This window comes from Ensifer sp. M14 (assembly GCF_003355565.1).
In the GTDB taxonomy this organism is placed as follows: domain Bacteria; phylum Pseudomonadota; class Alphaproteobacteria; order Rhizobiales; family Rhizobiaceae; genus Ensifer.
The window spans coordinates 56361-150563 of the sequence record NZ_QJNR01000011.1; the positions used below are offsets into that span (position 1 = coordinate 56361).

The 94203-nt window shown below is 59.1% G+C and carries 93 protein-coding genes and 2 pseudogenes (1 of these 95 cut by a window edge); 42 read left to right on the forward strand and 53 right to left on the reverse strand.

All coding sequences use genetic code 11. The annotated features are described in order from the left end of the window. The 8 genes and pseudogenes from BLJAPNOD_RS27290 to arsK all read left to right on the forward strand — a co-directional run. Nucleotides 1–696, forward strand: the 3' end of a protein-coding gene (locus tag BLJAPNOD_RS27290; protein WP_015647720.1) for a voltage-gated chloride channel family protein. 1122 nt of this gene lie to the left of the window's left edge; 696 of the gene's 1818 nt are visible here — the last part of the coding sequence; the start codon falls outside the window, past its left edge; it ends in the stop codon at nucleotides 694–696. A 173-nt stretch (nucleotides 697–869) separates the two neighbouring features. Further along, nucleotides 870–1272 (forward strand): annotated as a pseudogene (locus BLJAPNOD_RS27300) (EamA family transporter). A gap of 59 nt (nucleotides 1273–1331) precedes the next feature. Further along, nucleotides 1332–1517, forward strand: a complete 186-nt coding sequence (locus BLJAPNOD_RS36220; RefSeq protein ID WP_015647719.1) for a hypothetical protein — start codon at nucleotides 1332–1334, stop codon at nucleotides 1515–1517. Nucleotides 1518–1572: 55 nt separating this feature from the next. Next, complete coding sequence (gene eno / locus BLJAPNOD_RS27310) at nucleotides 1573–2838, forward strand: phosphopyruvate hydratase (RefSeq protein ID WP_015647718.1); 1266 nt, start codon at nucleotides 1573–1575, stop codon at nucleotides 2836–2838. Nucleotides 2839–2851: 13 nt separating this feature from the next. After that, nucleotides 2852–3667 (forward strand): universal stress protein, encoded by an 816-nt coding sequence (locus BLJAPNOD_RS27315; protein WP_015647717.1) that lies wholly within the window; start codon nucleotides 2852–2854, stop codon nucleotides 3665–3667. A 158-nt stretch (nucleotides 3668–3825) separates the two neighbouring features. After that, nucleotides 3826–4158, forward strand: a complete 333-nt coding sequence (locus tag BLJAPNOD_RS27320; protein WP_015647716.1) for a metalloregulator ArsR/SmtB family transcription factor — start codon at nucleotides 3826–3828, stop codon at nucleotides 4156–4158. A gap of 48 nt (nucleotides 4159–4206) precedes the next feature. Continuing rightward, complete coding sequence (gene arsH / locus BLJAPNOD_RS27325) at nucleotides 4207–4914, forward strand: arsenical resistance protein ArsH (RefSeq protein WP_015647715.1); 708 nt, start codon at nucleotides 4207–4209, stop codon at nucleotides 4912–4914. Then, complete coding sequence (gene arsK, locus BLJAPNOD_RS27330; RefSeq protein WP_015647714.1) at nucleotides 4911–6131, forward strand: arsenite efflux MFS transporter ArsK; 1221 nt, start codon at nucleotides 4911–4913, stop codon at nucleotides 6129–6131. Before arsH ends, arsK begins: the two co-directional genes overlap by 4 nt. Here arsK and BLJAPNOD_RS27335 read toward each other — a convergent pair. From BLJAPNOD_RS27335 to phnD, 9 genes are all read right to left on the reverse strand, one after another. Next, nucleotides 6081–7124: an ArsO family NAD(P)H-dependent flavin-containing monooxygenase gene (locus tag BLJAPNOD_RS27335; protein WP_015647713.1), complete on the reverse strand. Its 1044-nt coding sequence runs from the start codon at nucleotides 7122–7124 to the stop codon at nucleotides 6081–6083. The genes arsK and BLJAPNOD_RS27335 overlap by 51 nt on opposite strands. 16 nt (nucleotides 7125–7140) lie before the next feature. Beyond that, the gene (gene arsB / locus BLJAPNOD_RS27340; protein WP_015647712.1) at nucleotides 7141–8211 is read right to left on the reverse strand and encodes an ACR3 family arsenite efflux transporter; all 1071 of its coding nucleotides are present in this window, start codon (nucleotides 8209–8211) and stop codon (nucleotides 7141–7143) included. Between the two features lie 85 nt (nucleotides 8212–8296). Further along, nucleotides 8297–8731, reverse strand: coding sequence for an arsenate reductase (glutaredoxin) (arsC, locus tag BLJAPNOD_RS27345; protein ID WP_015647711.1), 435 nt, complete (start codon nucleotides 8729–8731; stop codon nucleotides 8297–8299). 104 nt (nucleotides 8732–8835) lie between these two features. Continuing rightward, complete coding sequence (locus BLJAPNOD_RS27350) at nucleotides 8836–9363, reverse strand: arsenate reductase ArsC (RefSeq protein ID WP_015647710.1); 528 nt, start codon at nucleotides 9361–9363, stop codon at nucleotides 8836–8838. 229 nt (nucleotides 9364–9592) lie between these two features. Next, nucleotides 9593–9952, reverse strand: coding sequence for a helix-turn-helix transcriptional regulator (locus BLJAPNOD_RS27355; protein WP_015647709.1), 360 nt, complete (start codon nucleotides 9950–9952; stop codon nucleotides 9593–9595). Between the two features lie 146 nt (nucleotides 9953–10098). Continuing rightward, a complete protein-coding gene (gene phnE / locus BLJAPNOD_RS27360; protein ID WP_015647708.1) occupies nucleotides 10099–10917 on the reverse strand; it encodes a phosphonate ABC transporter, permease protein PhnE in 819 nt (272 codons plus the stop codon). After that, nucleotides 10917–11732, reverse strand: a complete 816-nt coding sequence (phnE, locus tag BLJAPNOD_RS27365) for a phosphonate ABC transporter, permease protein PhnE (protein ID WP_015647707.1) — start codon at nucleotides 11730–11732, stop codon at nucleotides 10917–10919. The genes phnE (BLJAPNOD_RS27360) and phnE (BLJAPNOD_RS27365) overlap by 1 nt, the downstream gene beginning before the upstream one ends. Then, nucleotides 11732–12571 carry a phosphonate ABC transporter ATP-binding protein gene (phnC, locus tag BLJAPNOD_RS27370; protein ID WP_015647706.1) on the reverse strand — a complete coding sequence of 280 codons (840 nt, stop codon included), beginning with the start codon at nucleotides 12569–12571 and terminating at the stop codon, nucleotides 11732–11734. Before phnC ends, phnE (BLJAPNOD_RS27365) begins: the two co-directional genes overlap by 1 nt. Nucleotides 12572–12644: 73 nt before the next feature. Next, the gene (gene phnD, locus BLJAPNOD_RS27375; RefSeq protein WP_015647705.1) at nucleotides 12645–13598 is read right to left on the reverse strand and encodes a phosphate/phosphite/phosphonate ABC transporter substrate-binding protein; all 954 of its coding nucleotides are present in this window, start codon (nucleotides 13596–13598) and stop codon (nucleotides 12645–12647) included. Nucleotides 13599–13754: 156 nt separating this feature from the next. On the opposite strand from phnD, the gene BLJAPNOD_RS27380 reads away from it, so the two are divergent. Beyond that, the gene (locus tag BLJAPNOD_RS27380; RefSeq protein ID WP_015647704.1) at nucleotides 13755–14576 is read left to right on the forward strand and encodes a metalloregulator ArsR/SmtB family transcription factor; all 822 of its coding nucleotides are present in this window, start codon (nucleotides 13755–13757) and stop codon (nucleotides 14574–14576) included. A gap of 6 nt (nucleotides 14577–14582) precedes the next feature. On the opposite strand, the gene BLJAPNOD_RS27385 is transcribed toward BLJAPNOD_RS27380, so the two are convergent. From BLJAPNOD_RS27385 to BLJAPNOD_RS27410, 6 genes are read right to left on the reverse strand one after another with little or no spacing between them, the layout of a single operon-like run. After that, nucleotides 14583–15245, reverse strand: a complete 663-nt coding sequence (locus BLJAPNOD_RS27385; RefSeq protein WP_015647703.1) for a winged helix-turn-helix domain-containing protein — start codon at nucleotides 15243–15245, stop codon at nucleotides 14583–14585. 5 nt (nucleotides 15246–15250) lie between these two features. Further along, on the reverse strand, nucleotides 15251–15952 hold the full coding sequence (phoU, locus tag BLJAPNOD_RS27390; RefSeq protein ID WP_052820511.1) for a phosphate signaling complex protein PhoU: 702 nt from the start codon (nucleotides 15950–15952) through the stop codon (nucleotides 15251–15253). A 9-nt stretch (nucleotides 15953–15961) separates the two neighbouring features. Then, a complete protein-coding gene (gene pstB, locus BLJAPNOD_RS27395; protein ID WP_015647701.1) occupies nucleotides 15962–16804 on the reverse strand; it encodes a phosphate ABC transporter ATP-binding protein PstB in 843 nt (280 codons plus the stop codon). Between the two features lie 17 nt (nucleotides 16805–16821). Further along, complete coding sequence (gene pstA / locus BLJAPNOD_RS27400; protein ID WP_015647700.1) at nucleotides 16822–17769, reverse strand: phosphate ABC transporter permease PstA; 948 nt, start codon at nucleotides 17767–17769, stop codon at nucleotides 16822–16824. Then, nucleotides 17769–18692 carry a phosphate ABC transporter permease subunit PstC gene (gene pstC, locus BLJAPNOD_RS27405; RefSeq protein WP_015647699.1) on the reverse strand — a complete coding sequence of 308 codons (924 nt, stop codon included), beginning with the start codon at nucleotides 18690–18692 and terminating at the stop codon, nucleotides 17769–17771. Before pstC ends, pstA begins: the two co-directional genes overlap by 1 nt. A gap of 57 nt (nucleotides 18693–18749) precedes the next feature. Continuing rightward, nucleotides 18750–19787, reverse strand: a complete 1038-nt coding sequence (locus BLJAPNOD_RS27410) for a PstS family phosphate ABC transporter substrate-binding protein (protein WP_015647698.1) — start codon at nucleotides 19785–19787, stop codon at nucleotides 18750–18752. A 364-nt stretch (nucleotides 19788–20151) separates the two neighbouring features. Here BLJAPNOD_RS27410 and phoB point away from each other — a divergent pair, with 364 nt between their 5' ends. The 9 genes from phoB to BLJAPNOD_RS27455 all read left to right on the forward strand — a co-directional run bounded on the left by phoB (nucleotide 20152) and on the right by BLJAPNOD_RS27455 (nucleotide 30665). Continuing rightward, complete coding sequence (gene phoB / locus BLJAPNOD_RS27415; protein WP_015647697.1) at nucleotides 20152–20844, forward strand: phosphate regulon transcriptional regulator PhoB; 693 nt, start codon at nucleotides 20152–20154, stop codon at nucleotides 20842–20844. 239 nt (nucleotides 20845–21083) lie between these two features. Continuing rightward, a complete protein-coding gene (gene aioX, locus BLJAPNOD_RS27420; protein WP_052820512.1) occupies nucleotides 21084–21944 on the forward strand; it encodes a periplasmic arsenite-binding protein AioX in 861 nt (286 codons plus the stop codon). Then, on the forward strand, nucleotides 21941–23407 hold the full coding sequence (aioS, locus tag BLJAPNOD_RS27425) for an arsenic sensor histidine kinase AioS (protein ID WP_015647695.1): 1467 nt from the start codon (nucleotides 21941–21943) through the stop codon (nucleotides 23405–23407). The genes aioX and aioS overlap by 4 nt, the downstream gene beginning before the upstream one ends. Beyond that, the gene (aioR, locus tag BLJAPNOD_RS27430; protein WP_015647694.1) at nucleotides 23397–24725 is read left to right on the forward strand and encodes an arsenic response regulator transcription factor AioR; all 1329 of its coding nucleotides are present in this window, start codon (nucleotides 23397–23399) and stop codon (nucleotides 24723–24725) included. The genes aioS and aioR overlap by 11 nt, the downstream gene beginning before the upstream one ends. A 137-nt stretch (nucleotides 24726–24862) precedes the next feature. Further along, entirely contained in the window at nucleotides 24863–25390 is a 528-nt protein-coding gene (locus BLJAPNOD_RS27435; protein WP_015647693.1) for an arsenate reductase (azurin) small subunit, read from the forward strand. Between the two features lie 12 nt (nucleotides 25391–25402). Beyond that, nucleotides 25403–27940, forward strand: a complete 2538-nt coding sequence (locus tag BLJAPNOD_RS27440) for an arsenate reductase (azurin) large subunit (RefSeq protein ID WP_015647692.1) — start codon at nucleotides 25403–25405, stop codon at nucleotides 27938–27940. An 89-nt stretch (nucleotides 27941–28029) separates the two neighbouring features. Further along, nucleotides 28030–28413: a cytochrome c family protein gene (locus tag BLJAPNOD_RS27445; protein WP_015647691.1), complete on the forward strand. Its 384-nt coding sequence runs from the start codon at nucleotides 28030–28032 to the stop codon at nucleotides 28411–28413. A gap of 76 nt (nucleotides 28414–28489) precedes the next feature. Beyond that, the gene (gene glp, locus BLJAPNOD_RS27450) at nucleotides 28490–29788 is read left to right on the forward strand and encodes a gephyrin-like molybdotransferase Glp (RefSeq protein ID WP_082179013.1); all 1299 of its coding nucleotides are present in this window, start codon (nucleotides 28490–28492) and stop codon (nucleotides 29786–29788) included. A gap of 520 nt (nucleotides 29789–30308) precedes the next feature. After that, nucleotides 30309–30665, forward strand: a complete 357-nt coding sequence (locus BLJAPNOD_RS27455) for a hypothetical protein (protein ID WP_015647689.1) — start codon at nucleotides 30309–30311, stop codon at nucleotides 30663–30665. Nucleotides 30666–30670: 5 nt separating this feature from the next. On the opposite strand, the gene BLJAPNOD_RS27460 is transcribed toward BLJAPNOD_RS27455, so the two are convergent. The 11 genes from BLJAPNOD_RS27460 to BLJAPNOD_RS27510 all read right to left on the reverse strand — a co-directional run bounded on the left by BLJAPNOD_RS27460 (nucleotide 30671) and on the right by BLJAPNOD_RS27510 (nucleotide 41648). After that, nucleotides 30671–31171 carry a hypothetical protein gene (locus BLJAPNOD_RS27460; RefSeq protein WP_244611120.1) on the reverse strand — a complete coding sequence of 167 codons (501 nt, stop codon included), beginning with the start codon at nucleotides 31169–31171 and terminating at the stop codon, nucleotides 30671–30673. 35 nt (nucleotides 31172–31206) lie between these two features. Further along, nucleotides 31207–31713, reverse strand: coding sequence for a GIY-YIG nuclease family protein (locus BLJAPNOD_RS27465; RefSeq protein WP_015647687.1), 507 nt, complete (start codon nucleotides 31711–31713; stop codon nucleotides 31207–31209). A 35-nt stretch (nucleotides 31714–31748) separates the two neighbouring features. Next, nucleotides 31749–32687 carry a hypothetical protein gene (locus tag BLJAPNOD_RS27470; protein ID WP_015647686.1) on the reverse strand — a complete coding sequence of 313 codons (939 nt, stop codon included), beginning with the start codon at nucleotides 32685–32687 and terminating at the stop codon, nucleotides 31749–31751. Further along, nucleotides 32680–33366: a TauD/TfdA family dioxygenase gene (locus BLJAPNOD_RS27475; RefSeq protein ID WP_015647685.1), complete on the reverse strand. Its 687-nt coding sequence runs from the start codon at nucleotides 33364–33366 to the stop codon at nucleotides 32680–32682. Before BLJAPNOD_RS27475 ends, BLJAPNOD_RS27470 begins: the two co-directional genes overlap by 8 nt. A 9-nt stretch (nucleotides 33367–33375) precedes the next feature. Beyond that, the gene (locus BLJAPNOD_RS27480) at nucleotides 33376–36351 is read right to left on the reverse strand and encodes a TrlF family AAA-like ATPase (RefSeq protein WP_015647684.1); all 2976 of its coding nucleotides are present in this window, start codon (nucleotides 36349–36351) and stop codon (nucleotides 33376–33378) included. A gap of 183 nt (nucleotides 36352–36534) precedes the next feature. Further along, nucleotides 36535–37356 (reverse strand): hypothetical protein, encoded by an 822-nt coding sequence (locus BLJAPNOD_RS27485; RefSeq protein ID WP_015647683.1) that lies wholly within the window; start codon nucleotides 37354–37356, stop codon nucleotides 36535–36537. A 59-nt stretch (nucleotides 37357–37415) separates the two neighbouring features. Beyond that, nucleotides 37416–38213, reverse strand: a complete 798-nt coding sequence (locus BLJAPNOD_RS27490) for a TIGR02391 family protein (protein WP_015647682.1) — start codon at nucleotides 38211–38213, stop codon at nucleotides 37416–37418. Nucleotides 38214–38228: 15 nt separating this feature from the next. Next, on the reverse strand, nucleotides 38229–39974 hold the full coding sequence (locus BLJAPNOD_RS27495; RefSeq protein WP_015647681.1) for a DUF2326 domain-containing protein: 1746 nt from the start codon (nucleotides 39972–39974) through the stop codon (nucleotides 38229–38231). Next, complete coding sequence (locus BLJAPNOD_RS27500) at nucleotides 39971–40198, reverse strand: ABC-three component system middle component 6 (protein WP_115422180.1); 228 nt, start codon at nucleotides 40196–40198, stop codon at nucleotides 39971–39973. The genes BLJAPNOD_RS27495 and BLJAPNOD_RS27500 overlap by 4 nt, the downstream gene beginning before the upstream one ends. After that, a complete protein-coding gene (locus BLJAPNOD_RS27505; RefSeq protein ID WP_115422181.1) occupies nucleotides 40195–40938 on the reverse strand; it encodes an HNH endonuclease in 744 nt (247 codons plus the stop codon). The genes BLJAPNOD_RS27500 and BLJAPNOD_RS27505 overlap by 4 nt, the downstream gene beginning before the upstream one ends. 116 nt (nucleotides 40939–41054) lie before the next feature. Continuing rightward, nucleotides 41055–41648 (reverse strand): DUF6088 family protein, encoded by a 594-nt coding sequence (locus tag BLJAPNOD_RS27510; protein ID WP_115422196.1) that lies wholly within the window; start codon nucleotides 41646–41648, stop codon nucleotides 41055–41057. A 217-nt stretch (nucleotides 41649–41865) separates the two neighbouring features. On the opposite strand from BLJAPNOD_RS27510, the gene BLJAPNOD_RS27515 reads away from it, so the two are divergent. Continuing rightward, entirely contained in the window at nucleotides 41866–45681 is a 3816-nt protein-coding gene (locus BLJAPNOD_RS27515) for a CHAT domain-containing protein (protein WP_015647678.1), read from the forward strand. 35 nt (nucleotides 45682–45716) lie between these two features. Here the strand turns inward: BLJAPNOD_RS27515 and BLJAPNOD_RS27520 are convergent, their stop codons facing one another. From BLJAPNOD_RS27520 to BLJAPNOD_RS27540, 5 genes are all read right to left on the reverse strand, one after another. Further along, on the reverse strand, nucleotides 45717–46076 hold the full coding sequence (locus BLJAPNOD_RS27520; protein ID WP_147294596.1) for a type II toxin-antitoxin system VapC family toxin: 360 nt from the start codon (nucleotides 46074–46076) through the stop codon (nucleotides 45717–45719). 90 nt (nucleotides 46077–46166) lie between these two features. Then, on the reverse strand, nucleotides 46167–46760 hold the full coding sequence (locus BLJAPNOD_RS27525; RefSeq protein WP_015647675.1) for a DUF433 domain-containing protein: 594 nt from the start codon (nucleotides 46758–46760) through the stop codon (nucleotides 46167–46169). Between the two features lie 90 nt (nucleotides 46761–46850). Further along, the gene (locus BLJAPNOD_RS27530) at nucleotides 46851–47981 is read right to left on the reverse strand and encodes an RHE_PE00001 family protein (protein ID WP_015647676.1); all 1131 of its coding nucleotides are present in this window, start codon (nucleotides 47979–47981) and stop codon (nucleotides 46851–46853) included. Between the two features lie 235 nt (nucleotides 47982–48216). Continuing rightward, the gene (locus BLJAPNOD_RS27535; RefSeq protein ID WP_015647674.1) at nucleotides 48217–48648 is read right to left on the reverse strand and encodes a hypothetical protein; all 432 of its coding nucleotides are present in this window, start codon (nucleotides 48646–48648) and stop codon (nucleotides 48217–48219) included. Beyond that, a complete protein-coding gene (locus BLJAPNOD_RS27540; protein ID WP_015647672.1) occupies nucleotides 48635–48913 on the reverse strand; it encodes a type II toxin-antitoxin system Phd/YefM family antitoxin in 279 nt (92 codons plus the stop codon). The genes BLJAPNOD_RS27535 and BLJAPNOD_RS27540 overlap by 14 nt, the downstream gene beginning before the upstream one ends. 77 nt (nucleotides 48914–48990) lie before the next feature. Here BLJAPNOD_RS27540 and BLJAPNOD_RS27545 point away from each other — a divergent pair, with 77 nt between their 5' ends. After that, nucleotides 48991–50151 carry a site-specific integrase gene (locus tag BLJAPNOD_RS27545; protein ID WP_015647673.1) on the forward strand — a complete coding sequence of 387 codons (1161 nt, stop codon included), beginning with the start codon at nucleotides 48991–48993 and terminating at the stop codon, nucleotides 50149–50151. A 345-nt stretch (nucleotides 50152–50496) separates the two neighbouring features. On the opposite strand, the gene repC is transcribed toward BLJAPNOD_RS27545, so the two are convergent. The 3 genes from repC to repA form a co-directional block, all read right to left on the reverse strand. Next, on the reverse strand, nucleotides 50497–51708 hold the full coding sequence (gene repC, locus BLJAPNOD_RS27550; protein WP_015647671.1) for a plasmid replication protein RepC: 1212 nt from the start codon (nucleotides 51706–51708) through the stop codon (nucleotides 50497–50499). 168 nt (nucleotides 51709–51876) lie between these two features. Beyond that, nucleotides 51877–52881 (reverse strand): plasmid partitioning protein RepB, encoded by a 1005-nt coding sequence (repB, locus tag BLJAPNOD_RS27555; RefSeq protein WP_015647670.1) that lies wholly within the window; start codon nucleotides 52879–52881, stop codon nucleotides 51877–51879. A 103-nt stretch (nucleotides 52882–52984) separates the two neighbouring features. After that, on the reverse strand, nucleotides 52985–54184 hold the full coding sequence (repA, locus tag BLJAPNOD_RS27560; RefSeq protein WP_113434925.1) for a plasmid partitioning protein RepA: 1200 nt from the start codon (nucleotides 54182–54184) through the stop codon (nucleotides 52985–52987). A 376-nt stretch (nucleotides 54185–54560) separates the two neighbouring features. On the opposite strand from repA, the gene trbB reads away from it, so the two are divergent. From trbB to trbI, 11 genes are read left to right on the forward strand one after another with little or no spacing between them, the layout of a single operon-like run. Further along, nucleotides 54561–55526, forward strand: a complete 966-nt coding sequence (trbB, locus tag BLJAPNOD_RS27565) for a P-type conjugative transfer ATPase TrbB (RefSeq protein ID WP_015647764.1) — start codon at nucleotides 54561–54563, stop codon at nucleotides 55524–55526. Then, nucleotides 55516–55908, forward strand: a complete 393-nt coding sequence (locus BLJAPNOD_RS27570) for a TrbC/VirB2 family protein (protein ID WP_015647763.1) — start codon at nucleotides 55516–55518, stop codon at nucleotides 55906–55908. Before trbB ends, BLJAPNOD_RS27570 begins: the two co-directional genes overlap by 11 nt. Further along, the gene (locus tag BLJAPNOD_RS27575) at nucleotides 55901–56200 is read left to right on the forward strand and encodes a conjugal transfer protein TrbD (RefSeq protein WP_015647762.1); all 300 of its coding nucleotides are present in this window, start codon (nucleotides 55901–55903) and stop codon (nucleotides 56198–56200) included. The genes BLJAPNOD_RS27570 and BLJAPNOD_RS27575 overlap by 8 nt, the downstream gene beginning before the upstream one ends. A 10-nt stretch (nucleotides 56201–56210) precedes the next feature. Next, nucleotides 56211–58646, forward strand: a complete 2436-nt coding sequence (locus BLJAPNOD_RS27580; protein WP_015647761.1) for a conjugal transfer protein TrbE — start codon at nucleotides 56211–56213, stop codon at nucleotides 58644–58646. Beyond that, nucleotides 58639–59442, forward strand: a complete 804-nt coding sequence (gene trbJ, locus BLJAPNOD_RS27585) for a P-type conjugative transfer protein TrbJ (RefSeq protein WP_015647760.1) — start codon at nucleotides 58639–58641, stop codon at nucleotides 59440–59442. Before BLJAPNOD_RS27580 ends, trbJ begins: the two co-directional genes overlap by 8 nt. After that, the gene (gene trbK / locus BLJAPNOD_RS27590; protein WP_115422182.1) at nucleotides 59436–59612 is read left to right on the forward strand and encodes an entry exclusion protein TrbK; all 177 of its coding nucleotides are present in this window, start codon (nucleotides 59436–59438) and stop codon (nucleotides 59610–59612) included. Before trbJ ends, trbK begins: the two co-directional genes overlap by 7 nt. Nucleotides 59613–59616: 4 nt before the next feature. Then, nucleotides 59617–60798: a P-type conjugative transfer protein TrbL gene (gene trbL / locus BLJAPNOD_RS27595; protein ID WP_015647759.1), complete on the forward strand. Its 1182-nt coding sequence runs from the start codon at nucleotides 59617–59619 to the stop codon at nucleotides 60796–60798. A 21-nt stretch (nucleotides 60799–60819) separates the two neighbouring features. Next, nucleotides 60820–61482, forward strand: coding sequence for a conjugal transfer protein TrbF (locus BLJAPNOD_RS27600; RefSeq protein ID WP_015647758.1), 663 nt, complete (start codon nucleotides 60820–60822; stop codon nucleotides 61480–61482). 15 nt (nucleotides 61483–61497) lie between these two features. After that, entirely contained in the window at nucleotides 61498–62328 is an 831-nt protein-coding gene (gene trbG, locus BLJAPNOD_RS27605; protein ID WP_015647757.1) for a P-type conjugative transfer protein TrbG, read from the forward strand. A 3-nt stretch (nucleotides 62329–62331) separates the two neighbouring features. Then, complete coding sequence (gene trbH, locus BLJAPNOD_RS27610; RefSeq protein ID WP_015647756.1) at nucleotides 62332–62775, forward strand: conjugal transfer protein TrbH; 444 nt, start codon at nucleotides 62332–62334, stop codon at nucleotides 62773–62775. A gap of 12 nt (nucleotides 62776–62787) precedes the next feature. Continuing rightward, nucleotides 62788–64083 (forward strand): IncP-type conjugal transfer protein TrbI, encoded by a 1296-nt coding sequence (gene trbI, locus BLJAPNOD_RS27615; RefSeq protein ID WP_015647755.1) that lies wholly within the window; start codon nucleotides 62788–62790, stop codon nucleotides 64081–64083. A 39-nt stretch (nucleotides 64084–64122) separates the two neighbouring features. Here trbI and BLJAPNOD_RS27620 read toward each other — a convergent pair whose 3' ends face one another. After that, nucleotides 64123–64785, reverse strand: a complete 663-nt coding sequence (locus BLJAPNOD_RS27620; RefSeq protein ID WP_015647754.1) for an acyl-homoserine-lactone synthase — start codon at nucleotides 64783–64785, stop codon at nucleotides 64123–64125. 117 nt (nucleotides 64786–64902) lie between these two features. Then, the gene (locus tag BLJAPNOD_RS27625; RefSeq protein WP_343215831.1) at nucleotides 64903–65709 is read right to left on the reverse strand and encodes a LuxR family transcriptional regulator; all 807 of its coding nucleotides are present in this window, start codon (nucleotides 65707–65709) and stop codon (nucleotides 64903–64905) included. Nucleotides 65710–66174: 465 nt separating this feature from the next. On the opposite strand from BLJAPNOD_RS27625, the gene BLJAPNOD_RS27630 reads away from it, so the two are divergent. Further along, the gene (locus BLJAPNOD_RS27630; RefSeq protein ID WP_015647752.1) at nucleotides 66175–66474 is read left to right on the forward strand and encodes a transcriptional repressor TraM; all 300 of its coding nucleotides are present in this window, start codon (nucleotides 66175–66177) and stop codon (nucleotides 66472–66474) included. Between the two features lie 14 nt (nucleotides 66475–66488). On the opposite strand, the gene traR is transcribed toward BLJAPNOD_RS27630, so the two are convergent. Beyond that, a complete protein-coding gene (gene traR, locus BLJAPNOD_RS27635; RefSeq protein ID WP_115422183.1) occupies nucleotides 66489–67193 on the reverse strand; it encodes a transcriptional regulator TraR in 705 nt (234 codons plus the stop codon). A gap of 304 nt (nucleotides 67194–67497) precedes the next feature. On the opposite strand from traR, the gene BLJAPNOD_RS27640 reads away from it, so the two are divergent. The 3 genes from BLJAPNOD_RS27640 (at nucleotide 67498) to BLJAPNOD_RS27655 (ending at nucleotide 69260) form a co-directional block, all read left to right on the forward strand. After that, nucleotides 67498–67749, forward strand: coding sequence for a type II toxin-antitoxin system VapB family antitoxin (locus tag BLJAPNOD_RS27640; protein WP_115422184.1), 252 nt, complete (start codon nucleotides 67498–67500; stop codon nucleotides 67747–67749). A 134-nt stretch (nucleotides 67750–67883) separates the two neighbouring features. Beyond that, complete coding sequence (locus tag BLJAPNOD_RS27650; RefSeq protein ID WP_015647750.1) at nucleotides 67884–68639, forward strand: hypothetical protein; 756 nt, start codon at nucleotides 67884–67886, stop codon at nucleotides 68637–68639. After that, a complete protein-coding gene (locus BLJAPNOD_RS27655) occupies nucleotides 68640–69260 on the forward strand; it encodes an RES family NAD+ phosphorylase (RefSeq protein ID WP_015647749.1) in 621 nt (206 codons plus the stop codon). 32 nt (nucleotides 69261–69292) lie between these two features. Here the strand turns inward: BLJAPNOD_RS27655 and BLJAPNOD_RS27660 are convergent, their stop codons facing one another. From BLJAPNOD_RS27660 to traA, 4 genes are read right to left on the reverse strand one after another with little or no spacing between them, the layout of a single operon-like run. Then, nucleotides 69293–69904 carry a TraH family protein gene (locus BLJAPNOD_RS27660; protein WP_015647748.1) on the reverse strand — a complete coding sequence of 204 codons (612 nt, stop codon included), beginning with the start codon at nucleotides 69902–69904 and terminating at the stop codon, nucleotides 69293–69295. A gap of 17 nt (nucleotides 69905–69921) precedes the next feature. Next, on the reverse strand, nucleotides 69922–71088 hold the full coding sequence (locus tag BLJAPNOD_RS27665) for a conjugal transfer protein TraB (protein WP_015647747.1): 1167 nt from the start codon (nucleotides 71086–71088) through the stop codon (nucleotides 69922–69924). Continuing rightward, nucleotides 71078–71632 (reverse strand): conjugative transfer signal peptidase TraF, encoded by a 555-nt coding sequence (gene traF, locus BLJAPNOD_RS27670; RefSeq protein ID WP_244611122.1) that lies wholly within the window; start codon nucleotides 71630–71632, stop codon nucleotides 71078–71080. The genes BLJAPNOD_RS27665 and traF overlap by 11 nt, the downstream gene beginning before the upstream one ends. An 8-nt stretch (nucleotides 71633–71640) precedes the next feature. After that, on the reverse strand, nucleotides 71641–74964 hold the full coding sequence (gene traA, locus BLJAPNOD_RS27675; RefSeq protein ID WP_015647745.1) for a Ti-type conjugative transfer relaxase TraA: 3324 nt from the start codon (nucleotides 74962–74964) through the stop codon (nucleotides 71641–71643). A gap of 250 nt (nucleotides 74965–75214) precedes the next feature. Here traA and traC point away from each other — a divergent pair, with 250 nt between their 5' ends. The 6 genes from traC to BLJAPNOD_RS27705 all read left to right on the forward strand — a co-directional run bounded on the left by traC (nucleotide 75215) and on the right by BLJAPNOD_RS27705 (nucleotide 78945). Then, a complete protein-coding gene (traC, locus tag BLJAPNOD_RS27680; RefSeq protein WP_015647744.1) occupies nucleotides 75215–75511 on the forward strand; it encodes a conjugal transfer protein TraC in 297 nt (98 codons plus the stop codon). 4 nt (nucleotides 75512–75515) lie between these two features. Further along, entirely contained in the window at nucleotides 75516–75731 is a 216-nt protein-coding gene (locus tag BLJAPNOD_RS27685) for a type IV conjugative transfer system coupling protein TraD (RefSeq protein ID WP_015647743.1), read from the forward strand. Continuing rightward, nucleotides 75718–77655, forward strand: a complete 1938-nt coding sequence (traG, locus tag BLJAPNOD_RS27690; protein ID WP_015647742.1) for a Ti-type conjugative transfer system protein TraG — start codon at nucleotides 75718–75720, stop codon at nucleotides 77653–77655. The genes BLJAPNOD_RS27685 and traG overlap by 14 nt, the downstream gene beginning before the upstream one ends. Before the next feature lie 28 nt (nucleotides 77656–77683). Further along, entirely contained in the window at nucleotides 77684–77881 is a 198-nt protein-coding gene (locus BLJAPNOD_RS27695) for a hypothetical protein (RefSeq protein ID WP_115422187.1), read from the forward strand. Nucleotides 77882–78091: 210 nt separating this feature from the next. Next, the gene (locus BLJAPNOD_RS27700) at nucleotides 78092–78352 is read left to right on the forward strand and encodes a WGR domain-containing protein (RefSeq protein ID WP_115422188.1); all 261 of its coding nucleotides are present in this window, start codon (nucleotides 78092–78094) and stop codon (nucleotides 78350–78352) included. A gap of 140 nt (nucleotides 78353–78492) precedes the next feature. Then, nucleotides 78493–78945 carry a thermonuclease family protein gene (locus BLJAPNOD_RS27705; RefSeq protein ID WP_015647741.1) on the forward strand — a complete coding sequence of 151 codons (453 nt, stop codon included), beginning with the start codon at nucleotides 78493–78495 and terminating at the stop codon, nucleotides 78943–78945. A 36-nt stretch (nucleotides 78946–78981) separates the two neighbouring features. On the opposite strand, the gene BLJAPNOD_RS35715 is transcribed toward BLJAPNOD_RS27705, so the two are convergent. The 3 genes from BLJAPNOD_RS35715 to BLJAPNOD_RS27710 form a co-directional block, all read right to left on the reverse strand. Then, complete coding sequence (locus tag BLJAPNOD_RS35715; protein ID WP_199566046.1) at nucleotides 78982–79155, reverse strand: hypothetical protein; 174 nt, start codon at nucleotides 79153–79155, stop codon at nucleotides 78982–78984. A gap of 292 nt (nucleotides 79156–79447) precedes the next feature. Next, the gene (locus BLJAPNOD_RS35720) at nucleotides 79448–79612 is read right to left on the reverse strand and encodes a hypothetical protein (protein WP_173283966.1); all 165 of its coding nucleotides are present in this window, start codon (nucleotides 79610–79612) and stop codon (nucleotides 79448–79450) included. 323 nt (nucleotides 79613–79935) lie between these two features. After that, nucleotides 79936–80244: a DUF736 domain-containing protein gene (locus BLJAPNOD_RS27710; protein WP_015647738.1), complete on the reverse strand. Its 309-nt coding sequence runs from the start codon at nucleotides 80242–80244 to the stop codon at nucleotides 79936–79938. A 493-nt stretch (nucleotides 80245–80737) separates the two neighbouring features. Between BLJAPNOD_RS27710 and BLJAPNOD_RS35725 the strand changes: the two genes are divergently transcribed. After that, complete coding sequence (locus BLJAPNOD_RS35725; RefSeq protein ID WP_173283964.1) at nucleotides 80738–80911, forward strand: hypothetical protein; 174 nt, start codon at nucleotides 80738–80740, stop codon at nucleotides 80909–80911. A 3-nt stretch (nucleotides 80912–80914) separates the two neighbouring features. Here BLJAPNOD_RS35725 and BLJAPNOD_RS27715 read toward each other — a convergent pair whose 3' ends face one another. From BLJAPNOD_RS27715 to BLJAPNOD_RS27755, 9 genes and pseudogenes are all read right to left on the reverse strand, one after another. After that, nucleotides 80915–81838 carry a zincin-like metallopeptidase domain-containing protein gene (locus BLJAPNOD_RS27715; RefSeq protein WP_015647736.1) on the reverse strand — a complete coding sequence of 308 codons (924 nt, stop codon included), beginning with the start codon at nucleotides 81836–81838 and terminating at the stop codon, nucleotides 80915–80917. A 277-nt stretch (nucleotides 81839–82115) separates the two neighbouring features. Then, nucleotides 82116–82703 carry a hypothetical protein gene (locus tag BLJAPNOD_RS27720; RefSeq protein WP_015647735.1) on the reverse strand — a complete coding sequence of 196 codons (588 nt, stop codon included), beginning with the start codon at nucleotides 82701–82703 and terminating at the stop codon, nucleotides 82116–82118. A 383-nt stretch (nucleotides 82704–83086) separates the two neighbouring features. Then, entirely contained in the window at nucleotides 83087–83398 is a 312-nt protein-coding gene (locus BLJAPNOD_RS27725; RefSeq protein ID WP_015647733.1) for a hypothetical protein, read from the reverse strand. Further along, a complete protein-coding gene (locus tag BLJAPNOD_RS27730; RefSeq protein ID WP_015647732.1) occupies nucleotides 83395–84288 on the reverse strand; it encodes a hypothetical protein in 894 nt (297 codons plus the stop codon). Before BLJAPNOD_RS27730 ends, BLJAPNOD_RS27725 begins: the two co-directional genes overlap by 4 nt. Beyond that, a complete protein-coding gene (locus BLJAPNOD_RS27735) occupies nucleotides 84285–86042 on the reverse strand; it encodes a ParB/RepB/Spo0J family partition protein (protein WP_015647731.1) in 1758 nt (585 codons plus the stop codon). The genes BLJAPNOD_RS27730 and BLJAPNOD_RS27735 overlap by 4 nt, the downstream gene beginning before the upstream one ends. Before the next feature lie 422 nt (nucleotides 86043–86464). Then, a complete protein-coding gene (locus BLJAPNOD_RS27740; RefSeq protein ID WP_015647730.1) occupies nucleotides 86465–91639 on the reverse strand; it encodes a DEAD/DEAH box helicase family protein in 5175 nt (1724 codons plus the stop codon). Nucleotides 91640–91790: 151 nt separating this feature from the next. Beyond that, nucleotides 91791–92192 (reverse strand): annotated as a pseudogene (locus tag BLJAPNOD_RS27745) (DUF3085 domain-containing protein). Between the two features lie 11 nt (nucleotides 92193–92203). Then, entirely contained in the window at nucleotides 92204–92809 is a 606-nt protein-coding gene (locus tag BLJAPNOD_RS27750) for a DUF1419 domain-containing protein (protein ID WP_015647728.1), read from the reverse strand. Between the two features lie 62 nt (nucleotides 92810–92871). Further along, a complete protein-coding gene (locus tag BLJAPNOD_RS27755; protein ID WP_015647727.1) occupies nucleotides 92872–93906 on the reverse strand; it encodes a DUF3991 and toprim domain-containing protein in 1035 nt (344 codons plus the stop codon). Between the last annotated feature and the right edge of the window lie 297 nt (nucleotides 93907–94203).

Below are 94203 nucleotides of genomic sequence, written 5' to 3' on the forward strand. Positions count from 1 at the left end.
ACCAACACGCCGCTCGCTTGCATGATCATGGGCATCGAGCTTTTCGGGGCAACCCACTCCGTCTACATCGCGGTCGCCTGCTTCGTTGCCTACCTCTGCAGCGGCCATTCCAGCATCTACCTTTCGCAGCGCGTGGGCGTGCCGAAGACAGCTGCGGCCAACGACATTCCTCCTGACATCTCGGTTCGCCATATGCGCGACATGAACGCCAATGCGCTCGGCGACTTTGTCGGCAAGGTCCGGCTCCGGTCCCTTGCTACCACCGCAACCCTCACCGAAAGGCCCATCATCGTGACGCAACACAGGCTGCATTCCACCGAAATCGGCATGGTCCGTATCTATATGAAACCGCGGGAGAAGACCTCAGGCAAGAGTAGCTGGTTTGGTGCCAAGCCGCTCTATCGAGAACTGGTCCTGCAGGCGAAGTCAGCAGGAATTATGAATGCCGTCGCTCACCATACACACTTCGGATATTCGAACAGCGGCAAGCTTCAGGACGAGGGTTTCGAAATCCCCAATCCGGATCTGACCATGTGCGTCGAGATGATTGCGTCGCGCGACAAGCTTGAGGAATTCTGCCGGACTCATGGCGCGCTCCTGAAAAACAAGGTGATCGTCTACAAGCACCTGGAACAGTGGGACGTCGTCCATCACAACGTGGCGGCGGCAGAAGCACTCAAAGTCACGACATCCTGAAGGAGACGGTCTTGGTCTATCTGATCGTGTTCCTCGGAGCGGGTTTGGGTGGTGTTTCCCGGCACGCCGTCAATATTGCCGCCGCACGCTTGCTTGGCTTCGCTGGTGCTTTCGATGGCTGGACTGTTTGCTGGTCTCACGTTGATACGGCTCATTGGGCAAGGACAAGCGACATGAAAAGCCTCCTTGCCAGCTGGCCCCTGTGGGCTCTCATGTCAGCAGGCTTTGCAGCGCTGACAGCGATCTTCGCCAAGATCGGCGTCGAACTCCGAATTCGCCACCTTCATTCGTACCATCGTCATTCTGCTCGCCGCTGGGATGATGGTCTATATCACCGGCAACTGGCAGGAGCCGTCGTCGGTCTCCAGCAGAAGCTGGTTATTCCTTGTGCTTTCAGGCCTCGCGACCGGCGCATCCTGGATTTGCTATTTTCGAGCGCTGAAGCTTGGCGACGCGGCCCGCGTCGCGCCGATCGACATGTTGTCGGTTGTCTTCGTTTCCATCTTTGCCGTCCTGTTCCTCGGCGAACGCCTGACACTTCCGAACTGGCTCGGTGTCGTGATGATCGCGGGATGAGCCGTGCTCGTCGCGTACAGGGCTTAAGACCAAGAGATAACAACTGGGAGGATTGGGCCATGGTGAAGGAACAATGCTTGTGGCGCGAGTGGTACGCCTGGTTTCCAGTTATACCAGTCGATGATCACGTATTCTGGCTGGAGGAGGTATGGCGACGACGAAACCCTCAAACAGGTCGGTGGGAGTACCGGTCGTTTCGATCAGATCGAGAAAAAGAAATAGAAGATGCCAACCGCCCAATCTAGGGATTTCCCGATTGGAAAGCACTAAAGCCGCCATCTCGGCAGCAGGAGCAAGTCCATGAGAGCCTTCATCGAAAACATCACCGCCCTGGAGATCCTCGATTCGCGGGGTAATCCGACGCTTCGCGTCAGCGTTCATCTCGACAATGGCATTGTCGGCACCTCGTCCGTTCCCTCCGGCGCCTCCACTGGCGCCAACGAGGCCGTGGAACTGCGCGACGGTGACGCCAGCCGCTATGGTGGCAAGGGCGTTCGTAAAGCCGTCGACAATGTCAATCAGCGGATCGCTCCTCTTCTGAAGGGACGGGATCCTTCACATCAAGCGGCGCTCGACGCGGCAATGATCGAACTCGACGGCTCGCCGAACAAATCCGAGCTTGGAGCCAATGCCATCCTTGGGGTTTCCCAGGCGCTCTGCCGGGCCGCCGCCGCAAGCCACGACCTTCCTCTTTACGCCTATCTGGGTGGCGTTGGGGCCGTCCATCTGCCCATCCCCATGATGAACGTGCTCAATGGCGGCATGCACGCCGATTCCGGCATGGATTTCCAGGAATTCATGCTCTACCCGCATGGTGCGCCAACATTTGCTGAAGCCCTCCGTTTTGGGGCCGAGACGTTTCATGCCCTGAAATCTATCCTGTCGAAGCGCGGTCTCAGCACCAGTGTCGGCGACGAAGGTGGATTTGCACCGAAGCTCCGGAGCAACGAGGAGGCCTGCGAGGTCATTGTCGAAGCAATCGAGGCCGCAGGCTACCGGCCAGGCGACGATATTGCTATCGCGCTCGATCCTGCTGCCAGTTCGTTCTTTGAGGACGGGCTCTATCGCCTGACGCGCAGCGGGCAAGGAAACAAGACGTCCGAGGAGATGGTCAGCCTGTTCGAGACCTGGGTCGAAAAATTCCCGATCGTCTCGATCGAGGACAGCCATGATGAGAACGATTGGGACGGCTACAAGGCCATCACCAACGCTCTCGGCGACCGGATTCAGATCGTCGGGGACGACAACCTCGTCACCAATACCCACTTCATTGCAAAGGGTATCGAGGAGAAGGCCTGCAATGCGGCACTGATCAAGCTCAACCAGATCGGCACGGTGACCGAGACGATCAGCGCGATCCAGCTCTGCCGTAATGCCGGCTGGAACTATGTCATTTCGCACCGCTCGGGCGAGACGGAAGACAGCTTCATCGCCGATTTCGCTGTCGCCATGGGTGGCGGTCAGATCAAGACGGGTTCAGCCTCGCGCTCTGACCGGATTGCGAAATACAATCGGCTGCTGGAGATCGAGGCAGAACTTGGTGGTGCTGCACGGTTCGGGAAATGATGGGAGCACTAACATGAGAATTCTGGCTGTACTGACAAAAGGCGATACAGTCGCGGGAACGATGGATGCTGCAGTTATGGCGGCAGCATCCGTGACCTGCTCGTCGATCGAAGCGTTGAATGTCATCGTCGATCCTGCACATCTCGTCTGCCCTCCCGAGGAAATCGACATGCAGGAGCTTCGCACCCATGACGAAGGCTCGCTGCAACAGCGTGCGGACGCTATCAAATCCGCGTTCGGCGAATGGAATATAGTTTTGCGACCCGAAGCGCCTTCGATAGAATTGCGCACGATTACCGGGCCGGAGGCGCAGACCGTTTTACGGGAGACGACCGCGGATATCGCCCTCGTCGTCTTGTCGCATAATAGAAACATGGATGCCGCCGATGCTTTCCACGCTGAGATCTTCACGGCGCACCGGCCGGTTCTGCTGGTTCCGCCCGGTTGGAAAGCAGGAGCGCGCGCAAGGTTTTCGCATGTCGCCGTGGGCCTCACAGACAGCGATCTAGCTCGCCGCGCAATAGAGACTGCCGGACCATGGCTCGAAGCCGCAGAACGTGTCAGCGCACTTCGCGTAACGGATGAAAGCAACGCCGATAGGACGCTAAATACTGTGATGCAAGGCTCAGGCGTCACACCAGAAGTTCATATTCTGCCCCGTTCCGACAAAACGATCGGCGCGCAGCTCGTCCGTGAAGCGGATGCCCTGAAAGCGGACGTTCTGGTCACCGGGGCTTTTAGTCATAGCGAGTGGCTGGAATGGCTCATGGGTCACGAAACGCGGGAAGTTTTGGCTGCAGCCGATCTTCCGCTGCTTCTGGTCCACTGACGGGCAAAACACTTCTTGACGTAGCCGCAACTAACTCATAATTTCAATATTAGTTGAAATATGAAAACAAGTGGGGTGTGAAATACGATCATCCCCCGCAGGTGCCGAAGCCTTGTATATCCTGGCACCTTAGAACGCTTTTACGAGGATTGGATTTTATGAACGAGCGGCAGGTCCTGGATGCGTTTCGCGCACTGTCACAGCAGACCCGACTGCAGGTCATTCGCAAGCTCGTCGTCGCCGGTCCGGGCGGATTGGCGGCGGGTATAATTGCCGAAGCTGTGAACGTCTCGCCTTCCAACATTTCCTTTCATCTCAAAGAACTGGAACATGCTGGTCTGATTAGTGCTCAGCGGGAGTCACGCTCCATCGTCTACAGCGCGAGCTTCGAGACCCTCAACGGCCTCGCTCATTTCCTGATGGAGAACTGTTGTTCGGGTCAATCTGACGGCGGTGACGTGCCCCCAGAACTTGCCGGATCAGATTCATAACGGCCCCGGAATACAAACGCCTAAATCCTACAATACGGAGTAGCCCCAATGGCCGATCTGCCAGCCGCCTCGCTTGATCTCATTTCCCAGCCCGACCTTGACGCGCTTCGCCCGGCTTATTCGCAGCACAAGCCACGGATCCTCATCCTCTACGGATCGCTGCGAAAGATTTCGTTCAGCCGTCTTTTGGCGGAAGAAGCTGCACGGCTTCTCGAGCACCTCGGATGCGAGGTAAAGATCTTCAATCCCGAGGGTCTGCCCCTTCCCGATGGAGCGCCGGATACAGACCCAAAGGTTCAGGAACTGCGCGAGCTTTCTCTGTGGTCGGAAGGCCATGTCTGGGTCAGCCCCGAGCGGCACGGCGCGATGACCGGCATCATCAAGGCCCAGATCGACTGGATCCCCCTCACGACCGGTTCGGTGCGACCGACACAGGGAAAGACGCTGGCCGTCATGCAGGTCTCCGGTGGCTCGCAGTCGTTCAACGCCGTCAATCAGTTGCGGATACTGGGCCGTTGGATGCGGATGATCACCATTCCGAACCAGTCGTCGGTCGCCAAGGCCTGGCAGGAGTTCGACACGGAGGGTCGCATGAAACCCTCTGCCTATTATGATCGCGTCGTCGATGTCTGCGAGGAACTGGTGAAGTTCACACTGCTGACCCGCGATGCCTCCGACTACCTGACCGACCGCTATAGCGAGAGGAAGGAAGAGGCCGCAAAGCTCGAACAGCGCGTGGATCTGAAATCAATATGAGCGAGCGCCCGCCGGTCGGCACTATCCTTGCCCTGGGCCTCACCCAGATCATTGGCTATGGAACCCTCTACTACAGTTTCAGCATCCTTGCACCCGATATGGCGCGAGACCTGAACTGGTCTACGGAGTGGATTTTCGCCGCACTTTCCGCGGCACTTCTTCTAGGCGGCTTGACTGCGCCCTACCTTGGCCGGGCCATTGATCATTTCGGCGCAGGACAGGTGATGACGGCCGGCTCCGCGATTGCCGCAGCCGCGCTGATCGTCTGTGCCTATGCGCCGGGCAAGAGCGGCTTCGTCGCCGCCCTGATCGTGGTCGAAATCGCCGCCAATCTCGTGCAATATGGCGCCGCCTTCGCGCTGCTGGTGCAGGCAAGCCCCCGCACCGCCCAGCGCAGCATCACCTATCTGACCCTGATCGCCGGCTTCGCCTCAACGATCTTCTGGCCCATCACAACGGCTCTGCACGCCCATCTCTCCTGGCAGAATGTCTACCTGGTGTTCGCCGCGCTCAACTTGCTCGTCTGCCTGCCGCTCCACGCCTGGCTGTCTTACGGCCTTGCCAAGGGTAGAGCACAGAAACAAGCCGGCACGGCGCAGATCGTGGAGGGAAGTCTCAGCCCGGACGTCCGGCAGTTCGGGTTCAAGCTGATGGTGGTGGGGTTCTCGCTGCAATCTCTCGTCAGTGCGGCGATCCTGGTGCATATGGTGCCGCTGCTGTCGGGGCTTGGCCTTGGGGCCACCGCCGCCATTGTCGGCACGCTGTTTGGTCCGTCGCAGGTGCTGAGCCGGTTTGCCAACATGGTGCTCGGCGGCAATCTGCCGCCGCTCGCTTTGGCAACGATTGCCGCCACATTGATCCCCGGGGGCGTACTCATCCTGACCCTCACCGCTCCGTCGGTAGCAGGAGCCATGGCTTTTGCCGTTGTCTTCGGTTTGGGCAGCGGTCTTTTCAGCATCGTCACCGGTACCTTGCCGCTGATGCTGTTTGGCAGCGATGGCTACGGCAGGCTGCAAGGCAAGGTCATGGCCGCACGGTTGATCCTGTCGGCCACCGCACCCTTTGCGCTAGCGTTTGCCATGGCCCATATCGGCACGCTGTGGTCGCTCGTCATTACCACCACGCTGGGTGCAAGTGCAATTGTCGCATTCATCGGGATTGCGCGCCTACAGCGCCGCGACAAGTCTCGGGATCATCTCGCGGGCCGTCCGGCCTGACCCCAGAAGCGTCGCCGAGGCAGCCCCGGTCCAATTCCCATACCCGGCAAGCCAAAGGCGTGGCTGCTTAATCGAGCGCCCCTCATCCACATCAACCCTGCCATCGTCCGTGATCACGCCGAGATCCTGGAGATGATCGAGCGCTGGCCGAAACCCGGTGCACCAGATGACGGCGTCAAGATCGCTTCTAGTATCGTCCTGCCAGACGACGCCATCCCGATCAAAGTTTGAGAATGGCCGCACCGAACCCAGCACGCCGCGATCCCGTGCGTCCCGGACCGGGGGAACCATGACAATATCACCAAGGCTGCCAACTGCTGGGCCACTCTCCCCGCCAAGCACCCGTGCGGTAGCGCGCTGAAACAGCACGTGTCCATCGACTTCATCGGGCAAAAACACCGGTTCCTGAGGCGTGACCCAGATGGTTTCGGCGACCCTTGATACTTCGGCAAGTATCTGCGCCCCGGAATTTCCGCCGCCAACGATGGCGACCCGCTGGCCCACAAAGGGATCAGCCGAGACATAATCCGCCGAATGAATCTGCACGCCCTTGAAGCCAGAGGCACCGGCATAGTCCGGAACGAAAGGATGTCGCCAAGTGCCGGTCGTGCTCAGAACGGCACGCGCTCGCCACTGTCTGCTATCGGCGACGACCTCCAGAGCGCCTTCGACGTTGCGGACCGACGTCACTGCGACCGGGCGTTCTATGGGAAAATGATACCGCTCCTCGTAGCGCGCCAGATAATCGACCACCTCATTCCTTGACGGATAGGCCGCCTCGGTCTTCGCCGGCATCATCCATCCCGGCAGCGAGCTAAAGGATGCCGGTGAAAACAGATGGAGTGAATTCCACGCATGTCGCCATGCACCACCGGGCCCTTCTTCAGCATCAAGGATCACGAATCTGACGTCGGCACGCCGCAGATAGTAAGCCGATGCGAGGCCAGCCTGGCCCGCACCGATCACGACGACATCGAAAATGTCCGAAGACATTGCGCTTCCTTACTTTTTACGCAGCCGGGTTTCCGGCCGACTTTGTAAAATACTTGCGGCCCATCCAGAGTGCCAGTTGCACCAGCAAGATCAGCACCGGAACTTCGACCAAGGGGCCAATCACCGCGGCAAATGCGACCGGCGAGGCCAAACCAAAAGCAGCAATGGCAACCGCAATGGCAAGCTCGAAGTTGTTGCCGGCCGCCGTAAAGGCAACGGCTGTCGTGCGCGGATAATCCGTGCCGACGGACTTCGCCATCCAGAAGCTGACAAGAAACATGATGAGAAAGTAGATCGTCAGCGGAATGGCGATCATCACCACATCGCCCGGCAGGCGGACCACATCCCCACCCTTCAGGCTGAACATGGCGACGATCGTGAACAGAAGGGCTGCCAGCGTCATCGGGCTGATCTTCGGCAGGAAGACGTTCTCGTACCAATCCCTGCTCTTTTTCGCAGTCAGCAAGCGGCGCGTGAGGTAACCGGCGAGGAACGGAATACCGAGATAGATCAGCACCGCTTCCGCAATCGTCCAGAACGAGACGTCGATCACACTGCCTTCAAGGCCAAACAGCGGAGGCAGGAAGGACAGGAAGAACCACGCATAGACGCTGAAAAACAGGATCTGGAAGATCGAATTGAAGGCAACGAGGCCCGCGACATACTGGTTGTCGCCCCTTGCAAGCTGGTTCCAGACGAGAACCATGGCAATGCAGCGGGCGAGACCGATCAGGATCAAACCGGTCATATATTCCGGATAGTCCCGCAGAAAAATCACCGCCAGTGCAAACATCAGCACCGGACCGATTATCCAGTTCTGCAGGAGAGAAATCGCCAGAACCCGCTTGTCGGCAAACACCTGCGGCAATTCCTCGAAGCGCACTTTCGCCAGAGGCGGATACATCATCAGGATGAGGCCGATGGCAATCGGAATATTGGTGGTGCCGACGGAAAGGCTGTCGAGCGCTGCAGGCAGGCCGGTAAAGACGGTACCGAGCAGCACACCCAGTGCCATGGCGGCAAAAATCCAGACGGTCAGATAGCGGTCGAGAAACGACAGGCGCAGTGTTGGTTCTTCGGGACGCATTGGCGCTCTCCTTGGCAGATAAACATCGTCCGCAGCCTTGCAACGAAGACTGCGGTCACACGCGTTCAGCTTGAATTGACTTACGTTAGACCACGCGACGACCGGTCTGGTCGACGACGACTTCGCCATCTTCCTTGGTAAACGCAGCCTGCTGATCGGCTGGAAGGATATCCAGCACCACTTCCGATGGTCGGCACAGCTTGACACCGGCAGGCGTGACGACGATCGGGCGGTTGATGAGGATGGGATGTTCCATCATTGCATCAACCAGTTGCTCATCCGACAAGGATGTGTCGCCCAGACCGAGTTCGGAAAACGGTGTTCCCTTTTCGCGAAGAAGGTCACGCGCAGAAATTCCCATCCGGTCGATCAACTGCTCCAGCAGCGCGCGCGAAGGCGGGGTCTTGAGATACTCGACCACATGGGGTTCGATGCCGGCGTTGCGGATCATCGCAAGCGTGTTGCGCGAAGTTCCGCAGTCCGGGTTGTGGTAGATGACGATATCGACGGGGTTGGTCATGCGACGTCGGGCCTTTTGTTTGACTGGAGAGAAAGTATGGAGGTCGAGGGCCGACGAATTAACGGCGCGCGTTTCTTCACTTCGGCCGAATCCGTCATCTGGCTTTAATTGGTCGCTTCCCGAACACCGGTCGTTCCTTCCATCGTTCCGATCTGCCGTAGCCGTGTTTCGAGGGCCAGGCGATCAATGGATTCGAGCGGAAGGCTCAGGAATGCCGTGATACGATTTTTCAGAAACCGCGCCGCCTGCGCGAATGCCCGCTGAATTTCGACTTCGGTTCCGTTGACAGATGCAGGATCCTCGACGCCCCAATGGGCTGTCATCGGGTGACCGATCCATACCGGGCAAGCTTCACCCGCTGCACTGTCACAAACGGTGAAGATGAAATCCATCTGTGGCGCACCCGGCTCGGCAAACACATCCCAGCTCTTGGACGAGAAGCCTGTTGAGGCGTAACCGAGCGCCGCGAGTTCCTTGAGCGCGTGCGGATTGACTTCGCCCTTCGGCTGACTGCCAGCGGAGTAAGCCTTGAAGCGACCGCCGCCTTCCTTGTTGAGGATGGCTTCGGCAAGAATGGAGCGTGCGGAATTGCCCGTGCACAGGAAGAGCACGTTATAGGTCTTTTCGGTCATGTCTGTGATCCGTGTGTTAAGTTAGTGGTCGGGTAGATTTCATGATCGTCGCCGATGATGGGCAGAGAGGACAGCTGCCGTGTGGCAAGCACTGCGGCTGGCAGATTTTCCCGTCAAACTTCGATGAACACGAGGCAGGCAAAAAGCGGCGATGCCCTCTTGGTAGCAAGGAACATGTCGCTGCCTGATTCGAGATCGCTCCCGTCTAATCGTTCTACCCTGAGCGCACTCATGCGAGACTTTCCTGCGGGGTCGGGACACAGCACGGTGTCAGTTCAGCGATGAGTGGCGCACACAATTCAGCGGATCCACCACAGCATTCCTTCAGAAGGAATAGCGTCATATCGCGAAGCTGTTCGAGCTCAGCGCGGTACATGATGATCCTGCTGTGCCGTTGCGAGGTTACGAGCCCGGCCCGCGACAGAATGTTCAAATGCGCCGACATGGTATTTTGCGGCACCACGAGCGCACGCGCTATATCGCCAGCCGGCAGCCCCTCCGGCGCGTGTTTTATGAGCAACCGAAAAGTCTCAAGACGGGTTGGTTGCGCGAGCGCTGCAAGAGCGAGAATTGCTTGTTCCTGTTCCATATATCCAGATTACTGGAATTATGGACGAAGTCAACACGTTTGTTCAGCAGCGCCTGCCCTCGACTTTGAATAAGAACGCACGAACTTAGACTGCAACACTGCAGACGGCCTTGCCCGGGACCCGAAAGCCTTGACGTTAAACAGGCTCACACGAGCGCCTTGCGTACAGCTGCCGAGACCCACTCGGCCAGGATAACCGTGGCCAGAATGACGATGAAGATCGTCGTTACCTGGGGCCAGGCCAACATGTTCAAAGAGGACTGAAGCTTGAGGCCGAGCCCGCCTGCACCGACGAGGCCGAGGATCGCCGATTCCCTGATGTTGATGTCCCAGCGGAACACGGTAATTCCCAGAAACGAAGGCAGGACCTGCGGCACAATCGCGTAGTCGATAACCTGTATGCGACTTGCCCCGGTGGATGAGATAGCTTCAACCTGCTTCTGGTCGATCTCCTCAATCGTTTCGTAAAGGAGCTTTCCGACGAAGCCAATTGACCGAAGGGCGATCGCAATGATGCCGGCAAGCAGTCCAGGTCCCAGGATCGAGACGAGAAGCAATGCCCAGATCAGCGAGTTGATGGACCGTGATGCAACGATCAGGAAAAGTGCGATCGGCCGAAGGACAAGCAGGCTGGGCGTGGTGTTGCGAGCGGCAAGGAAAGCAATAGGCACCGCCAGCACAGTGCCAAAAAGCGTCCCAAGCGTCGCCATGTTGAGCGTGTCCCAAAGCGGAGTGATGAGCTCGCTTACATAAAACAGGCGAGGTGGAAAGGCGCGGCTAAGAATGTCGCCGCCTTGCCGGGGCGCATCGTAAATAAACGCCCAGATCGTATCTTTTGTCATGATCTGCCAGCAGAACATGAAGAAGGCGACGAGTAGCAGCCAACCGATCCACTGAATGAGCTCGCGGCTCGGCGTGAGCTTGCGCCATGTCTTGCTGCCATCAAGGGAATGTGAAACTGGCATTATTGAACCCGCTTGCGAATTAAGCTCGAACCGTATTCGGCGAGCATGACGATGACGATAATGAGGATCAGCACAGCACCGGCGCTATCGTACTCGTATCGGTCAATCGACGTGTTGAGCGTTGCACCGATACCTCCTGCCCCGACGATGCCGATGACGGCCGATTCACGGAAATTGATGTCAAACCGGTAGAGCGAAAGCCCTATCAGTCGCGGCATTACCTGTGGTTGGACCGCATAGTTGACGAGTTGCAGCCAAGACGCGCCGGTGGCACGGATGGCCTCTGCCTGCTTTTCATCGATTTCTTCGATAGCGTCAGCGAGGAGCTTGGCGATAAAGCCAATCGTTGCGAAGGTGAGCGTCAGGAAACCCGCGAACGGGCCGAAACCGAACATTGCAACGAGCAGGATCGCAATGATGATCTCCTGGAAGGCACGCGAAATGGCAATGATTGAGCGGCACACGTAGTAGACGGGCGCTGGCGCAAGATTGCGCGCCCCTCCGATGCCAATCGGGATGGAAACGAGGATACCGACGATAGTCGAAGTCAACGTCATCGTCAGGCTCTCTTCAAGTCCCTGTGCGATATCACGCCAGCGCGTGGTAAAGTTTGGGACCAGAAAGCCTTGAAGGAAACGCCAGCCGCGATCGAGCCCTTCGTAGGCACGCGCCCAGTTTACATCGATGGTCGCAACGGCAACGATGATATAAATCAGCGCGCCCCCATAGATCAGCCAGCGCAAAACCGCCGACCTGATGAACAGTGGTGGCCGCCGCCACACCGAAGGATAGCTCGTCGAGAGTACATGGGCCATCACAAGGCTCCTGCCAAGCGCTCTTCCGCCCGTTCTCGTTCAATAACTGCAAGGAGCTCTTCTTCGGCATCATCCTGGGCTTGCTTCTGCATGGCAACCCAGTCCTCTTCGCCATAGATGCGGGTGAGTGCAGCTGTGTCGAGTTGGTCAGGCGTGCCGTCGAAGACTACCTCGCCAGCACGCAGGCCGATAATCCGTTGAACGAAAGCCTGCGCCAACAGGACGTCATGGATATTGATGACCGCCGGCAGGTTTCGTTCTTTGCAGATCTCGACGATCAGCCTCATGATTTGCCGTGAGGTTTTAGGGTCGAGCGAAGCGGTCGGCTCATCAACCAGAAGCAGTTCAGGGTCTTGCTCCAGCGCGCGTGCGATACCGACGCGCTGTCGCTGACCGCCTGAGAGAGCATCGGCGCGTTTGTCGGCATGGGCCGTCAAACCAACGCGCTCCAGAAGTGCGAATGCGTTCTGCACGTAGCCTGCGGGGTAGCGGCGTAAAAAACTGCGCCAGAAAGGCACGTAGCCGAGCCGACCGGAGAGCACGTTTTCCATTACGGTCAACCGCTCGACCAGAGCATATTCCTGGAAGATCATGCCGATACGGCGGCGCGCGACCCTGAGATCGGACCGAGACAACGCGGTCACGTCTCGCTCGCCTAGAAAGATCTTGCCTGACGTGGGTTCGGTCAGTCGATTTACGCAACGGATGAGACTGGATTTGCCGGCTCCCGAAGGACCGATCAAACCTACCACCTGGCCGGCAGGGATTTCCAATGTGATCCCGTTCAGCGCCTTGTCGCCGGTTTTGTAGGTTTTGGTGAGCCCCGTGATCCTGAGCATTCTCGTTCCCCGCCTTTAAAACATGAGTAAGCGCCGGGTCGCGTACGACCCGGCGCTTATTGGTCAAACGTGCTTATTTGCACGCGTAGGTGACGCCGTTGGCTTCATCGATCTGGCGAACGACAGACCAGTTTTCCTTGAAGGAGATCGGGATGAAACTTTCCTGCGGCGGCTCCGATGTCTGGAATTCCTTCAGGAGCGCCGAGCCTTCCCAGTTGTAGGAGAAGAAGGCACCTTTGATCTTTTCCTGCAGTTCCGGGGTCAGATTGTGGGCCACGCCATAACCTGTGGTCGGGAACGTCTGCGACTTGAAGATTGAGACAATCTGGTCCGCCTTGACGACATCACGGGCGATCATGCGCTTCATGACGGAATTGGCGACAGCCGCAGCCGGGTAGTCCTTGTTGGCAACGCCGAGGACCGAATTGTCATGTTTGCCCGAGAAAACCGGCTCAAAATCCTTGCCCGCCTCGAGCTTGTACTCGGACTTCAGCAATGCCGATGGAGCCTTGAAACCGGAGTTGGATGTCTCGGCGGTGAAGGCGAGCTTCTTGCCCTTGAGATCCTCGATCTTCTCGACCCCGGAACCTGGATAAGTAATGATTTCCATCTCGTAGCCGAAGGCGCCGTCCTTGGAGGCCATCATTGCAAACGGCCGGAAGCCGGCACAGGCGACAGCGATCGGATTGGAACCGGTATTAAAGCCGGACACGTGCAGCCGACCGGCCCGCATGGCTTCGATCTGAGCGGCGTTTTCCTGCACCGGGAAAAACTGAACCTTCTTGCCGGTCTTTTCCGCGAGGTGATCGAGAAAGCCTTTCCAGACATCGGCGTAAACAGCCGGATCTTCGACCGGTGTATAGGCGAACACCAGCGTATCAGGGTCTGCGAGCTGGCTGGCATCCGTCGGAATGTCGGCGACCATGTCACCGTCCGCATCCGTGTAGCGGGCGTCGAGTTTGAATTCTGCCTGAGCAGGCATTGCAAATGCTACGGTTATCGCCAGTGCGGCCACGAGCTTTTTCATCAGGTTCTCCATCGATCCAAAACAGACACCCGCTTATTCGGCACTTGCGCCACAGAAATATGACAGAACTGCACATTTCCAGAAATACGGATTTATTGTCGCCCGCCAAGGGAACGCAACTTGCTCAACTAAACGAAAATCTATATATCCAGACTTATGGAAAAATCGGCTATCGTAGAGGCATTTGCTGCAATCGCGCAAACCACCCGACTTGATGCACTGCGTCTTCTCCTGGATCATTCGCCGGAGGGATTGCCCTCAGGCGACATAGGAAGACTGCTCGATGTGCCTCAAAATACGATGTCGTCTCATCTTAACGTGTTGAAGCGTGCTGGACTGGTCCAGACCCAACGCGTTGGCACCACGATAATTTATCGGCCGAACACCGAACTTGTCTGGAGGCTGGTCGAGTTTTTGGCGACGGACTTTACCCCCATGGCTGGCAAAACCTCGTCGACCAGAACCAAGCCAGACCAACAGGTACCACGCATTTTCAATGTGCTTTTCCTATGCCGCGCAAATTCTGCCAGATCGATCATGGCGGAGGCCATTCTGCGCAAGATGGCGCCGATGCGGTTTGCGGCGTTCTCTGCAGGAAATCTTCCCGCAAGCGAGGTGCATCCGATGACACTCGCAACACTTCAGAAGATGGACTGTCCAATCGAGAACCTCAGGCCCAAGAGCTGGGACGAGTTCAAAGGTCTCAACCGTGTCGCTATGGATTTCGTCTTCACCGTTTGCGATACACTGACGGGGGAGCAATGCCCCTCCTGGCCCGGTCAGCCTTTTACAGCGCACTGGGCTATCGACGATCCCACGCTTGTTGAGGGAAGTGAACTGCAAAGGCTCGCCGCCTTTCGACGGGCGGCAGACGCTATCGCCAACAGGCTCTCCGTCTTCACCGCGCTTCCGATCGAGTCGATCGACAGGATGTCCCTTCAAACGCAGTTGAGGGCAATCGGAAACAGTCTACCCTGATCGCTATTACTGCAGGCCGTAACCGCAGCCGCGCACAGTACGAATTGCGTCTTCCTTGCTTCCGATGTTCAAGGACTTCCGCAATCGCTTGATGCTGACATCAACGATGCGTTCATCCCGGCTGGTGTCGTTCCACACCATCTCAAGAATCTCGCGACGCGCAAACAGTCGCGACGGTTCTGTCAGCATCGTCTGCAGGAGACGATATTCCGTCGGACCAAGGTGGATCTCCCGTCCCTTCCGCGAAACCCTGTGCGTTTCGACGTTCAGGGATATCTCGCGATGGTTCAATATCCTGGTCGTCTTCGAGCATGAACGCTCAAGGAGCGCATTGCTGCGAGCGAGAAGTTCCTGAACGGAAAAGGGGCGCGGCAAGTAATCGTCAGCTCCGGCATCAAAAAGGGGCTTGGGCAGCGCCTCTCCGCCCAAGACGATGATCGCCAACTGCCTTCTGCGCACATGGGCTCGCATTTTCATAAACGACTGACGGAGATTGGTCGCACGGCTCACTGAATCGACAACAACCAGATCTGGTTGCCTTTCTGCTACCATACGTTCGCACTGCTCGGCCAGTCCACATACCCCGGCGATATAACCTTCCTCGCGGAAGCTTGCTTCCAGGATCGAGCCAACGCCAATATCTTCCTGTACGATAACGACGCTCGGCATGAAGTCTACTCCATCGCAACGACAGTTTCGGCGCGAGGGCGATCAGTCGAAACATCATCGCCCGTCACGATGTACTCGACGGTCTCAGCAAGATTGGTAGCATGATCTCCGACCCGCTCCAGGTTCTTGGCGCAAAAAAGGAGGTGAGCGCACAATGTGATCGAGCGCTGGTCTTCCATCATGTATGTCAGGAGTTCTCGAAAGAGGCCGTTATAGAGTACATCGATGTGCTCGTCCTGGAGTCGGACTTGAGATGCCGCCTTCGCGTCGTTGTTCTGGAAAGCATCGAGCGCGCCAGCCAGCTGCGTTTTGGCGGCTTCGGCCAATGTGCTGAACCCTGCAGAGACAACACCCCTGTTAAGTGAAGCATCCATGATTGCAGCGCGCTTGGCGATGTTCTTGGCGAGATCGCCCACACGCTCCAGGTTTGAAACCATGCGCATCGCCCCGACGATCCGTCGCAGGTCGTTCGCGACGGGCTGTCTGCGAGCAATGATCTGCACAGCCGCCGTTTCGGCGGTTCTCTGCATGGCATCGAGTTGAAGGTCGGCCCTTACGACCTCATCTGCCAGTGTCTTGTCGTTGCCGATGAGAGCATTGACGGACTTGTCGAGGAGCGCTGCAGCGATTCGCCCCATATCGGATACTTGTCCGGTCAGGTCCTGCAGTTCCTCGTCGAAAGCTCGAATAGTGTGATCCATCGTCATGTTTCCCCCTTAACCGAAGCGACCGGTGATGTAGTGCTGCGTTTTTTCGTTCTGCGGATTCGTGAAGAACTCGTTCGTTGCGTTGTACTCGGTCATCTCGCCCAGGTGCATGTAGGCGGTGTATGTCGATATCCGCGCTGCCTGCTGCATGTTGTGCGTGACGATGACGATCGTGTACTGGTCTCGCAACTCCGCGATGAGCTCCTCGATTTTCGCGGTGGCGATCGGGTCCAGAGCCGATGTGGGTTCATCGAAAAGAATGATTTCGGGATTGGGGGCCAGCGTACGGGCGATGCACAAACGCTGTTGCTGCCCTCCCGAAAGGCCATAGGCTGACTGATGGAGGCGGTCCTTCACCTCATTCCAGAGTGCCGCGCCCTGAAGAGCCTGCTCAACTCGCTCATCAAGAAGGCTCTTCTTGGTGATGCCACGGATTTTCAGGCCGGCTGCAACGTTTTCATAAATCGATTTCGGAAACGGGTTTGGCTTCTGAAACACCATCCCGATGCTCAAGCGGATCAGGATCGGATCCATGCCCTGAGCCACTAAATTTTTCTTTTCCGGCAGCAGTTCAATCGCGCCCTCGTACCGGTTGCCAGGGTAAAGATCGTGCATACGGTTGAACGATCGCAAGAGCGTGCTCTTGCCGCAGCCTGACGGGCCGATCAAAGCAGTAACCTGCTTTTCCGCAACGGGAAGGTTGACCTTCTTGAGCGCGTGGAATTCTCCGTACCAGAAATCGAGATCCCTCACTTCAGCGCGCAGGCGTTCGGGATGGATCAGAATGTTGCGCGCTGAACCTGTTTGCTGGCCCACTCTGGCAGGTTTACTGACGGTCGAAGTGTCGTTCATTTTTGGTCCGATCTCAGTTAGAGGCCAAGATTGCGTCGAAGCCTGAAGCGTATCCAGATGGCGACGGCATTCATGCCCAACGTCATGAACATCAGGACAACACCAGTCGCGGCGGCATTGATGTGAAACGCTGCCTGCGGCCGTGATATCCAGTTGAACATCTGGATGGGCATCACGGTGAACGGCGCATTCAGCCAATCAAAGTTGATAAAGGGAAAGCTCGCATCCACAGGCGCAGGAGGAAGGAATGCGATGAAGGTCAGAGCGCCGATCGTGATGATCGGGGCGGTTTCCCCGATGGCTCGGGACAAGCCGACGATCGCACCGGTAAGGATACCAGGCCGCGCAGCCGGAAGAATGTAATGCCACATGGTCTGCCATTTGTCCGCACCGAGACCGAAGGCGCCTTCGCGGATTGTCTGCGGTATCGCCCTTATAGCCTCTCTCGTCGCAACGATGACGATCGGCAGGATCAGCAGCGCAAGCACCATGCCCGCGACCAGAACCGTCCGGCCAAGATCGGCGAGATAGACAAAGAAGCCGAGCGCGAGCAAACCATAGATAATCGACGGTACACCAGCGAGATTGGTGACGTTGATTTCAATGACGTCGGTCATCCAGTTCTTTCTCGCATACTCTTCGAGGTAAAGACCCGCACCGACACCAAGCGGAATGGCCAGCAAAGCCGTGACGAACATAACCAGGCAGGTTCCGACCCAGGCCGAAAGGATGCCGGCATCTGCGGGTCGCCGTGACGGAAACTCGGTCAGGAAGGCGTAATCGATCCGGCCCAGTCCGTCGTAGAAAAGGTCGGCTATCAACGCGACCAAGAAAGCCATAACCACGAACAAGATGGTGAGACCCAAGCCGGCGAATATGAAGTCGTTGCGTCGTGCTCGATTGACGAGCGAGGTCTGGGAATCGATGTCGAGAGCCACGATTGGGCTGTCTGCTGTGATAGCCATCAGTAAGCCTCCCGGAAGCGGCGGCGAAGAAAGAAGCCGATGATGTTGAAAACAAGGGTCAGCACGAAAAGTGCGAGGCCTGCAGCGAAAATCGTTTGATATGCCAGCGAGCCATGGGGCAGATCACCGAGGCTCATCTGTACGATATAGGACGTAATCGTTGCAGCGCCTTCGCGAGGATCTGCGGTGAGATTAGGGTTCTGTCCTGCGGCAATTGCAAGCACCATGGTCTCGCCTACGGCCCGTGACATTCCGAGAAGATACGCTGCGGTGATGCCCGAGAACGCACCCGGAATGATGACCCTGAACGACGTCTGCAGCCTCGTCATGCCAAGAGCGTAAGCGCCTTCCCTCAATGAGGCCGGCACGGCACGCATCGCGTCTTCGCTGATGGAGACGATGTAGGGCATGATCATGATGCCGAGCACGATACCGGGAGCCAGAAGGTTGAAGCCGGTCAGGCCGGGAATGAACGTCTGAAGCAGTGGAGTGATAAACAGGAGAGCGAAATAACCAAAGACGACGGTCGGCACGCCGCCGAGCAATTCGAGCACCGGTTTGACGGTTTCGCGGACGGCCGGGCGCGCATACTCACTGAGGTAGACGGCGAGGCTTGTTCCCAAGGGGATTGCGATCAAAATCGCGATCCCGGCGGCCCAGAGGGTTGCTGTAAGAAGTGGCAGAATGCCGTAGCGAGGCTGCGCAAAGACCGGCGTCCACTCGGTATCGGTCAGGAACGTCCAAAGGGAAACCTCGGTGAAGAAATTCCACGACTCGCTTACAAGCACGTAAACGATGGCAGCGGTGACAAGCACCGAGAGAGCGGCGGACAAGAAAAGCAACACGCGCATCGACAGGTCGATGATACGTCGCCGTTTCAGAAAAGCGTCGCTTGGAATATAGGCGTCGAGCGTTGTTGGCATCTTGAGCTCCACTGACGGCAGCCGCGAGTACTCGCGACTGCCGGGAGGGTTGGGATGTTAGTTGGCTGCGTCGGCGACCAGGTCGGTGACCGTCACGCCGACCTTGGAACCGCCTTCGAAGTGGCTCCCGGTGACACGCTTTTCGAACTTCTTCAGAGCAAGGCCAGCGGCTTCGGCAGGCAGGGCGACATAGCCGACCTCGCTGACGAGTTCTTCCTGGTTCTTGGCATCGAAAAGGAACTCCGCGAAGGCACGCACATGTTCCTTTTCTTCGGCTGACTTCTTGGAAGCGTAATAGAAAAGCGGACGGGTGAGCGGCTGGTAAGTTCCGTCGGTGGCTGTCTCGATGGACGGCGCCACGCACGATCCATCGGCCTGCTTGATTTCGACAGCCTTCACCTTGCCAGCATTCTCGGTCAGATAGGCGAGACCCAGGAAGCCGATCGCATTCTTGTCGCCGCCGACGCCCTGGATCGTGATGTTGTCGTCCTCGGTCGCGGTATAGTCGCCGCGGCTGGCATGCTCTTTGCCGTTAATGGCGAACGTGTAGTAGTCGTAGGTTCCGGAATCCGTGCCGGCGCCAAAGAGGCCGAGCTTGGCGTCAGGGAATTCGCCGCGGACCTGGTTCCAGTTCGTGACCTTCCCCTGTGCTTCAGGCTCCCAAATCTTCTTCAGTTCCTCGACGGTCATGCACGTCGCCCAGTCGTTCGCCGGGTTTACGATCGTTGCGAGAGCATCGATTGCGACAGGCAGCTCGATGAATTCAACGCCGTTCTGCTTGCACAGTTCGATCTCGTCGGACTTGATCGGTCGGGAAGCGCCGGTGATGTCGGTTTCGCCGCGGCAGAACTTCTTGAAGCCACCGCCCGTGCCAGAAGAACCGACGGTCACCAGGGTTTTGCCGGCTTGAGCCTTCTGGAACTCTTCAGCCATGGCTTCGGAAATGGGGAATACGGTGCTCGAGCCGTCGATCAGCACTGTCGGTGCCTGCTGCGCAAAAGAAGGGGCAACGAGGAGGCCGAGAGTAACGATCGAAGCTGCGGAAGAGGCGAAGGCGGCGCGCGCCGGGCGAAAGGTTTTCGTGTTGTGTGTCATGACGACCCTCTGTGAATTCAGAAAAGCTGAACGCGACATCCGCGAACGCAGGGCGGTCATAGTATTGTTGGATGACAGTTTTATGTCAACCAAGTATAGTATGGTATATCTAGATAGATTGATATTTGAGTTGGAAGTTTTTTACTTGCTTAATACATGATTTGACGAAAATATTATCCGGAATTTAACCGTAGAGATGCGTCGCTCTCGATGCACCCACGATGGCGAGAGGTTTGCAGGATATCCCAAAATCCTCACGATGACAATCATATTTCCAGATTTCTAGATATTTCGCGTTTGTCACAAAACTGAAGTGTCACTGTAATAAATCGCCTGACAGCCGCGAAACTAAGGAGCGAAGCTGATGTCCCCAAAGGTCATGATCGTCGAAGACGAGGAAGCGCTGAGTGTTCTGCTCCGCTACAACCTCGAGGCCGAAGGATACCTTGTCGAGACAATCGGCCACGGCGAAGAGGCTGACATAGTTCTGCAGGAAAGCGTGCCGGATCTGCTAATTCTGGATTGGATGCTTCCCGGTGTATCCGGAATCGAACTTTGCCGCCGTCTACGCGCCAGACCAAACACGGAGCGGCTCCCCGTCATTATGCTGACGGCACGGGGGGAGGAGACAGAGCGTGTGCGGGGATTGGCGACAGGTGCGGATGACTATCTGGTGAAGCCATTCTCGACTCCGGAACTTATGGCCAGGGTGAGAGCTCTGCTGAGGCGTTCCAAACCAGCATTGATCTCGTCCATTTTGCGCTATGCTGACATCGAGCTTGACCGGGAAAGCCATCGTGTCCATCGCGAGCGCCGTGAAGTCAGGCTCGGTCCGACCGAGTTCCGTCTCCTCGATTTTCTCATGGCGTCGCCGGGGCGCGTCTTCTCCCGAGCACAGCTCCTTGACGGCGTTTGGGGTCACGATCTCTATGTAGACGAAAGAACGGTCGACGTTCATGTCGGCCGGCTCAGAAAAGCCCTTAACTTTGCCAACAAGCCAGACCTGATCCGGACCGTTAGAGGCGCCGGTTATTCAATGGATACAGGTTTGAAGTAAAATTTCACCGCTCCCGGTCTGTGTCTTCACCCGTCCCGGATAGTTGCAAAAAGGTGGTAGCGGGCGAAATCCTGAGATCCATGCAACCAGCACCTCAATCCCGGAGGAGCGGTTGGACAATCTGTCTGAAGACAGTACAATTGATTTAGGCTCTGGAGGAGAGCTGAGGGAGGTCGTCGGTGTCAAATCGAGACCACACGCGCGGTCGGCACGCCGACAAGTGTCGTATATCGCGCCGGATGGCGATAGGCGGAGCTTTGTCCGCGATATGCTTCGCCGGATCGCCTGCGGGAAGCGAGTTGCTGTCCGTGCCGCCGCGACCTGGCGTGATTCGGTTTGGGTTGACACCCGTCTTTCTATCGAATGACCTGGAAGTGCTGGACGAACTACAGGCCTACCTAGTCCGCGCTATTGGTCAAGAAGTACAACTTGTCACACAGCGTACCTACCAGGAAGTCACTGCCCTCCTGGTCTCGGGGAATCTTGAGGCCGCCTGGATTTGCGGCTACCCGTTCATGAAGTTCCGGGACGAGCTGGAGCTGGTTGCCACGCCATTGTGGCGTGATAAGCCGCTTTACCAATCCTACCTCATCGTCGGTCAACATCGTGACATCCAGGCCTTTGATGACTGTCGGGGGGATATCCATGCGTTCTCCGACCCCGATTCCAATTCCGGCTACCTCGTCACGAAAACCTATCTGGCCGAACGCGGCGTCTCCGAGGAAGGCTTCTTTCGCAAGTCATTTTTTACCTACGGCCACCGCAATGTGATCCGGGCAGTGGCTTCCGGCCTTGCCGATTCCGGGAGCGTTGATGGGTACGTCTGGGAAGTCATGAAACAGACCGAACCGGAACTGCTCTCGAAAACGAGGGTACTGGTGAAGTCTGACTGGCACGGCTTCCCGCCCATCGCAGCCGCCGCACGACAGCGCGAAAGCCAGCCGGTTGCCAGAATAAGAAACGCGCTCCTGCAAATGCACAGCGACGAGCTGGGCCGAACGGTGCTTGAGCGCCTCCAGCTTGACGGGTTCACTCAGGTTCCACCCGAAAGCTACGAAAGTATCGCGGTCAACATGGAACGGGTTCGGAGGCTGGGGTGAGCCTCATCGAGCGCGTTCGCGGCATTCCCTTGACGGTTCGGGTCCCGGTAATGGTGGCATCCCTGATGATCGTCGTCAGCCTCATCATCTCCGAACGCGTATTGGCTCGCCTTCATGACATGCAGGAACAGCATCTGAACGGCGTCGTGGGAACCTATTTCGATGGCTTGTCCACCGCTCTTATCCCGGCTGTTTTGCGGCAGGATGTATGGGAAACCTATGACCTGCTCGACCGCACCCGTACGATGTTTGCGGCCGTGTCTCCGATCGAGACGGTTGTGACTGGACGGGATGGCATGGTACTGGCTTCCAGCGATCCGCACGCTATCCCGGTACTTTCCGAACTTCCCCCGGCCTTCGCTGACCGAGGCAAAGACGATGAAATCCGCATCGAATGGCAGTCGAACACCGGGTTCGGGATCAGGCAGCTCCTTTATCAGGGAAAGTCGATCGGGACCGTACACGCCTCTTTCGACATCACCCATCTTGTCGCGGAAAGGCGCCAGGTTCTCCAGACGCTTCTTGCGACGAATGCTGTCTTGGCATTCGTGTTTGCCGCAGTTGGATACGTCTTGACCAGACGTATGGTCAGGCCGGTGGCGACATTGGCACAACACATGCGCTCTGGTGCGGCCGGACAGCCCTACACCATTCCCGCTGAAGAATTTCCGTATCGCGCGGGTGAACTCGCTGATCTGTTTCATGGCTTCAACGCTTTGGTACAAGCCGAGCAGCAGCGCAGCGCACTCACGCGTCGATTGGCCGAGGAAGAGAAGCTTGCCAGTTTAGGACGGCTCGCATCCAGCATGGCCCACGAGATCAATAATCCGCTCGGAGGACTGTTCAACTCCATCGACACGTTGAAGCGACATGGGGCAAACGAAGGCGTACGGAGCACCAGTGTGTCCCTTCTGGAACGTGGTCTCGGCGGTATTCGCGATGTTGTACAGGCAGCACTGGCAACATACCGGCCGGACCGCTCCGGAAAGCCTCTCGTCCTACAGGATCTGGAAGATGTGCGCCTACTGGCCGGCCCCGTCATTATAAGCCGCAGACAAACGATGCACTGGGTGAGCAGCCCATCCAATCTCACCATATCTGCCCTGCCCGGCTCTACTGTGCGGCAAGCACTTTTGAACCTCGTGCTAAACGCAAGCGCCGCTGCGGGCGATGACGGCACGATTTTTGTGGAGACATGCCTCGAGGAAGACGGCTCGACGTTAATCCTCTCGGTTGCCGATACGGGGCCGGGCCTGCCGAAGGCCGCAACTAATGTCCTTACATCGCCAGATCCATGGCCGGCCGCTCAGTCAGCTGGAGGGCTTGGCCTGTGGATGGTCCGGAAGCTGGTGGATGAGGCCGGTGGACATATCCGTTTGTCAAGGACCGAAGCCGGCCTGACCGTCATTGAATTGCACTTGCCGATATTGATTCCTGGGGAGGAAACTAGCCATGCAGCGTGAAACAGGGCGCATCGCCATACTCGAGGACGATCCCATCATGGGAGAGTCGCTCATCCAGCGACTTTCGCTTGAGGGCCACAAGGTGAAATGGTGGACGAAGGGAGAGCAGGCCATGCGCGAGCTCGCCAGCGGATCAGAACCGTTCGACCTCGTCGTTTGCGATATCCGCCTTCCAGACATGAATGGTGAAGAGGTTTTCCGCCAGGCCAGCCGCGATACCGCAACACCCTTTTTATTCATGTCTGGCTACGCCGATATAGACCAGGCGGTGCGTCTGATGCGCAGTGGTGCGGTCGACTTCATCACCAAACCGTTCGACATGACGGCTTTCCTCGATCGCGTCTCATCAAGCTTAAGGAGCAAGCGGCAGGATGAGCTCAATAGCTCCCTCGGCATCTCCCGCGCCATGCGCGACGCCGAACAGATGTTGCGGCGTTATGCCTCTCATCCCCTCCCCGTTCTCATTCAGGGAGAGACCGGCACTGGCAAGGAAGTCAGCGCCAGGTTTCTGCATCAGTTATCAAAGCGTGCGCTCGCCCCTTTCATCGCCGTAAACTGCGCAGCCATTCCAGCCGAACTGCTGGAAAGCGAGCTTTTCGGCCACGAGAAAGGAGCATTTACGGGTGCTCACCAACTTCATCGCGGCTACGCGGAACGTGCCGGCGAAGGTATTCTCTTTCTCGACGAGATCGGTGATATGCCGCCTGTTCTGCAGGCGAAACTTCTTCGTCTCATCGAGGATGGTTGGTTTCATCGGGTCGGCAGCGAAACATCCATCCCGTTCAAGGCACGCATTGTCTGTGCCACCCATCAGGAGATTGGCAGCGACGCCAGTTCCTTTCGAAAGGACTTGTTCTTTCGTCTTTCCGCCCTTCCAGTCATGCTTGCACCGCTGCGTGAACGACAGGAAGACATCCTGTGGCTCGCTCAGCGCTTTCTCGAGGAGATCATGCAGATCAGGGAGACTCGCGTTCGGGGCATCAGTACGCTTGCCGAGGACGCAATGCTTGAACACTGTTGGCCCGGGAATGCCCGCGAGCTCCGCAATCGGCTGGAACGCGCCGCTGCTCTGTCGGAAAATCTGCTCGTGATGCCGGCGGATCTATTCCCCGACGTCGCCAAAGTATCTGATACGCCGCGGATCGGAACACTCTCCGATGCGCGGGACGCCGCGGAGCGCCGACAGATCCTGCGGGCGCTAAGCGCAACCGGCGGACAGATTTCTCAGGCCGCAGGACATCTCGGCATTTCTCGTACGACCCTTTGGGAGAAAATGACGCGTTTCGGAATAGAAGCTAGTGAACGTTCGGCCAACTGAACAACGGTGGTTACTGGCCGTTCGGAAATCCGAACCCACACACGGAAGATTCGCGAAAAAGGCGCGATAAATCAGCCCTCTACCTGTTGGCACAGCTATTGCAATTCGACCTTCGACATTCAATGGAGGAGGATCGCATGTCACGCTGTCGAAACATGGTCGATATCGGTCGACGCCAGTTCCTACGCGGAGGGGCATTGGCCGCCGCGGGCGCTAGTGTCGTCGTCACGGGCGTCGGCGCGCCACAGGCAAGAGCCGCTACCGCTGCGGCCGGCGTGGACTATCCCGCCAATCGTCTCGCCAACATCTCGGAACTCACCCTCAACGAACCTCTCGACGTCGCCTATCCCGATGAAGATGCCTCGGGCGTTCTTCTCAAACTCGGGACGCGCGTGGAAGGCGGCGTCGGTCCCGATGGCGACATCGTCGGCTTTTCTACCATCTGCCCCCACAAGGGTTTTCCGCTGAGCTATACCGCCGACAACAAGACGTTCAACTGTCCCGGCCACTTCTCGGTGTTCGATGCTGAAAAGGGAGGCCAGCAGGTCTGGGGACAGTCCACGCAGAACCTGCCTCAATACGTGCTCCGCGTCGCAGATAACGGTGACATCTTCGCCGAAGGCGTCGATGAGCTCATCTACGGCCGCCTGTCCAACGTTCTATAAGGGAAGAAGATCATGGCCTTCAAACGTCACATCGACCGTCTGCCGATCATTCCCGCGGACGCAAAGAAGCACAACGTCACCTGCCACTTCTGCATCGTCGGCTGCGGCTATCACGCCTACACCTGGCCAATCAACAAACAGGGCGGCACGGACCCGCAGAAAAACGTGTTCGGCGTCGATCTGTCCGAGCAGCAACAGGCGGAAACTGACGCCTGGTATTCGCCATCCATGTACAATGTCGTCAAACAGGATGGCCGCGACGTTCATGTCGTCATCAAGCCGGACCACGAATGCGTGGTGAACACCGGTCTCGGTTCAGTTCGCGGAGCCAGGATGGCCGAAACGAGCTTTTCCGAAGCCCGCAACACCCAGCAACAGCGCCTGACGGATCCCCTCGTCTGGCGCTATGGACAGATGCAGCCGACGAGCTGGGACGATGCGCTTGATCTTGTCGCCCGCGTGACGGCGAAGATCATCAAGGAGAAGGGTGAGGACGCTCTGATCGTTTCGGCCTTCGACCATGGCGGCGCCGGAGGCGGCTACGAAAACACCTGGGGCACGGGCAAGCTCTATTTCGAGGCCATGAAGGTCAAGAACATCCGTATCCACAACCGCCCGGCCTATAATTCGGAAGTCCACGGTACCCGCGACATGGGCGTCGGCGAGTTGAACAACTGCTATGAGGATGCCGAACTGGCCGACACGATCGTCGCGGTCGGCACCAATGCGCTGGAGACCCAGACAAACTATTTCCTCAATCACTGGATCCCGAACCTGCGCGGCGAAAGTCTCGAGAAGAAAAAGCAGATCATGCCAGACGAGCCGCATGAAGCGGGCCGGATTATCATTGTCGATCCGCGCCGCACGGTGACCGTCAATGCGAGCGAGGAAACGGCTGGCAAGGACAACGTCCTGCATCTCGCGATCAATTCCGGCAGCGACCTAGCGCTATTCAATGCGCTGTTTACATACATCGCTGATAAGGGCTGGGTTGACCGCGAATTCATCGACAAATCGACCTTGCGGGAAGGTGTAGCACGGCCGCCGCTCTATCCCGCGCGTGGCGGATCGGACAGCAAGCCTGGACATTTGTCCAATTTCGAGGATGCCGTCGAAGGGTGCCGCGTATCCATCGAGGAAGCCGCGAAAATAACGGGGCTAGACCAATCCCAGATCATCAAAGCCGCCGAATGGATTGCCATGCCGAAGGAAGGCGGCAAGCGTCGACGCGTCATGTTCGGCTACGAGAAGGGCCTGATCTGGGGCAACGACAATTACCGCACCAACGGCGCGCTGGTGAATCTGGCCCTCGCCACCGGCAATATCGGTCGTCCTGGCGGTGGCGTCGTTCGCCTCGGCGGTCACCAGGAAGGTTATGTGCGCCCGTCCGACGCCCATGTCGGCCGGCCGGCGGCCTATGTCGACCAGTTGCTGATCGGCGGCCAAGGGGGCGTGCACCACATTTGGGGCTGCGACCACTACAAGACCACCCTCAACGCCCACGAGTTCAAGCGCGTCTACAAGAAGCGCACCGACATGGTGAAGGATGCGATGAGCGTCGCTCCCTATGGCGACCGCGAGGCCATGGTGAACGCCATCGTCGCTGCGATCAACCAGGGTGGTCTGTTCGCCGTCAATATAGACATCATCCCGACAAAGATCGGCGAGGCCTGTCACGTCATCCTGCCTGCGGCCACGTCGGGCGAGATGAACCTCACTTCGATGAATGGCGAACGCCGGATGCGGTTGACCGAGCGCTACATGGACCCGCCCGGCCAATCCATGCCGGACTGCCTGATCGCCGCCCGGCTAGCCAATACCATGGAACGGGTGCTGACCGAGATGGGCGACGCTGCCTATGCCGGCAAGTTCAAGGGCTTCGACTGGCAGACCGAGGAAGACGCCTTCATGGACGGTTACAACAGACACGCTCATGGCGGTGAATTCGTCACCTATGAGCGCCTGAGCGCCATGGGCACCAACGGATTCCAGGAGCCGGCGACGGGTTTTGCCGACGGCAAGATCGCCGGCACCCAGCGGCTCTATACCGACGGCGTGTTCTCGACCGACGATGGCAAGGCGCGCTTCATGGACGCACCGTGGCGCGGACTGCAGGCACCGGGCAAGCAACAGCAGAAGGACAACCACAAATATCTGATCAACAACGGGCGCGCCAATGTGGTCTGGCAATCCGCTTATCTTGACCAGGAAAACGACTTCGTCATGGACCGGTTCCCCTATCCGTTCATCGAAATGAACCCGGAGGACATGGTGGAAGCGGGGCTCAAGGAGGGGGACCTCGTCGAGATTTACAATGATGCCGGCGCGACCCAGGCCATGGCCTATCCGACACCGACCGCACGCCGCGGCGAAACCTTCATGTTGTTCGGTTTCCCGACTGGCGTGCAGGGCAATGTGACCAGCGCCGGCACGAACGAGTTGATCATCCCAAACTACAAGCAGACCTGGGGCAATATCCGCAAGATTTCGGATGCGCCTAAAAACGTGGCTCATCTGACCTTCAAGTCGAAAGAATACCGGTCGGCTTGAGGACACAGCGAGTGGCCCCTGCCACTCTTCCCTCCAGACGTGGGCGGCCAGTAGCGCCGCCCACTCCTTCAAACATATGGACAATACAAATGCGGAAACTGTTTTCGATAGTCTCACTGTGCCTGATTGCAACATCCCCCGCCATGGCCGAGGGCGACGCGGAAAAAGGCGCGGTCGTTTTCAAGAAATGCACCGCCTGCCATGCCGTCGGCGAGGGTGCGGCCAACAAGGTCGGTCCTGAACTGAATGCCATCATCGGCCGGAAGGTCGCAGGCGTCGAGGGCTTCAACTACTCGCCCGCCTTCAAGGCAAAGGCCGAAGAGGGCTGGACCTGGGACGAAGCCCACTTGACCGAGTATCTCGCCAATCCCAAGGCCTATATCAAGGGAACCAAGATGGCCTTCGCCGGCCTGAAGAAGCCCGAGGATGTGGCCGACGTCATCGCTTACCTGAAAACAATCAGCACCCCGTGAAGCGCTGGTGTCGCGACCTCACAGAGGAGGTCGCGATCTCCACACCTGTCCCTTTAATCGTGGTTGGGAGGCCTTGATGAATTACATGCCAGCGGACCGTGCCGCGTTGTTCGACCGCGCTGCTCTCGACTGCGGGCGAGCCTTAGCTGCTCGCCCCATGTTGTCGGTTGCCGATGCGGTGGCCCGCGCCATCGGCCTGTGCCGGCCCGTGACCGCTACCGAAGACCTCGATCTGTTTTCTGCAGGCGGCCGCGTGGTGGCCGCCGACATCCGCTCGCCCTGTGCCTTGCCGCGCTTCGATCATTCGGCGATGGACGGGTTTGCGGTTCGCACGGCGGGTTTTTCCGGCAGTGGTCCCTGGACCTTTCTGGTCGCAGACAGAGTGGCAGCCGGAGATCAGGCCAGCAGCAGCAGTTTCGAAAATGCTGAGGCCGTGGAAATCTTCACCGGCGCGATGATCCCGGCCGGTTTCGACGCCGTGATCATCCGTGAAAAATGTTCGCGGCATGATCGCCAGTTCACCACCGCCTACCGTCCCCGCCCAGGCGAGAACATCCGCAGGGCGGGCGAAGATGTCGACCAAAACTCTTTGCTGTTCAAGGCCGGGACGGTTCTGACAGCACACCGGATTGCGCTGCTCGCGGCCGCAGGCTTGTCTCGGATTTCCATCGTTCGAAAGATCCGACTCGGGTTCATTACGACAGGCTCTGAACTGAAAGAGCCGGGTGAGCACTTGGCGGCTGGCCAGATCTATAATTCCAATCGCTACCTTTTCGCCTCCATGCTGTCGCATCCCTGGCTCGAAGTCCGCGATCTCGGGGCGACGCCGGACACGATTGAGGCGACCACCAATATCATTCACAGCGCTGCTACGGAGCACGATATCGTCGTGACGTCAGGCGGGATGTCCAGGGGTGGCGAGGATCATGTGCGGGACGCGCTCACACGCTGCGGCGGGTCGCTCGGCGTGCTTGATGTCGCCATGCGACCGGGCAAGCCGGTTTCCTTCGGCACGCTAGGGTCGGCGCTCTTTATCGGCTTGCCTGGGAATCCCATGGCCTCCGCCGTGACACTCGACAAGATTGCGCTGCCGGCGATCAGGGCTGTGGCCGGGATCGAGCATTTGGATCCCGTCTGGATGCCGGCGATCTCCGACTTTGGGTTGCGCAAGAAGGAGGGCCGAACGGAATTCGTCCCCGTTCGACTTCAGAGTCGCGACGCTTCTGGCACTCCCGTGCTGGCAATGCTGGGCCGCGGATCGTCGGGAAGCCTGTCGCCCATGGCCCAAGCCGCCGGTCTGGCAATCCTGCCACCGGAGCTCGTAACCCTAGAGCGGGGCATGCCCTTGCGTTTCGAGCCATTTTCCATCGGGTAATCTCTTAAAAAATCTCATCGCGCCACTCGAAGCGTGAGATTCGCCGCCTTGAAAGGATCAGAACCTTCGACCCTGTTATTCGAATAGGGGCTAACGTGCTCAAACTGCTCAGCGGTGAAGGTCGGTTTGTGTCCGGAGAGCGGCTGTATGGCGCCGTGAATGGACGGGCGGCTGTGGGGAGCGGAACTGGAAAGCAGACCAGAGTACGCATCTTGAATGGCAAATATTTGAAGCAGATCCTTCGGGGCATGCGGAATTTCTGGGGACTATGTGTGAAGCCGCTGCTTAACTTGCTGAGATACTAACTGATTTCAGCGCAACCAAAGCGTGGCTCTCTACCTGCACGAACGATGGTGCCGGCGTTGCCACGAGGGCCAATTGGTCTGGATCAAAGCTAGATCGTCGCCTCGAGATCGACGAAATCTGCTGATGCAGGGAACGCGCAAGGTGTTCGCCACCAGGGATTAGTCACCGCCTGTGTGCAGCGGAGGGCCGACAGCCCCCGAACGAGAGGATTGCCGTGCCAGACCGTAAGCTTTCGCCATGCGCCCGTCAGACCGAGGCCGAGATCGAAGACTACTACCGCAATCAACCCGAGGGATCGGCGGCCGTTGTTCGCCGGACCCACGGAGGCGTCCTGACGTACCAGATCACGGCCTTCGGCTTGCGGCGCATGCGCACCGGCCGGATCAACGTGGAAGGTGTCGGAGACTTCTACATGAAGTCCGGCAAGAACTGCTGGGAGCCGACCGGCCAGACCAGACTGGTCGTCCCGACCGAAGAGGTGCTGGCTTGGGCGGCCGAAAATCCGCGCGGACAGATGGGCGTCAGCATCTATGCGGACGAACCATTCTGGCGGAAGCCGGGGAGCACCTGACGCCGTCAGGCTGCCAACTGCCCATGCCGTTCGAGGAGCCGCATCAACACGGCATTGGCGTGCGTGAAATTCGCGTGCTGGCCCTGGAGCTGGTAGGTCCACTTCTCGCCGTGGAACAGATTGTTGCGAAAGCGCCAGACGATTATCAGCACGGTCAGCAGCCGATCGCGCGGGTCGTTGTTGCTCCCGTCGAGGACCGACCGGACGAGGTCGGGCTGATCGGCGGGGCGAAGATGCAGGTGGGCGAAGTGGTGCGTGAATTGCCCGTTGGCGAAATAGCGCTGGCGAAAATAAGCCAGCTCTCCATCATACTGGTCGGCGTCGAGCGTGCCGGCGTCTTGCCACTCGTCGGCCTTCGCGCAAATGAGATCGGCGCGCGCAAAATTGCCCATGACTTGGGCCTCGAACAGGCTCCACAGGAAAGTGAAGTTGAAGATCGCTGCGCGGTCCTCTTCGGGCAGCGCGTGGAATCCCGGTGCTCGCGCCAATAGCCATTGCATGCTCATGTTATGCCCCCATTCGTTGTTGGTCTTGAGGCCAGTCAGTCCTCTCGCCCGTCGCGGTCATCCGGGGACAGTTCCGAGAAGTCGGTGAGCGTGTCGCACTGGATGCAGTAGTACATCTGAGAGGCGTCCTGAAAATGCATGCCGCAAAGGCATCCGCAGAAGGGACAGCATTCGTCGATTTCGAGGTCGGCCCATTCCCACACACCGAGATATTCGGGGATGGCGTCGCGATCGTAGCCGGTGATTTCGAAGGCATCCGCATTCTTCGCGACGAAACCACGCTGTCCGACCTCCATCAGGAAAGGCAGGACGTCGGCCGGCTCGATGTAGAACCACTCGCCGCGGCCGCGCCGGGATGCGAGGCGACGGTGCAGATCGCGCTCGGTCTCGAAATCGTCGGGCGACGTGATCCAACCGAGGAGTTTGAGTTCGAGCGGATTTCCGGTCTGCAGGTCGCTCTTCCGCCGGCCGATGTCCTTGGCTACGCCGACCTTGATCGGCGAGCATCCGTTTTCATCCTCGCCTATGAAGTAGACCGGCATGTGTGTTGCCCCGTTGTATATTTCTCCGCCGATGGTCAGTCGTTGCCGTAGTCGGCCTCGTATTCCATTTCGCGCTCTTGTTGGTCCTCGTGGATGTAGTTCAGTCCGCCCGCGCCGATTTCGTCGCTTCCCATCAGCGCGAGTTCGCATGTCGGGCAGCGAAACTCTTCGCCGACGAACTCGCGGTCGACGATTTCCCAGATCGCATACTCGTCGCGCTCTTCGCTGATATCTTCACCGGTCTGCTCGCCGGTCATGAACGCTCTGCATTTGCAGGCCGGGCAGCTCTCGGTCCAGATCTCGTCGTAGCGGCCCTTGAAGATTCCCGCCTGATGCTGCGGCTCGCGCAATTCGGCTTCGGCGGCCAGACGTTCCCGCTCGGCCCTCCTCAATGCCTCGAACTGTTCCCTTGCAGCTTCGACGCGAAGTTTGACCGCCGCTTCGAGGGCCTTGGCGGCTTCGTCGAGCAATTGACGGGGCGCCTTGGCATCGGCCGCCCCAAGCCATTGCTCCAGAGACGATCCCATCTGGTGCAGGATCGTATCGCACGCATGCCAATAGCGCGCCTCCCAGGCGTCGAGACGCATGGTGCGGAACGGAAGGTCGGCCGAGTGCAGTTCGGCATTTCGACGCTCGGCGATGTCTTGGCAGAATTTCTGCACCGTCTTGTCGAAGCGCGGGACGAGGTGTGCGAGGCGCTCGAACAGGGTCTTGGCGGTGATCGTCTTGACGTCGGTCGTGACATTGATACCGGCGGCGACGAACATCGACTGCCAGTGCGTCGGATCGACCACAAGGCTCGGGTGTTTCCGGGCGAGCGCGGCTTTGCCGAGCAGCTCGAGCGCGAGCGAGGCCCAGAGCTGATATTCGTCTAGATCGCTGGCGCCCTTCCGAACAAGGGCTCGGCCGATGTAAACTTTCGACTTTGTATGGAGAGCGTCGCCGTTGATTGCGATGAAGACTTCCTCAGGCATCGATGAGAATCCTTGCTAGACGGCGGCCGGACCCTCGGTCCGACGGACTGCGCCCGTGCAGGACGCGCCAGTTGTCAATGATGAGGATGTCGCCCCGGCGCCAATGATGCGCCTCTGAGTGGGCGCCGGCGATCCGGTCCTCGATAAGCGCCAGGGCCGTCCGGCCGCGCTCGTCCAAGGCTTCAAGGCAGCCGGGATCGTACCGCAAGAAAGCTCGGCCCGGCGACAGGATCGTCGAGTAGAAGGAGCGCCGACCGGTGCGAACAAGGATCGGAGCGTCTTCGAGAAGGTCAAGCTCCTCCTGCGAAAAGCCGAGCGTCCGCCAGTCGAGAAGCATCGTCGAAGCGGCCGGCGATCCCGGATCGATACATCCGAGAAGGAGGTAACGGCAGGGTCTAGTGCGATGGCTGAGTTCCGTGTGAAGCGGCAGGGCGCCCAGGCCGTAGCGCGCGCTCAAGGATCGAGGATGCGCATCATCGGCGGCACGCGGCTCGACGACTTCCTCGAGCGAGCCCGCACGACCCGGAACGCGCGTCCCGAGCCGATCACCGAGTTGGCCCAGCGCGCGGACGATGGCGTCTGGGTCCGCGTCTTCGCTGCTGTGGCGAGACCAGCCGCGCTCCGCCAGGAAGCCGAAGATCTGTTGAGGATCGGAGGCGGCGATATCGCGTGTAACCATCTCGCTATCCTATCTGTCGAGGCGGACGCGAAGGCGCCGCGCGCGCTCGCGGAAAGCGGCTTCGCCACCTTCGAGGATGTCGCAGACCGCCTTGCGGATTGCCGCGTTCTCCAGCCCGCCCGCCACATAACTGATCGGCGGCAGGCCGCCTGCGGGATGCGGCCCTGCTTCGGCGACGATGATCTGGTCCGCGTCCGTGTTGATGACGAGGTTGGCGTTGTGCGTGACCATGATCACCTGGCGCTTTGCTTTCGCGGCGATGAAGAGCGCGACAAGCTCGTCGAAGACGGACTTCGGATCGAGATTCTCTTCAGGCTGGTCAATGATCAGTGGCCGATCGTCGGAATCGTCGAGCGCCAGATAGAGCAACAGAAGCACGATACCCCGCGTGCCGGGTGAGAGCTTGCGGATGTCGACGCCGTCATAGGAGATTTCATACCGGACAGTGATGTGCTCGGTGCTGAAAAGCCAGTGCGCGAACTGCTTCGACCAAGCCCGGAATTCCGCCTGCTGGGTCGGCGCATAAGGTGCATGGGTCAGCAGATCTCGCAGATATTTCGCCATGAAGGCCGTCATGGCGGACTGTACCTCAGCCGCGGATCCCGTCTCCCACGCCGAGTTGAGCGCGTCCGTGGCCGCAGCGATCAGCGAACCGCGCCCGTAGAAGGGACCGGTTTTGCGTCGGTCGAGAAGCTCCTCCTCGGCAAAGGTGCCCCAGGCCTGGACGTCGGCGATCCGGCGGACCGAGAAGCTGAGCTTCTTCAACGTGCCCGAGGCGGCCGCGAGGCGCGCCATCAGGGGTGCGTAAAGCCCGGCCAGCGTATTCTGCTCGTTGATGATAGCTTCGAATACGCGGCCGTAGGTGTCGTCACGTTCGTTCTGCAGGTCCTTGCGGCGCGCCGCGGCCCTTTCCGCATCTTTAAGGCGCGTCTGCAGCGTTTGGAGCGCGGAATTTTCCTGCGCGATGCGGTTGGTGAGTGCCGTATATTGATCTCGCACCACCTTATCTGCGCTGAACAGTGCTTCTAGCCGCGTCATTTCGGCGATGATTGGCGCCAGGGGCAGTGTTGAGATATCAACCGTGTCGGCGATGAGCGCGACATTGGGATCGCCGGGCGGCGGGGGAACGCCCTGAAGCTTACGGATCTCGGTATCCGCCCAGTTCACATAGGCTGTAAGGCTCTTGTCGACGTCGCCCTTGTAGATCAGCAGGAATTCGTCCCATTGCGTGGCGTTGAGCCCGCTATTGGCGTGACGGGCCTGCGCCTGCCGCAGCATCTCCGGCGAGCCGGTTGCCCGCATGGAGCGGACCTCGTCGTGGAGTGCGACGAAGGTGCGGCGTTGGTTGCCAAAATTCTGGATGCTGCTGCGGAGCTTTTGAGCGGCTTCGCTGAGTTGCGTATGCCGGGCGACCTGAGCTTCGGTGCCTCTTACGACCAGCCTCGCGCGATCGGCAGCGTAGTCGGCGATCAGCTTGTTCTTCTCCCCGACCTGCTTGGTCAGCGAGGCGACGAGGCTCTCCTTCTCGAACTCGGTGGCAATACGGTCGGAGATGTCGGCGATCGCCTGGGCCTCGCGCTCGCGCGCTTGTTGGAAACGGGAGGTCTGCTGCTCGCGCAGCTCGGCGAAGTCGAGCGCCCATTCGCGATCATCGGGCGAATGCGATTCGTATATCACGCGCTCGATCTCCTCGACCAGACCGTCGGAGACGCCTTTGGCGGAGCAAAGCTCCTCGACAAACTGCTGCGACAGGTAGCGGGCCCGTGGAAAGGACATATGGCCGTTGGCATCGCTCCCGTCGAGCGCGCGGGTGACCGTTGCGCCGCCGCCCCAGGTCAGCGTCGTCGTCGCATCGCTGATAAGCCTGCGCGCACGCGCCAGGAAGGACGGACTGTTGTTCTCGTCCGCGTCCCATCCGGATGGGGGAATTGCATCGCACCCCGCCGCGATGACGTCTGCCAAGGCGGTCTTGCCGGACCCCCGAGCACCAATGATGGCGACGAGGCCAGGGTTGAGCGGGATATCCGGTGTGGACGCCCAATCCGCATCGTCGATCCTGACATGCGAGATCACTTGCGATGGCATCGCCGAGCGCGGCGGCTGCTCGCCGACATAGGCACGACCCTCGGGGTCGATGCAGGCCTGCCGAAGGGCATCGAACTCTAAAGCGCCCTTGATCCACGAAAAGCGACTGTCGACAGGCTGGCCCACCGATTTCTGGTCGTGGGAATCGCTGCCATGGAGGCAAGGCTTGCAGCCGTCATAGCGCGAACGCAGCTCCTCGATCGGCACACCGCGCTGGCCGAGCCAGAACTCGCGCTGCGCCGGGCTGCTCGAAAAGATGATGTGAGCGAACTTTTCGATTTCCTGACGCATCGTCGCGTCGGCAGCCTGCCGCAGCCCAGACGTGCCGTCTCCAGCGCCGCCCGCGACAGCGATCAGGACGTTCTTTTTCGCCCATTCGCTCTCATGGATGACTTTGCGCAATTGGTCGAAGTTTACCTTCACCTGGGTCGCGCCGTGGCGGAGCGCCGCGCCGTCTTCGGTGATCGTGGTGTCGGAGCGCTTGCCGAGCTTGATCAGCTCCTCGCGCGTGCAGTCGAAGCGATCGTTATGGGCGCCGAATTGCAGGCGCTTGAGGATCCGCTTGACCTCGCCAACATGATCTGGGTCCTCGGGGCTCACCAACAGATGGATGTTCACGAACCCCGTCTTTGCCGCCACATCGAGGCGCAGTTCGATGTTCGGAAAGAGCAGCTTCACGTCTGGCAACCGGCCAGCGGCCTTATGGGTAAGGAACTGTTCGTAGGTATCGGTGACGTAATAGTCCGTGACGGCGATTACTTCGATCTTCGGCGTCAGCCCTTCGAGCGATGTGAGATATGCACCCCAGGGATCGGCCGCACCGAACTGATTGTTGAGGACGGTGCCAGGCGCATGAATATGGGGCTCCCAACGATGCCATTCCGAACCGCGACTGATCATACGCCCACCTGGTATACTTCCTTCTGTTGTCCGCTCTGTCGCCCGCGATGCAACCGCACGATAGCGCAGCGCCTTGCATTCCATCTTAGGAATATTTCCGGAAACTAGCGCGGCGCAATATAGTGTGGTTCGCCGTCCACTCTCTTGTGTACGAAAAACAACACGAATCGCTGACTCCTGCGATTAGTTCTGTTCCGCCAGTTCGGCCAGGAGGTAGTTGATATAGCTCCGGGTCAGGTTGCAGTAGAGGTGTGCCTCCCTGAGCGTAGGGGAGACATCGGCCGCAAGCTGGGTGCCGTGGCGAACGCCGCCGCCCCCTGGGGAGGATAGGTATCCGTGCATCTTCGTCATCCATCCGAGGGCTTCAGCAAGGGCACTGCCGCGATTATTATTGCGCATGGTTCGAATGATCTCATTGAAATATTTCCCTTCGATCGTGCCAGCTCCGCTTTCATGGCCCTGGAAAGCCGTCGAAACGGTTTCGAGCAGCCACAGAATCTCCTGAACGGCCTGGCGAGGACGCTGCTCGAGCAACAGACGATCGGCCTGGTCCAGCGAGGCGTGGATCAGGGCGAAGGCGCGCTCACCAAGAGACTTCTCCGGTGCTTGTACGACGATTGGCGTCTGGGGGTGGCGCGCCAGCAGTGCGGGCGGCCTAACCTCGTAAGGGACCTCGTGTTCGTAGAGGATTTGATTGACGACATCGGCATCCGGCAAGCCGACTTCCGGATGGGACGCCTGCACTTGGGTGCAACCGTCCCAGAACGCGCTGATGAATACGGGGGCGTTGTCAGCGGCCCTCATCATTGCGGTATGCAAATCGCTGATCGCCCAGCTTTCGCTCGAACTCCAAGACGAGCCGCCGCTGAACTTCGCCTTGAAGAGCTCGAAGATCGACCATGACGATTCCGATTGGCCGGCGATCGTGTGGATCAGCGAGTTAAAGGCGTTCGCAGCGAAGGGCGGCATCGCTCCCGGAGAACCGTAGCGCCAGGTGGTCGGCATCGTTAGACCCAATCTTACAATCTCCTTCGCCAAATTGTCGTGTTCACATTGGGTCTCACTTAAACTCGTGGGGGCATATGCGCGCTGTCGAGGCGACGATGAATGAGCGAGACGATTGTCAGCAGATCTTCTGCGTCCTCTTTCGACATCACCCAATGAATTCGAGCATCGTGCGCTGTAGGATTGCGGAACATCCCGAATGTCCCGCGCACGAGATTTGCAAAGCCGCTCTGCTCGCTCCGTTCGCTTACCGTGCTGCGCGGATTGATCGCGAGGAGCGGAGGCTCGCCACCAAGAGTGCGATCGACCAGCCCGGCGCCGTCGTCGGAAAGCCCGGTGCGCGTGCGCATCTTGTCGGCGACGCTCTTCACTGCTTCCTGGACGGCGTGAAAATAGTTGTCTGCCAGAAGTTCGGCTCGGCAAAACCTGAGTACATCGGGGTGGACGCCGCGGCCTTCCAGATCGGCCCGCAGCTCGCGCGCCCGTCGCTGGGCTTCGGGGAGGGTTTGTGCAATCTCGGCTTTTTTGAGTTCCCCAGTCTGATCGACAACCAGGCCGGCGAATGCGAGCGCCTGGTTAAGCAGTGCGCGCATCGGCTCATAACGCTCGGGAGAGCGGCTGTAGCGCGCTGGCTTCATCGCCAGACGAATGAATTGCAAAATGTTGGTTCGGTTGCGTTTGGTATTCTGACTTTCAGCAAACGCGTTGTAGATTCGGACCCTCTTCGTCATTGCCCCCGGATCGGACATTTTGGTCGATGCGATCAGGTGCTGGATCTCGGGGCCGGTCAAACCCGCCTCCGTATCGCCGAGCGCGCCAGCGATGGCCTCCAGTTGGTCTTGCGAGAATAGCGCCATCCACTCCGCCTCCGATCAGTACCTAAACCCAAGCAGACTACCGCTTGGGTCGGTGTCGGTTAGGCGCATGCGGACCACGGATGCGAAATCGAAGTCTGCCGAAAAATCGTTGATCGGAACCATGTCGGTGTTCAGCGTGCAAATGTATTGGAAGCCATATTTGGCAGACATTGCCGCCGCCAGTTCGAGCGCGTGGGCGCGCTGTCGCGGGTCGACACCGTCGAAGATGGTGCTGTCGTGAATAAGGAAGTCGATGCCCAGGCCACGCTGGCGCGCGAACGAGATGAGCATGAGGTCGTAGCAGAAGATCTTCATCTTGCTGATACCCTCGCTGGGACTGCCAGCTATCTCGACGTCGAATTTGTATCCGGTGTCGTCGATATCGATCACCAGTCTCCCGGCAGCATTGTACAGGGCCTCGGAGAATTCCGAGAACAGGCTCAGTGCCTGGGACCACACCGCGCGCCGTTCTTCATAATCCAGTATTGCAGCCCGTTTGAGCGCAACGGTTTCAACCTTGATCGTGTCCGACTTGGTGGTCATCTGGCGGAGCTGGGTAATCCTGTTGGTCAGCTCATCCACCTTGAGACGCGTCGCAGCGTGGAGTTCCTGCAGGTGGGTGAGTTCCTCCAGGGCGCCTTGTCCGGCCAGGGCGCCGAGATAACCGGCGCGTCGATCGGTCAGAGTGACAACCTGAGCATCGCGATTTACCACCGCAGCTTCGAGCGCGGTAATCTCGCTGGCAATGAACTCGCGGCGGTTGGCGACGATCTTCTCGTTGAATGCGCGAGCATCAGCGAGAGTTTTCCTAACGGCGCCCGGTAACGCGATTCCGGCTTCGTTATACAGAGCTTCGAGACGATCCGCCGTCGGTGCATCCTCGTTCACCACTGACTCGCGATAACGCTCAAGTCGGCGCTTATCCACGATATTAGCGTTTACCAAGCCGTGGATCTCGCTTGTGAGAATGTTCGCCTGTGCCTCGATCTCGCGATACTGCGGCAAAACGCGAAAGGTGGACAGGGCTTCGCGTTCCCGCTCAAGCTGCGTGGTGAGACGCAGGCGTTCGGCCTCAAGCTCACCGAGGGAAGCAAGCTCACCATCGACCGCGCCTGTCTTGATCGCCTGCTTCAGCGCATCAAGCGCGTTCTTCTGATCCTTCAGCTGCTGCCAGGCGGCCGCCTTCTCCCAGTTGAGCCCAAGCAGGAAGGCATTGTGGACCTGAATGTCCCAGGTCTTCTGATTGTCGAAATGTTTGAACGGGGTGTTGTAGGCAACAGCCTGGTTTCGCGCGAAATAGGATAGCAACGACCGGGCAGACGGCTTGTATCCGGACTCAGATGCGAGGTCGCTAATCCCGAACAACGCCCAGGCGAGCACTGCTCGCCACTTTTTCGTGTCGAGCCCTGGCATGCCGTCCTTGTTTGGGGCCGGCTGCACAGGCCACCCCACGGTCGATCCTTCGACGGCGAAGAACCCGGGCGCGTCGGGAGACCGCGTTACGGCGACGTCATTGCCACCGATGGTCAGCTCCAGGGTGAAGGCCCAGCCCTGCAAGGCTTCGATGCGCAGGCCCTTTCCGGGCGAGGGGTTGCTCGCCAGACAGAAGTCGATGATTTCGATCAGCGTCGACTTCCCAAGGGCGTTCGTCGTGTCCTTGTCCCCGGCTGCCGAGGAGCGGTCGGCAAGAACAAGATTGATGCCAGCCTTAAACGCGGCAGCGTGAAAGCCCTTCTGGTTGGCGCGTACGGCTCGGATCATGATGCGGTCCTGACGATCAGACCGTCTTTGATGTCGATGGCGCCGATGAGATAGAGCAGGTTGGAGGCTAGGACGAAGCGCTCGAACGTACCGACGTTAGGCTCTGAGCGGAGACGCTCCCACAGGCCGGAGACCGTCATTGGCCCGCCTAGGTGCGCCAGAAGGGTTGCGCCGACTCCGATCAGCGCCTCTTTCTGCGGGATGTGTTTGGTTGGAAGGATCATTTCTCGAACACATCGCAGATTTCGAACAAGTAGACCAGCACCGCGATCCCTGCGGTCTTGTCCGCCTGACGTTTCAGACCGCGCTGGGCGAAGGCGCACATCAGCTCGAATAGTTCGTCGCCCTTATGGCCTTCCTTTCGCCGCGCATAATATTCTTCGAGGAAGCCGGCCTTCAGTCGCTCTGGGAAATCGGAATCAAGCTGTGCTTCGGCCTCGATATACTCACCGACGGTCACGCGTGCGGTCAGGCCGGCGGCGATAATGTGCCGCGCCCCGTTCGAGAGCGCGTTCTTCTTGATCTTCTCGTCCGGCGCGATCAGGTCGAACGACCCGTTGATGGCGGGCGCCTGCTTGGAGACCCAGGACACGGCGTTTTGCAGTTCCGGAAAGGCGACGTCAGCGAAGGCTTCCTCCATCGCCTGACGAACCTGCTTCTCGTGACTTTCCTTCAGAGCCAGAAGCGTCGGAGTCGGCCAATCGGCCTCGACCTTGTCGATGATCGTATGATGATCCGTGCAGAGATAGATGAGGTTTCGCACGTTGTCGCGCTCCTCATCGGTCATCGAGGCATCGTAGCGTGCGGCGGTCGCCTTCTCGCCGCGAATGTGGGCCGCCTCGCCGACATAGGTGTCATCGCCGACCTTCGCGTCGTAGGTGAGGTGCTTGTCGCATTTCGGAAAGGCGCAGACGCCACCGCTCCGGAAAGCGAGGATGATCCTGGTCGGGTAACTAGCGCCCATAGGGACCGCCAGTTTGTATACTCCCGCGCGACCGTAGGGTCGCTTGCTGACCCGCGGCGCCCACCAAACTGCGCAAGCTATTGGGTGCCCTGTCATCTGCCGGAAGGAGGGGGACCTCATCCATCGAGCTCACCGGATGCTGCATTGGCGATCGAGACGAGCGTCGGCCGCATCCAAGCGGGAGCCTGGACTGCAGTTGAGGCAAGCTTTTTCTTGTCATTGGCCGACAGACGGCGCGCCGCGATTTGTGCAACATCGGCCGCACGCACCGCCCCGACATGACGAAGAGCCTGCACGACGGTGCCGACATCACTGCCTGGAGCAATCAGATGCTTCGGCGAGGCATGACGCAGATCGACCACCCGCTTGCCCAACACGACCCGGCGCGAGGGACCGTTGGTCAGATAGGTGCTTTTGCTCGGGACCTGCGTGGAGAGACCGAGGGCATTCGCCGCCCGCGCGCCCGCAATCTGCAGCTGCGACCCGGTCTCGCGCGCCAATGCGTGGGCGACATCATCAGGGGCCGGCGATAGCGGGCCAAGCTGTGGATGAACCTTCGGGAAGTCGTAAAGGCCTCGCGCCAGGCGACGGAGTTTCCCGATCTTGACCAATCGGGAGAGGGCTTGGTCGACTGCCGCGCGCCCGGCCACGTCCAGAAAATCACTTGGCGTGAAGACGACGCCGCGCCCGCGCGCGCGGGCGCGCTTCATGATCTGATCCGGGACAGACGTGATGGTTTTCATGCGTCAGAAAATAATACACATTTTTCTGACGTTCAAGGTTGATGTGACTTTCATTACCTATTCAAGCAAATACAATCGCGCAATTGGCTCCTGACGCCCCTATTCGAGCGTTGGAACTGGGTCACTTTTTCGTCCAACCAATCTGGTTGGCCCAACCTTGGAAGCTGATCGCCGGAGTTACCACATGGATGCCAATGGCAAAGCGTCGTCAGAAAATACAAACGAGGCCGCGCCGCGACCGGTCTCTAACGATCTACGACCGATATTCGCTAGTCGGACGTCGAGCACCGGTAGCGATATAATGTGCCTGGGCAACGACGATCTTCCGTCTCGCTTATATCTGTACATCGATGGAATTTTGTCTTGGCTGACGTCCGATCGTGAACACCCGTTCTCCGGATTTCTCGTGCTGGCTCCGGCAGTGTCGTGCGATCAGGCTGGCGGGAAGGCCACCCTCGACAAGGCTATGAAAGCAGCAATAGCGAGATATCCCGGACGCGTCGATCCCGCTGAGAGCCAGATCATCGAACTTGAAAACCACGATACCCTAGCCCTCGTGGAGAGCATGTCAGCACGGCAACCGTACAGCGCGATGATCATACTGAATGCGGCTCTTTTCCGCTCCCCTCTTGTGAGACCGATTGCACCCGATGAAATAGGCTCTGCATCCTCTCTGGAGGAGAACTTCTGGGTACCGCAAATCGCTCACCTCGCGTCGTGCTTGCGCGAGAGGCTCAGCAGCTATTTTTTGATCGATGTCGGGCACTTCGCTCCCGTGCAAACAGCTCTTCAAGACATGTTGCACGATGTCCACGATGACGTAGACGTCTACCTGGCAACAGCTGAAAACGATCTCCAGAGTGAACTCTCCGTACGGGCTTTGCAGTGGAGCAGCTTAGTACGGGAAGGCCGTCTGGGCGTTGCGCTGCAGGAAGTCGATACGCTCCCCGCCAACTTCGATGATGAGAAGCCAAATCTCAGAATCCAGTTGCTACATCTTGCAGGCCTCACCGGCCAGACTCTGCATGAACTGGAAAACCTGCCTCTTGATGAGAAATCGAATCCTCCGGTCGTACTCGCGATGGCGAAGATCGCCGAGGAGGCTGGCGCGGGCGCTCTTGCGGTGCGGTTGCTGCGCCTTTGCGCACCAAGCCTTTCAACCATGGAGAACCTCCAGACCGCTCTTCGCACGGCAAGCCGTTTAGATGCGGCGGATTTGGAACAAACGATTGAAGCACGGCTCAGGCAGCACCACCCAAATGCACCAGTCCTCGCCGATCGCACATTCGCCGAACACAAATCGGCGGGGAGGTTTGCCGATGCGTCGGCTATCCTCGCATCGCGTAAGGCAGAACCCGAACTGACCGCGCTCTATGATGCATTTGCCGGCGAATTGAGCTCGCCAACTCCCCCCGACTATCCGACCGTTGGGCGACATCTGACGCTCGCCTATCCGCAACGAGCGGAGACGATCGAGCAGACATTGGTGCAAGACGCACTCCGGCGGGGATTGATCCTCCATGCGTTCGACCTCGTTACGGCGCATAAAAATCCGTCGCCGCCGCGTTGGAAGGCGTTTCTTACCGTCGACGTTATGGAACAAATACTACTGCAATCACGGGGGAACATCGGAGCGCTCGTCGAGCCAGAACGATTGACGGAGGCAGTCGAGATTCCCCTCCGCTACGCCGCGACACACCCTGCGGAAGGCAGATTGAGGTTGTTAATAGCTCGGATTCTCGATCTGCAAGTCGCTGGGCAAAGCGGAATTGCGCTAATCGCCAGCATCATTCTGTCTTCTTATGCCGGCGAGATAGACTTCCAGCAGGCTGACGACGTCGACGCAATCAGCCCTGAAGAGTTCAAGACGTTTGAGGCGTTTCACCGCGCCGCGTTCGCGTGGCTCGAACGGGAAGCGCCCATTACACTCGGCAAAACGAGGTTTCCGAGCGAAGATCTCCCGTGCAGTGGCGATCGATTGGTGGCTACGTTCAAGGCCATGCTACCTCAGCTGGCGGAGGACGCAGAAACCGATGACGATTTGGCGGAATTCAAAGCCTGGTTAAGCATCGGTGTCAGCATCGCCATGTCGGAATCACTAGGTCCAGCTGACCTGGAACTTATGGGTGTCGGCGCCATCCAGCTTTCGCGGCGCGGCAAAGTCCAGGAGGCGCGAGATTATGCCGAGCACGCTCTTCTCTGCTCTGGCTTGGACCCCGTACGCCAACGTATTGCATGGGGGGTATTCGGTGACGTCTATCGGCGCTCGGGTAATGCTATCGAAGCTTTAGTCGCGTTTGCGTGTGCGGCCAAGCTCGCCGGACCGGTTTCGCTGCACCAGCTTTGGATTGAGATGTACGGTCTTGCCGGGACGTTCCGGGACGTTGGGCTCATCAAAGCAGCAGAGCACATGGCCGAACATGCCCGCATGGTTCTCGATGAACTCGGGCTTTCTGACGGAAACGACATTCAACTCGATTTGCTTGCGCTCCAGCTGAAACTGAAAGGGGGATTTCGCGACGCGAACGAATTTCGTGCGAGGTTGCCGGCCCTCCTGCAGGACGCCGTAGACCTAGGAAGACGCGCGGCATCGTACGCCGGCGACCATGCACCTGTAACATTGATACTCGGTCAAATTTTGGCTTGGGCGCGCGAGGCCGGGATAGACGTCGATCCTGACGACGAGGCGCTCTTTGACACCCTTGTCGAGCGGCTTAAGGGTCCGATCGAACAGTTGACCCGTGCGGCAGCCTCCGCAAGACCGACGGCCGACCAGATTTTTGCGGTTCACGAGCGCATAGAACTATCCCGACATTCGGAGGATTCCGGCTTTGATTCGGGCAAGATGGTGCCGGTGGTCAAAAAGCTTCTTGGCCACGAAGCCGACGCTTCGTCGAGTCTCGGCGTTGCACTCGCAATTGAACTCCTTTCCGACAGGGCGTTGCCCAAACCTGGCTGGCAGGCCACATCCGAACCGGTTTCGGCCCTCAAAGGGCCAGAGGAACCACTTTCGATGCTGGAAAGACATTCGGCGGGAGCTGGTTTCGTCATGATCGGTATCGATGCGAAAGACCGGTTGATCCGGCTCGATGCGGAGAATGGGGCCGCATCCACGCCAGGTGTCGAACCCTCAAACACGTTTTCCGTGTCAGATTACCGACAGTGGAGCAAAGAATTCCCGTATCGATACGGCGTCGATGAGAAAACAGCGAACCTGTTTTACACGTCGACGGAAAGGCTTGGCCTATCGACACCGCTGCCGGACAAGGTTGTCTTTGTCACCGACAGCAAGCTCCAGCAGCTGGCCTTCAATTTGCTCTGGGTCGACAACGACTTCGCGGGGCGAAGCCGTGCCATCGCTTCCGCGCCATCGCTCTCTTGGTTGGAAAGCGCCCGCACACAGCCGCTGCAATCGAATGGAACCAGAAAGGCATGGATTTCCGCGGATCTGAATCAAGAAGGCACGCTGAGCAGCATAGGGCGTTGGTTACAGCCAACTTTCGAGGCGAGCAATATATCCCTCAATACCGCTGCGGCGCTCCCGGAGGACCTCGCCGGCTCGCAGCTTGTGGTGATAGCCGCCCACGGCAGCGTAGCGGATGGAGAACCGTTTTTTCACCAGGTTTCCGATGAAGGCAATTTGCGAATTCTTGCGTCTGACTTGGCAGACGCTCTTCGCAATGTAGGAGTCGTGGTTTTGTTTGTCTGCAGCGGCGGCCGTAGCGACAAGCACCCTGCGGCAAACATGACAATTGGGCTTACGCGTCAGTTGTTGGACCGAGGATGCTCCACGGTTGTGGCGTCACCGTGGCCCCTCGCTTCGTCGATTACACCGAGGTGGTTTCCGGCCTTCCTGGAACGTTGGGATGCTGGAGATCAGGTAATAGACGCGGTCTTCAAAGCCAATCAGGACGTAGGAAAAGCAACGGGATATGATCCTGCACGCTTCCTAGCCCTGCACGTGTTTGGTGATCCGTTCCGCAGAATTGTGGATGGCTGAGATAATTTAGATATCTTATCCGATCCGGTCGAAGCTCATCGTGCCACATCTTGGGAGGGCACAGATCTGGCAGGCTTCTTGAACGGATCAAGGACCGTGACGCCCCGGCCCTGAAAATCCGCGACGTTGCGTGACACCATGATAAGATCATTCACCTGCGCTGTCGCGGCCAAGCCGGTATCGTCGATATTCTTATCTGATTGACCGAGCATCTGACCCCAACGGCGTGCGACAGGCTCGTCGACGGGGAGAATACGACCTTGATAAGCCGCGAAGATTGCGTCGGCAGCCTTGGCGATCGCGTTCGCCACGACGTCATCGGTCGTACGCTTCTTCTCGATGCCTTTCGAAATCTCTCGAACCGAGATCACGCTGATGGCGAGATCGGTAATCATCGATAGTATCGAGCCAAGCCGCGACATTCTCGTGCGGTTCGGGTCGACCAATCTCTTTCAGGACATTTGTATCGAGCAGGTATTTCAAGCTCAGTCATCCAGCGCGCTAAGATCGGCTGCGCGCATGGCGGCTTTTGCCGTTTGCTTCGGGTACGGCCGGCCCGCCTTCGGATGCGCCTCCGCATAGACGCGCGCCGCCACGACCTGTTGTTCCTTCAAGGAGGGATAGTCGCGAAGAATCTCTTCGACCGTGGCGCCGGCGTTGAGAAGAGCAGCGATCCGATGCGCCTCGATGTGCGTGCCTCGGATGACCGGCTCCTTCCCGGATAGGTCGACCTGATCGGTGAGCTTCTCGAGTTCCTTCAGCTTGCGCTCGACGAAGACTAGGTGCTGACCGATGTCGTAGCGCTGTTTGCCGAACACGACTTCCTTCGCGAGACTGCGCTTCAGGGATGTCGTCCGCAACGCCTCATAGAACTCGGATTGGCTCTTGGGCGTCAGCGCCAGTTTGAGTTCGTCATAGGCATGGAGAAACACCAGCTCAGCTTGACCGAACTGCCGAATGCTTCGACCACCTCGCTTCACGAGTTGCGGCTTAATCGGCGCGCGCTCGACAACCTTCTTGAAGATGTCCAGCGGCGCGCCCACCACAAAAGCCGCCTGTGCCGTTGTCAGATGTTCCATCCGAACGCCTCCTAATTCACCCCGAAAGATAGGACCGAATTATAGATAGCGCAAGGCCTGTCGTTCGATTTCATCTCGTTCTGACCCATTCTAGACAATCCCCCACGCCCGAAACCTCCCTCTCCCGGTCATCTCCCTCAAACCAAGCTCCTGAACGATCCGGCGCGCTCCCTGCGGTGTGACCTCAAGCGTCTTTGCCACCATGCCGGCCGAGATCAGCGGCCGCGCCATAACGAGCTCGACAAGCTCCGGCAGCCTCGATGACGTCCGGCGTCCCTCAAGTTTGCGCATCATCATCTGCCGCGCCAGCACCAGGCGATCATGCTCCTTCAGCCCCGTCTCGGCGGCAATCACCAACGCCCTTGAAATCGCCAGCAACCGCGTCTCGCGATCACGATGCCGGCGCCGATCGACGGGAATAGCCTTGAGCCCGACATTGATCGCTGCGAGATGGCCACCGGTGGTGACGCCGCTCTCGCGCAGGATCGAGGCAGCCAGCAGCCGACCGAGCCACGGCGCATGCTGGAGCACGGCGATTTCATTCCAGGCGTCGAGCGCCACGATGGATTGCAGGACCGGCGGCAGATCCTGGGACCGCGTCAGCACGGCCTGCCACTCCGCCAGCCGCTCGTCCTCATCCCAGTCGAGGTCGTAGACGAACGGATCCTTGTCCGAAGCGTTTTTCGCGCCCCCCGGCTTCTTCGCTTCTTCAATCGCGGCGTCCGAGCGGGCAAGAACCGCATCGATCGCGGCAAACGCATCACTAAGACCGTCGGCATCAGGATCTTCGGCCTCCCCTACCCCACCCCGAGTGTCGCTGACAACATTGCCATCCGGCAAACTCTCTCCGTCGACACCCGACGATGCTGCAGGCCACGCCTGCCCGCAGAGGGAGGCGAGGCCTTGAGCAGAGAGCGCCCAGGCCGGGGGATGGGCGGCGATGCGACGGCGGGTTTTCAGGATGTCGCGGGCGATGGTGAGTTCGTGGGTGGGTGCGCGGATGTCGCGAAGGGCGTCGTGCAGAACGAGGTCCTCCAAATGGACAAGTTCACCGTCGACCCAGAGCGAGGCATGGGCCTCGAGGAAATGGGAACGCTCGAGAAAGCCCCCGCCAACGGGAGAACGGGCGATGCGCTCGTCAAGACGAGCAAGTGCGACGCCTGTTTCTGAGACCGGCCTCAACAGGCTCTGGAGGGGCAATTTCGCGAGATCGTAAACCATTGAAATTATGGTAAATGATTCGTTAAGGGAAATCTATATACCTGTTAGAGTTCTATACTTCTGACAAATGGGCCTGCGGCTTCTGACCCCCGATAAGTAACCCTTATCGGAAGTGATTGATTTGAGACCGCAAATCGGTAAAATTGGGCGCTAGGATGGTCACAAAGGACCCATTTTGCTCGATATTGCAGATCAAAGACGCGGCCAGCCAAGATCCGCGACCACAGCTAAGCCGCTATTCGCTGCGGCCCGTGGCGCGATGACGCTGGCCGCGCGCCAGTTCGACAAAGCGGCGCTTGATCTCGTTGAACAATGCCGGTGGCAAAGGGCCAAGGTAGCCGGTTTCGCTGTCAACGGGCCGGACATCCGGTCCCGGCCAGACAAACCGGTTGCTTTCCGTCAGGATAATCCAGGATCGTTCGTCGTCCAGTCCAAGACGCCGTTTTGTCGCCGGCGGGATTTCGATCGCGTCACTCGGATCAGAGGGCGGCGAGTGCGTGATCGGCAGGACACGGACTGCGGGCGTGCCATCGTCCAAGGTCGCAACAATCGCCAACACCAGCGCCGGGCGGTCCTTGTCGCCCTCCTCCCGGCCTTCGAGATGCTGCCAGTGCCAGAGATAGGAATAACGAAAGACCCAACCGACTTTTGGTTCAGTCGGCAGCATGTTTGCCCGTCAGCAGTTCGGCGTTGAGATGATCGAGACCCGACTCCATCTGAGACGCTTCAATGGCGGCAAGTTCATCGTCACTCATCGCCGTGGTGAGATCTACGCGACGGTCGCGTCTGGCCAGACGCAGATAGTCCTCATAGGCGATCAGAACCGTGCGCGGCCGGCCGTTCTTGGTGATAATCACCGGCTCGCGGACTGCGGCATCCTGATAGGCGCCAAAATTCTTGGAAACGGCTGCTGCTGTCACGGTCGAGGTCATGGCAGAACTCCTTTGTTCCGGAATATACGGGCTTTCCGTAACTTTTGCAAACGCACATTTAGCATTGGACAGGTCCTATGACGAAAAAGACCTTGTCGGTATCGTCTGTCACCCAGAATGTTTTAAACCGCGCCGAACAGCTCGACACCATCGCGTCGGTGCTGCCGATCGACCGACGTGACAAGCTTGCCGAAATCCTGACCGACCAGGACGTCGAGACCCTGCGTCACCTGATCAACGAAGGTATGGGTGAGAATACGCTGCGGGCGTTGACCTCCGATCTCGGCTATCTCGAAGCCTGGTCGCACGCCGCGACTGGCGGCGCCCTTCCCTGGCCGGCGCCCGAGGCGCTGCTCCTTAAGTTTGTCGCCCATCACCTCTGGGACCCAGCGAGGCGCGAAACCGATCCGGACCATGGCATGCCGGCTGAGGTTGACCAGGCCCTTCGAGATGGCGGCTTTCTCAGATCAACCGGGCCGCACGCGCCCGATACCGTGCGCCGGCGTCTGGCCAACTGGTCGACACTGACCAAGTGGCGCGGTTTCGACGGCGCTTTTGCCTCCCCTGCCCTTAAGTCCGCAATCCGGCTCGCCGTTCGTGCCGTGCCACGCCAACGCCGCCGCAAGAGCGCCAAGGCGGTCACTGGAGACATCATGGCAAAAATGCTAGCCACTTGTGCCAGCGAGAGCCTTCGTGACATCCGCGATCGCGCCATCCTGATGGTTGGCTTTGCGTCGGGTGGGCGCCGTCGCAGCGAGATTGCCGGGCTGCGCAGGGAACAGTTGACGACTGAGCCGCCGATCGCCGTTGAGGGCGGGGCTCCCCTGCCCTCGCTGTCAATCCATCTCGGCCGCACAAAGACCAGCAGCGGCGACAGCGATGAAGTTGTCTTTCTGACCGGCCGGCCGGTTGATGCCCTGAGCGCCTGGCTTGTTGCCGCCAAGATTGAAAGTGGCAGTGTGTTTCGGGCGATTGATCGCTGGGGGAATGTTTCCCGTCGGGCGCTCGATCCGAAGGCGATCAACGATATTGTCAAACAGCGGGCGACGATGGCCGGGCTGGAGGCGGGGGAGTTTTCCGCGCACGGGTTGCGGTCGGGCTATTTGACCGAAGCCGCAAACCGGGGCGTTCCTTTGCCGGAGGCGATGGAGCAGTCGCGCCACCGATCGGTGCAGCAGGCGTCAAGCTACTACAACAACGCGACCCGTCGGAGCGGCCGGGCTACGCGATTGTTATAAGGGAACCGTCGTCCTCCGGACGGCAATGGCAGCATGTTCACTGAAACCGTATTTCCGTGGCGTTGGGAAAAACGAGCTGATAAACGAAGGTCATGCTCAACGCGCATTTCGCCGCTCTGTTTCCCAAAGCAATCTGAAGCTTCTATCTACCCTACCGCGCGGCGGAAAAAAGGACCGCTGGTACCACTTTCGAAATACGTTCGTCTATTTCAGTTGCAAACGTCTGTTTTGACTCCTGAATATGGACGTCGCAGGTGATTAAGAAACCTTAGCTGCAACAGGGGGTTAGTTTGTAGTCAGCTGACTACAATCGACGGCTTCCGAAAGCTCCTGGTATCGGGAACATCACGCACTTATAGCCCCGCCAGAGTTCACTTTCAAAAGCGCCATTATCATCGGGCCGAGCGAAAATTCACCGCGGCGCGTTCTGGAGGTAAGATCGCGGAGATAGCCACCAGCGGAATTGATGTGCCCAGCTCGCTCAAGTATCGCCGCCATCGCGACGGCCGCATTCTCTGCGCCCATTGCCTCGCAAGCATCCTGATAAGCTGAAGCGCTTACTCCCAAGGTCGACCGAACCACGACTGCCGCGGACATCAAGTCCCTCCAACTCTGGACCTGGCCTCCAGGCGCATAGGCCGCAATTTCAGGGCATGCTCGCATCACCAAACCAATAGGGAAACTCTTTAGCGGCTCGGCCAGTCGGTCTGACTTCAACATCGGTTTCCCACCCTGCTCTTTTTCTGAGCTAGGTTCAAATTCATTTATAGATTCGGTATTTGAATTCTGTATGTGCTGACGGATTTCGTTGTCATTGGTAGCGGTTTTTTGTGAAAAGATGTTGCTTTCCAATACGCTGAGTACACCTTCGCGCAATAGTTCTAGTTCGTCCAGGATCGATTCAAGGGCCTCAATCGACTTGGCGGTCCGAAGCCTTGCTACGGCCCCTATGTAGATTGTCTCCATCGTCGCCCAGTCGCCAGGCGCACCATCTTCAACAGCAGCCGTGATAAGCTTACGCACGTCCCTGCGCGCAATAGTCGTCCGCTCCTTAACTACCTTGAAGCGTCGTGCCTCCTCGGCCACCCGCTGCGCCATGAGAGCAAGTTCTTCCGCCCTCGCAAGCAATGGGGCAAGACTGAACCCATATGCTGTCTCCACCTCGCCGTCCTTGCCACGTCTCACGTAGCGTTTACCATTGGGACTGTCGTTACGATTTATCAGTCCGGCACCCACCAATACAGCCAAGTTCTCTCTCAGAGTCGTGCCCGCGATGCCGTTCGCTCGTGCGCTCAGTTGAGCATTAGACGGAAAGACCACAAGGTTCGCATCTTCGCTGAGGTCCGTCTCTGGATAAAACGACAGGAGAGCGTTGAGCACAGCAAGCGCTCTATCGCGCAGGCCAAGTAGCGCGCGTGCTTCGCAGGCATCGCGGTATACTTTCCATTTGTCCGCAACTTTTCCCTTACGGATGTCCGCTGCCTGGAATTGGGTCCTGACCAACGCAAGCGTCATCGGCCGCCGCCCGAATGGCGTCGTTACACTTCCACTTCGCATTTTTCTTTCACCTTTCGATCGGCAAAAGGAATCAGCTCACCAAATCGGTGCCAAAGACTATTGACTGGGATTCATGGAAATGCGATTCTCAGGCTGCTTAGACCAATGAGAGAGGCTTCCACGACGGCAACGTTTGGGGGCCTTTTTCTTTTGCGGTTTCTTCCTTCTCTAACCTTCGGATCCGGGCTCGGTCTGCCGGAATTTCTCGTAAAGATCAGGAATTCGATCCATCACGAACTTGGCAAACGCCTCGTCCCGATCTCTATCAATCTCAATTTTACAAACCCTGCCGGAGACCGCGAGGGTAGCGATCTTAGTACCCTCGGCAGACTTTGCGGAAAGTACCGGCGTCTTTTCCGCGCTCGGTCTATCTATCGCCTTTATCGCGCGAAGAACCGCGATAAAGCGATCATCGGAAGTCTTGTGACCAAAAGACTTGTCAGTTGTAGCCTTGCGCGCTTTGCTTTCCGCTCCTGCATTTTTCAGACCGTCAGCAAGCTCCTGCCACCGCGGGCGACCTATCTTCGGAGCCCGGCCTATCGCTTCGGCCAGCCAACCAGGAACTGCGCGGCCTACGCTGATGAGCTTGGATGCTTCCTGCCGATCAACCGACAACGCGGTTTGAATGAGAGTCCTCTCAAACCCGCCTTCCTCGAGTTTCAGCGCGAACATTGAACGCTCTATAAAAGTAAGATCTTCACGAGCTGAATTTTCAATGCCTTGGGCGACAGCAAGGCGATCGTCACTAAGTTCGCGCACGTAAGCCTTGACCTTAAGACCAAGCTCAGTGGCAGCTCGTACGCGACGATGGCCATAAGAAATCTGATAACGGCCAATCTCAGTCGGATGAGCCCGTACTAGAATTGGTATTTCTTGCCCGTGCTCAAGGAAAGAGGCTTTGAGAGCTTCGACAGCCGAAGCATCCTGATCCGCAAAACGATCGGCGAAGGGGGATGGGTCGATAAGAGACGGATCGAGGTCAATCGGAAGAGCGCCGTCAGCAACTTTTTGCTTGAGTTCTTCGTAGTCCCTCTCAACTTCCGAAAAAGTGTCCTTCAACGACCGAACCGCTCCTGAAGCTACGCGCTGCATTGGTTGACGTGTGTCCACGGTCGGCGCCTCATCAGGCCCTGCGGCAAAGAGATTGCGAACTGATTGAGTCCGTTTGCTCATCTATCATTTCCCCAATCAGAACGTTTAACTACTAGCCCCGACGACATCACGTCGTCAGCTGACAACAAGTTAAGCGATTGATTCTTTTGAGAGTGGAGCACCATCATCTACCCCACACTTCATTGATTAGGCCGACAGCTTCGTGATTCACGGCACTGATGGATTCCATCGCTCGATCATAGGTCGATCGACCGACCGCGCCACGCGACAACTCGTAAAGAGATTGCTTGGTCAAACCGGCATTAGCAATCGCGGTCGATTTCCATGCTGCCGCAGCCATCACATCGGTACCGAATACGTCCCGAAGTAAACCGACGATTTCCTGTTCAGGTACATCTCGGGGATCATGGCGGGTCACAAGGAACCTCAGAAAATCATAGTCGAGCTTACCTCCCGCCTCTTCGATTACGGAGACAAGATCGGACGTCATTAGGAGAAATTGGCTCATGGAAGCTACGTCCACCATTTGTGGGTGGACGGTGACAATCATTCCTGTCGCTGCATTCAGAGCACCCATGGTGAGGAAGCCAAGCTGAGGAGGGCAGTCAACAACGACAATGTCGTACTCGTCTTTGACCTGATCAATGGCGCTTGCGACACGCCTGAAAAACAAATCTTCTGGCCGTCCTCGGTTCTGAAGCATAAATCGCGGGGTCTGATGCTCAAACTCCATCAGCTCAAGATTGCCGGGAACGATGCTAATGCCCGTGAAGTAGGTCTTGCGGATCACATCTTTCATCGCCACACGCTGGTCATCATACCTGATGGCGCCGTATATCGTGGTATTCTCCGCAACATCGAATTCCGGCTGATAACCAAACATCGCGGAGAGCGAGGCCTGGGGATCAAGATCTATGGCAAGGACTCGATAACCCTGGAGCGCCAGACCCTGCGCGAGATATAGAGATGTCGTGGTCTTGGCCGAGCCACCCTTAAAATTGGCGACAGTGATGATTTGAAGTTTTTCACCCTCCCGGCGACGGGGCCAGAAACGCACTGCTTCCTTGGGGCGTGCCTCGGCGAGGTACTGCCGCAAGCCATTGATTTGTTCAAGTGTATAGGAGCGTCGGCCACCGGTCCCGATATCAGGTGCCGGGCCGAGGCCATCCAGGGAGAGTTGACGCAGGTAGCCATCCGAAACACCAACGATCTCGGCTACCTCCCCAGAGGTGAACGACCGAAGCGACTTCTGCGCGGTCGGGGGAAAGGCGCGTTCACCGACCGCACGGAGTCTCGCGGATAGAGCTTCCGCGCGCTGCGTAATATGTGCGGACGTTGCTGCCCTACTGATGTGCCTGTCGATCACGTTCACTTTAGCCTCAGGTTCAAGACGGTTTATCAGCGTCAGACGCGCTATTACCGTCTGAAGATAGCGCACGATTCCCGTCTGTCCGCAAGAGAAATAGGGTTAACAAAACCTTAACGCATTTTGATGCAACAAACTGTGCCGCCTTTTTTTTCAACGTTTCCAGAGATTTAGCCTGGTATAAATTCCCGTCCAAAATCTCCTTCCCTTACAATCTGTTCGCAAATATTCAAGACGCCGACAGGCCGTCTCTCCGACTTGCGCCACCGTGCAGGAAACGACAGAGAATCGCGAGGTACAAATTTGTACGTGGACAGCTTGGTGCCGTCCCGCTTTTTTCTCCCCCAAATCAATCAGCGAGGAGAACGTCGCAATGCTTCAGTCGCATTCCCGCCTTGTGCGCAAGCTTCAAGAAGCACTGGGCGATCGTCTATGTATCGCCCTCGACGACCCTGGGGTCGTCGAGATCATGCTCAACCCAGACGGCAGAGTTTTTATCGAGCGGTTAGGGCAGGGCATTGCGCCCGCGGGTGAGATGGCGGCGACAGCAGCGGAAACAGTCATCGGCTCCGTCGCACACGCTCTTCAATCTGAGGCGGACGAAGAGCGGCCGATCATTTCGGGCGAACTTCCCATTGGCGGGCACCGCTTTGAAGGGCTGCTGCCCCCGGTTGTTGCGTCCCCAACGTTCACGATCCGGCGGCGAGCGTCACGGCTGATCCCGCTTGACGATTATGTCGCTGACAAGGTGATGACGGAGGCCCAAGCCGCAGTCATTAGGAGCGCAATCGCCAATCGGCTTAACATCGTAATTGCGGGCGGAACTGGCTCGGGCAAAACGACACTGGCCAATGCCGTAATTGCCGAAATCATAGCCTCAGCTCCGGACGACCGCATGGTCATTCTTGAAGATACTGCGGAAATCCGGTGTGCGGCAGAGAATGCGGTGTGCCTGCATACCAGTGACACGATCGATATGGCGCGACTGCTCAAGAGCACCATGCGCCTCCGTCCCGACCGCATCATCGTTGGCGAAGTCCGCGACGGCGCCGCACTAACGCTGCTGAAAGCCTGGAATACTGGCCATCCCGGTGGCGTCACCACCGTCCACTCCAATACCGCCATGTCCGCCTTGCGTCGTCTGGAGCAACTGACCGCCGAGGTCAGCCAGCAACCGATGCAGGCTGTGATCGGCGAGGCCGTTGATCTTGTCATCTCGATCGAGCGCGCGGGGAGGGGGAGACGGGTACGAGAGGTCATCAATGTCGAGGGCTTCAGCGGTAGCCGGTACCAGACCGAACATTACGCTCAAATTGATGAGGACATTCATGCTGCATAATCGCTCTTTTCGCCTCGGACTGCTCGCTGCGATGTTCTGCGCGGCGCTTGCCGCGCCAGCCCTTGCCAGTTCCGGTGGGAGTCTTCCCTGGGAGGGGCCGCTTGAACAGATTCAGGAATCCATCACTGGGCCAGTCGCAGGAGCAATTGCCCTCGCCGCCATGGCGATCGCCGGCGGAATGCTGATCTTCGGCGGCGAGCTCAACGATTTCGCGCGACGCCTCGTCTACATCGTACTGGTCGCCGGTATCCTGCTGGGGGCGACGACGATTGTCGGACTGTTCGGTGCGACCGGCGCGTCGATCGGCATCACTGCCACAAGTTTGCCAGGGACCGTTTCCCAGCCGATGTCCGTTGCAAGAGGGGAGGGGGCCAATGGGTGAGCCGCATTCCGCTCTCCAACGCAATCGCATTCACCGCGCTCTTTCACGACCGAATCTGCTGATGGGGGCAGACCGAGAGCTCCTGCTTGTCACAGGGCTGGTGGCGATCATCCTGATCTTCGTCGTGCTCACCCTGTATTCAGCGCTGTTCGGCATCGCCATCTGGTTCGTGATCGTCGGCGCACTGCGCATGATGGCAAAATCCGATCCCCTCATGCGTCATGTCTACGTGCGGCATTTGCGCTACCGGCATCACTACCTGCCCACGTCTTCGCCGTGGCGGCGTTTTTAGAGGTGCCATGATGGTCGCTTTGTGTTCCCTTCGCCCGTCTGCACCGTCGTTCGCCGATCTCGTGCCCTATGCCGGACTGGTCGACAATGGGACCATTCTTCTCAAGGACGGAAGTCTCATGGCGGGGTGGTATTTTGCCGGCCCTGACTCCGAGAGCGCCACGGATTTCGAGCGCAACGATCTGTCCCGTCAGATCAATACGATCCTTTCACGGCTAGGTTCCGGCTGGATGATCCAGGTCGAGGCCGTGCGCATCCCAACAACTGACTATCCTTCTGCGGAACGCAGTCATTTCCCCGATGCTGTCACTCGAATGATCGATGATGAGCGGCGCAAGCACTTCGAACAAGAGCGCGGGCATTTCGAGAGCCGGCATGCGCTCGTCCTGACATATCGCCCTCCCGAGCGCCGGCGATCTGGCGTCACGCGTTATATCTACTCGGACACTGAGAGCCGGACGGCGACCTATGCCGACACGGTGCTCGACAGTTTCAGGCGCTCCACCCGAGAGATTGAGCAATACCTCGGCAACGTCATCTCCATTGAGCGTATGCGGACGCGTGAGGTGCCGGAACGCGGTGGCACCCGCATTGCCCGCTACGATGAGCTGTTCCAGTTCATCCGGTTCTGCATCACCGGTGAAAACCACCCAGTCTGTCTGCCTGAAATTCCCATGTATTTGGATTGGCTGGCGACCGCGGAGCTAGAGCACGGCCTTACCCCGAAAGTCGAAAACCGGTTCCTCAGCGCGATTGCGATCGACGGTTTGCCGGCCGAGAGCTGGCCAGGCATCTTGAATAGCCTCGATCTCTTGCCGCTCACCTATCGCTGGTCGTCACGCTTTATCTTTCTGGATGCCGAGGAAGCCAAACAGCGGTTGGAGCGCACGCGCAAGAAATGGCAACAGAAGGTGCGGCCGTTCTTCGACCAACTCTTCCAGACGCAAAGCCGATCGGTTGACCAGGACGCAATGGCCATGGTCGCTGAGACTGAAGACGCGATCGCCGAGGCTTCTTCGCAGCTGGTCGCTTATGGCTACTACACGCCGGTCATCATTCTATTCGACGAGAGCAGAGAAAAGCTCGCCGATAAAGCTGAGTCGGTTCGAAGGTTGATCCAGGCTGAGGGATTTGGCGCGCGGATCGAGACGTTGAATGCGACGGACGCATTCCTCGGGAGCCTGCCAGGCAACTGGTACTGCAATATCCGGGAACCGCTGATAAACACCCGCAACCTCGCGGACCTCATCCCCCTCAATTCCGTCTGGTCGGGCAGTCCACTTGCGCCCTGCCCGTTCTATCCACCGGACGCGCCGCCACTGACGCAGGTGGCTTCCGGATCGTCACCCTTCCGACTGAACCTTCATGTGGATGATGTCGGGCATACGCTTATTTTCGGACCAACCGGTTCCGGCAAGTCAACGCTTCTCGCGCTCATCGCAGCGCAATTTCGCCGGTATAAGGGTGCGCAGGTTTTCGCCTTCGACAAAGGCAACTCTATTCTGCCGCTGACGCTGGCCGTTGATGGTAATCATTACGAAATCGGCGGCGAGGCAGGGGAGGGGGCTAGGCTTGCCTTTTGCCCTCTCTCCGACCTCTCGACCGAGACCGACCGCGCCTGGGCTTCCGAGTGGATCGAAACACTCGTCTCCCTGCAGGGTGTCACGGTCAACCCGGACCACCGAAACGCCATATCTCGGCAGATCGGTTTGATGGCGGGGGCTCCAGGCCGGTCGCTGTCGGATTTTGTGAGTGGCGTGCAGATGCGGGAGATCAAGGACGCGCTGCACCACTATACTGTTGACGGCCCCATGGGCCAGCTTCTCGACGCTGAACAGGATTCGCTGACCCTCGGTCAATTCCAGTGCTTCGAGATCGAGCAACTGATGAATATGGGCGAGCGAAATCTCGTCCCCGTGCTGACCTATCTGTTTCGCAGGATCGAAAAGCGGCTCACGGGGGCACCAAGCCTCATCATTCTCGATGAGGCTTGGCTGATGCTCGGCCACCCGGTTTTCCGCGACAAAATCCGCGAGTGGCTGAAGGTGCTGCGAAAGGCAAACTGCGCCGTCGTTCTCGCCACTCAGTCAATTTCGGACGCAGAGCGTTCGGGCATCATCGATGTCCTGAAGGAATCCTGCCCAACCAAGATCTGCCTCCCGAATGGGGCTGCACGCGAGTCCGGGACACGAGAATTCTATGAGCGCATCGGCTTTAATCCTCGCCAAATCGAAATCGTCGCAGCCGCCATTCCAAAGCGGGAATATTACGTGACGTCGCCGGACGGACGCCGCCTTTTCGATATGGCGCTGGGGCCGCTCACCCTCTCCTTCGTCGGTGCTTCCGGCAAAGCCGACCTCGCTCGGATCCGGGAACTTCTCTCAACCTACGGCAAAGACTGGCCGACCCAATGGCTCAATGAAAGAGGGATCAATCGCTATGCCTGACCATATCCTATCGCTCAGAAGAAAATCCGCGACCGCTATCGTGGCAGCTTTTGCAGTCTGCGCTTCGGCACCAGCATTTGCCGGCTCAGCGACGGGCGCTGCAACCGAGTGGACACAGCTTGCCAACAATGCACAGCTCGTCGACCTCCTTAAAAGCTCCGGCCTGCAAGTCGACAATCAGCTGACACAGATCAGTCAGTTGGCCGAGCAGATCCAAAACCAGCTGAACATCTACGAGAATATGCTGCAAAACACGGCGCAGCTGCCCGATCACATCTGGGGCCAAGTCGAAAACGACCTCAACCGGCTGCGGGATATCGTCGATCAGGGACAGAGCATCTCTTTCTCTATGGGGAGCGCGGATGATGTGCTGAAGCAGCGCTTTCAATCCTATGCCGATCTACAGACTGCCGCCGCCAGCGGGACAGACCTGTCCTCAAACTATGCCAGTTGGTCTGATACCAATCGCGACACCATCGCCAGCACACTCAAGGCCGCAAGCCTGACGGCTGAGCAGTTCGACAGCGAGGAGGATACGATGGACTCGCTCCGAAACATGTCGGAATCGGCCGATGGCCAAATGAAAGCTCTCCAGGTCGGCCACGAGATTGCAGCGCAGCAGGTTGCGCAAACGCAAAAGCTGCGTGGTCTCGTATCCCAGCAGATGACGATGATGGGGACGTGGCTGCAAAGCGAGCAGACCGACAAGGATCTGGCACAAGCTCGGCGGAAGGAATTCTTCAACGGCGCAGCACCGTCCACCTCCGGCGGCGAAAAGATGAAGGTCGAATGGTGAGAACGAAGCTGATCTTGATCGCAGTCGCATCTTTGCTCGCTGTCGGCAGCGCCGGGCTATGGTTCCTGATGTCCGAGAAACAGGAGGCGCAACACCTCCGCGCAACATTTTTCGGTTCGTCGAAGACCTACCCGACTTCTGGCGGAGAGAAGATGAAGGTCGAATGGTGAACCAATGACGATCTCCAACAGCGAATTGCGGGTCGCTCTGCTACTTGTCACCGTTCCTGTCGTGATTGCTCACCCGGCTTTTGCGCAGGAAGGCTCTGTTCTGACGTCTCTTCAGACCCAGATTACAACCGCGGCCAAAGGGTGGGAGACCACCGTGATGGACGCGGCGAAATCTCTCTTCTGGATTCTCGCCACCATCGAGATTGGAATTGCCGCTGTTTGGTTGGCATTGCAGGCCGCATCACTGGACAGCTGGTTCGCCGAGCTCGTCAGGCGGATCATGTTTGTGGGATTCTTTGCCTTCGTGCTGACGCAAGGACCGACATTCGCCAAAGCCGTGGTGGACAGTCTTTTTCAGATCGGTGCCGGAGGAGGTACGGCCTCACCTGCAGACGTCTTCAATGCCGGTCTGACGGTAGCAACGAAGATGTCAGCGAAAGTGCAGTTCGGACTTTTCGAGGATAATGCACTGGCGATATCGGCCGCATTTGCAATGGTCGTGACGGTGATCGCATTTTCACTCGTCGCAGCAATCTTTGTCTCCGTCATGGTCGAGATGTATCTTGGCCTTCTCGCCGGGATGATCATGCTTGGGCTTGGCGGCTCGTCGTTCACCAAGGACTTTGCTGTCCGATATCTGGTCTACGCGTTTTCGGTCGGCATGAAACTGATGGCGCTCGTTATGATCTCCCGTATTGGTTCCGAGGTACTAATCGGGCTCGCCAACGAACCAAATATCGGCGATCAATTTCAGACCGCACTTGCGATCGCCGGCATCGCCGTCGTGGTGTTCATCATCGCCATGTACGTGCCGAACATTATCCAGGGTGTCGTTCAGGGAGCGTCCGTCACTGGCGGCATGGAGACTATTCGCCATGGCGGCCAGGGCGCTTCCTTCGCTGCAGGCGCCGCTTTTCTTGCGGCTGGCGCTGCTGGGGCAGGATATGCAGCAGCACAATCGGCACGGGCGGCGGGGTCTTCGACCGCCGGCGCTACTCTTCGCGGGATTGGCGCTAGCTTTGGTTCAGGAGCACAAGCCGCAGGATCCGCAGCCAAAGAGAAGGCGATCGGGTCGCCCGGGGCCTATGCCGGCTCCATCCTTGGCCTGGCTAACGCGAAGCTCGACCAGGCTCGTGGCAAGGGAGCCTCGCCCGGTCAGCCGCCGGAGCGGCAGGACAAATCGTAAATTTAAGGCAGGGAAAACAATATGGCAGCGCAACGCGCCCCAGAGAACCCGTATCTTGCCGCAAGGCAGGAATGGTCGGAACGATACGGTTCTTACGTAAGGGCAGCCTCCGCATGGCGGACGGTCGGCATCTTGAGCCTCGGCATGGCGGTAATCAGTTTTGGCTACTCACTGTATCTGAGCACGCAGGTCAAACTCGTGCCGTACATCGTCGAGGTCGACAAGCTGGGAAACACCGTCTCCGCCGGATTTCCCCAGCAGATCGAATATGCCGATGCCAGGGTCATCCGGGCCACGCTTGGCGGCTTTATCACCAGTTTCCGCTCTATCACGCCTGATGCCGTCGTGCAGAAGCAATACATCGACAGGACCTATGCGCTTCTTAGGACAAGCGATCCCTCGACCCAAAAGATCAATGCCTGGTTCCGCGGCAACTCGCCATTCGAAAAGGCCGTGAATGCGACCGTCGCCATCGAGGTGAACAACATCGTCGCGCTGTCTAACCAGACCTATCAGATCGACTGGACTGAGTACGAACGGGACCGCAAGGGCAAGGAAATTGCGACACGCCGATTTCGCGGCATAGCCACGGTGGCGATCACCGCGCCCCAGGACGAGGCGACGATCCGGCTCAATCCCATCGGCCTCTATGTCAAGGACTTCGACTGGACCGCGCAACTGTAAGGGCAGGGGACTTCAATGAATACAAGGTTAAATCGGGCAGCGCTTTGCTGCATGACCGCACTTGCGCTTTTGGTCACGGCGACGACATCGGGTTTTGCCCAGAGCCTGACGACGAATGAGGCTAAGGGAACCACGCTCTCCAACAAATGGCGTGGGCAGCGGGGACTGGTGACAACGGGCGCTGACGGAAAAGTCATCTTCCTGTTCGGTGAGACGCAGCCGTCTGTCGTCTGCTCACCTTTACAGGTCTGCGACATCGAGCTTCAGGGTGGGGAGATCGTGCGCGACGTGCTTGTCGGGGACACGGTGCGCTGGAAGGTCGAGCCGGCAACATCCGGTGCTGCAGGGGGGCAGGCAATTCACCTGATCGTCAAACCGTCTGAGGCGGGTCTGGTGACGTCGATGGTGGTGACGACCTCAAGACGCACCTATCATATCCAGCTCAAATCGCACCCGAACCAGTACATGGCCCGCGTCGGCTTCGAGTATCCGGAAGAGGCCGCGACGAGACTGTCCGACATTAATGCTCGTATTCAGACGATGACCAATTCCGACGGCGGCGTGCCGCCAGAGCAACTTGCCTTCGCCTATTCTCTGAGTGGCAGCGCGCCCTGGAAGCCGAAGCGCGTCTATTCAGACGGGCAGAAGACCTACATTCAGTTTCCGCGCGCACTATCCGGTCAGGATGCGCCGGTCCTCTTCGTGGTCTCTGGCGGGCAAAACCGGATCGTCAATTATCGCATGAAGAACAATATGATGATTATCGACTACAATATCGACAAGGCTGTCCTCGTTTCCGGCGTCGGCTGGCGTCAGCAGAAAATCACCATCCGACGGGGAGGCTGATCGATGCGCCTTTGCCTTTTTCCCTTTGTCGCTGCCGTTCTTCTCTCTGGTTGCCAGACCGGAACAGACGCGCTCACGACGAGCCCCGCGCCTTCGACTGTAACAGGCCCCGCCGCAAGCGCGATCGCCGGCGACATAGCTGGACGTTATGCCGAGCAGGCAGGGTCAACCGCCACGCCGATCAGGCTTCACAGCGACGCATCAGATTTCGCGGCCGCGCTCGAAGCCGCGTTAAAAGGGTGGGGTTTCACTGTCATAACGGATGACAAGGCACGCTCGGGGAAAGACACCGCCAAACCGATCGAACTGGCATACTCGTTGATCGACATCGACGGACAGGTACTAGTGAGGCTTTCCAGCGAGACGCTTGAGCTTGGGCGGGCCTATTCTGTGTCATCAGGTGGCGCCACGCCGGCGAGCCCGCTTTCATTAATGAAGCGAAACTAAGGAGAGACAGATATGGTCCAGTCGCTCCAGCTCGGCAATCCGAGCAGCGCCGCGCAGGAAAAGGGCATGAAACGGCTCAATCGCCTGCCGGTGTTCTTTGGCATCGGTATCGCAGTCGTCGTCGCCGGTGTCCTTGTCTACGGCATCTCATCCCGGGGACTGCGGTTCGGCGACAGAATTCCGGATGAAGCAGGCTCGAACGTCCCGGCCTCGACCTTCGCTGATCAGATGAAGCGCGGGGTGAAAGACGGCATCATCGGGGATCGCGAAGAGCAGCCCGTATTCCAGCCCACGCCAGCAACCCAGACACAGGTGGAGGCCAAGCCGATTGAAGAAGAGCAGATAAAGCAGCAGGCACGAGAAGAGCGCCGACCGCAAATGGAGTCGGAAGAAGAATGGTTGGCCCGACTTCGCCGCGAACAGCGCGAACAAGTCCTGCGTGAACAGCAGCGACAGCGGATGGCCAGCCTTCAGGCCCGTGCGACTGCGTTTGACTCGCCGCTGAAGGTCAAAATCTCGGAGCTGGGAAATATCTCCAGCAACACCAGGACAACAGACCGGCAGCCGACCACCAATAACGGCGCCTCTGATCTCTACGCCGCGGCCATGAAATCGGGTTTGATGGGCCAGAATGCCGATCCGAACGGACAGACTTCGAAGGAAGATTTCTTCAACGCCGACATCAAGGATCTCGGCTACCTGCCGAACCAGGTTGTACCCCAACAGTCACGCTATGAATTGAAGCGCGGCTCCGTCATCCCGGCCACCATGATTACCGGCATCATCTCCGATTTGCCGGGCCGGATCACAGCGCAGGTGAGCCAGCACATCTACGACAGCGCCACCGGGCATTTTCTTCTCATTCCGCAGGGTACCAAACTACTCGGACGCTATGACAGCAAGGTCTCGTTTGGCCAAAGCCGCGTTCTGGTCGTCTGGACGGATGTCATCTTCCCGAATGGCTCTACACTGCAGATCGGCGGCATGGCTGGAACAGACTCGCAGGGCTATGGCGGGTTCTCTGACAAGGTCAATAATCACTATTTCCGCACCTTCGGTTCGGCGGCGCTTGTTGCACTGATTGGTACCGGCATCGATATGGCGGTTCCGGCGAGTTCCACCCTCGCCACACAGGATACAGCCTCTGACGCGGCACGCAGGAACTTTGCGGAGACCTTCGGCCGCGTCGCGGAGCAGACGATTTCCAAGAATCTGAATGTTCAGCCCACCATCCAGATCCGGCCGGGCTACAAGTTCAACGTTCTCGTCGACCAGGACATTGTCTTTCCCGGAAATTATGGCGGTTGAGGCACATGTTGCCGCAACCGCCTTGGGACAACTCCTGGATCAGGCAGATATGCGCACGGGCTCGCTGGCTGCATTTTTGCGCGGCCGATATCCTGCATAAAGGGGAGCCGCGACACCAAGCGCCTGCTGCATGCGCGTGCGAACTTCCTCTGAAACTTCGAAGATACCGCAGCAAACCGGAGAGCGACCATAGCCGTCTGCGCGGCCAACCTCTTCAACGGCGAGCCCCGCCCGACGATAGACGCGCGCTAGGTGCGGCTCGTAGTTCGACACCAGCGTCTCGATACCGTGCGACAATCCGCATTCGCACAAAGCCAGCAACAGCATGCCGAAAGCCTTGCCCGTTTCCAGGCTCGGGAAATCCACGGAAAGTGTTTCCTCATCGAGGCACATTCTCGTTCCCTCATAGATACCGGGTGCAATCAGGTTTGCACCCGCAAACGTGTTGCGGAAGACGTCGTAGAGAAGCGTCGGGCCGGTGGTTGGCATCAGCCGCAGGGTTCCATAAAGGCGATCCGCGCGATCATTGCACCACATCAGGTAAGCCGGCCGCAGAGCATCGTATTCGTCGCGCTCGCAATCACCGTCGATTGTGACGGCCCATCCGAGCTGGTCGTGAAAGACGCGTTTTCGCAGGCGAAATGCCTGATCCATGAGAGCCTGATAACGGGTGTATTGATGCGCTTGAACCAGAATGAACAAGGTTTATCTCCAGCTGTTGATCTTGGCTGGAAGATGCCGCTTGGCGGAGGAGCCAGATATTCCCGCATATGGTCAGACCCATATGCGGGTATTGTCAAAGACTGGCGGGCGGTCGGCTCATATCGTGATCACGCGTAGCTTCAGGGCAAGAGTGGCCGCCGCCGAGATCGTGGCGCAACCGAGTTTTGTCCTCGCCGACTTGATGTAGCTGCGGGTCGTGTGATGCGAAAGGCCGAGAATAAGCGCGATATCCTTGTAATCCTTGCCGAGCGCGCTCCAGTAGAGGCACTCACGTTCCCGCGGACTTAAAGCCGGGATCGGATCGCTCGCTCCATGTAGCTCGAACACTGCCATCTGGTGGACGAGATACGCGAGATCGCCCCATTCACTCCGATGAGCACTGACCAGATCCTCCCAGTCTTCGGCGGAGGCGTTCGAATTCAAAGAGAGGATGGCGCGACGGCCGGCTTTATCCGATATCGGGATGGAAAAACCAAAACGGCCGATCCCATGGCGTATTGCGTCTTCCAGAAACATCAGCATCTCGGGCGTGACGTCGAGTTCTCGCCAATCGAATGGCAGCTGGCGCAAAAAGCCCTCCCGCGCGACAGGATCGATGGTGACATAGCCCTTCAACAGATAGGTGGATACCCACGCATCCGGGTAGGTCGTGCGTACGAACGGAGCATCAAAATCACCGATCACCGTCGAAGCAAGGTGGTAGGTTATGAAATCGACGCGATAGACCGACTGTATGAAATGGAGCGCTTCCGTCACCGAGCCCGTCTTTGCAAGGCGTTCCTTAACGTCGGAAAAATCGGCGAGAGATCGTGTCAATATCCGCTTCCAGCACTGCGACCTGACAATCCGCCGCAGAGATCGAATGATCAGCCAACCGATTTCGGCGGCGATGCAGAACTTCAAGGGATCGTGCTGTAGCCTGATTGCTTTCGTGGTTCAAACGCAACTTCACGGCGAGGAGAGGCATCGCAATGCCGAGGTTAACTTCGTTTGACTATTGGACGATCACCCGTTTCATTTTGGACACCAAAGCGACAACGCCTCCAGTCTCCTTCTTCAATCGCTGGCCGCGAGCCGACCTCGGACGCCAACAAATCTGCGGTGGCGCGGATGTGGTTAGGTCGCTATAAGCGCTGGTGAGGCAGTACGCGCTGCCTCCGGGCTTTGTAACCCGAAGCACACCGGTTTGGTGCCCGCCGTTAGGGCGCCGAATTCCTCGACCTATGGTCGGGGAGCCGTGGACGTATGTCCAGGTTCCTCGGAACTAAAGGTCCATGGGCTGAGTGTGCTCGGTTACAAACTCCCCGATCGCCAGGGGTCAGGAACTATGCGGGGGCGAACCGCGCATTCCTGTTTTGGGAGTTGAACATGGACGCCGACGACCGATTGAATGGCGAGGCAGTCGATCTGAAGCCGCTGATAGGGCTCCTGCATGGGCTTCCGTCACCGCTTGTCGAGCGTCTCACGATCGATGCGATCCGTGAACATCGCAAACTGTTGGAGCGGGCAGAAAATCTGTTCAATGAACTGCCGGCTGACGTTAAAGCCGGTAAGGAGCTTCTTGGCGATGCCAATATTGCCTATCTCGAGGCAACCATCAGGATGCACGCGCAAATGTCAGCCCTGACGACCCTGCTGCACATTCTGGGCTATACGCCCAAGGCCTGATACGCCAGATCAGCCTAAATCAGGCCGCGTCGTATAGCCAAAGCCACCACCTGCGCATGATTGGCCAGATTGTAGCGCGTTCTGACATCGTCAATCGCAGAGCGGACGCCAGCATACTTTGCCTGCTCCAGTTCAGCGATCACCTCGACCGTTTTGCCAAGCGACAGCCAGCGAATGTAGTTCACCTGCTTCGGCGTCAAGACGATCTTTTCCTCGATGGAGGGCGTGACCCGCATGTGCTCAAGACGCGTATGAAGCTGGGCGACCGCTGAGGCAGCCATAATCGCATCGATCTCCATATCACTGGCAAGCGAAGGCTTCGCCGATGCAAAGGTCAGCATGGACATCGCACCGTTGGCGGTGGCGACCGGGATGGAAACGCCCGAGCGAATGTTAAAATCAGCGGCTTTCGAAAAGAAGTTTTTCTGCTCTTTTGACAGCGAGCTCTTGTCGGCTTCGCCAGACCAGGCGAAAGCGCGCCTTATAAGCTGGGCCTGCCGCATGACCGGATCGATGAACCGGTAGTCCAGCGTGTCATAGATTTTCTGCCAGTCGATATCGTAGTTGGAGACCGCACAGGTCTGCCCCGGACGAATGTTGACGAAGGCATAGCCCACAAAATCGAACCGATCAGCAAGATTCGCCAGAGCGCCCTTGACCATGGACTGATCATTTCCGATCACGGTGATATCCAGCAGTTTCTCGACCCAGTTTGACATCCATAATCTCCCTGTGGATCGCACCTGTTCCGCAGTGGCGGAATGCGTCGCAGTCAGAAGGATCGCGACGCGTGCGAACAGTGATCTGGCAAAGAATAAGGCATATTCAATCGCGTAAGTTGACCATCAAGGAATGGTTTTCTAAATCGTTTTCTCGGAATTGCAAACCACGGATTTTGCTTACTCGCGGAAAACGTGTCAGCTCACAATTGGCCAAGCGATCTCAGCTTCATGGCCCCTGAGCAGAAATCTGTCATTGTTTTGAGAAATGCTTTACATGGAAGGACCCATTTAGAGCGAACCCATGTTGCAGCTTACCCACGACACCGAGCAGCTTGCCCGTAAAATTGCGGCCCGTGTCGGGCGCAGACCGGACGATATCATACGCGCTGCCCTCGAACGTGAAGCTCAGGCTCTCGGGGTTTTCGGCGACCTGCCTGTGAGACATCGCATGACCGTCGAACAGATGACAGCGATCGGGGAAAAGGTTTCTGCCCTACCGCTGCTTGATACATCATCCCCGAAAGAAATCCTCGACGACCTGCATCAACCATGATTGTCGTCGATCACTCCGCAGTCGTCCACGTAGCCGCAATCAGGACACAGAAGATCAGGAGCGCTACGCTCTTTACCAACTTGACGAACTTAACCAACCTTGCCATATATAGCTCTCCGAACGGAGGGTGAGAGATGGCATCTCTGAAGTCCAAAACCAGCATACGTGACGGTGCAAGCGGGCGCGAAAAACCGGGCGCTGAATCCATGGCTTTTTTCCTGACCACAGGCGCCGCCCCGCTGGCGAAGGGGAGAGCCGCCTTCAAGATCAAGATCCCGGACAATGCATCAAAAGCCCTGACCGGCAATCCCAATCGCGTCAAGGCGCTCCTCCAGGAATATGGTCAAGCGATCGCAAAAAGCCGTTCTGCTGGCCACCCGGTCAGCTTCCGTGTCGATGTCGATTCCGAAGGTGAGATGGTTGTCACTCCCGTTGAGGCGGTGGAAATGACAACGGTGCCTGTCGTAGAGGAGAACGATGCACTGGATCCGGAATTGGAGCAGGCGTTGGTGGCCGCACGGGCGCGGGGACGCATAAAGGCTGCTGAGGTCCTCAGCGGCACTGACATGCTGAATGCCGACGAATTCGCCAAGCTGCTTGGCACGACACGGGTAACGGTGAATTCAAAGCGCCAGACCGGACTGGTATTGGGGCTGGATGGCGCGAAACGCGGCTTTCGCTTCCCGGATTGGCAGATCGATGCCGATGGCAAGCCGTTTGCAGCGCTTGCAACGCTCCACGAGCGACTGGGCGGAGCTTGGGCGGTTTACCGCTTCCTGGTCCAGCCCCACGGAGAGCTGGACGGACTGACAGGTCGCCAGGCATTGGAGCGGGGACGGGCCGAGCAAGCGCTCGAGGTTGTCGAGAGCATTGGTCGAGATTTCCGCTGAATGGCACGTGTTCTGCCGCCTCCCGGCTTTGCGAATGCGAGCCTTCACCTTCATACGGTCGCGGCCGGACTTCGGTTCGGTCGCATCTATCTGGGCACATACCCCGATCCGCTAGGCTTCGGTAAGACGCCGAGCCGTTTCAGCGATCCACGCCGGCGAAAATTCGCTAACCGGTTCGGGGTGCTCTATTTGGGCGATACAGTGAAGGTGTGCTTTCTCGAAGCCGTCCTGCGCGATCAGCGCGATGGGGTCCTCGGCGACCTGCCGATAGCTGAATCCGAATTGTACGACCGCAATTTCGCAGAGATCGAGGTCATCAATCCGCTGATGATGGTCGATCTTCGAGACGACGGGCCGATCAAGATGGGTGTGCCGACGGATGTCGCGAAGGGCTCAAAGCAATCCCTCGCACGGAAGTGGGCGGTCGCCTTCAATGAACACGACAGCCAGGTGGACGGCATCATCTACCCGTCTCGGCTCAACGGCCACACCAACCTTGCAGTGTTCGATCGAGCTATTGGAAAACTGAAGGCGGTCCGCACGACGAAGCTGATCCGCGCGCCGGGTCTGGCTGATGTACTGAACGACCTCAATGTCGCAATTGTCGAACCTGATCCCTGATATTTTACCTGTCGTCGAAGTCGGATACAGCACTACTTCTGCCCACCGATCCGGGACAAATCGACCCGAATTCCCGCGGTTCCAACCTCCTTTTCGTCTGAGGGCTCCCCTTCGCTCTGGGAGGCGGTGGCATCAGCAGGTTTGTCTGCGGCATCCGAAGAAACTTCCTTCCGATCGACGATTGTACCACCTGGATCCTCCGCCTGAAACACGCTTTCACCTTCGAACTGGCCGGTGTTCCAGGCGTAAACGGCATCTTCGAAGATCTGCGGAAGCACCTCACTGCTCGTTGGGTTGCCATACCACTTTGAAACGATGCGCATGATCTTTGAAAACATCCTCGTCCCCATGCGAAGATTTTCGCATGGGTCAACCAGATCTGGTTTCAGCGCGGACGCGTCCTTCACGCCGACACCCGCCGGGAACTGTGTCAGGCCCACACGCACGACGGCCTGTCCGACATACTGGCGTATGACCTCCATTGCCTCGTCTGGGGTCTTCGGTTTTGGTACAAGGATGAGCCGCCCTCCGGATTTGACCGTGACAGCCAGGGGATCGCCAGGACCGACAGCGGCTACGAACTGCTCGACGATGGCGGGTTTCAGGGAGAGATCGGCGCATTCCGCGATAAAGGCAGCATCCATGACGAAGGCTCCAAAGTTCAGGTATTGAAGGAAATCACAAGGGGAACGCCGAACAGAGCGGACCAGGCTTTGGCGCTAGCGCGCTGGATGGCGACGATGTTGCCACCCGTCGTCCACCAGCCATTGCCGATCAAAACGATCGCGTCGGGTCGGTGTAGCATCGACTGGAGAATGGGCCACAGTACGAGCTGCTCGTAGCAGATAAGAGGCGCGATCTTTCGGCCCGCGACCTCGACGACGGGATTGGCCAAGAGGTTGGCGCGGGCGCCGCCAGTCTCTCCTGTCCATCGCTCCCATGGACGCCACATCGAAACCGGCACAGGCATGCGCTCGCGATAGAGGACACGCCCCCCATGCGCATCGATGGCCACCATGACGTTGTCGTAGCCAACCGCATCGACGACCGCCGCGCCGGCGACTACAGTCACGTGCGTTCCTTGCAGCTCATTCCGCCAGAAACGTTCAAGCGTTGGCGTCCAGAAGCCCAGTGTGCTCTCGGGAAGCACGACGACGGTCTCTCGTGTTCCGGCAGCCTGCCGAACAGCCGTCACCAGGTCACGTTGAAGTCGAAGGGATTGATCGCGGCCGAGACTCGCGCCCATTTCAAGGTCGACACCACGCCACCCCTCCGGAAGAATCTGATTTGTCCCCGATGCGGCGGACCAAAGCCATAGACCTGACAGGGCAATGGCGATAGCCGGCCCGATCCGGGTTACGAGACCGATCAGGCCGGCTGTCAACGCGACAAGCCCCCACCATCCCCATTCTGGAAACAGTATGCCGGCCGCCGTCAGCGGATGCGCCCAGCCTGTGATGCCGAGTGGCGGCAGACCGGTGAGAGCCAAGATGAGCAGATAGCGTGCTGATTTTGCCGAGCCCGACCGCATCGTCCAAAGCGCCGCATGGACAGCAACGAAAGACGATGCCGCCGCGACCCAGAAACTGAGGCTGACCCAGAGATCCTCAGCAAAGAACTCTGCGACGCCGGATGGCAAACCCCGTGACGCCGCCAGGAAATAGCCGGCCGCGACGAGGGCCGCTGCGATCCGCGTTGGTGATCGCGCCCACAGAAGCGGGAAGAGTGTTGCCGCAGGGAGCAGGAACGCCTGGCCGCTCCAGCCAACCGCCCCGGCGACCACGGCAAGCGGGACGAGAACGGCAGTCATCCTGACCTCACGGCGCATAGGTCAACACCTCTTGCGCCAGACCGAGCACACCTGAAACAGGTACCGGCCCGAAATACCGGGAATCCCATGAGCCGATGAAGTTGGAATGCAAATATACCTCTCCGGGCCGCACCATTTCGCTTTGATCGTGCCGTAGAGATCGCCCCTGTCCGTCCTTCTCCATGATGCGGGATCTGGCGATCGGTACGCCATCAATGGCGATGCGATCGGTGACGTCCACGCGCTGTCCCGCCAACGCGATGACTGTCTTGATCAACGGTGCGAACCCACCGGGGCAAAGTCCCGGGCGGAGATATCCGCGCTGCCTCGCCTCGCGCATGGCGGCATTGTCAGGCGGGCAGACGAAAACTGTATCGCCGGACCGGGCCGCGCGCGTCAGCGGAATAATGCGCCAGAGGCCGAGCGGCTCACTCGGCGTCATGTTGACGCGCAGACCACCAATCCGACCCGCCGCAAAGAAGACGATCAGCAGGCCGGCAGCCACCGATAACGTAATCAATGCGGAGCTTCGTTGACGAGACATCGCAGTGCTTTCAGGCATCGCCAATATCATTTCAGAGAAAGCCCCTTAGTCTGGGTTTGCCGCGCTGTTTCAGCCTGCTTCAATGCCAGCGTGGTGCGCTCGTGCGCGGCGAGTTGCTGCACAGTGCGCATGCTGTTCCAGGCCGACTTCACTTCGCTTTTCTGCGAAGGGGTCATCCCGGCCGTTATTTTGTGAAAGGTCTCGCCGTTTGCATCTTTTGCCGAGATCGGCAGCAGGCTGCGTTCTCCGAAACGCTCGGACACGGCCTTGGCAAAGCCTTCAAGCTCAGCTTTCACGTTTCTGTCGGCCAGCGCATATTCGAGACCGGCAGAAAGATCGTTGCGATCGATCGCATCGCGGATCCGCTCAAGCGTCTGCCTGGCCGATGGCGAGAGGGCAGGGATGTCGATGGAGACCTTGAGGCGGATTGCCCGCTCTTGCGCTTCATGCTTGCGCTCCGCCTCGACGCGCGCCGTCACATAGCGCTCGAGGTTTCGCGCCAAGGCAGGCGCGTTGACAAGCGCCGTGTCGCGCGCCGCCTTCTCATTCGCTCCGGCGAAGATGCCGGTCTTGCCCTTGAGCGCTCCAAACCTTTCCGGCTCAGCTGCGATCTTCGCAAGCGTTGTCTGCGCTCTTGCCGGATCTTTCAGCATGGCATCGACATTGACCGCCTTGAACGCGGTCTCCGGCTCGGCGAAGACTTGGATAAAGCGTGTCGTGACCTCCTGCCATTGCTTCTTCAAACCCGGATCGGCGACTAGGCGATCCTCAACGGCATGGTCGATCGATTTCGGGAACGTCGTGATGCCTGATACCATTGGCTTTGCCTCCATGTCGGGTTTCGAGGTCACTTGGGTATTCGGGCCCTTGAGACCGAGCTGTGCGCGGATCGTCGCCAAGCGGGCGGTGAGATCAAAGAGCTTCTGTTTCTGGCGAACGGTCCAGTCGAGGCGGTCGCGAACGAGGGTGCGCGCGACATTGACCAGATGCAGGCCGCGCGCGTCGGCGAAGCGAAGGGCCGCGCGATAGAAGGCGCCCTTCTCGTAGTCGAGCGTCGTTTCCTTTGAGTTCGTACGCGATAAAAGCTCGGCCAGGCCGCCCGCCTTGGCGAAGGATCGCGCGCCATAATAGACGCCGATATCCTCTCGATGACGGGTCATCGCCACATAGGTCAGGTGACGATCGAGGGAGAGCGAGGCCAGAACCTTGACCCTGTCGACGGTCGCCCCCTGACTCTTATGGATCGTGGTCGCATATCCATGATCGACATTGTTGTAGAACCGCTGCTCTACGCTGATAGCTTTGCGATGTTCGCCTTCACCAATTTCGGCAACGATACGCCCCGGGGTGGCTTCCACCACCTTGGCCAGCATGCCGTTCTTGACGCCAAGCGAGCTTTCATTCTTGAGGAAGACGATCCGATCTCCAGCAGCGAAATGGCGGACACCATCTTCGGTTTTGAAGGCGTGACCGTCATCGACAAGGCCGCGCTCGACCAGCTTGGCGCGCGCCAGGGTATTGAGCATCCGCACGTCGCGGCGAAGGTGTGCGAGGATCAGCGAGGAATGGGCCGGATCGTACTCGCGGTTCCAATCGGAAATAAGGTTTTCGACAGCTTGTGACTTCAAGGTCGATCCCATCATCCGACCGTTTGCGCTGTAGGACTCGACAGCCTTGGCGATGTTGCCGCGGGCGAGATCGAGTGACGCGTCGCGCATCCATTGCTCGCGCTGGCGATAGATGGTTTCGAGTTCGGCGTAGCCGATGCGATCAGTGATGGCCCTGAAGGCGGCACCTGCCTCGATCGGCTGCAGCTGTTCGGGATCACCGATGAGAATGAGCTTTGCCCCTCGCACCGTTGCCTCTTCGACAAGCAGTGCCATCTGCTTCGAAGAGACCATGCCGGCTTCGTCGAGGACCATGACTGTCTTGTCGTCGAGCTGATCGCGACCTTGGGCCCAGCGGAGTTCCCAGGAGGATAATGTGCGGGAAAGAATACCCGCTTCCTTTTCCAATCCTTCGGCCGCCTTTCCCGCCAGGGCGGCGCCAACGACACGATAGCCGGCCGCTTCCCAGGCCTCGCGCGCCGCCTTCATCATCGTGGTCTTGCCGGCGCCGGCGCGGCCGATCACGGCTGCAATCCGCTCTTGACCTGCAACGTGCTCGATGGCCGTTTTCTGCTCATCCGAGAGGCGCTTATGGCGCTCGAACACCGCCTCGATGATCTTCTGACGGACGCCATGTGATGATCGCTGCGACAGCCAGATCGACCGGTTTGCCATCTCGGCCTCAAGGCGGATCATCTCGCGCGTCGTGTACCGCGCTGGCGTCCTGACACCAGAGGTAAAGTTGATCCGCTCGCAATCGAGGCGCAGCACGTCCAGATGCTGCATGATCCGCGCCATCAGACTCTGGAAGAGGGCCGCGTCGTCGACATAGCGATGGAGGATTTTCGCCACGTCCTGGTTGTCGAAAACGCTTCTCTCCCGGGTGATCAGATCGAGCACAATACCGGGATTGCGCTGGATGCGCCGGACATTCTCCGCGCGCCGCTCCTCCTGCAATTCGATCCGCTCAAGCTTACGTGACCCAGCTGTCGCCAGCCGGTTTTCCATTTCTGATTTTCGCTCGATGGCTGTCGCGCCGACGCCGATATGAATTGTGGGTGTCAGCTCGATACCCTGCTTTTCGAAGGATCGGCCATCGATGCGGATATCCAGCCCGGCAAGCGCCAGGTGCCGGTTCTGGACAGCGAACCATCCGTCACGAAAGGCATTGAAGTCCTCGGCGCCACCCGCCCAGAGTTCATAGATGATTTTGCCGGCGTCATTGCGCATGGGCTGGCCGTCTGATCCACGAACAGTGACCTTCTTGGCACCGAACCCGTCCTCGCTCAGAGGCCGCAATGTCGTCATCAGGTGGACATGCGGGTTGCCAGGTGCATCGTGATAGACCCAGTCTGCAACCATACCCTTCGTCGTAAGATGCTCGGCAACGAAGTCTTGCATCAGCGCGATGTTCTGCTCGGAGGAGAGCTCGATCGGCAGCGCGATGGTGATGTCCTTGGCGAGTTGGGCATCGACCCGTTTCTCGAACGCCTCGACCTTGTTCCAGAACGCCTCCGAGGCACCCGAGACCGAGCGATCGGCGATCATGGTGCGGAGCCAGTCTGGCGCATCAGCAGGGATGACGAACTCCTCGTGCAGAAGACCCTGCTTGCCTGTGTAGTCGATCGTGCGTGCTTCCCGCTCGTAGTCCATCCTGGCGCAGTGCCGGTAGGCCGCAGACAGCACTGCGCTGCGGCCAGAGCCACGGGCGACGATGCTGACTGAGAAATGCGGGACGGCCACGGGTGGAGCGCTCCTTCTTGCAAACGAAATCAACAGGTTGATCGCAAGAGGTGACCCCACCAGGGGGCAAAAGCAGAACGTCGCGTCAGCGACGTATAATTGCGCCCTTGGATCCGCTCTTGTCGAGCGGCGGGATCATTCGCCAAATGCTGACGCTTTGGCGAGGTACAAATTTGTACCTGTCCTGCCGGGAAAAAATCGGGGACCCTCATCCCATCATTCCACGGACATGACTGGAGATTGCATTCCGATGAAGAAGCCAACGTCGAAAATCCGCGAAGAACTTGCCCGCCTGCAAGAACAGCTGAAGCAAGCGGAAACGCGTGACGCCGAACGCATCGGCCGCATTGCGCTGAAGGCCGGACTTGGAGAGATCGAAGTCGACGACGCCGACCTTCAGGCAGCGTTCGAGGACGTGGCGAAGCGGTTTCGCGGAACCAAAGCCGGATCGAACGGAAAAGAAAAGAGTGCCGCTGGAGCGACCGGAACATCGTCGGCAACGTCGCTCAGTGCTGGCGCGGCTGCGGGCCAGGCTGGCGAGGCTTGAGCGGATGCAGCGGCTGACCACAGCAGAGGCAAGAAAGAAGGATGCCCGCGAGAAGATCGAATTGGGCGGCCTGATCGTCAAGGCAGGACTGCGCTATGAAAAACGCGCGCTGTTGCTCGGTCTGTTGATCGAAGCGAAGACGAGGATCAAGGCCGATGAGGCGGAGCGATCCCGTCTGATCGCAATCGGCGCGGAGGCATTCGGCAATGACAGCGAATAGGATCCTGCTCGCCGTTGTTCCGCCGCTGGTGATGATCGCCATCGCACTGATGTTGCCGGGGATCGAACAGTGGCTCGCCAGTTTCGGAAAAACGGCAGAGGCCAAATTGACCCTCGGCCGAATCGGACTGTCGCTGCCCTATATCGCAAGTGCTGCGATCGGGCTGATCTTTCTCCTCAGTGCCCAGGGATCGGTCAACATCAAGACCGCAGGGTGGGGCGTCGCTGCCGGATCGGGCGCCGTCATCGCCATTGCCGTCGTTCGGGAAGGAATGCGACTTTCGCAATTTGCCGGACAGGCGCCTGCGGCCAGGTCGATCCTGTCCTACGTCGACCCGGCAACAATGACAGGTGCTGCCGCAGCTCTGTTCTCTGGCATGTTCGCGCTGCGCGTCGCGGTGATCGGCAACGCCGCATTCTCGCGTTCCGAGCCGAAACGCATCCGCGGTAAACGCGCGCTGCATGGCGAGGCGGAATGGATGAAACTGCCGGAAGCAGAGAAACTGTTCGCAGACGGCGGCGGCATCGTGATCGGCGAGCGGTATCGTGTCGATCGCGACAGCACGGCGGCACTCTCGTTTCGGGCCGATCAGCCTGAGACATGGGGCACCGGGGGCAAGTCACCGCTGCTCTGCTTCGATGGTTCGTTCGGATCGTCGCATGGCATCGTGTTCGCGGGCTCCGGCGGTTTCAAGACTACGTCGGTGACAATTCCAACGGCGCTGAAATGGGGCGGCACGCTGATCGTACTTGATCCATCCAATGAGGTGGCGCCGATGGTCAAGGCGCATCGGATTAAGGCCGGCCGTGATGTCATCGTGCTCGACCCGAAAGATCCCGATATCGGGTTTAATGCCCTCGACTGGATCGGTCAGCATGGCGGGACGAAGGAAGAGGATATCGCTGCGGTCGCCTCCTGGATCATGAGCGAGAGCGGCCGCGTTAGCGGCGTCCGGGACGATTTCTTTCGGGCGTCCGGCTTGCAGCTGCTGACGGCGATCATCGCCGATGTCTGCCTGTCCGGTCATACGGAAAAGAAGAATCAGACGCTGCGGACCGTCCGCATGAACCTCTCGGAACCGGAGCCAAAGCTGCGGGCGCGGCTTCAGGAAATCTACGACAACTCCGAGTCCGATTTCGTAAAGGAGAACGTTGCAGCGTTCGTGAACATGACGCCGGAGACATTTTCCGGTGTCTATGCCAATGCGATCAAAGAAACACATTGGCTGAGCTATCCGAACTATGCCGGTCTCGTGTCCGGTTCGACCTTTTCGACCGATGACATCGCGTCGGGAACGACCGACGTGTTCGTCGCACTGGATCTCAAAACGCTGGAAACCCACGGAGGTCTGGCGCGGGTGATCATCGGCTCATTCCTGAACGCCATCTATAATCGTGACGGGGCGATGCCGGGACGCGCTCTCTTCCTTCTCGACGAGGTCGCTCGCCTGGGTTTCATGAGGATCCTTGAGACGGCACGCGATGCCGGCCGAAAGTACGGGATCACGCTTCTCATGATCTATCAGTCGATCGGCCAGATGCGCGAAACCTATGGCGGACGCGACGCCACCAGCAAGTGGTTCGAAAGCGCGAGCTGGATCAGTTTCTCAGCGATCAACGATCCGGAGACCGCGGACTATATCTCCCGGCGTTGTGGAACAACGACAGTCGAGATCGACCAGGTCAGCCGCAGCTTTCAGGCGAGGGGTTCGTCACGAACCCGATCAAAGCAACTTGCCAGCCGACCATTGATCCAGCCGCACGAAGTCCTGCGAATGCGTGCCGATGAGCAGATTGTGTTCACCGGGGGAAATGCGCCGCTTCGATGCGGTCGCGCGATGTGGTTCCGGCGAGCCGACATGAAGTCCTGCGTTGGCGATAACCGCTTCCATGGAAACCGTGGACCATTGGAAATCAAGGTCTGAGGGAGAACCCAAATCCAGAGACCGGGCGATGAGATATTGGGAAGCCTGCGAGGCACAGGTCACGGTAGAAGAGGCCATCGAAGAATGCCGCGTCCATCAAATTGAGGCCATCGTTCGCGAAAGCGATAGCGCTTTGGTGGATGTCACGACCGGTGATCTCATCGTTCATCCAGACGAGCAAGCCGACTATTGTGGCGCCGATATTCTCGGTTACCTGGGATACTGATCAATGGCAGTCGGCTATCGCGGGAGGATCGTTACCGGGATCGGCGAAGACCACAGCTCGGCTTCGTTCGCTCCAGCGAATAGAGCCGTACGCCAAAGGCGGACCGCCCGGTGCTCCGTCTGTCCATACTTCACAAAACTGAATCATTCCCCGACCATCGATTCACAACTGTCGTTGGACGCATAGGCCCGATTGCGCGATCCTCTCACCATGATCGCCCAGCCCTATCACCTCTATATCGAACGCACGGATGCTGAGAAGAATATGGCACGCTTCTATGCCATATCGATCGAGCCGACCCTCTTCGGAGAGGCCTGTCTTATGCGGCGTTGGGGACGCATCGGCACCAGAGGCCAGCTAAAGCTTCATCACTTCGAGCAAGAGAAAGACGCGGTTGAATTGTTCCTTGATCTCGTCAGGCAAAAACGCCACCGGGGATACCGTACAATCAACTCGGCGCAACATACGTGATCGGGAAAGCTCGCAGTGGCGTTTGCGCCAGCTGCACCGAAGAGCGATATGAAAACCATCTCTGACGGATCGCATTGAAATTGAGAGCCATGGAATTGTAGAGAAGCGACCATAGCGGTCTGCCAGAGGTCCGTTACCCCGTGAGAAGGATCATCGTCGCGATCGCAGTATCCGGCTGCGCGCTGGGCTCTCACATATTTGGGCTCACTCCAGTCGCCGAGGCTGCGAGCTCGGTCATCAGTCCAGAGACGACATACCGGAAATGTTATGGTGGTGATCGCTTCGCCTGCGTCGTGGACGGAGATACTCTCTGGATTGAGGGCGCAAAAATCCGAATTGCCGATATCGATGCTCCCGAGATCAGTGAGCCGAAATGCGCAACGGAGCTGGCGCTTGGAAATCGAGCGACCGATCGCCTGATCGAACTGGTCAATCAGGGGTCCTTCAAGCTTCGCGCATGGCCCGGACGCGACGAAGACAGATACGGTCGCAAGCTCCGCGTCCTCATCCGTGACGGCAGGAGTCTCGGCGATATCCTCGTATCGGAAGGCCTGGCCAGAACCTGGACGGGCCGTAGACAGCCCTGGTGCTGAAACCGGCCCACGATTGCTGGCCGTTGCACAACGCCGTTATCGGCGCCTGCTCCAATCTGTTTCAAAGGAGATCTCGATCTCGACGAAGAACGGGATCTTGATCGCGAGCTTCAGGCCGAGTTTGCCCTTGCGGAAAATGTGACCGATCACCTTGCCAAGGGAAGAAAGCTTGCGGCCTGTGGCGGCCAGGAATTGCGCGAGGCGTTGCATGGTGGTTTCTCCTTGTCGATTGCGGACATCGCAGGGATCGGCCGCAGGCCGGGACAAGGAGGATTGCATCGGTACGGCCGCAGCGAAGCGGAGGACTTATCGACACCTGAATTTTGGCGCGCGAGGAGACGCGAAGCGGCGGGGAAAATTCTGATGGCGATGAGTTGCTGCCCGACGACCGGACTGCAACATCCCTGATGTCGATGGCCTAGCTCGACAAGGACGCGGTGCAATGTCTCGGCCTTTCGACACCTTACACAGAGACCACGCCTGGCTGTGTCGTCTACCGCCCTCAGAAGGGCGGCTCGGCATCAACGCTTCCGTCCTGCTCTGCCGTGATGATTGCCAACTCCGCTTGAGCCAGGTCCAGCTCGGTCTGGATCTCGCCGCGCTCCGCAGCGTCGCATGCGTTCTTGAGCTCGGCGCGCAGTTCTTCGATGTGCTGTTCGATCGTCATCGTCCCATCTCCTTGAGTTTGTGAAAGACGACATCGCAGGGCGGGGCGGGATGGCGGGGTCAGGGATCGCGGATGCGACCGCCAGCGGCGGCGAGTGGGGGAGCCGATTTCGTGCGGGCGCTCAAAGAGCGTTCGCGCGAAATTGGGGGAACCGCTCGTCCTTGACGCCGTCATTCCGGCCCGGCACCCTCGCCCGATCTGAGCAGCATATCCCCCGTCTCGGTATGCCACCAAAAAAGCAGGACCTGGCTCGATGCAGGGTACTGCTTTGAGTTCTCGGCAGAGGAGAAGGCTCCGCCGGCGGCGGAGCCCCGTGATGTCAATCAGTCCCGGTTCGGGCGGGACCAGATGAGCTGGAGGCCATCCTCGCCTTCAACTTCGGCGAGCGTTGCGTAGATAGGAGCCGGGAAGCTCGGATCGTCGAGCTTGACCGAGAGGTAGTCGCGGCCCTGTTCTGAGGTTTTCTGCCAGGCGGCGCCCAGCTCGACGCTGCCAGCGTAGACGCGGAACTGCGGGCCCTTGTCGGAGGGGGTTTCGACCCGGGCGATGCGGGCCTTGACGTTGAGGGCGAGCGTGCGGATGGAGCCGGTGAAGCCGTTTTCGGTGGAGGTGAATGTGCCGATGGTTGCCATTGTCGTATTCCTTTTCTCATGTTCGGGCCGCGCCCATCGCGACCTCGATAGCTGTCAAAGGACCGGTGATGATCGGACCGCACCTGATAAGGCCGGAATGAAATGGAGGGCGGCAAGTCGCAGATTTGTTAGTGGGAGAGGAGGAGCCGAGCTGGGGTCCCCGCTCGACTTGTCGAGTGGGGTAGGTGGGCTCCGGGGTAAGAAATTTACGGCTTGCCGTTGCGGGAAAACGATTGAGGCGCAGCCGGTCTCCGGTCAGACATGCCTTATCGAGCCCGCAGATGGGTTGCCGGAAACTCTGACGTGAAGGGATATGGCAATGGCGTTCCGCCGCATTCGCCATGGGCACGAATGGCATCCTGCGCTACGCCCCCTCAGACCGGTGCTGCACTGCCTCAATCGGGGGACAAGCCGTGCCTGTCAACACTGGCCCGCTTGCTGACTGCGCCCATTGCGATATCGTTGCGCTCGCAAATCGCTGCCTGGAGGATCAATGCGTCAGCAGACCAAGCCGTTCATCATTGAGCGCAAACCATCCCGTAAACCCAAATCCGACGCTCAGAAACCGTCGATCTGGGGAAGGCTGGATGCTGACATTGCGCAGGGTCTCAAGGACCAACATGATGAAAATCACGCGGCCGCCACCGGTGGTAACGACCGCGCCTGAGCGTCAGGCCGCAGCCTTCACATCCACTTCCGGCTGCAAGGAATGCAGGAAATTCACAGCGCGCTGCGCATGAGCCGCCGCCTGGAAGATAGCCCGCCTGTCGTTGGCCAGCACCGAGAGCCACGACTGCAGATAGGATGCATGATCCGGCCGCGGTTCGAGCTCCGGTGCGATGCCAAGATCGGCGCAGAGGAAGCAACTGCCGAGTTCTGCAATGAGTTCTTCCCGTGCCCGCTCGGTCCGGTCCTTTGCATAGCGCGATAGGTCACGTCCCACCCGATTCTCCGCCGCCGTCCAGTGGGTCGCCTCATGGCTGAGCACAGCCGCGTATCCGCCTGCATCGCGAAACGACTCAAAGGGCGGCATCTGGATATAGTCCATGACCGGGGAGTAGTAGGCTTGGTTGCCCCCGTGACGGATGACTGCGCCGGTATTGCGGAAAAAGCGATCGACGCTCTCGAGCCGCGCGATCGGATCAACGACCTTGGCCGGCGGCGCATAATAGCTTTGGGGCAGACCGTCGACCTGCTCGACGTTGAACACCGAATAGGCCTTCAGGAACGGGATCTCCCGATCAACCTCGTTGCCATTCCCGTCCGCTTCGGACTTGGTGAAGCGGCTGGCGAAGACGACGGTCGAGCCGGTCTCGCCCTTGCGCACGGCCCCGCCCAGTTCGAGGGATTGCTTGAACGTCATCCACATCGACGACGCGAAGCCCCGCGATACCTGCTCCGACCACAGGAGCACCACGTTCATGCCGGAATAGGGGAGGCCGTTGTGTCGCACGGGCCGGGTGATCCGGCCACCGGTGTTGGCAGCGCTCCATGGTTTCATCCAGGGACGCACGCCCTGTTCGAGATCCTCAATGATCCGATCTGTGATCCGGGTGTAGATATCGATGCGATCTTTATCCGTTTTCCTGGCCATGACTTCCTTCTCCTTTTCTTGAAGACCGCGCCTGTCGCGGTCCGTCACGGAGGTCCGAAGTCAGGGGCGATGGTGCGGCCATGCACCGGAACGGCCGCAACAGCGTGGAGGACGGCAAAGCCGTTGCATGGGTGCCCGGCTCCTGCAGGACCGCCGAGCGGGACGGGCCGCGATAGGCGCGCACCCAGCTTTCATTTTTGACATGAGAAAAGGCGGGCCCCTGCGAGGGCCTGCCTCGGAACATGAAGAAAGGGCGGGGTGCGACCCCGCCAATGTGTTATCCGAAAGCGGCCAACTGAGCTTCGGCTGCTTTGCGGTCGAGTGATGCGCCCGGATTTTCGACCGGCCGGTCGAAGGGCTTCCAGGTCTCGCCGATGACCTGTTCGTAAGCCGCGACTGCGCCCTCGGCTGCCATGCGCAGGGCGTGCGATTGGACACCCATGTCGGCCGCGAACTCCCGCTTGCGCTGGGCGGCGCTGTCATAGCCGACCGGACCATCGAGATCCTCGTCACGGGCATCGTTGGACGCCTTGGCCGTTGCGTCGCGCGCCTCTGTGACGGCGCGGGAGTAGAATTGCCCGGCGCCATGCGCGGATCCGACAAAGGACCCGACGATGCGCTGGAGGTGGATCTGCATCGCCTTCTCGCCGAGGCCTTCGGACAGACTTTCGGCGGTCTCGACGATCAGCCGCTCGTGAAGGCTGCGGATGCCATCGCTGTCGACGACTGCCGTGCCGAAGCTTGTCGCGATCTTGGACGCCTGGGTGGCGTCGGGGCATGTGAGGCGGACCATTTCGAGGGTTGCACCTTTGCGGGATTGCGACGACCTGGTGTTGGAGCGATTGGGGGTAGAGGGCTTGGCCATGTCTGTTCCTTCCTTGGCTTGCGAAGCGGTTCCGGCCCGTGCCGGTCTGCCCTTCGATGCGGACGACCAGGAACCGGCAAGGGACGGGTGGCTTCACAGGTCCGATCTGGCTGAGCCAGCAGGGTAGGGTTGCGGGCCAGCAGGTCTTGACCTGAGCAGACCGCGAGCCTGCCCTCGCGCAGAGAGGCTGGATCGGCCGCCCCGCGGCGCGCAAGCGGCCTTGAAACGACCGGCCGCCGGTTCAGACCGCAGCGAACAAGAAGGGCAGTCCGCCACGGGTCCGATATCAATCCCAAGGCAAGCGACAGACATGGCCAAGCCCACCATGACGATGACATCGCAGCCGGGTAGGACATCGCCAGGTCCTTTCGCTTCGGGTCCTCCTATATCGCCGGATGCAGCACAGGCTCGCGGTCGCGATGCAGGAACGCCCCGATGACCTGCTCCTGCATCGCCAGCCTGCAGGCGATCATGTCGAGTTCGACCCAGCGCTCGAAGGCAAGGCGGTCGACGATCTCCCGATGGTAGAGACGGGGACTGGACCGGTGCCGCGCGCGGCTCCGGACCTTCACTGTGGTCGCCTGTCTTGCGGCGCGCGCCGCAATCTGGCGAGTCAGACAATCGAGATGCCGCTGGGTCTCGCGCCGGGCGCCGATTGCTTTCGCCAGCGGCCTCAATAGGCGGATGTCGATCATGACCCATCCCCCCGGTTTCTCCAGCCAATGAAGGAGGAGGGGCCATCATATTCAGCGTGGCGCGCGAGATCGATGACGAAGCCGAACCGCCCCCGCCCCGCATATTCGTCGCTTGCCACCAGAAATCGGCGTTCTTCGCCACCGCGGATATGGCCTCCGCCGATCTTCGCCACGACCTCCGTCATGCCGGGGCGCTGATCGGACAAGATTGCCGACGTGACTATGAAGTCGACGGCATGACGCTGATCGAACGCCCGGCGATCCTTGGCCCAGCTCTCGCCCTCGGCGAGCGCACGCCCATGGATTTTCTCCCAGGCGTCGGGCCAAGTATTGCGGACGGTCTTCTCAGCCATCGACCGCTCATAGGTGGTGAACAGGTCCGGAAAGCAGATCGCTACGATCGCCCATTCGCAGTCTTCCTCGTACCAGGGCATATCCTTCCGCAGCAGCGGATGGACCTTGGCATTGCGCTCTGTCGACAGATGGAAGCCCCCATGCCCTGATGTCATGTGGGCGACGACGCCCTCGGCGTACACGACCGCTCTCTGCGATCCGCCCCATGGTGTGCTGGCCGAAATGCGGGTTTGCATGCGGTTCAGTTTGGCCAGATCGCGTTTGTGACCAGCGGTCTCGGCGACACGGGCCCGGAACTCTGCTTCATCCGCCACCCGGCCGTCATGCCCGATGAAGTCGGCGCGCGTCAGATCTGCGAGTGGCCGACGGATCGCACGGGCGCTTGCAATAAAAGCAAAGCCGCTCTGTGATGTGACCATGGCAAGGACCAGGTCACCGATGCGGGCCACGGGCAGGCCGTCCGCAGTGGTGGCAAACTCCACCCCCAAATGATCGGGGGTGGGTGGTGTCATGTTCGACTGGAAGGCGGCGGTCATGCTGCAACCCTCTGATCGACGTCTTCGTCATGCACATCATGGTCGGGCAGATCCGCATCCTCAGTTTCGCCTTCGACCACATCGTCGGTATTGTGTTCTGGCTGATCTACCGATGGATCATCGGTACGGCTTTCCCCTTCATCCTGGGGCGTGGCGCCGATGCCACCCGTGTCCGCGCCTGCCCGGATCCACTCGAGCAACTCGTCGGCAGGCGGTGCGAAGCGGGCCGACGCATGCACGAAGTGTTCGTACGCGAAATGCTCGACGAGTGCCGCGCGGGTTTCGCGGACCTTCGGGCGCGGCTGGACCGATGCCTCGGCGCAAGAGGCTTCCAGTGCCTGACGCGACAAGCACAAGAGGAAGTCCTTTGAGCCCATGTTTGGCAGGAAAGCGTCGGCGCCAATAGCCTCGCCGGCGAAGCGCGCGACCATGCCGCTGTTCGACATGCCCCGCCGGCACGAGAGGACGTCGATCAGCACCGAGCGGGCGGCGATCCGAAGCGTGTCCTGATCGAAGGCGAGCTTGCCATGCTCGTCAAACAGTCCGACGGCATGACGCGAGAAGCGCTTGCCGCCGTACAAGGTGCCATCTGCGCCGGAGTCGATGCGGACATTCTGGCCGGCGAACGCCAGGACCATCAGCGCCATCAGCATATCATCCTCGATCGGCGCGCGACCGAGCGCATCGTGCAGGGCATCAGTGCGGAAATCGCCGATCATGTCGTGGCCCTTCTGCGTGACGTCGGGCCGGGCTTTCGGCGTGGCGACTGCGTCGGTGTCATCGCCGCCAGTGACCGATCCGTCGCCAACAGCACCCTTCGGCTTCGCCGCCTCGGGCATGCGGTAATGCACGGTCTGGACCTTGCCGTCACGATCGAGGTAGAGCGCCGTATGGTCGGACTTGGACGGCTTGCCGTAAACTTGGGATCCCTTTTTCGGCAGTTCCGGCTGGCCCCAGCTGTTGACCTCGACGATCGCGCCGCGTTTCGGCAGATTGTTCGTCATCCATTCGTGCTGGGCGCCAAGAAAACCTTCGACATTGGTGGTGTAGCGGCCGTCCTCGTCGGCCGGTGCGAAGAGATCCTCCACCCATTCGATGCCGTAGGCCTGAGCCAGATCGTCACCGAAGCTCGCGTCCCTGGCATACATGCGCTTTTTCGTCAGCGCATTGGCGATCTGCCACCATGGCGCCGTATCACCCTTCTTTGGCTTGTGCGCCTTCCAGACTTCTTTCTGATCGACTTGGCCCGCGGCCGCGATCACCCGTAGCTGCTGCTCGGACGGCATGTCGCCCAGCGCCATCTGCTCCAGCATAGCTGGCAGGACATTGGCAAGCAGGCGCAGCTTGCGGATCTGGCGGACGGGAAGAGCAAGAGCGACGGCGATCGCTTCCTCTGTCCAGCCTAGTGCAACAAGGCGTTCAACACCTCGCCATTGGTCTACCGGATTGAGCGCTTCGCGAACGCTGTTCTCGACCATGGAACGCATCGCGCCGTTGTCGTTGGCTGCATCAACGACGAGGATTTCGATTTCTTCGAGGCCTGCGGCGATGGCAAGGCGCACACGGCGATGGCCGGCGTCAATGATATAACCATTTCCGCCATCCGTTTCCGGTGCGACCACCGGCGGCTGAACGATGCCGACGGCCTTGATCGTGGCCAGCATCAGCGCATCGGCCTGCGGCGACGACTTCGACTGGCGCATCCGGTCGGGGTTTTCCTTCAACGCGCGCGGGTCAACCTTGATGATTTGCATGGGATTTGTCCTTGTCTAGAGAGTTCCGGACCGGCGCCATGCCGGCCCTTCCTGTCTTCATTTTTCTCGAAGACATCTCCCGGACCGCTGATCGGCCGGACTGACGCAACTGCGACCGAGCATCCCTGCTGCGAAGAACAAGCGGGGCTGACAGCCCTGCGAAGGACGAGTAGCCGGGATGGCGCAGGTGGCGGTTGAGCAGCTGCGTCGGCAGGAGGATCGATCAGCAATCGGTTCTTTCCCTCCTCCTTCTCCTCCATTCCTCTATTGAAGGGCTGGCCCGCGCACGCTGCGGCGCGAATGGCACGCAGGACCTTGCCAGGAAACGAAAACGCAAAAAGGGCGCTCGACCCGCGAAGGGAGCGCCCTTTGTCTAACCCGGACGACTCCGAAAGCCATTGCCAAGCGCCATTTGCAGGACATCATCTGAACGGGAAGTGATCATCAGACATGGATGAGGTCGAGAAATTACAAGTCTCTACCCGCGATCCTTCGTCGATGCCACGACTGGAATGGAGCCCAGGCAAAAAGCCTGCGATGGCGGATGCAGCCAGTTCTTCCTCGATCTCGCGAAGTTGCTTCTTCTTGGCGCCGAGCTCATCGCCGAACTGGAAAGCGCCGCCGATGCGCGACTGATACGAACTCAGCCGGCGCTCGGCCTCGTCGAGCCGCCAGCGATACTGACGCTGTTCCTCCTCGAAGCCGCCGAGTCCATGCTCCAGCCGTGAGATTGCGCCCAGCGGCGTCACCGTGATCGCCAGATCGATCTCGTAGTCCGCACCGGTACGCCGAAGCAGCGTCTCGTAGCGATAGCCGTCGCCCTTGCCGAACCGCTCACCATCATAAACGAGATTGAAGCCGCCGATCGTCGCCAGATGAACTTCACCCTCCTGCTGGAGCTGCAGCAGTGTGAGTATCTCCTTCATCAACGCCCGGCCGGCCTCCTTGCGCTCGGCATGTTCTTTACCTAGAACCGTCATCGTGAAGGCGTCGCCGGTGGTCGACTGAAGCCGCGCGATGTCCTGGCCGATTTCGGCGATCCGCCGGGCTGAGACCTCGATTTCGCGCTCTGCATCGCGCATCTGCCGACGGACGGCATATTGATCGTCCTCGTGGGCGGCCCGCAGCCGCTCGAGCCGTGCGATATCGGCCTCCAAGCCTGCCTTCTGCATCAACCGTTCATCACCGGATGCGATCGCCTTGGCCATGGCAAACTGGTTGGCCGCCCCTTCGCCAACGTCTTCGAGCCGCCTGATCGAGGTATCTCCCGACAGGGCCGCGGCAATGAACCGGGCTTTACGCTCGTTGTTTTGCCACATGCTGGCATCGAGCGAACCCTCTGTGGCATAAGCGAAGATATCGACCTCTTCGTGCTGGTTGCCCTGACGGACGATCCGGCCTTCTCGCTGTTCGATCTGCGACGGCAGCCATGGCACATCGAGGTGATGGAGCGCCTTCAGCCGCGCTTGAGCGTTCACGCCCGTGCCCATCGTTTCAGACGAGCCTATCAGGAAACGAACCTTGCCGGCCCTGACATCGCCGAACAGTCGCTGCTTGGCTTCGGTCTTCTTGTAGTCCTGCATGAAGGCGATTTGCGATCCCGGCACCCCAAGCCGGATCAGCTCGTCGCGGATGAAGCGGTAGGCCGAGAAGCCGCGGGACTTTTCGACATTGATCGTGCCGAGATCGGAGAAGATCATCTGGGCAGCCCCTGGTAGATCGAAGTCTTTGCCGTCGGGGCGTCGATAGATCGCCTCGCCGGTATCCTTCCAGATCCCGTAGGCATTGCGGACGAGCAGATTGAGCTTGTTGTTCTCCTCGTTTTCAGCCGCCGGCATGACGAGGCGCAGGTCGATCGCCGCATGGCGCCCATCAGTGATGACGGACAGCAGGATGTCGTCGCCGGGCTTGGCGGGACCCTCGCGCTGCTCGATCGCCTTGATCCTGCTGCCGAGGGTCTGCTGATAGGTCTTGAACAGTGCCGTCGGCTTGGCCGTCATGATCTGCCGCCGGCCGGTCGAGATGTTGGGCACCTTCACGTATTGCCGCAGGTCATCCGGCATCACCACATCGGCAAACGAGCGGAACATGGCGATCAGCTCCGGCACGTTCACGAACGACGCAAAGCGGCTGACCGGCTTGTATTTGCCCGAAGGCTGGATTTCGAGTTCGGTGGTCGTGTCGCCGAAGCAGGAGGCCCAGGCGTCGAACTCGTGCAATCCGCGTTCGGCAAGCGCAGCATGGCCGAGCAGGCGCTGGATCGAAAACATTTCGCCGAGCGTATTCGTTATCGGCGTGCCGGAAGCGAGCACCAGTGAGCGGCCGGGGTTCTTCGTTTCGACGTAGCGGGATTTGACATAGAGATCCCAGGCGCGCTGCGAGCCGTTCGGATCGATGCCCTTTAGCGTCGACATGTTGGTGGCGAAGGACAGCTTGCGGAACTCCTGTGCCTCGTCGACGACGATCTGATCGACGCCCATTTCGGAGATGGTCAGAAGGTCGTCCTTGCGGGTCGCCAAGCCTTCGAGCCGCTCCTGAAGACCTTCCTTCAGCCGTTCGAGGCGCTTGCGCGAAACGCGGTCCTCGCTGTCGACCTTGGTCAGCAGATCCTCATAGAGCTGCAACTCGTCCTGAATCATCTGTTGCTCGAAGGTTGAGGGCACGGCGATGAAACGGAACGCCGAATGCGTGATGATGATCGCATCCCACGTTGCAGTCGCCGCACGAGACAGAAACCGGGCACGCTTGTCTTTGGTGAAGTTGGTCTCGTCGGCAACGAGAATGCGGGCATTTGGATAGAGTCCTAGAAACTCGCGCGCCGCCTGCGCAAGGCAATGGCCGGGCACGACCAGCATCGCCTTGGCGATCAGGCCAAGCCGGCGCTGCTCCATGATGGCTGCCGCCATGGTCATCGTCTTACCGGCGCCGACGGCATGGGCAAGATAGGTCGAGCCATCGGCGATGATCCGCCAGATGCCGCGTTTCTGGTGCCCATACAAAATAAAGGCGCCAGAGGCGCCAGGGAGTCTCAGGTGGGAGCCGTCGAATTTCCTCGGCGCGATGTTGTTGAAACGGTCATTGTAATCGCGGGCCAGCCGGTCGGTTCGATCCGGATCGGTCCAGACCCAGTCCTGGAATGCCTGCTTGATCCTTTGGAGCTTGTCGCGCGCGGCTTCGGTGTCAACGACATTGAGGACCCGGCGCTCGCCGTCCGCATCCTTGAACACGTCGAAGATCTGAGGGACCCGGCTATTCAGCGCGTCAGACAGCAGGTCGCCGGCGTGGCGGCGGCTCGTTCCCCATTCCGATGTGCCAGCGGCGCTGTAACCGAACTGCCGTGCGTCCACCGTCCAGGAACCAAGCTCCGGCATGTGGTAGATGCGGATTTCCGCCTCCATCTTTTGCCTGACGAAGGCGACGACATCGGCGGCCGGGATCCAAGGTGCGCCGAGGCGGGCTGTGATGTCGGATGGCCGGAGATCAGCCGGCTGGACCTCCTGGAGGGCGCGGACATTGCGCTCATAGGCGGGGTCGAGCTCGACCGCTGCCTGCGCGGCGGCGAGCTTTGTGCGGACGGCCCCTGAGAGATATCCGTCCGCCGTCTTCCACGATCCATCGGCCGGATCGCGGAAGATGGCCTCGCCCAGCTCGTCGACCACATCAGCCGGATCGCTGTGCAACAGCTCCGCGACATGGTCGATATCGACGTGGCCTCGTTCATTCAGCACGACGGCGAGCGCATCGGCAGGTGAGGTAATCGTCGGGGCGGCCGGCGGAGCAATCACGCGTTCGGAAAAAATCGGCCCCGGTTTCGCCGTGTCCGTCTCCAGATCGTAGTCCTCGATCGAGGCGACCAGCCAGCAATCGGGATCGTCGCGGAACGGTGCGAGGTTCGGTTGGCGATGCGTTTCCTTGACCTCGCCGGTCTCGATATCCTCTTGAACGGAAACGACTGTGTGGTTGATCGGCCCGAAATCGCGCACAAAACTCGACCAGGCGATGCGCAATCGCACCTGGAGATCGCGCCATGGCCGATCGGCTTCCTGCGCCTTCAGGACCTCGCGCACTGCATCGCGGATCAGGATCAGCTTTGAGACGATCCGGACGTGCTTTTCCGGGACCCCATTACCCGTGCGACCTTTGCGGACGGTGACCGGCACGGCCGAGCCGTCGAGCATCTGCATCAGGCCCTTCGACCGGTCGAGGAAGAAGCTGCCCTCGCGAACGGAGCCGCCTCTCGGCTGCAGATCGACGATCTCGCCGAGTTCTTCCTCCAGATCAATATCGATCGGTGTCGGCTCGCCGTCATAGAGATCGGCCGGCAATAGATCGATTGCAGCGGCGAGGGCGGCGTCGAGATCCTCGTCATCGCGGGGCCGGCATGTGTAGGTCTCGCCGAACGGGCCGGAGGTCAGGGCGTGTGTGCCGAGCACGAAGTCCGGATGCCGACCAAACCAGCGATTGACCCTGATGGCGCCTTCGTCCTCGGTGGCCGGCCTGATTTCATCGATATCGAGCCACAGCTGATTTCCCTCCGGCTCTCCGGGCTTGCGCTTGCGGAAGAAGAGGATGTCGACAACGACATCCGTGCCGGCGTCACGGCGAAAGCTGCCTTCGGGCAACCGGATTGCCCCGATCAAGTCGGCCGACTTGGCGATATGCTCGCGTGCCGTGGTATCGGCCTTGTCCATGGTGCCATGTGAGGTGACGAAGGCGGCGAGCGCGCCGGGCTTCAGCATGTCAATCGACCGAGCGATGAAATAGTCGTGCAAACGAAGGCCAAGCGACCGGTAAGCGCGGTCCGAGCGGACGGTGCGATCGGAGAAGGGTGGATTGCCGATGGCGAGATCGTAGATCGGTGCCAGATCCGTGCGGGCAAAATCGCCATTGATGATCCGCGCCTTCGGCTGAAGCAGGCGGGCGATGCGGGCGGTGACCGGATCGAGCTCGATCCCGGTCACATAGGCGGCGTCGCGATAGGGTTGCGGCATCAGGGCAGGGAACAGCCCCGTGCCGATACCCGGTTCGAGCACCCGGCCGCCGCGCCAGCCCAGTTTCCGGACCCCAGCCCAGATTGCGCGGATAATGAACTCCGGCGTGAAATGCGCATATTGGGTGCAGCGGGCAAGCGACGCGTAATCGCTCTCGCAAACCGCGCGCTCGAGCGAAGAACCAATATCGTCCCAGCCTTTGCGGAAATCGACCTCGCCCGGCCGACGGAACATGCCATTGGCGAGCTCGCCGGCGCCGAAGCCGGTAAAGCGGATCAGCACTTTCTGGTGCTCGCGCGTGATGGGTACGTCGTTTCGCTCAATCTCATTTGCGGTCAGAATGGCGGCGACATTGGTGAGCGCGCGCTCCTTCCACGTCGTAGCAAGACGACGATCATCGCCATCGAGATAGAAGTTTGCCCGTTCCATCTGGCTTGGAAGGGCCGGTCGCGACGCTTTGGCTATCGCGCGTTTTGGAGAAGGCATTAAGGGAGGAGAGGGAGGTGTCGGATCGGGATCGTCATCGTTAGCGGCAACCGGCTCGAAGCCTCCACAAATGGGGATGCCAATGCTTAGTCCGGATGAGAGGGCAGAACTGCCAAACATGTCGAGGGTATCAGGCCGATCGAGTGAAAAAGGTTATTACTCATGGGGTTTCTCCTTGTGGTGCCAGCGCACGACATCGACGGTGCGTGAGCGCCGGCTTGACCGTGCTGAGAGAGGCGATTTTGGGTTGGCTTGAAGCGGCCGACGGTGCCTACTGCGGCGTGATGAGCGACAAGTGCATCGCGTCGTCGTGGAAAACGATCGAGAGGTGGCTTGCGGTAGGACTGGCGGCCATCATGGCCTCCAGAGAAGCACCATTAAAAAACTCAACACCATCATCGCCGCCGAACGTGGCGCGCTTGACGTGAAACCAGTCTTCATTTGTGTTTGGGTCGCACTCTTCGGCGTAGATCACGAGCGGCCTGATACCCTCGGGCAGCTTGCAGTTCGACATCAGATAGACGCCGTTATCTCCGACAAGTCAGAGGCCTGGCTGTTCACTTTCGCCGGGCAGGAGCCCGTGATGTAAATTGCGAAAGCCGCCATTTGCCTCAGCGTCGACCCGACCGCGATCGAGAACCTCGCGTACTTTTTCGAGCGGGAACGAAAGCATCTCATCCTCCCTCAAGCCGCAATGGCGTCGGGGAGATAACGGAACTGAACCGGGAGCTTGGCCGCTACCTCGTCTTCGGTCAAATCGGTGAGCAGCTTCAGCGTCGTTCCCTTAGCCGTGCACCAGAGCATGACGGTGCGCTGCCCTCGCGCTGCAGGCGGCCAGCGATCGCCGGCATAGCCGCGGTAGGCGTCCGCCGTGATGCTCCAGATATGCTCAAGACGTTCATCGCGCGTGATTGTTCGGACGGGTCGGCTTTCGCGCTCGATGATGGCCAGTCTCATCGCTTCGACGTTCGAGCTGTCGAAAAGATCGCAGTAACCGTGGAAGTAACGGATCAGCCCATCGATCCTGAGGGCAAAGAACACCGAGGTTACCGAACCCGTCATGAATTCGCGCATGGCGAACGTAGAGCCGCAGATCCACAGCGGCGGCAGGATCTCGAACATGTAGTCGTGTTCGGCTTCCGAAATTTCGAACCACTCACCGGCGTAGAGCGCTGCTGGTTCATCGTGGCCCCGCGTGGGTCGCTTGGCATGGCGATCGAAAAGCGAGAACATCTGCTGACGGGTCGCACGCCCCTCAAAGATCTTTCGAATTATGGTATGGTTGGACATTGGCTGTTCCTTCGGGTTTGCCGGACCGAAGTGCCGAGATCCTCACGACCTCGCCTTCCTCTTCAGTCCTCCTTGACACCTTCCGGAACGCCGGCCTGCCCGTCGGCCGGGTCAAGGGCCGGTGCAGCCGGGCGAAGCCTCCCTTGATGCGGCGGGCGTGCAGGCGGCACGCCTCCTTTTTCCACCCTTCTTTGGGTCTTTTCCTTCTCCATTTGCTTCAAAACCTCATTCCAGTCGTCGGCGTGGGGACGCAGGCGAAGCCACGAACAGCCGAGATCCTCGGCGAGGATGCGCAGCCGATCAGCAAAAACATCACCTTGAGAATTGCCGTCTGTTGCTGCCACAAGCTGTATGTCGGGCCGCTGACCAAGCCGGCGCAGTGCGGCTGCGGTGGCTGGCGCCCAGCCACCGCCTGTGCTGAGATACAGCGTTCCGTCGCGCATTCCCTCAATTGCGGCCAAACTCATCGCATCGATAGCAGCCTCGGTGACACACAATCGAGTGGCGTGGTCAGCGCCGAGCCGAAACAGGATCTTGGCGCCACCCTTCGCGAAGCCGCGCCAATCGGGCCCACGCCCCTCCCAACCGCTCACTTTTCCATGGTGATCAGTATGGGCTGCCCAAATGCTACCGTAAGGCCCCTCGCGCAGCAGATTGCGGTTGATCGCCGCCCGGATGACAAATGCGGGGAGTGACCTTTGCCATCGAAGATAACGCCAGCTGGCAGAACCGGCCGAAGGCGATCGTCGGCGCGCCCAATCTTCAGCAGTCGAGACTAGGCTGATCGTCTCGACGGTGTCCTTGTTCCAGACAAGATCAGATGGCCGCAACCCCGATAGCTCGGCGACCCGCATACATCCCTCCGGGAAATTACAGCCCTCCAGGGTGGTCACCAAACCGAAGATATCGCCCTTGGCGTCACTGAGAGGATCAAACCATCCCCGGCCGGCATGGGTGACGATAATGATCTCGCTACCGCGGCGATACTTCATCGCTCGCTTGGTACTTTCCTTGCCATCAAGGGCAAACCCAGCCTTTTCCAATACCGCTTGACAACCCACTGTATCCCGGAGTCGCTCGATCTCGTCTCTCTTCATTTTCTTCTCCGGCCGCGTGGCGGCTAATTTATCATTGCTTTCCTTCCCGCATTTTGCGGGCCAGCTTCTGACGGACGCGAAGAGCAAAAGCCGCAAGGGCATGGCCTGCAAGGTGCAAATTTGCACCGGCCATGGCGAAGCGTCCCTTGCGGCATGCCGCTCGCCAGCGTCAGCCGGAACGGCAAAGCGGCTCAATGAGCCGCCCAGGGATAAAATTCATGAATGACCTCGAGGTCGTCGCCTGCGTCGATCTCGTCAGAGGGAAGGACGCCATTATCCTGACTCTGTGTTCTGTCT

Coding starts and splice junctions, on each gene's coding strand:
- BLJAPNOD_RS36220 (WP_015647719.1), top strand. CDS start 1,332: ATGGTGAAGGAACAATGCTTGTGGCGCGAGTGGTACGCCTGGTTTCCA.
- eno (WP_015647718.1), top strand. CDS start 1,573: ATGAGAGCCTTCATCGAAAACATCACCGCCCTGGAGATCCTCGATTCG.
- BLJAPNOD_RS27315 (WP_015647717.1), top strand. CDS start 2,852: ATGAGAATTCTGGCTGTACTGACAAAAGGCGATACAGTCGCGGGAACG.
- BLJAPNOD_RS27320 (WP_015647716.1), top strand. CDS start 3,826: ATGAACGAGCGGCAGGTCCTGGATGCGTTTCGCGCACTGTCACAGCAG.
- arsH (WP_015647715.1), top strand. CDS start 4,207: ATGGCCGATCTGCCAGCCGCCTCGCTTGATCTCATTTCCCAGCCCGAC.
- arsK (WP_015647714.1), top strand. CDS start 4,911: ATGAGCGAGCGCCCGCCGGTCGGCACTATCCTTGCCCTGGGCCTCACC.
- BLJAPNOD_RS27335 (WP_015647713.1), bottom strand. CDS start 7,124: ATGTCTTCGGACATTTTCGATGTCGTCGTGATCGGTGCGGGCCAGGCT.
- arsB (WP_015647712.1), bottom strand. CDS start 8,211: ATGCGTCCCGAAGAACCAACACTGCGCCTGTCGTTTCTCGACCGCTAT.
- arsC (WP_015647711.1), bottom strand. CDS start 8,731: ATGACCAACCCCGTCGATATCGTCATCTACCACAACCCGGACTGCGGA.
- BLJAPNOD_RS27350 (WP_015647710.1), bottom strand. CDS start 9,363: ATGACCGAAAAGACCTATAACGTGCTCTTCCTGTGCACGGGCAATTCC.
- BLJAPNOD_RS27355 (WP_015647709.1), bottom strand. CDS start 9,952: ATGGAACAGGAACAAGCAATTCTCGCTCTTGCAGCGCTCGCGCAACCA.
- phnE (WP_015647708.1), bottom strand. CDS start 10,917: ATGCCAGTTTCACATTCCCTTGATGGCAGCAAGACATGGCGCAAGCTC.
- phnE (WP_015647707.1), bottom strand. CDS start 11,732: ATGGCCCATGTACTCTCGACGAGCTATCCTTCGGTGTGGCGGCGGCCA.
- phnC (WP_015647706.1), bottom strand. CDS start 12,571: ATGCTCAGGATCACGGGGCTCACCAAAACCTACAAAACCGGCGACAAG.
- phnD (WP_015647705.1), bottom strand. CDS start 13,598: ATGAAAAAGCTCGTGGCCGCACTGGCGATAACCGTAGCATTTGCAATG.
- BLJAPNOD_RS27380 (WP_015647704.1), top strand. CDS start 13,755: ATGGAAAAATCGGCTATCGTAGAGGCATTTGCTGCAATCGCGCAAACC.
- BLJAPNOD_RS27385 (WP_015647703.1), bottom strand. CDS start 15,245: ATGCCGAGCGTCGTTATCGTACAGGAAGATATTGGCGTTGGCTCGATC.
- phoU (WP_052820511.1), bottom strand. CDS start 15,952: ATGACGATGGATCACACTATTCGAGCTTTCGACGAGGAACTGCAGGAC.
- pstB (WP_015647701.1), bottom strand. CDS start 16,804: ATGAACGACACTTCGACCGTCAGTAAACCTGCCAGAGTGGGCCAGCAA.
- pstA (WP_015647700.1), bottom strand. CDS start 17,769: ATGGCTATCACAGCAGACAGCCCAATCGTGGCTCTCGACATCGATTCC.
- pstC (WP_015647699.1), bottom strand. CDS start 18,692: ATGCCAACAACGCTCGACGCCTATATTCCAAGCGACGCTTTTCTGAAA.
- BLJAPNOD_RS27410 (WP_015647698.1), bottom strand. CDS start 19,787: ATGACACACAACACGAAAACCTTTCGCCCGGCGCGCGCCGCCTTCGCC.
- phoB (WP_015647697.1), top strand. CDS start 20,152: ATGTCCCCAAAGGTCATGATCGTCGAAGACGAGGAAGCGCTGAGTGTT.
- aioX (WP_052820512.1), top strand. CDS start 21,084: ATGGCGATAGGCGGAGCTTTGTCCGCGATATGCTTCGCCGGATCGCCT.
- aioR (WP_015647694.1), top strand. CDS start 23,397: ATGCAGCGTGAAACAGGGCGCATCGCCATACTCGAGGACGATCCCATC.
- BLJAPNOD_RS27435 (WP_015647693.1), top strand. CDS start 24,863: ATGTCACGCTGTCGAAACATGGTCGATATCGGTCGACGCCAGTTCCTA.
- BLJAPNOD_RS27440 (WP_015647692.1), top strand. CDS start 25,403: ATGGCCTTCAAACGTCACATCGACCGTCTGCCGATCATTCCCGCGGAC.
- BLJAPNOD_RS27445 (WP_015647691.1), top strand. CDS start 28,030: ATGCGGAAACTGTTTTCGATAGTCTCACTGTGCCTGATTGCAACATCC.
- glp (WP_082179013.1), top strand. CDS start 28,490: ATGAATTACATGCCAGCGGACCGTGCCGCGTTGTTCGACCGCGCTGCT.
- BLJAPNOD_RS27460 (WP_244611120.1), bottom strand. CDS start 31,171: ATGAGCATGCAATGGCTATTGGCGCGAGCACCGGGATTCCACGCGCTG.
- BLJAPNOD_RS27465 (WP_015647687.1), bottom strand. CDS start 31,713: ATGCCGGTCTACTTCATAGGCGAGGATGAAAACGGATGCTCGCCGATC.
- BLJAPNOD_RS27470 (WP_015647686.1), bottom strand. CDS start 32,687: ATGCCTGAGGAAGTCTTCATCGCAATCAACGGCGACGCTCTCCATACA.
- BLJAPNOD_RS27475 (WP_015647685.1), bottom strand. CDS start 33,366: ATGGTTACACGCGATATCGCCGCCTCCGATCCTCAACAGATCTTCGGC.
- BLJAPNOD_RS27480 (WP_015647684.1), bottom strand. CDS start 36,351: ATGATCAGTCGCGGTTCGGAATGGCATCGTTGGGAGCCCCATATTCAT.
- BLJAPNOD_RS27485 (WP_015647683.1), bottom strand. CDS start 37,356: ATGCCGACCACCTGGCGCTACGGTTCTCCGGGAGCGATGCCGCCCTTC.
- BLJAPNOD_RS27490 (WP_015647682.1), bottom strand. CDS start 38,213: ATGGCGCTATTCTCGCAAGACCAACTGGAGGCCATCGCTGGCGCGCTC.
- BLJAPNOD_RS27495 (WP_015647681.1), bottom strand. CDS start 39,974: ATGATCCGAGCCGTACGCGCCAACCAGAAGGGCTTTCACGCTGCCGCG.
- BLJAPNOD_RS27500 (WP_115422180.1), bottom strand. CDS start 40,198: ATGATCCTTCCAACCAAACACATCCCGCAGAAAGAGGCGCTGATCGGA.
- BLJAPNOD_RS27505 (WP_115422181.1), bottom strand. CDS start 40,938: ATGGGCGCTAGTTACCCGACCAGGATCATCCTCGCTTTCCGGAGCGGT.
- BLJAPNOD_RS27510 (WP_115422196.1), bottom strand. CDS start 41,648: ATGAAGCGCGCCCGCGCGCGCGGGCGCGGCGTCGTCTTCACGCCAAGT.
- BLJAPNOD_RS27515 (WP_015647678.1), top strand. CDS start 41,866: ATGGATGCCAATGGCAAAGCGTCGTCAGAAAATACAAACGAGGCCGCG.
- BLJAPNOD_RS27520 (WP_147294596.1), bottom strand. CDS start 46,076: ATGATTACCGATCTCGCCATCAGCGTGATCTCGGTTCGAGAGATTTCG.
- BLJAPNOD_RS27525 (WP_015647675.1), bottom strand. CDS start 46,760: ATGGAACATCTGACAACGGCACAGGCGGCTTTTGTGGTGGGCGCGCCG.
- BLJAPNOD_RS27530 (WP_015647676.1), bottom strand. CDS start 47,981: ATGGTTTACGATCTCGCGAAATTGCCCCTCCAGAGCCTGTTGAGGCCG.
- BLJAPNOD_RS27535 (WP_015647674.1), bottom strand. CDS start 48,648: ATGCTGCCGACTGAACCAAAAGTCGGTTGGGTCTTTCGTTATTCCTAT.
- BLJAPNOD_RS27540 (WP_015647672.1), bottom strand. CDS start 48,913: ATGACCTCGACCGTGACAGCAGCAGCCGTTTCCAAGAATTTTGGCGCC.
- BLJAPNOD_RS27545 (WP_015647673.1), top strand. CDS start 48,991: ATGACGAAAAAGACCTTGTCGGTATCGTCTGTCACCCAGAATGTTTTA.
- repC (WP_015647671.1), bottom strand. CDS start 51,708: ATGCGAAGTGGAAGTGTAACGACGCCATTCGGGCGGCGGCCGATGACG.
- repB (WP_015647670.1), bottom strand. CDS start 52,881: ATGAGCAAACGGACTCAATCAGTTCGCAATCTCTTTGCCGCAGGGCCT.
- trbB (WP_015647764.1), top strand. CDS start 54,561: ATGCTTCAGTCGCATTCCCGCCTTGTGCGCAAGCTTCAAGAAGCACTG.
- BLJAPNOD_RS27570 (WP_015647763.1), top strand. CDS start 55,516: ATGCTGCATAATCGCTCTTTTCGCCTCGGACTGCTCGCTGCGATGTTC.
- BLJAPNOD_RS27575 (WP_015647762.1), top strand. CDS start 55,901: ATGGGTGAGCCGCATTCCGCTCTCCAACGCAATCGCATTCACCGCGCT.
- BLJAPNOD_RS27580 (WP_015647761.1), top strand. CDS start 56,211: ATGGTCGCTTTGTGTTCCCTTCGCCCGTCTGCACCGTCGTTCGCCGAT.
- trbJ (WP_015647760.1), top strand. CDS start 58,639: ATGCCTGACCATATCCTATCGCTCAGAAGAAAATCCGCGACCGCTATC.
- trbK (WP_115422182.1), top strand. CDS start 59,436: ATGGTGAGAACGAAGCTGATCTTGATCGCAGTCGCATCTTTGCTCGCT.
- trbL (WP_015647759.1), top strand. CDS start 59,617: ATGACGATCTCCAACAGCGAATTGCGGGTCGCTCTGCTACTTGTCACC.
- BLJAPNOD_RS27600 (WP_015647758.1), top strand. CDS start 60,820: ATGGCAGCGCAACGCGCCCCAGAGAACCCGTATCTTGCCGCAAGGCAG.
- trbG (WP_015647757.1), top strand. CDS start 61,498: ATGAATACAAGGTTAAATCGGGCAGCGCTTTGCTGCATGACCGCACTT.
- trbH (WP_015647756.1), top strand. CDS start 62,332: ATGCGCCTTTGCCTTTTTCCCTTTGTCGCTGCCGTTCTTCTCTCTGGT.
- trbI (WP_015647755.1), top strand. CDS start 62,788: ATGGTCCAGTCGCTCCAGCTCGGCAATCCGAGCAGCGCCGCGCAGGAA.
- BLJAPNOD_RS27630 (WP_015647752.1), top strand. CDS start 66,175: ATGGACGCCGACGACCGATTGAATGGCGAGGCAGTCGATCTGAAGCCG.
- traR (WP_115422183.1), bottom strand. CDS start 67,193: ATGTCAAACTGGGTCGAGAAACTGCTGGATATCACCGTGATCGGAAAT.
- BLJAPNOD_RS27640 (WP_115422184.1), top strand. CDS start 67,498: ATGTTGCAGCTTACCCACGACACCGAGCAGCTTGCCCGTAAAATTGCG.
- BLJAPNOD_RS27650 (WP_015647750.1), top strand. CDS start 67,884: ATGGCATCTCTGAAGTCCAAAACCAGCATACGTGACGGTGCAAGCGGG.
- BLJAPNOD_RS27655 (WP_015647749.1), top strand. CDS start 68,640: ATGGCACGTGTTCTGCCGCCTCCCGGCTTTGCGAATGCGAGCCTTCAC.
- BLJAPNOD_RS27660 (WP_015647748.1), bottom strand. CDS start 69,904: ATGGATGCTGCCTTTATCGCGGAATGCGCCGATCTCTCCCTGAAACCC.
- BLJAPNOD_RS27665 (WP_015647747.1), bottom strand. CDS start 71,088: ATGCGCCGTGAGGTCAGGATGACTGCCGTTCTCGTCCCGCTTGCCGTG.
- traF (WP_244611122.1), bottom strand. CDS start 71,632: ATGCCTGAAAGCACTGCGATGTCTCGTCAACGAAGCTCCGCATTGATT.
- traC (WP_015647744.1), top strand. CDS start 75,215: ATGAAGAAGCCAACGTCGAAAATCCGCGAAGAACTTGCCCGCCTGCAA.
- BLJAPNOD_RS27685 (WP_015647743.1), top strand. CDS start 75,516: ATGCAGCGGCTGACCACAGCAGAGGCAAGAAAGAAGGATGCCCGCGAG.
- traG (WP_015647742.1), top strand. CDS start 75,718: ATGACAGCGAATAGGATCCTGCTCGCCGTTGTTCCGCCGCTGGTGATG.
- BLJAPNOD_RS27695 (WP_115422187.1), top strand. CDS start 77,684: ATGAGATATTGGGAAGCCTGCGAGGCACAGGTCACGGTAGAAGAGGCC.
- BLJAPNOD_RS27700 (WP_115422188.1), top strand. CDS start 78,092: ATGATCGCCCAGCCCTATCACCTCTATATCGAACGCACGGATGCTGAG.
- BLJAPNOD_RS35715 (WP_199566046.1), bottom strand. CDS start 79,155: ATGCAACGCCTCGCGCAATTCCTGGCCGCCACAGGCCGCAAGCTTTCT.
- BLJAPNOD_RS35720 (WP_173283966.1), bottom strand. CDS start 79,612: ATGACGATCGAACAGCACATCGAAGAACTGCGCGCCGAGCTCAAGAAC.
- BLJAPNOD_RS27710 (WP_015647738.1), bottom strand. CDS start 80,244: ATGGCAACCATCGGCACATTCACCTCCACCGAAAACGGCTTCACCGGC.
- BLJAPNOD_RS35725 (WP_173283964.1), top strand. CDS start 80,738: ATGCGTCAGCAGACCAAGCCGTTCATCATTGAGCGCAAACCATCCCGT.
- BLJAPNOD_RS27715 (WP_015647736.1), bottom strand. CDS start 81,838: ATGGCCAGGAAAACGGATAAAGATCGCATCGATATCTACACCCGGATC.
- BLJAPNOD_RS27720 (WP_015647735.1), bottom strand. CDS start 82,703: ATGGCCAAGCCCTCTACCCCCAATCGCTCCAACACCAGGTCGTCGCAA.
- BLJAPNOD_RS27725 (WP_015647733.1), bottom strand. CDS start 83,398: ATGATCGACATCCGCCTATTGAGGCCGCTGGCGAAAGCAATCGGCGCC.
- BLJAPNOD_RS27730 (WP_015647732.1), bottom strand. CDS start 84,288: ATGACCGCCGCCTTCCAGTCGAACATGACACCACCCACCCCCGATCAT.
- BLJAPNOD_RS27735 (WP_015647731.1), bottom strand. CDS start 86,042: ATGCAAATCATCAAGGTTGACCCGCGCGCGTTGAAGGAAAACCCCGAC.
- BLJAPNOD_RS27740 (WP_015647730.1), bottom strand. CDS start 91,639: ATGTTTGGCAGTTCTGCCCTCTCATCCGGACTAAGCATTGGCATCCCC.
- BLJAPNOD_RS27750 (WP_015647728.1), bottom strand. CDS start 92,809: ATGTCCAACCATACCATAATTCGAAAGATCTTTGAGGGGCGTGCGACC.
- BLJAPNOD_RS27755 (WP_015647727.1), bottom strand. CDS start 93,906: ATGAAGAGAGACGAGATCGAGCGACTCCGGGATACAGTGGGTTGTCAA.